We start from the raw sequence: 111,792 nt of genomic DNA on the forward strand, positions 1-111,792 counted from the left end.
CGTTCGGCTGCGGCAGGTCGACCGGATCGATGACCACGACCGGGATGCGCGAGTTGGCCAGCACGCGGCGGTCGGCGGCGGTCAACTGGGAGGTGACCAGCAGCGCGCCCGCGCGCCTGGCCTCGACCAGCGACGCGGCCCACGAGGTGTGCTGACGGGGTTTGTCCGTGGACGAGACCACGACGTGCAGTCCGGTGTCCACGACACCGCGGATGATCTCCACCGCCCAGGGGCTGTCGAGAGCCGTGAACACGAGGTCCACGAGCAGGTGCCCGGAGGCCCGACGGGACCCCACGGGCACGTAGTCGTACTCGGCGAGCAACTGCCGCACACGAGCCCGTGTCTCCGCGCCGACGTCGTCCTTCCCGTTCAGGACTTTGGACACCGTCGGGAGAGACACCCCCGCTGCTGCGGCAATCGTGGCCAACGTGGCTCGACGCATGGGCCGATAGTATCGAAACTCGATCGAAACACAAGAGTGACCATCTGACGTGCAGAAACGTCACTGAGACGCGTGAGTAGGTGATGCTTGACACCGATTGGACACGGGCCTAGGGTCTGCGCAAGTCGTGGATGTTTCGAAATGTTTCGATGCCACGAGTCAATTCCGCAGCGTGGCAGAAGGGTGGCGGTCGCATGTCCCGCCGTTCATGGGTGCGTCCCCTCATCGCGATGGGGCTCGTCGCCGTGACAGCAGTGGTGTCCGCGTGTGGTACGTCCGGTCCGGGCGAGACCAGCGGCGGAGCCCTGAAGATCTGGGCCCTCGAGGACCCGGTTCTCAACAAGATCGAGCAGAAGTCGATCGACTCGTTCAAGGCGGGCGGCGGCAACGCCTCGCTTGAGACGTTCGGCAACGACCCCTACAAGCAGCGGCTGCGGGTGGCCATCGGCTCACCCCAGGCCCCCGACCTGTTCTTCAACTGGGGTGGTGGCAACCTCAAGGAGTACGTCGACGCCGGCAAGGTCGCCGACCTGACCGCCGTGCTGGACGAGAACAAGGCCGCCAAGGACAAGTTCATCCCCAGCGTGCTCGACGGCGCGAAGCTCGACGGCAAGAACTACGGCGTCCCGATGCGGGGCATGCAGCCCGTGCTGCTGTTCTTCAACAAGAAGGTCTTCACCGAGGCGGGCGCGCAGCCGCCGAAGACGTGGGACGAGCTGCTCACCCTGGTCGACACCTTCAAGGCGAAGGGCATCACGCCCATCGCCCTGGCCGGCACTCAGGCGTGGACCGAGCTGATGTGGGCCGAGTACGTGCTCGACCGCTTCGCGGGCCACGAGGTGTTCAAGAACATCCGGGACAAGGGCCCCGAGGGCTGGAAGGACCCGGCCGTGGTCGGGGCCATGTCCAAGCTCAAGGAGCTCATCGACCGCGGTGGCTTCGGCAACGCGTTCGCGTCCGTGGGCTACGACGCCGGTGGCGCGTCGACGATCCTCGCCCAGGGCAAGGCCGCCATGCACCTCATGGGTTCGTGGGAGTACACCAACCAGCTCGACCAGAGCCCGGACTTCGTGAAGAACGGCGACCTGGGCTGGATCGAGTTCCCGTCGATCCCCGGTGGCAAGGGCGACCCGTCCAACCTGGTCGGCAACGTGAGCAACTTCTACTCCGCCACGGCGGACTCGAAGAACCTGGACGCGGCGAAGAAGTTCGTCACGACCACGCTCCACGAGGACTCCTACATCGAGGCACTGATCGAGGCCGGTGACGTCCCGCCGGTGGTGGGCGCCGAGGAGAAGCTGAAGAAGTCCGCGCACCCGGACTACGCGTCCGACATCTACAAGATGGTGCTGGACTCGAAGAACTTCCAGCTGTCCTGGGACCAGGACCTCCCGGCCGACAAGGCCACGTTCATGCTGACCCAGCTCCAGGAGTTCTTCCTGGGCAAGGTCTCGCCGCAGCAGTTCGTCGACGCGGTGGCCGCGCGCTGATGTCGTCCCAGCGGCCTTCGGCCTGGTATGCCGTGCCGGCGTTCGCGTTCTTCGCCCTGTTCGCCGCGTTGCCCATGATCCTGGTGATCTACCTGAGCTTCACCGCTTGGGACGGTCTGGGCACGCCGCAGCTCAACGGCGGCGAGAACTGGTCCCGGTTGCTCGATGACTCCGAGGCTCGCGCCTCGGTGTGGCGGACCCTGTTGCTGATGGTCATGTCGTGGCTCGTCCAGACCCCGATCGCTCTGCTGGTCGGGGTCTGGGCGGCCGGCAAGCAGCGGTCGAGGGCAGTGCTCAGCTCGATCTTCTTCCTCCCGCTGCTGCTGTCCACGGCTGCCATCGCACTCCTGTGGCAGGCGCTGCTGGAGCCGAACTTCGGCGCGTTCGTGGGTGGCCCGCTGTTCCTGGGCGACCCGGACATCGCGCTCTACACGGTGGTGCTCGTGATCTCCTGGCAGTTCATTCCGTTCCACACCCTGCTCTACCAGGGTGCGGCGCGGGCGGTGCCGCCGTCGCTCTACGAGGCGGCGACGCTCGACGGTGCCACCCGGGTCGGGAAGTTCCTGCACATCACGTTGCCGCAGTTGCGCTACACGATCGTCACGTCGTCGGTCCTGATGCTGGTCGGCTCGCTGACCACGTTCGACACCGTGCTGATCCTGACCAACGGCGGACCGGGCACCGCGACCCGCATCCTGCCGCTGCACATGTACATCACCGGCTTCAGCGGGTTCGAGATGGGCTACGCGAGCGCGATCGCGGTCGTGCTGGTCGTGCTCGGCACCGCGCTGTCGATCGCGGTCATGCGGTGGAGCGGGTTCCGCTCGATGAGCAGCCAGCAGGAGGGGTCGTGAAGTCTCGTCCCAACTGGCCCGCCGGGCTGTTCGCCCTGGTGTGGCTGGCTTTCATCCTCGGACCGCTGATCTACCTGGTCACGGTGTCGCTGCGGACCCGCAGCGAGTACCTGGGCAAGGGCGCGTGGGAACTGCCGGACGCGTTGACGCTGGACAACTACGTCACCGTGCTGACCGGCGGCTTCGGCCAGTACCTGCTCAACAACGTGATCGTGACGGTCGCGACGGTGGGCATCGTGGTGCTCGTCGCGGTGCCGGCCGCCTACGCGGTGGTCCGGAACACGGGCCAGTTCGTGCAGCGCGGGTTCACCCTGATCCTCATGGGTCTGGCGATCCCCGCGCAGGCCACGATCATCCCGGTCTACCTGATGATCACCAGGATGCAGCTGTACGACACCCTCACCGCGATCATCCTGCCGACGGCGGCGTTCGCGCTGCCGGTGGCGATGCTGGTGCTGACCAACAGCCTGCGTGACGTGCCGCGCGAGCTGTACGAGGCGCAGTCGATCGACGGCGCCGGCCCGCTGCGCGTGCTGGTGTCGCTGGTCCTGCCGTTGGCCAGGCCCGCGATCATGACGGTGGTCGTCTACACGTCGCTCAACGCGTGGAACGGGTTCCTCTTCCCCCTGGTGCTCACCCAGTCGGAGTCTTCGCGGGTGCTCACCCTCGGGCTCTGGGACTTCCAGGGGCAGTTCGGCACCAACGTGCCCGCGCTGCTCGCGGCGGTGACCCTGTCCGTGCTGCCGATCTTCGCGGTGTACCTGATCGGGCGGCGGTTCCTGCTCAGCGGCCTCACGGCCGGTTTCGGCAAGTAGCACCCCGCTCAAGGCTCGGGCCCGTACTCTCCCACGGGCCCGAGCCTTTCCCTTTTCCGATAATCTGGGGCTTGTCCAGCGTCTCAATGGGTGGACGTTCGACATTTTCGATCTAGACATCGACTGTTTCGATCGGGTTAACGAACCACCAAGTGACCAAGACCCCATCGACCCGGCACCGCGTCAGGCAGCCGGAACTGGGCAGGGCTGTCGTAGACTGCCCCCATGCCGACCAAAGCCGACCCGTCACCCTCGGATGGCACCGCCTCAGGTAAGATCACCATTGCCGCCATCGCGGCCGAGGCAGGGGTTTCGGTTCCGACTGTTTCGAAGGTGATGAACGGTCGCGCGGACGTCGCTCCGCACACCCGGGAACGGGTCGAGGCGATCATTCGACGGCACGGCTACCAGCGTCGGGCGGACGAGCGGTCGAAGCGCTCCAACCTGGTGGAACTGATGTTCCACGAGCTGGAGAGCGCCTGGGCGCTGGAGATCATCCGCGGCGCCGAGCAGGTCGCCGCCGAGCAGGGCCTGGCCCTGGTGCTGTCCGAATCACAGGGCCGGCTCACCCCCGGTCACGGCTGGCTCGAAGGCGTCATCGCGCGCAAGCCCCTGGCCGTGATCTCCGTCTTCTCCGACCTCACGTCCTCGCAGCTGGCGAAGCTCCGCGCGCGGGACATCCCGGTCGTCGTGGTCGACCCGATCGGCGAACCCCAGCTGGAGACGCCGTCCATAGGGGCCACCAACTGGAACGGCGGCCTGACCGCCACCCGCCACCTGATCGAACTGGGCCACCGCCGCATCGCCATGATCGGCGGGCCGGAGCGGGTGCTGTGCAGCCGCGCCCGGGTCGACGGCTACCGGGCCGCGTTGGAGACGGCGGGCCTGGACTACGACCCGGCCCTGGTGCGCTACGGCGACTTCCACGTGGAGTCCGGCCGCGCACAGTTCGCACCGCTGCTCGACCTCGCGGACCCGCCCACCGCCGTGTTCGCCGGCTCGGACCTCCAGGCCCTCGGCGTCTACGAGGCGGCACGCGCGGCCGGCCTGCGCATCCCGGAAGACCTGAGCGTCATCGGCTTCGACGACCTCCCGGTGGCGCAATGGGTGGGCCCGCCGCTGACCACAGTCCGGCAGCCGCTGCAGGACATGGCCGCGGCGGGCACCCGTCTCGCCATCACGCTGGCACGTGGTGAAGAGCCCGAACACCGCCGAATCGAGCTTGCCACCACGCTGGTGGTGCGTCAGAGCACCGCCGCGCCGCGCTGACGAGCCGCCTAGTGGTGGTGACCGCCTGGCTTCTGCGCGTAGATGCACCCCTGTGCCTCAGCGGGCACGGTGTGTCCTAGTTGGTCGCCAGGCAGCACCGGTGTGCAACGCAGGTCGTGCAGCCCCAACAGCTCCAGGCCGAGCGTGCCGCTCAACGCGAAGCCGTTGCCGAAGCCGAAGTCCGGGTTGTCCGAGACCTCGCCGCTGGTGAGGGCCGCCTGCCACGCGTGCTGGAAGTCGGCCAGCTTCTCGCGCTGGAACACCACCAGCCCGAGCCGTTCGTACGGACCCGCCTCGCACGTCGCCCACTCCGCCACGTACGGCGCGTAGAGCTTCGCCCGGAGCGGGCCGACGAACTCGGAGAACTCCTCCATCGTCCGCGGCACGACTTCGTCGCACTGCCCGGTCTTCTCCTGCACCCACTCCCCCACCTCGGACGAGGTGGCGAGGGGCGGGCCCAGCGCGTTGGCCGCCAGGCCGGTGGAGCCGGTCGCCGAGGAACAGGCGACCGACCCGACCAGGAGCGCGACCAGGGCCGCGCATCGGCCGAACATCAGGCCGTGGCGCACGAAGCGCCGTTGAGGGTGAACGCGGTCGGGTTCGTCGGCGTCCCCTGCGCCGAACCGTTGAACCCGAAGCTCACCGTCTGACCCGGCTGGAGGTTCTGGTTCCAGCTGGCGCCCTTCGCGGTGGCCGTGCCCGCCGCCACCGTGACGTCCGCCGACCAGGCCTGGGTGATGCCCTGGCCCGCCGGGAGGTCCCAGACCAGCTGCCACGCGTTGACCGCGCTCGTGCCGGTGTTCTTCACCGACACGTTCGCGGTGAAGCCGCCGGACCACGCGCTGGGCACGCTGTACGTCACCGAGCACGCGCCGGGCGTCGTGCCGCCACCGGAGGTGGTCGTCACGGACACCGCGGAGGACGGCGGCGAGGTGTTGCCCGCCGCGTCCCGCGCCACCACGTAGAACTGGTACGCGGTGCTCGCGGTGAGGCCGGTGACGGTGGCCGAGGTGCCGGTGGTGGTCGCGACCGAGACGTCGGTGGTGCCCGCCTCGCGGTACACCGTGTAGCCGCTGACGGCCACGTTGTCCGTCGCCGCCGGCCAGCTCAACGCCACCGAGGTGGACGAGGCCGTGCCGGTGGGCGTGCCCGGAGCGGTCGGCGCGGTCCTGTCACCGCCGTCCGAGCCACCGGTGAAGTTCACGTCCGAGCAGCTGTAGAACGCCTCGGGGCTGTCGTTGCGCTGCCAGATCGAGTAGATGATGTGGCGGCCGGACTTGTTCGGCAGGGTGCCGTTCCACGAGTACTCGCCACCGACCGCGACCGGGTTGGTGATGCTGTCGAACGGCGCGGGCTCCAGGTCCGACCACTTCAACGGCTGCGTGACGTCGAAGCCGTCCCGCGTGACGTACTGGTCCCAGGTGCCGGGGTGCGGCGCCCACGCGTTGTACTTGAAGTTGATCGCCGCGCCGGCCCGCAGGGTGGTCACCGGCCAGTCGTTGCGGGCCAGGTTGTAGGCGTCGTACTTGGTGGTCGGCCCGCAGAGGTCGCCGTCCGCGATGATCTCGCGGTGCCGGCCGCCCGCCAGGCTGATGAGGTTGCCGTACCAGTCCCACAGCGGCTGCTTCCCGCCGATCTGCACCGCGGCGACGCACGCCGGGTTCGTCGGGTTCAGGTCGCCACCGCCGCCGCCGATCCTGCCGTCTTCGTAGCAGGCGTAGGTGCGGCTCGGGGGGTAGGTCATCGAACCATGTGCCACCGCTACGCCGCTCTGGACGAACACGCTGGTCACACCGACGATACCGAGCGCGGCAACGGCCAACGCCCCTAAGCGCTTAAGTCGCACGGACATCTCCTTCAGATCGACGGTGATCTGTGAACGGTCTGCCTGGGAGCGCTCCCAGAATTACGATCGCATTACTGGTGACGCCACGTCAACGATCCGTTTCAACTGGTGGCCGCCCGCTGGTCGAAGCGCGGGTTACCGGACCCCTGATGGACTAGTGGACCTCGGTTCCGTAACCTGTCCGAGACCTCAGCGGGCGTGACCCGTTCGGGGCACCCCACCCGGCTTCAAGGAGGATCGCGCGACCGTGGCGTCGAACCCTGCTCTGCGCACCGTCCGAGCCGCCCTGACGGCCACCGCCGTCACCGCGCTGGTCGGCGCCACCATGCCGTTCCACCACGCCGCAGCCGACCCCGTGCTGCCGCCCAACGCCTCCGAGGCGTTGAAGAAGTACAACGAGCTCTCCATGCAGGCCGAGGCGCTGAACGAGGAGCACCTCCGCGCGCAGGAAGCCCTCGGCAACGCGCAGGGCGCGCTCGACCAGGCGAACCGCGACCTCGCCGCCGCCCAGCAGTCCCAGGAAGCGCTGCGCGGCCAGGTCGACCTCCTCACCGAGGCTTCCTTCGAAGGCGCCCGGTTCAACCAGCTTTCCGCCCTCCTCGTCAGCGATTCGCAGCAGGACTTCCTCAACCGCATGAGCGCGCTCGGCGTCCTCGCGGGCGGCAACGCGGAGGCGTTGCAGGGGCTGTCCGACGCGGTGGACCTGGCGAACGACGCGGCGCACCGCGCGACCGACGCGGCCGACGCGGCGAACCAGGCGATCATCGACATCGACCAGCGGAAGATCGCCCTGGACGGTCAGATCACCGACGCCCGCAACGCCTACCGCTCGCTGAGCGCGGCCGAGCGGTCGGCGTTGAACAACGCCGGTGACATGAGCGCCATCCCGGTGCCGGCGGGCCAGGCCGGTCAGGCGTTGGCGTTCGCGTTGGCGCAACGCGGCAAGGACTACGTGTACGGCTCGAACGGCCCCAACACGTGGGACTGCTCCAGCCTGATGCAGGCGGCGTACCGCTCGGCCGGCATCACCATCCCCCGCACCACCTATGGCCAGGCCACGATCGGGCGATCCGTGTCGCGCAACGACGTGCGCGCCGGCGACCTGGTCATCTACTACTCCGGCCAGACGCACGTGTCGATGGCGATCGACGGCATCCGCGCCGTGCACGCGTCCACCGAGGGCGTGCCGGTCAAGGTCCAGGACATCGACTCCATCGGACCGATCAGCGTCATCCGGCGCGTGGTCGGCTGATACCCCCACGAGCGGCGCGGGGAACTGCTCGGGCAGGCGCCGCGCGTTCCCCTGGGACTAGGCTTGGCGCGGTTGAGCAGCCAGCCGCATCCTGCCGACCGCACCCAGGGGTGGACATGGACGATTTCGCCGACACCGTCGCGCTCACCGCGCGCGACGTGGCAGTGGGTGTTGCGGTAGTCGGGGTGGTCGGCGAGCTGGACATGGCGACGGTCCCGGTGGTCGAGGAGTTCGTGCAGCGCAGGCTCGGCGACGAGGTGGGGACGCTGGTCCTCGACCTGTCCGGCGTCACGTTCCTCGGTTCGACCGGCATCAACCTGCTGATCTCGCTGGACGCCGCGTGCGCGGAGTCGGGCGCGAAGCTGCGGCTGGTGGCGAACACGCAGGCGGTCCTCCGCCCGCTCGAGGTCACCGACATGACCCGGCACTTCACCATCGTGGGAGCGGTGGACGAGGCGAGCTGAGCGGGCCGCCGCCTGGACCGCTGCCGCCTGGACCGCTGGGCGAGTCGACGATCGTGATGCCCCGGCTGCCGGGTAGCAGCCGAGTGCGCCTTCAGGTTCTCGGGCGGGTCCGGGCGTCGTGCGCTCGAAGCTCTCGGCAAGTGGTCAGGTCGAGGAGACCCGCCGGGGTGGCGGGCTCCTCTTCGGTCTGGTCGGCCGGGTGGCCGAAGGTGCCGGACTGCACCGGCCCACGTCATCGCGCGGTCCGGCGCAGTCGCACAGCCCGAGCCGGGAGTTACCGGGCGGCGGTGCCGACCTTGGCCTTCGGGGTCCACTGGGTGTAGCCGGCGCGCTCCGCCTCGGCGACCGAGCGGAACGTGACGTCGCCCTTCATGCGCTTGTAGTACGGCGAGTCGGGGGTGTGGAAGATCATCGACTTGGAGTTCGCCTTGACCTCGATCTCCTCGTCGTCAACCGACTCGACCGACTCGACCGACACGACGGCAGGAACGGCCGGGGCTTCGACAGCTTCCGGTTCGACAGCGGCCGGCTCAACGGCTTCCGGCTCAAGAACTTCAGGCTCAACGGCTTCCGGCTCGGGGGCAGCCGCCGGCTCCACGACCACCTCGGGCTCCGCGACAACCGCAGGCTCGACAACAGCAGGCTCGGCAACCACTTCGGCGACCGCAGGCTCGACAACCTCGGGCTCGGTCACCTCGGGCTCGGTCACGACAGGCTCGGTCACGACTGGCTCATCCGCCGGGGCCGGTGCGGTTTCCTCGGAGACGACCGCCGCGGGGGTGGGCTCCGGTGCCGACGCCTGCTCCGGGAGTACGACAGCGGCGGTTGCCGGCTTGGGCTCGGTTGCCGGCTTGGTGTCGGTTGCCGGGCGGTCGGCAAGGGCGCGCGCCGCGCCCTTGTGGCGCAGCCGCGTGAACGCCGCGCCGGCCACGAACGCCACCACGCACAGGACGAGAGTGATCAACCAGGACACTGCAAACTCCTATACGGCCACTGCGAGCGGAACAGGACGCCGACTGGCGCATGCCGACGAGCCGCGTGCGACCCATCGGCCGAATGTTCACCGTGTCGGGGACCACAGACTAGGCACGCGTCACGCGGCGTGTGGCAGCACCCCCTGCCTGCACCCGCACCGGCTGCACACCGGATGCGCGGGCAGCCGCACGTCGACCAGCAGCTTGCGCGCGTCGTCGAACGTCGGCACCCGTTGCCCCGGAACGAGAAGGCCGTCCAGCACCGCCTGCCGCCGCCGCGCCAACTCCCGTGAACGCTGCACCGGGTCCTTCAGCCGCGCCCGCACCCGCTCGCGCGACTGCTCCCGCGCCAACGTCCCGGCCGCGCTCAACGGCCGCGCCGGACGCGGCTGGGTCAGCCGGGCGTTGCGCCGGTTCACCCGCCACCACGCGCCCAGCGTCATACCGGCCACCGGGGGGCGCGCTCGACACGCGCCCCCCTGCTGCCACCACGAGCGCAGTCGCGCACGGAGGAAGTCGTGCGCTACCTGGTCGCGGCTTCTCGGGTTGCCCTGCCTTGTGCCGTCCGGCTTGCGGTCGACCGCCGCGAGCAGGGCATCGACGCTCCACCCCTCGCCGAACCACGGCTCGACCACCCGGCGCACGGCGGCGCGGTGGGCATCGGGCCAGGTCGCGCGCAGGCAGAGCGCCTCGACAGCCGTGTCGATCTCGGCGTCGGTCTCGGGGATGACACGGCCGGGCCACTGACGGGGATCGAGTCGAACACGCATCTCATGGCTCCCTTCGAACGCGTACCGAACATCCGTTCGAGATAGTGCCACCGACCACCGACAATTTCGGAACCACAGATTTGACTTATATAAGCCCAGACTGAAAGATGCAGGTCGTGCACGCGTTCGACGTACTCGGCGACCCGGTCCGTCGCCGCATCCTGGAGCTGCTGGCCGACGGCGAGCAGACCTCCGGCGCGGTCACGGAGGTGGTCCGCCGGGAGTTCGGCATCTCGCAGCCGGCCGTCTCCCAGCACCTCCGGGTGCTGCGCGAGAACGGCTTCGCCCGCGTCCGCGCGGAGGGCACCCGACGCCTCTACGCGGTGGACGACCGGGGCTTGCGGGAGGTGGACGAGTGGCTCGACCGGTTCCGCCGGTTCTGGAGCGGCCACCTCGACGCGCTGGCGACCGAACTCGCGCGCGGCAAGCGCGAGAGACGACTCAAGGAGGAACGACAGTGATCGACATCGCGGACCAGCTCAAGGCCATCCAGCGCGAGGTCCACGCCGGCACGGCCGACACCGTCGGCGTGCTGCTGCGCCGCACCTACGACGCCGCGGCCGAGGACGTGTGGGACGCGGTGACCGACCCGGACCGGCTCAGGCGCTGGTTCCTGCCGGTCAGCGGCGACCTGCGCGAGGGCGGGAACTTCCAGCTGGAGGGCAACGCCGGCGGCGACATCCTGGCGTGCGCGCCGCCGAAGCTGCTGCGGGTGACGTTCGGCGGCGAGACCAGCGTCGTGGAGCTGCGCCTGATCCCGGAGGGCGACGACCGCACGACCGTCGAGCTGGAGCACACCGTGCCGAAGGCGATGGCGGGCGGCGGCGCGGGCGCGCTCTACGTGGGACCCGGCTGGGACGGCGCGCTGCTCGGCCTGGCCCTGTTCCTGGCGGACGAGGTGGCCGAGGACGTGGACCCGACCGCCGCCGCCGCGTCGCCGGAGACCCAGCGCTTCAACCTCGGCTCCATCAAGCTGTGGACCGCCGCGGTCGAGGAGTCCGGCACGGCGACGGCGGAGGAGTTGGCGGCGGCGGTCGAGGCGTCGATGGCGCAGTTCGCGCCGGACGTCGAGGACCAGGCCGAGGACCAGGCCTAGGGTTCGGCGACCTCGGCTTCGACGGCGTCGAGGGTCGTCTCGATCCCGTCGAAGCCGGGGTCCGCCGGCGGCGCGCCGTCGGCCCGGCACGCGACCAGCGACAGCAGCAGCGCCACCGCCGCCGTGAGCGCCTTCACCGCCGACAGGCCCTTCACTTGACGCCGCAGTGGTCGGCCTGGAACTTGTCGACGCGGCGCTGGACGTCACCGAGCCTGGTCAGCTGGTCCGCGCGCCGTGCCGCCCGCTGGTCCAGCTTCTCGGCCCGCCCGGTGTTGCCGGCGTCGCGGGCCTTCTGCGCGTGTGCCCGGAGCCACGCCGTCGAACCGGCCACCTCGGGCCCGCCGTTGATGCGGGTGGTGACCCGTTCGACCCGCTCCTCGATCTTCGGCGCCCGCTGCTCGCACAGCTCCTTCACTCGTTCCGGGCTGATGGTGACGGGCGCGTACTCCTGTGCGACCGCGACACCGGCGGCGACACCCGTTGTGGTGAAACCCAGGGCGGCGGTCCCGATGACGGCGATGCGGCGAATCCACATGTTCATGCCGACCACGATGGCCGCCGAGGATGCGGGCTGTGTCCGGCGAGTGTTCGGATCACGCAAAGATCGCGGAACTCCTCCGTTTCACGGTCCGGGCGAGTGGCAACCCTCTCCCCCATGACCGACACCTTGTGGGAAGAGTTCCACCGCGTGGTGAACATGACCTCGCACGAACTGGAGGACTGGCTGCGCACCCGCTCGGCGGACGAGGACACCGAGGCCCTGCCCGACCAGGCGGGAACGCCCACCGGCCAGGAGGTGCTGCGGGTCCTGCGCAAGCGGCGCACCGACCTGACCACCGAGGACGTCAAGGTGATGCGCAGGGTCGTGGACCGGGTGCACGCGCAGCGGCGCGACGACCTGGAGCCGACGGCGGGCGAGGCGCACTGGAGGCACCGGCTGATGTCCATCGGCCACGACCCGCTCAAGCCGGCTTGAGCGCCGTCACCGGGGCCGTGCGTCGATCTTCTCGGCGTCGCCCAACCGCACACCCGCCGCGGGGACCAGGCCGAACTGGACGACCTGCCGGCGGGCGAGGAGGTCGGTGAGCCAGTCGACGGCCACCCGCAGCCGGTTCCCGGGCATCGCCATCAGGTGGTAGCCCCGCGCCACGACCTTCGCGGGCAGCCCGGTGAGCGGCACGTGCAGCGGGTTCGCGACGGCTTGGGAGCCGGCGAGGTCCACCACGAAACCGAGGTCGCGGTGCCGGTACGTCGCCACGGCGCCGTGACCGAGGGAGGCCGCGACGTTCCGGCCGGCGAGCTTGCCCTGGCGCTGCGCGTGCTGCGCGGTCATCGGCGTCGGCTTGCCGTCGTTGAACACGTCCGGCACGGCGGCGATGTCGCCCGCCGCGAACACGTGCGGGTGGGTCGGCACGGCGAGCGTCGGATCGACCGCCACCCGTCCCTGCACGGTCGCCAGCGAGACGGCCTCCACCAGCGGGTCCGGCCGCACGCCGACGCACCACACCAACGTCCGGGTCGGGATCTCCGAGCCGTCGGTCAGCCGCGCGCAGTTCGCCGTGACGGCCTCCACGCTCGTCTCCAGCCGCACGTCGACGCCCCGCGACCGCAGCACCCGCGCGGCGGGCCCGGACAGCCGCTCGTCCAGTCCGGGCAGCACCCGCGGCGCCATGTCGACCAGCACCCACTTCACCTGGGACTCGGACAACCCGCTGCGCCCGCGCAACGCCGCCCGGGTCAGCTGCTGGCCCTGCGCCACCAACTCGGTGCCCGTGTACCCGGCGCCGACCACCACGAACGTCGACCGCGCCGCCCGCTCGGCCGGGTCGGTGGCCTGCTCGGCCAGCTCGACCTGCCGCAGCACGTGATCGCGCAGGAACACCGCCTCGGCGACCGACTTGAACCCGAACGCGTGCTCGGCCACGCCCGGGATCGAGATCAACCGGGTGACGGAACCGGACGTCAGCACGATCCGGTCCCACTCCAGGACTTGTTCGTGCCCCTCGACGTCCACCACCGTGCACGTCCGCTCGGCCAGGTCGAGCCCGGTCGCGTGCGCCTGCACCAGCCGCGTGCGCGGCAGCTTGGGCCGCAACGGCACCGCCACCCGGCGCGGGTCCAGCGACCCACCCGCGACCTCCGGCAGCAGCGGCACGTAGAGCATGTAGTCGGTGGGGTTGACCGCCACCAGGTCGGCGGCGTCGGAGGGCAGCACCCGTTCCAGCGTGCGCAGGCAGTGGTAGCCCGCGAAGCCCGTTCCGACGACCAGCACGCGCGGCTTGCCCATGGCTCGATCCCTCCGACGAGGAGTCCGTTCCGCCGGCGGGTACCCCGGACCCGGAACGGGTAGACACGATCCATGGCCCTGGGACTGCCCGACGCGATCACCGCCTGTCTCTTCGACCTCGACGGCGTGCTGACGAGCACGGCCGTGCTGCACCGCCGTGCCTGGCGTCGCACGTTCGACGACTTCCTGCGCCCGCGCGACGAACCGCCGTTCACCGAGGACGACTACATCCGGTACGTCGACGGCCGCCCCCGCTACGACGGCGTGCGGGCGTTCCTGACGTCGCGCGGCATCACGCTGCCCGAGGGCGAGCCCGACGACCCGCCCGACCGGAACACCGTGCACGGGGTGGGCAACCGCAAGAACGACCTGCTGGAGGCGATCATCCGGCACGAGGGCGTGACGCCGTACGCGGGCACGGTCCCCTACCTGCGCGCGGTGGAGGACGCGGGCCTCGGCATCGCGGTCGTCACCTCGTCGGCGAACGCCCGGAAGGTGCTCGACGCGGCCGGCCTGTCGCCGTTCGCGCAGGCCCTGGTGGACGGTGTGGTCATCAGCCGCGACGGGCTCAAGGGCAAACCCGCGCCGGACTCGTTCCTGGCGGGAGCCCGGCTGCTCGGCGTGCGGCCGGAACACGCCGCCGTGTTCGAGGACGCGCTGTCCGGCGTGGAGGCGGGCCGCGCCGGCGGGTTCGGGCACGTCGTCGGCGTCGACCGGACCGGTCAGCGGGAAGCCCTGGCGGCGCACGGCGCGGACGTCGTGGTCGAAGACCTCGCGGAGCTGCTGTGACGGGCTGGGTGGTCGCACCCTGGATGGTGCGGTGGGACGGCCTCGCGGTGGACCAGCTCCACCGGACCGAGTCGGTGTTCGCGCTGTCCAACGGGCACATCGGCCTGCGCGGCACGTTGGACGAGGGCGAGCCGCGCGGTCTGCCCGGCACCTACCTCAACGGCTTCTACGAGGAGCACGCGCTGCCGTACGGCGAGTCCGGCCACGGCTACCCGGAGGCCGGGCAGACGATCGTCAACGTCACGGACGGCAAGGTGATCCGGCTGCTGGTCGAGGACGAGCCGCTGGACATGCGGTACGGCCGGGCCCACTCGCACCGGCGTGAGCTGGACTTCCGCACCGGAACGCTGCGCCGGCACACCGAGTGGGAGTCGCCGACCGGCCGCCGGGTGACCGTGCGCAGCGAACGGCTGGTGTCGCTGACCCAGCGCGCCGTCGCGGCGATCCACTACGAGGTCGAGCCGAGCGAAGACCTCCAGCTGGTGGTGCAGTCCGACCTGCTGGCGAACGAACCGGTCGAGCACGACAGCGACGACCCGAGGGTGGCCGCCGCGCTGCACGACCCGCTGGTGGCGGAGTTCGCGCACGTCGAGGACTACCGGGCGGTGCTGGCGCACCACGCGCGCAACTCCGGGCTGCGGATGGCCGCCGCGATGGACCACGAGTTGGAGGTCGAGGACGGCCTGCGCACCGAGGTCCGCGCCGAGGGCGACCTGGCCCGGTTCACCGCCGCCGTGGACGTGCCCGCGGGCGGGAAGCTGCGGCTGGTGAAGTACCTGGGCTACGGCTGGTCCGCGCAACGGTCGATCCCCGCGCTCCGCGCCCAGGTGGAGGCGGCCCTGGCGGGGGCGCGGCAGACCGGGTGGGAGGGCCTGCTGGCGGAGCAGCGGCGGTTCCTGGACGACTTCTGGGAGGTCGCGGACATCGAGCTGCACGGCGACGACGAGCTCCAGCAGGCGCTGCGGTTCGCGTTGTTCCACATCATGCAGGCCGCGGTGCGCGGCGAGACGCGGGCGATCCCGGGAAAGGGGCTGACCGGGCCGGGGTACGACGGGCACGCGTTCTGGGACACCGAGATGTTCGTGCTGCCGGTGCTGGCCTACACGGTGCCGGAGGCGGCGCGGGACGCGTTGCGGTGGCGTCACTCCACGCTGGGCGAGGCTCGGGAGCGGGCCGCGGTGCTCGGCCAGCGCGGCGCGGCGTTCCCGTGGCGGTCCATCAGCGGCGCGGAGTGCTCGGCGTACTGGCCCGCGAGCACGGCGGCGTTCCACGTCTCCGGCGACGTCGCGCACGCCGTGGCGCAGTACGTGAACGCGACCGGCGACATGGCGTTCGAACGGGAGTGCGGCGCGGAGATCCTGGTGGAGACCGCCCGGCTGTGGCGGTCGGTGGGTCACCACGACCAGCACGACGGGTTCCGCATCGACGGGGTGACCGGGCCGGACGAGTACTCGGCGGTGGCGGACAACAACATCTACACCAACCTCATCGCGCAGAAGAACCTGCGTTGCGCGGCGGACGCGTGCGAGCGGCACCCCTACGTCGCCGAACGCCTGGACGTGACCGCCGAGGAGGTCGCCGAGTGGCGGAACGCGGCCGACGGGATGCTGATCCCGTTCGACCGGCTGCTCGGCGTGCACCAGCAGAACGAGGGGTTCACCTCGCACGCCGAGTGGGACTTCGACGGCACCGACCCGGACGAGTACCCGCTGCTGCTCAACCGGCCCTACTTCGACCTGTACCGCAAGCAGGTGGTCAAGCAGGCCGACCTCGTGCTGGCCATGCACGTGCGCGGCGACGCGTTCACGCCGGCGGAGAAAGCGCGGAACTTCGCCTACTACGAGTCGCGCACGGTGCGCGACTCGTCCCTGTCGGCCGGGACGCAGGCGGTGCTGGCCGCCGAGGTCGGCGCGCTGCGGCTGGCCTACGACTACCTGGCCGAGGCGGCGTTCACCGACCTGCACGACCTGCACCGCAACGTCCACAACGGACTGCACATGGCGTCGCTCGCCGGCGCCTGGGTCGGCCTGGTGGCCGGGTTCGGCGGGATGCGCGACCACGACGGCGAGTTGACCTTCGCGCCGCGCCTGCCGCCGGGCCTGAGCCGGATGGCGTTCAGGATGGCGTTCCGGGGCACCCGCTTCGCGGTGGAGGTCGAGCCGGGCGCGGTCACGTACCGGATCGTCGCGGGCGGTGCGCTGCGGACCCGGCACCACGGCGTCCCGCTGGTCGTCGAACCGGGTCTGCCGGTCACGCTGTCCACACCGGACGCGCCCGAGCCGCCCGCCCTGAGCCAACCGGCGTCGCGTGCGCCCGCGCGCCGCGTGCCGGCGGGGTGAATCGGGCGTTCACGACCGGCGTTCACGACCGTTCCGGGGTGCCCGGAACGGGCAAGCGGTCCTGAAAGGAGTTTCACGGGGATGGGGCGCCCGGTCGGGCTCCAGGGGGGAGGGGAACCCGACCGGGACTGTTAGGCGACCATTGGGGGGTGGTGGCCACCTAAGCCCTCATCGTGGCCTTGGGTACCCCCGTTACCGGGTTTCAACCTCGAACCCGGATGTGGTGTGGGTGATCTACGTCATCACGGCCGAAATGATCTCCGCAGAAGTACGGTTGCGGCCGGGCCAGAGGTAACCCACAGGAGTGAGAGGGGCAGCGCCGCGGGCCGTGGCCGGACAGGATTCCGAAACGTGAGCTCAACACCGATCTACGACGAGTTGGCGGCCACCTACCTCGCCGACCTCACACCGGACCCCCGTGAGCCGGTCGCACCCGTGCCGACGGGCAAGACCGCGCAGCAGACCCCGGCCCCCGCCGCCCGGACCAAGCCACCGACCGAACCGCGCAAGCGGCCCAAGGCCTGAGTCCGGACCCGGACTCCACCGCACGCGGCGGAGCAGCCGCCCACTGCCCGTAAGACCTCGATCGGGTGGAGCGGACCGCGTGACGGGCCTTGCTCCCGACAGCGCACTGCACGCCGCCAGTGAGTGCGACTGAGAGCAGACCGACTCCCCGATCAAGTGATATCGATCGTGACATGCGCTGAGCCGTAATGCCGGCCCGTGTACGGCGATGGGATCTATAGGCGGAACCGCTACCCGGAGGGGGATGAGCCGAACGGGCGCGGGTAGCCCCTTCCCATGCGGAACGAGGTGGCCGTGAAGACCAGGGAAGCCGCGAAGAAGGCAGACCGCGACCCCGACCCGAAGGACGGGCGCCGGCGCTTCAGCCGGGCACAACTGCTCGCGCTCGTGGTCGGTGTGCTCCAGCTCGTCTTCGCCTCCGTCCCGTTCCTCCCCACCGGCGACGGCAACGACCACGCCCTCTACGTCGCCACGGGCCTGGCCGGTGTCCTCCTCGCGTGGGACCACCGGCACGCCCGGTGCTACGGCTTCGGCCTGCTCCTGCTCTACGGTCAGCTGTTCATCGCCGACGCGGAGGCCACCGGCACCCTGGGTCTGCCCACGTGGGAGACGCTGGCGTACGGTCGGGCGGCCTTGGCGGGCGTGGCCATCGCCCTGATCCCCGCGTTCAAGCGCGAGTAGTCGCCGGCGCTCATCGTGCCGTCCGGGTTGAACCGCAGCTTGTCGTCGCCGCTGCGGGCGATCGACTCGAACATCGCGCGGTCGGACTTGGTGGTGGGTCGCCAGTACATGTGCGCGCCGTGGGTGACGCCCATGTCCAGCGACATCATGGTCGCCACCGCCCGGTCGTAGCGGCGGCGGGTCAGGGGCGCGCCGCCGGACTCGCGGATGTCGAACACGTCGTGGTCGCCGGTCAGGGGCCGCAGCCAACCGCGCTGGTCGTACCCGTGCACGACGCCGTTCCGCACGACGTACTCGCCTCGGCGTTCGAACAGGGCCATCTTGTCGCGCAGCGCGTCGAACTCCGTGCGCCGCTGGTCGTACCGGCGGATCAGCCGGTCGCTGAGGTCGAAGCGGGGCAGCGACGGCCGGAAGTAGCCGACGAGGCCCCGGTGGCGGCGGGCCGCGCCCAGCCGGACGTCCAGGTCGTCGATGGTCTTGGCCTTCACCGCCTCCGGTTTGGGCAGCGCGCCTTCGCGCAACCAGGCCACCGCGTGCGGGTTCGTCGCCCGCACGTCGATGACCAGGTCCTGCTCGGCGGCCACGTGCTGGAACTTGCGGGCGTTCTCGGTCGGCATGCCGAAGACAGGCTCCACCGACGACAGGGGGAAGAGGTGATCAGTGCGCACGGCTATTAAGGTCCGCCCGAAATGCGCGTGCACGAGAGCGCCCGCTTCGGTTAGCTCGAAGCGTGACCCCTGATTCACTGATAGGACTTCTGGCGGAACCCGAACGGTTGCGGGTCGTGGCCGCTCTCGTCCTGGGTGCCCGCACGACCGGGGACGTCACCGGGTCGACCGGGCTGGGCGTGCGGCAGGTCGAGGAGTCGTTGCGCCGGCTTCGGTCGGCGGGGCTCGTCGTGACCGACGGATCGGTGCTGCGAGTGCGCGAGGAACTGTTCAAGGAGGCCACCCGGGTCGAACAGGCGAACCGGGCCCCGGAGGACCCGTTCGTGCGGGACGGGCGGCTGGTGAAGCTCCCCGCCCAGCGTGGACGCCGGCGGGCCGTGCTCGAACAGGTGAGCACCACGTTCGAGCCGGGTAGAAGGTACCCCGAGCGGGAAGTGGCGGAAGTGCTGAAGCGCTGGTGCGAGGGTGGCGAGGTCGACCACGTGGCGGTGCGCCGGTACCTCGTGGACGAAGGCCTGCTCAGCCGGGCCGACGGCGAGTACTGGCGTACCGGCGGCCCGGCGGGCGTCTAATCGGGTCTCAGCCGAACGTGTCCGGGTCGGGGCCGATGCGCCGGCCGCGGTCCAGTCCGGCGATGCCGCGCAGGTCGTCGGCGTCCAACTCGAAGTCGGACACGGCGAAGTTCTCCGCGATGCGGCTCGGCGTCACCGACTTGGGGATCACGACGTTGTCCAGTTGCAGGTGCCAGCGCAGCACGACCTGCGCCGGTGACCGGCCGTGCTTCGCGGCGATGCCGGTGACGACCGGGTCGGCCAGCAGCTCGCCGCCCTGCGCCAACGGGCTCCACGCCTCGGTCGCGATGCCGTGCCGGACGTGGAACGCGCGCAGTTCGGCCTGCTGGAGCCACGGGTGCAGCTCGACCTGGTTCACCGCGGGCACCGCGCCGGTGGCCTCCACGACCCGCTCCAGGTGCGTGGGCTGGAAGTTGGACACGCCGATGGCCCGGACCCGGCCGTCCGCGTACAGCTTGCCCAGTGCGCGCCAGGTGTCGACGTACCGGTCCCGCTTGGGCGCGGGCCAGTGGATCAGGTACAGGTCGACCCGGTCCAGGCCGAGCCGCTCGGCGCTCGCGTCGAACGCGCGGAACGCGTCCTCGTAGCCCTGGTCGTCGTTCCACAGCTTGGTCGTCACGAACAGCTCGTCGCGCGCGATCCCCGAGTCGGCGATCGCCCGGCCGACCGGTTCCTCGTTGCGGTAGGCGGCGGCCGTGTCGATGCTGCGGTAGCCGACCCGCAACGCCTCGGCGACCGTCTCGTAGGTGTCCTCTTCGGACACTTGGAAGACACCGAAACCGAGCTGCGGCATGGCGACGCCGTTGTTCAGGGTGACAGTCCTCATGGGGACCATGATGCCCGCTGCCGACGCGTCCCGCGGATGGGGCGCGTCGACGGGCAGCACGCCTCGACCGACCGCCGCACGGTCGGACCTCGGCCACCAGCGTGTAGTACCCGGTGAAGTGGCGGTTACTCCTCGGGCGGACGGGTAGGCCCACCCCATGGGATTCGAACGCGCGGTGGTGACGGGTGGGGCCGGGTTCCTCGGCTCGCACGTGTGCGAAGCGCTGCTCATGCGCGGCACGCGGTTGGTGTGCGTGGACGACTTCCGCACCGGATCGCTGGACAACCTGCCGTCCGACCCGCGGCTGGGCATCGTGGTGGAGGACGTGGCCCGACCGCTCGACCTGCTCGGCGACGTGGACCTGGTGGTGCACCTCGCGTGCCCCGCGTCGCCACTGGACTACCTGCGCACACCCGTCGGCACGCTCAAGACCGGCGGGTTCGGCACGCTGCACGCGCTGGAGCTGGCGCAGCGCAAGAACGCGCGGATCGTGATCGCCTCCACCAGCGAGGTGTACGGCGACCCGCTGGAGCACCCGCAGCGCGAGACGTACTGGGGCAACGTCAACCCGATCGGCCCGCGCAGCGTCTACGACGAGGCCAAGCGCTTCGGTGAGGCGATGACCTGGGCGTTCCGCCGCGAGCACGGCACCGACGCGGGCATCGTGCGGATCTTCAACACCTACGGCGCGCGGATGCGCCCGGACGACGGCCGGATGATCCCGACGTTCGTCCGGCAGGCCCGCGCCGGCGAGCCGCTGACCGTGCACGGCGACGGCACGCAGACCCGTTCGCTGTGCCACGTGGACGACCTGGTGCGCGGACTGCTGTCGATGGCGGAGAGCGACCACGCCGGTCCGGTGAACCTCGGCAACCCGGAGGAGGTCACCGTGCTGGAAGTCGCCCGAAAGATCATCGAGCTGACCGGGAGCACGTCCACGATCGAGCACGTCGACGCCATGACCGACGATCCGCGCCGCCGCAGGCCGGACATCTCGCGGGCCCGCGAACTGCTGGGGTGGCAGCCGGAGATCTCGCTGGACGAGGGGTTGCGGCGGTCGTTTGACCGCCACCTCGTCGGGTAGCCGGTCGACACCCCGTCTCGATCACGCGGTCGCCACCGCAACGGTCCACACAGGAGCGAAAGGGGAACGCCGTGCGCGTGCTCGGTGTCAACGCGGTCTTCCACGATCCCGCCGCCGCCCTCGTGGTGGACGGCGAGGTGGTGGCCGCCGCCGAGGAGGAACGCTTCTCGCGGCGCAAGCACGGCAAGCGGCCGGTGCCGTTCTCCGCGTGGGAACAGCCGGAGCAGGCCGCGCGCTGGTGCCTCGCCCACGCCGGGCTCACCCCGGCCGACCTCGACGCCGTCGCCTACTCCTACGACCCGGACCTGGTCGAACCGAGCGACGTGCCGTGGGAGGACCTGCGCACCGAGTACGCCCGGCGCGCACCGTACTTCCTGGCCACCGCGCTGCCGGGGCTGGACCCGGCGACCGTGCGGTTCGTGCCGCACCACGTCGCGCACGCCGCGTCCGCCGGGCTGGCGGCGCCGTTCGGCGGTGACTGCGCGGTGCTGGTCAACGACGGTCGCGGCGAGTGCCGGTCGCACCTCGCGGGCAGCTACCGCGGCCACCGGCTGGAGACGCTGGCCGCGCAGCACCTGCCGCACTCCCTCGGGCTGCTGTACGAGGACCTGACCGAGCACCTCGGCTTCCTGCGGTCCAGCGACGAGTACAAGGTGATGGCGCTCGCCTCCTACGCCGAACCCGCGCACCTCGACCTGCTGCGGGAGCACGTCCGCGCGACCGAGGACGGCGGGTTCGCGGTGAAGCCGCTGGACTGGGCGACGCTGGCGAAGCGGCGCGAACCGGACGGCGAGATGACGAAGGAGCACGCCGAACTGGCGGCGAGCGTGCAGGTCCGGGTCGAAGAGGTGCTGCTGGACCTGGTCCGGTGGCTGCACGAGCGGACCGGGCAGAAGCGGCTGACCATGGCGGGCGGTGTGGCGCTGAACTGCGTGGCGAACACCCGGATCTTCGCCGAGGGTCCGTTCGACGAGGTGTGGGTGCAGCCGGCGGCGGGTGACGCGGGCACGGCTCTGGGCGCGGCCTTGCAGGTCGTGGCGGACGGCGGTGAGCCTGCCGCGCCGATGCCGGGCGCGGACCTCGGCCGGTCGTGGACCGACGCGGAGATCGCGGAGTACCTGCGCACCGCGAAGATCGCCTACGAGGAGCCCGCCGACGTGGCCGTCGCGGTCGCCGAGGCGTTGGCGGACGACCAGGTGGTGGCCTGGTTCCAGGGCCGCAGCGAGTACGGGCCGCGCGCGTTGGGCCGGCGGTCGCTGCTGGCGCACCCCGGTCGGGCGGAGAACCTGGCCCGGCTGAACGAGGTGAAGGGGCGGGAGCAGTTCCGGCCGATCGCGCCGATGGTGCCGGCCGACCGCGCGGCGGAGCTGTTCGAGCGGGGGCCGTTGCCGAGCCCGTACATGCTGTTCGTGCACGACGTGCGGCCGGAGTGGCGTGACCGGATACCGGCGGTCGTGCACGTGGACGGCACGGCACGGGTCCAGACGGTGGACCCGGGCTCGGAACCGCTGATGGCGCGGGTGCTCCGCGAGTTCGACCGGCGCACCGGCGTGCCGGTCGTGGTGAACACCAGCCTGAACACGGCAGGGCGGCCCATGGTGGACGACCCGCGCGACGCGCTGGAGTGCTTCGGCTCGGCGCCGGTCGACCTGCTGGCCATCGGCCGGTTCGTGGTGCGGCGGCCGGGTGCGGCCGGATCGGCGGGGCGGCCATGAGCGTCGACTACGCGGTGGTCATCCCGACCGTGGGCCGCGACAGCCTGCAAGTGGTGCTCGACGCGTTGGAGGAGGGCGACGGCCCGCCGCCGCGCGAGGTCATCGTCGTGGACGACCGGCCCGACCCCGGCCCGTTGCCGCCGACGCACTCCGCGAGGGTGTTGCGCACCGGTGGTCGGGGGCCGGCCGCCGCGCGCAACGCGGGGTGGCGTGCCGCTTGCTGCGAGTGGGTCGCGTTCCTGGACGACGACGTGGTCCCCGCGCACGACTGGAAGCTGCGGTTGGTCGACGACCTGGCCAGGTTGGGGTTGGACGTGGGCGCGTCGCAGGCGCGGGTCGTGGTGCCGCTGCCCGAGGACCGCGCGCCGACCGACTGGGAACGCGGCACGGCCGGGTTGGCGCACGCGCGGTGGATCACCGCGGACATGGCCTACCGGCGGGCGGCCCTGGTGCACGCGGGCGGGTTCGACGAGCGCTTCCCGCGCGCCTACCGGGAGGACGCCGAGCTGGCGCTGCGGGTGCAGGCGAACGGGTACCGGATCGTCAACGGGGAGCGCGTGACCACGCACCCGGTGCGCGCGGCGGGGTTCTTCGCCAGCCTGCGGCAGCAGCGCGGCAACGCCGACGACGCGCTGGTGCGGCGGTTGATCGGTCCGGAGTGGCGGCGGCGGGTCGGCGGAGCGCCGGGACTGCTGCCGCGGCACGCGGTCACCGCGGCGTCCGGTGTGGCGGCGGTCCTCGGCGGACTGCTCGGCCTGCGGCGGACGGCGTTGGCGGCGGGTGGCGTGTGGGCGGCGTTGACCGCGTGGTTCGCCGTCGAACGCATCGCGCCCGGCCCGCGCACCCCCGACGAGGTGGCGAAGATGGTCGTCACCAGCGCCCTCATCCCACCCGCCGCGTGCCTGCACCGGTTGCGCGGCGAGTGGCGTCACCGGGCCGTGCCCGTCGCGGGTCGTGAACGCCGGATCGTCCTGGCGACCGACGACCGCTTGCGCGTGTCGGCCCGTGCGGGAGGGGCGGTGGAGCGATGAGGGTCCTGGTGCTGCGCGCCCTCGGTCTCGGTGACCTGCTGACGGCCGTGCCGGCGCTGCGCGGGTTGCGCCGGGCGTACCCGGACGCCGAGATCACCCTGGCCGCGCCCGGCTGGCTGGCCGACGCGGTCGGCCGGATCGACGCGGTCGACCGGCTGCTGCCCACCGAAGGGCTGGCGCCGATCGACTACGAGTCGCCGGACCTGGCGGTCAACCTGCACGGGTGCGGCCCGCGGAGCACCGAGCTGCTGCGCGCCACCAAGCCCGCCCGGTTGATCACGCACGGCGTGCACGTGCCGTGGGCCGCGCACCAGCACGAGGTGCTGCGGTGGTGCCGGCTGCTGGCGCAGTTCGGCATCGCCTGCGACCCCGCCGACCTGCACCTGCCGCCGTTGCCGAGCAACGAGGCGATCGTCGTGCACCCCGGCGCCAGCCACGCCGCCCGCCGCTGGCCCGCGACGCGGTTCGCCGCGGTGGTGCGGGAGCTGGGGCCGGACGTGGTGGTGACCGGGAGTCCCGACGAGGCTCCCCTGGTGCGTGCGGTGGCACGGGGTCGCGAGCGGATGGGCGACCTGGCCGGGTTGCTGGACCTGGTGGCGGGTGCGCGGCTGGTGATCTGCGGCGACACCGGCGTGTCCCACGTCGCCACCGCCTACCGCACGCCGTCGGTGGTGCTGTTCGGGCCGGTGTCCCCCGCGGAGTGGGGTCCGAGGTCCGGTCCGCACCGGGCGCTCTGGCACGGGACGACCGGTGACACGTTCGCCGACCGGCCCGACCCGGGGCTGCTGGAGATCACCGTGGACGAGGTGCTGGACGCCGCGCGATCGATGCCGGGAGGTGGGCCGTGGCCGGGATCGGCGTCATCGGCGCCGGCTATGTCGGGCTGACCACCGCTGCCTGCTTCGCCCGGCTCGGGCACGCCGTGGTGTGCGCGGACGTGGACGAGGCGAAGGTGGAGGCGCTCGGGCGGGCGGAGGTCGGTGCGCACGAGCCGGGGTTGGCGGAGTTGGTCGCGGAGGGGTTGCGGGCCGGGCGGTTGCGGTTCGTGACCGGCAACGCGGCGGCGCTGTCCGATGTGGACTTCGTGTTCCTGTGCGTGCCGACGCCGACGGGCCCGGACGGCGCGGCGGACCTGACCGCCGTGCACGCGGTGTTGCGCGAGGCGCGGGACGCGGTCCGGCCCGGGTGCGTGCTGGTGATCAAGTCGACGGTGCCGGCGGGCACGACCGAGCGGGTGGCGGCGGTGGTGCGGCGGCCGGACGTCCAGGTCGTGTCCAACCCCGAGTTCCTGCGTGAAGGCCATGCGGTGGACGACTTCCTGCGGCCTCAGCGGGTCGTGGTCGGCGCGGAGGACGAGGAGCCCGCGCGTCGGGTGGTGGCGCTGTACGAGGGCACGGGCGCGCCGGCGCTGGTGACGCGGAGCGCGAGCGCGGAGCTGGTGAAGTACGCGAGCAACTGCTTCCTGGCGATGAAGCTGTCCTACGTGAACAGCTTGGCCGAGTTGTGCGAGCAGGTCGGGGCGGACATCGCGGACGTGACCGAGGGGATGCGGCTGGACGACCGGATCGGGGCGTCGTTCCTGGACCCCGGGCCGGGGTGGGGCGGTTCGTGCTTCCCGAAGGACACCCGGGCGCTGCTGTCCACGGCCGAGGAGGCACACGTCGACTTCCCGTTGCTGCGGGCGACCATCGGCACGAACGGCCACCAGGCGCACCGGGTGGTGGGACTGGTGCGGGACGCGGTCGGGCCGTTGGACGGCGCGCGGTTGGGGTTGCTCGGGCTGACGTTCAAGGCGGGCACGGACGACCTGCGCGACTCGCCCGCGTTGGCGGTGGCGGCGCTGCTCGCCGCGGAGGGCGTCCGGCTGACCGGCTACGACCCGTGCGTCTCGGCCGACTGCGGGCCGGTGCGGGTGCTGGGGTCGCCGGAGGCGGTGGCGCGCGACGCGGACGGGCTGGTCGTGCTGACCGAGTGGCCGGAGTTCGCGGAGCTGGACTGGCCCAACCTGGCGGCGGTGATGACGGCGCCGGTCATCGTGGACACCCGCAACCTCCTGCCGGTGGACAAGGTCACCGAGGCCGGTTTCCACCTGGTCTCCCTCGGCCGCCCGGCGTAGGCGCGAGCCGGCCGTCACACCGTGCTCGATCGGCCTTCCAGCCACCCAGGACCTCGTCGGCACCGATGGCCGCACCGGACCGACCCGTCCCGCAGCCGGGGACGTGGTTGGCCGAGTGGCGCGGGGACACCAGGTCGTGGCGGTCGAAGGTGGCGCCGATCCACTTGATCGACCCGGCGAAGTCGACCCGGTCGGCGACGGGGGCGCGGTCGGCGACGGGGGCGCGGCCGGCTCCGACGAGGTCGACCTCCGGAGTGCTGTCGGTTCCACCAGCCACCCACCACGCCGGTGTTCGAACCCGGGTTCCTCCGGGCCGTGGAGTACGCCCAGGGTGGCGTGGCGTAGTCAGGTCCGCGGGTCCCAGCGGAAGAAGCGGGTGGACAGGGCGTTCGCCACGGCGGTCCAGGCGGCCACCGAGCCCACGGCTTCGAGGACGTGGTCGGTCGGGCCGCCCCACGCCGCCTGCGTGAGCGTGCCCAGGCCGCTGCCGGGGATCAGGAACACCCAGGCGTCCGCCCCTCCCGCCGTGCCCATCAGCCCGCCGACGATGATGGCGAAGAAGAACGGCGCCGTGGTGATCTGGGCCAGCTCCGCCGTGCCGGTGAGGCCGCTGGTGCAGATCCCCGCGGCGCAGCTGATCGCGGCACCGCCGACCAGCGCCAGGACCAGCAGGTCGGGACGGGTCGGCATCGGCGCGCCGGCGGCCACGCTCACCCCCAGCAGCACCAACGCCTGCGCCAAGCCGAGCACCACCACCGGCAGCAGGATTCCGGTCAGCACCACCACGTCCGACGCCGCACCGGTCCGCAACCGCTTCAGGTACAGGTCCTGGCGGCGGGCGGTCAACGCGGTCGTCACCGTCACGTACACGGTGAACCCGAACGAGAAGAGCAGCTGGAGGGTGACCACCATCGTCCAGCCGTCGTCCTGACCGCCCACCCCCAGCGCGAAGTACAGCCCCGCCGCCAACGGCATCAGCACGGCCAACGCGGCGGCGGTCCGGTTGCGCAGCAGGAGCTTCAGCTCGGCGACGCCCAGTGCGGTGATCATGCGGCCACTACCTCCTTGCCCGTCCGGGCACTGTGGAACACGTCCTCCAGCGACGCGTGGTGGGCACGGATCCGGCCCAACCGCAGGCCTTCCTGCCCCGCCCACGCCAGCAACACCGCCATGTCGTCCTGGAGCTCGCCGGTGCGCACCTCCACCCGACCGGACGGCCGGTGCACCACGTCACCCGCCAGCATCGGCAGCGCGCCGACGTCGAGCCCGCCGGGCAGGTCGAACGAGATCCGCGCGGGCTGGGCCGCGAGCACGTCCACCAACGCGCCGGACACCGCCACCACCCCCTCGTGCATGATCGCCAGCCGGTGCGCCAGCGACTCGGCCTCCTCCAGGTAGTGCGTGGTCAGCACGACGGTCGTGCCCTCGGCCAGCAGCCCGCGCACCACCTCCCACGTCCGCTGCCGCGACTCCGGGTCGAGCCCGGTCGTCGGCTCGTCCAGGAACAGCAGCTCGGGCCGCCCGAGCACGGCCAGCGCGAGGTCCAGCCGACGCCGCTCACCGCCGGACAGCTGCTTGATCCGCACGTCCCGCCGGTGCGCCAGGTCCAGCCGCTCCAGCACGTCCTCGGTGGCACGCCGGCCGCTCGTGACGCCCCACAGCGCCACCATCTCCCGCGCCGTCAGGTCCGCCGGGAAGCCGCTGTCCTGGAGCATGATCCCGGTGCGCGCACGCAACGCCGCGCGTTCCCGGAACGGGTCCAGCCCCAGCACCCGCACGGTGCCCGCGAACGGCTCGCGCAACCCTTCCAACGTCTCCATCGTCGTCGTCTTGCCCGCGCCGTTGGTGCCGAGGAGGGCGAACAGCTCACCCTCCGAGACCTCGAAGTCGACCCCTCGCACGGCCTCGAACGAGCCGTAGCGGCACCTCAGCCCCGCCACTTCGATCACCGGTTTCCTCATGGTCACCATGCTGGTCGCGGTGACCCGCGCGCCCCAGTGCCACCGCGCACCGGTTCACGTGACAGATGTCAGCAGACAGCCGTGCGACCGGGCTCGTAGATTCACCCTGTGACTCCCCTGAGCAGGCTGCGCCGCTACACGTGGTGGTCGGTGGCGGCGGGCGGCGCGGTGGTCGGTTTCGGCACCGCGCTCGACCTGGTCTCCCACGGCTACGGCCTGGTCAAGTCGCTGTCGGTGGCGTCGGCGGTGGTTCTGGTGATCGTCCAGCACACCCGCTACATGCGGCAGGCCATGGGCGGGCTGGGGCGTGGCGAGCGCCGGCGGTGGGAGCACGCGGCGACGTTCGCGGTGGCGCTGGCGGCGTGGGCGGTCATGAGCGGCAGCAACGGGTTCCTGCCCGCCTGGGCCTTGCTGCCCGCCCTGGTCGTCGCCCACGTGGGCGCGGTGCTGCCGGCTCGCAGCCGGTGGCCCGTCGTGGCGGTGATGTCGGTGCTGGCCATCGCGACCGGCGGCGTGTTCGGCGGCGCGGACGCCAGGCCCGCGATGGTGCTGGCCGCGGCGATGATCGTCGCGCTGGTGTTCGCCGACCTCGTCCAGCTGTGGATCTGGCAGCTCGTGCTGCGGCAGGAGCAGGGCCGCAAGACCGCCGAGGCGCTGGCCGTGGCCGAGGAGCGGCTGCGGTTCGCCGCCGACCTGCACGACATCCAGGGTCACCACCTCCAGGCGATCGCGTTGAAGGGCGAACTGGCGCAGCGGCTGATCGGCCGCGACGACGACCTGGCGCGGCAGCACGCGGGCGAGGTGGCGGAACTGGCCCGGACCGCGTTGCGCGAGACCCGTGACGTGGTGCAGGGCTACCGGCGGGCGAGCCTGGGCACGGAGATCACCAACGCGGTGGGCGTGCTGCGCGCGGCGGGCATCGAGACGACGGTCGAGGGTGACGCGGTGGGCGTGCCGCCGCCGTTGCAGCCGCTGTTCGGCGCGCTGGTGCGGGAGGGTACGACGAACGTGCTGCGGCACAGCCGGGCGCGGCGGTGCGACGTGGTGATCAGCGCGGACGACGGCCAGGTGTGCGTGCGGCTGGTCAACGACGGCGTGCCACCCGATCTCGCGGGCGCCGACTTCGCGGGCGCTGATCTCGCGGGCACGGACGGGGCCGGCTCCGGGTTGGCCGGGCTGCGCGACCGGTTCTCCACCTTCGGCGGGCGGATCGAGGCCGGTCCGGCGGGCGTGGACGGGTTCGAGCTGGTCGGCCGGGCCGGGGTGGGCCGGTGATCCGGGTGGTGCTGGCCGACGACGAGGACCTGATCCGGGGTGCGCTGGCGGCGCTGCTGGAGCTGGAGGACGACATCTCGGTGGTCGCGCAGGCCAGCGACGGTGACGCGGCGGTCGCGGCGGTGGTCGAGCACCGGCCGGACATCGCGGTGTTCGACCTGGAGATGCCCCGGCGGGACGGTGTGCTGGCGGCCGAGGCGGTCCGCGCGCTGGACGGCGTCGCGGTGGTCATCGTGACGCGGCACGCTCGGCCCGGTGTGCTCAGGCGGGCGTTGAGCGCGGGCGTGCGCGGGTTCGTGCCGAAGACGACGCCGGCCTCGCAGCTCGCCTCGATCCTGCGTGACGTGCACGAGGGCCGCCGGTACGTGGACTCCGAGATCGCCGCGGCCGCGCTGACCGAGGGCGCGTGCCCGTTGACCGCACGGGAGCTGGACGTGCTGCGGTACGCGCTCCGAGGCGGCACGGTCGCCACGATCGCCGCCGAGGCGCACCTGGCCGCCGGCACCGTGCGCAACTACCTGTCGTCGGCGATGACGAAGCTCGGCGTCAGCACCCGCTACGAGGCCGCCCGGCTGGCCTGGGACGAGGGCTGGATCTGACCGAGGTGGACGACCTTCACCGCGGTCATCTCGTCCAGCAGCTCGGGCCCGTAGCCGAAACCGGTGCCGGACTTCCGCCGCGGCTGGGCGGCACCGCCGGGTGCACCGCCGAAGACCGCGTTGACCTTCACCGTGCCCACCGGCAGCGCCCGCCACGCCTGCTGCGCGTGCGCCATCGACGCGGTGAGGACCGTCGCCGCCAAGCCGTGCTCGTCCACGCACGCCTCGGCCAGCCCTTCCTCGAACGACGCCACCACGCGCACGGGCGCGACCGGCCCGAACGTCTCCTCGCGCATCACCCGCATGTCGGGCGTGCAGCGGTCGAGCACGGTCGCCGGGTAGTACGCGCCGTCGCGCTCCGGGAGTCCGCCGCCGACCAGCGGCACGGCGCCGTCCGCCACCGCCTCGGCGACGTGCGCGTGCACGTGCTCCCGAAGCCGGACGTCCACCAGCGGCTGCGGGTCGGCGTTCCAGCGGCGCGCCTCCTCGCACAGCGCGGCCAGGAACTCCCCCGACACGGCCCGGTGCACGAAGATCCGCTCCACCGACGTGCACAGCTGCCCAGCGTTGGTGAACGCCCCCAGCGCCGCCTGCCCGGCCGCCCACACCGGGTCCACGTCCGCGTCGACCAGCAGCGGGTCGTTGCCGCCGTTCTCCAGCAACGCCTTCGCACCCGTCGCGGCGCAGGCGGCGGCGATCGAGCGGCCGGTGGTCGTGCCGCCGACGTGCGCGACGACGTCCACGTGCGGTGACGAGGCCAGCACCGCGCCCACCGCGCCGTCACCGGTGAGGCTCTGCAGCACGCCCGGCGGGAAGTGGTCGACCATGAGCTGTGCGAGCAGGACGCCGGTGTGCGGGCAGCGCTCGCTCGGCTTGTGCACCACGGCGTTGCCGGTCACCAGCGCCGCGCCGAGCAGCCCGCACGACACCGCGACCGGGTCGTTCCACGGTGTCAGCGCGACGACCACGCCGCGCGGTTCGGGCACCATCAGGTCCGTCGCGTCGTGCGCGCCGAGCAGCGACCGGCCGCCGTGCACGGGACCGAGTTCCGCGTACTGCTCCAACGTGGACGCACCGGCCAGCACGCCGTCACACGCGGACACGATCGGACGACCGGTCTCCGACCGGATCACCTTCGCCAGGTCGGCCGCGTGGGTCCGGATCGCCTGCGCCGCGGCCTTGAGCGCGGCTCCCCGCTCGGCCGCGGGGGTCGCCGCCCAGGCGGGTTGCGCCTCGCGCGCGGTGAGCACCGAGCCGGCCACGTCCTCGTCCGTGGCCATCGGCAGCCGGCCGATCAGCCGGCCGTCGACCGGGCTGTGGACGTCGAGTGCATCGACACGCATGTCCGTCATGGCCACCGGGTACCCGAGCGCACGACGTGAAACCCGAGGCACAGCCCCGAGGAGGTAGGACCATGCCCGGACGCGAGGAGTTGCCGAGCACCATCGCCCGCTCCCCCAAGAAGGCGCAGCGGACGTGGATCAAGGCGCACGATTCGGCGGTGGAGACCTACGGCGAGGGCCAGCGGTCGCACCGGACCGCGTTCGCCGCGCTGAAGCACTCGTTCGAGAAGGTCGGCGACCACTGGGAGCCGAAGCAGAGCAAGGGTCCGTCGGACAAGCAGGCGGCGCGCAGCACGCCCAAGCAGGGCAAGACCGCGGGTGGCGTGGACGCCAACGCGAGCAAGCAGCACCTCTACGACGTGGCGAAGAGGCTCGGTGTGGAGGGCCGGTCGAGCATGACCAAGCAGCAGCTGGTGGAGGCCATCGACAAGGCCAACAACCGCAAGACAGCCAAGGCCCGCTCCTGAAAGTCCGGCGTTCCAGGCGTTCCGGCGGTGGCGAGCGGCTCTAGGGTTCGAGCCACCCGCGGTCGGTGAGCAGCTGACTGGCCTGCGGCCCCATCAACGTCATGCCGCCGTCCACCACGAACGACGCGCCCGTCACGTACCCGGCCGCCGGCGTCGCCAGAAACGCCACCACCGCGGCGACCTCGCTCGCGTGACCGGGCCGTCCCAGTGGGACACCGGGCCGCTGTTCCGTGCGCGGGTCGACGTCCTCCTGCCCGGTCATCGGGGTGGAGATCTCGCCGGGCGCGACCGAGTTCACCGTGATGGCGTGCTCGGCGAGTTCCAACGCCAACACCTTCGTCAACGCGCCCAACCCGGCCTTGGCCGCGCAGTACGGCGCCGCGCCGACCCGGGGCTGGTGCTCGTGCACCGAGGTGATGTTGATGATCCGGCCGCCCCGCCCGGCCTCGATCATGTGCTTGGCGGCGCGCTGGGAGCACAGGAACGCGCCGTCGAGGTCGACCGACAGCACACCGCGCCAGGTGTCGAAGTCCATCTCCGTCGCCTTCTGCGCGGTGCCGGTGCCCGCGCAGTTCACCAGCACGTCCACACCGCCCAGCTCGGCCGCCAGCTCGTCCACCACGGCCGCCGCGGTGGGCAGGTCGGTCAGGTCCAGCTGCCGCACGGCCGCTCGGACGCCGCGCTCGCGGACCTCCCGGGCGGTGCGCTCCGCGCCGTCGGCGTCCCGGTGGTAGGTGATGCCGACGTCCACCCCGCCGCCCGCGAGGGCCACCGCGACCGCCTTGCCGATCCCCGAGTCGGACCCGGTCACGACCGCGCGCTGCGGCGCACCCGTCCGGTCCTGGGGCAGTGGTGCGCTCATGGCCTGCGGATACCCGTGCCCGTGTTTGCCACACGCCGTGCCGGGAACGCCACTCGGGAACCGCGTCGGAAGGAGTCGTGATGAAGGCGGTCACCTGGCACGGCAAGCGGGACGTCCGCGTGGACACCGTGCCCGATCCGATCATCAAGGAGCCGACCGACGTCATCGTGCGCATCACGTCGTCCGGGTTGTGCGGCTCCGACCTGCACCTCTACGAGGTCATGGGGCCGTTCATCGACGAGGGCGACATCCTGGGGCACGAGCCGATGGGTGTGGTCGAGGAAGTCGGGGTCGGGGTCACCGAGGTCAAGCCGGGCGACCGCGTGGTGGTGCCGTTCAACATCTCCTGCGGCACGTGCTTCATGTGCTCGCGCGGCCTCCAGTCGCAGTGCGAGACGACCCAGGTCCGCGAGCACGGCACCGGCGCGGCGCTGTTCGGCTACACCAAGCTCTACGGGCAGGTTCCCGGCGCGCAGGCCGAGTTCCTGCGGGTGCCGTTCGGCAACACGCTGCCGATCAAGGTGCCGGAAGGCCCGCCGGACGACCGGTTCGTCTACCTGTCCGACGTGCTGCCGACGGCGTGGCAGGCGGTGGAGTACGCGGGCACGCGGGACAGCCTGGTGGTGCTCGGGCTCGGCCCGATCGGCGACATGGCTACCCGGATCGCGCAGCACCGCGGCGTCGCGAAGGTCATCGGGGTCGACCTGGTGCCGGAACGGATGGCGCGCGCCGAGAAGCACGGCGTGACCGTGCTGAACGTGCGGGACAGCCACCTGGTCGACCACATCCGCGACCTCACCGACGGTCGCGGCCCGGAAGCCGTGATCGACGCCGTCGGCATGGAGGCGCACGGCGCGCCGGTCGCGAAGTTCGCCCACCAGGCCGTCGGCCTGCTGCCGGACGCCATCGCGGCCCGGTTCATGCAGACCGCGGGCGTCGACCGGCTGCACGCGCTGCGGCTGGCGATCGACATCGTGCGGCGCGGTGGCACCATCTCGGTGGTCGGCGTGTACGGCGGGATGGCGGACCCGATGCCGGTGCTGACCCTGTTCGACAAGCAGGTGCAGCTGCGCATGGGGCAGGCCAACGTGTGGCACTGGGTGCCGGAGATCCTGCCGCTGCTGACGGATGCCGACCCGCTCGGCGTGGACTCGTTCGCGACGCACCGCCTGCCGCTGGACGAAGCGCCGCACGCGTACGACATCTTCCAGCGGAAGCAGGACAACGCCGTCAAAGTGCTGCTGCGCCCATGACGGGTTATCGTCCGACGATGATCCGCTTCCGGTGGTTGCTCGCCGTGGCGCTGCCGTTCACGTTGGCGGCGGGCGGGTGCGGCTCGGGCACCGAGGACCTGGTCCGGCGCGCGGCTGACGATTTCACGGCCGCCCTCGCAGCAGGTGACTCCGAGCGGGCATGCGCTCTGCTGACCGAACGCGCGCGTGAAGGCGTGGAGTGCTCGTCGCTGGACGTGCCCGGGGGGTCGGTGGAATCGGTCGAGGTGTGGGGTGACGCGGCCCAGGTCCGCACGTCCGACGACGTGCTGTTCCTGCGCGACCTGACGTCCGGGTGGCGGGTGTCCGGCGCGGGCTGCACCGCGCAGGCGGACCGGCCCTACGAGTGCGAGGTGGGTGGGCCGTGACCCGGCGCGGGATGTTCTACGCCTACCTGCTCGGCGTCCTGGTCCTGCTGGTGGCCTTCAGCGTCATCGGGTTGGCGGGCCTGTGAAGAGGTTCCTGCGGGACAACGGGTTGGGCTTGGCGTTCGGTCTGCTGTGCCTGGCCACGCTGGTCGGCCAGGCCTTCGCGGGCAACGCCGACCTGAACAACCGGCGGCTCGCCGACGGCGGTGACCCGATCGGGCTGTGGGAGTTCGTGACGTCGTCGGACTACGCGGTGGACGTGGCCGAGAACTGGCAGTCGGAGTACCTCCAGTTCTTCCTGTTCATCTTCGCCACCGTGTGGCTGATGCAGCGCGGCTCGCCTGAGTCGAAGCCGGCCTCGCGGCTCGGCGCGGAGTCGGACGAGGACCAGCTGATCGGCGCGCACGTGACGCCGCAGTCGCCGCCGTGGGCGAAGGCGGGCGGGTGGCGGACGGCGCTGTACTCGAACTCGCTGGGCCTGGTGATGCTCGGGCTGTTCGTCGGCTCGTGGCTGACCCAGTCGATCGCCGGGCGCAGCGCGCACAACAACGACCGGTTGAACGACTTCCAGGACCCGATCACCTGGTGGGACTACGTGCTCAGCGCGGACTTCTGGAACCGGTCGCTGCAGAACTGGCAGTCGGAGTTCCTGGCCATCGGCTCGATGGCGGTGCTGAGCGTCTACCTGCGCCAACGCGGATCGCCGGAGTCGAAGCCGGTGGGCGCGCCGCACACCGCGACCGACGAATCGGGCTGACTCCCCCGCGCCTGGCCGGCGCTACTCGAGCCGGTCTTCCCCGTCCTCGTCGGCCTCGACCCCGGTGGACTTCCGGCCACGCTCGCGCCAGGGCAGCACGAACCACAGCGTGCCGAAGAAGAGGGCCGCGAACCCGCCGAGCGCGATGCCCGCCCAGCCGCCGACGATGACCTCGCCGAGCACCAGGATGGTGCCGGTCATGGCCACCGCGAGGCACGCCAGCCCGAGGATCGCGTAGCGGTTCGCCACCTCGATCACGTCTTCCCGCTTGCCGCGGCGGAACAGGATCCGGTGCCAGGAGGCCGGCGCGGTGAGCAGCGCGACCGCGCACGCGGCGAACAGGACCGTGATCAGGTGGGTGACGCGGACGTACGCGTCCGCTCCCGCGTAGCGCTCGGTGAAGGCGATGGAGAGCAGAAAACCGAACAGGATCTGCACGCCCGCCTGGGCGACCCTCAGTTCTTGCAGCAACTCGTTGAGGTTGCGGGCCAACCTCCGCTGGTGCGACTCCTCGGCTTGACTCACGGGCACCACATACCCATTCACCCGGTGGTGTTAACCGCGTCGAACGACAGCGCGAAGTGGTCCAGGGTGGTGGGCAGGGGCGCGTGCAGCGTCGGCACGGCGAGGTGGTCCCGCAGCGCGTCGAGCATGGCGCCCGCCGCGACCAGCACGAGATCACGGCCCGGACAGGCGCCCGGACCGCCGCTGAACGGCACCAGTGCGGGCTCGGGCGGCGCGGGCCAGATGTCCGGCGCGTACTCGTCGGCGTACGGCAGCCGGTCCCGATCGCGGTGGAAGTACGGCGTGAACACGACGAACGTGGTGCCGGCCGGCAACCACGTCCCGTGCCAGTGGGTCGGCTCCGTGCTCTCCCGCAGGATCACCGGCGTGGTCGGCCACAGCCGCGCCGACTCCCGGATCCCGGCCTCGCCCGCACCGCCGATCGCCAACGCCCGCATGGTCACGATGCCCGCCGCGTCGAACGCGAACAGCCAGTGCGGCGCCTGCTCCACCACCTCGGCCACGGGCGCGAGGGCCGCCAGGCTGCCCGGCTCACGCCGCTCCGAGTGCTCGCGCAACCGCTCCTCGAACCGCCGGCGCAACACCTCCCGGCGCGGGTGCAGGTAGGCCCAGTTCGCGTGGGCGCGCAAGGTTTTCAGCATGTCGGTCAGCTCGACGTCGTCCCGCGCGAACGACCCGAGCACCATCCGCCGCGCCGCCCGCCACCACGACTGCGCGAACGAGTCCCACGTGAGCGCGCCGGTGCTCCGGACGTGCCGCAGCAGCAGGTCGGCCTCGTCCGCCACGATCCCCCGCGCGTAGATCCTCTCCGGCCGCAGCACGTCCTCGTTCAGCGCACGTCGCCGCGCCCGCTCCTCCCCCGTCGAGATCAGCACCCCGTGCGGCTGGAAGTGCGCCAGCGCTGCCTTCTTCTCCCTGGTGCCCAGGGCGAACGGCGACGGCGAGTCGGCCGGCAGCCGCGAGACGTCCACCGGGTCCAGCAGCAGCGCGATGCTGCGTCCCGTCATCCTGAGCCGCAGCGGTTCCGGGCCGTACCGCTCCCGGAACCGCATCATGGTGGCCACGGCCACGGCGTCCGCCCGCACCGTCCCGGCCACCGCCATCACCGGCGGCCGGCGCACGATCACGCCCTTGGCCGGCGTCGGCAGCAGCACCTTGGCGAACGCCCTCCCGGTGTCGAGCCGGGAGGCTACGGCCACGACCCCTCCTCGGCGTGCGCGACCACGAGTTCGCGGATCTCGCACCCCGCGGGCTGGCTCAGGGCGAACACGATCGCGTCGGCCACCCGCTCCGGCGGGTTCAGCTTGCTGTCGTCCGGCGGCCGGTACTGCTCGGCCCGGTCGTCGAAGAAGTGGGTGCGCATCCCGCCGGGCACCACCAGCGTCACACCGACCCGGCCGGCGGTCTCGGCCGCCAGCGCCCTGGTGAAGCCGACCACGCCGAACTTGGAGGCGCAGTACGCGGTCGCGTCGCTGACCGCGCGCAGCCCGAGCGTCGACGCGATGGTCACCACCCGGCCGCCGTCGAGCATCGGCAACGCCGCCCGCACCACCGCCGCGGTGCCGAGCAGGTTCACCATCACCACCCGGTCCCAGTCGGCGCCGGACACCTGGTCCAGCGGGCCGCACGCGTCCGTGCCCGCCGCCGTCACCACCGCCCGCAGGCCGCCGTTGCGCTCGGCGATCGCCCGCACGGCGCGTTCCGCCGCCCTGGTGTCGGACAGGTCGACCGACTCGAAGTCGGCCACCTCCGCGGCCGACGGCGCGGCCTTGTCCAGCACGAGCGGGCGACCGCCCAGCCCGTGCACCGCGCGCACCACGGCCGCGCCCAACCCGGACGCGCCTCCCGTGACCAGCACCTGACCGAGCATCAGCCCCTCCTCGACAGCATGTCGGTGGTCGAACGGCCCCGGTGGTAGGGCACGACGACGGTCCGACCGCCCCAGCCCGCCACGAGGTCCGCTTCCGGCAGCGACTCGACGGAGTAGTCGCCGCCCTTGACCCACACGTCCGGTCGCAGGTCGGCGAGGACGCGTTCCGGCGTGTCGTCCTCGAACACCACCACGTCGTCCACGCAGCCCAGCGCGCGCAGCACCTCGATCCGGTCCTGCTGCCCGGTGACGGGACGTTCCGGGCCCTTGAGCCGGCGCACCGACGAGTCCGAGTTCAGGCACACGACCAGGCAGTCGCCGAGCGCCCGCGCGGCGCGCAACGTCCGGACGTGGCCCGCGTGCAGCAGGTCGAAGCACCCGCCGGTCGCGACGACCACACCACCGCGCGCCCGCACGGAGTCCACTGTGGACACCGGATCGACGTGCCGGAAGCCGGACGCGCCGCCGCACCGCAGGAACTCGGCCGCCGACGTCACCGCGTCGGCGACCGCGTCGTCCATCGCCGCGCCGCGCATGAGCCGCACCGCGACGGTCACCGCGAACCGGTCGCCCGCGCCGCACGGGTCGACCACGGGGACGCTGGGTGCGGGCACGGCGACCGGCACACCGCCGCCGTGCAGCAGCGCGCCGCCCGCACCGAGCGTCACCACGACCGCCCGCGCCCGCCACCGCTCACGCAGCACCCCCAGCGCGTCCATCGGGTCGCCGCACCCGCTGAGCGCCCTGGCCTCGGCCGCGTTCGGCGTCACCAGCCGCGCGCCGGGCACCGGCTCCGGGCCGCGCGGGTGCGGATCCCACACCACCGGGCGGCGGGCGAGCACGCCGCGCAGCCGTTCGTCGCGCGTCAACCCTCGCCCGTAGTCGGACACGAGCACGTAGTCCGCCTCCAGCACCGCGTCCAGCATGTCGTCGGTGGCCCGCGGTGCGCCGGAACCGCCGCCGCGGTCCAGCCGGGCGATCGACTGGGCGCCGCACCGCAGCCGCGTCTTGACCGACGTCGGCACGGGCGACGGCCCGAGCACGCACGGCACGTGCGCCAGTTCGTCCCTCAGCCGCTGCCCGTCCTCGTCGTCGGCCACCGCGCTGACCAGCGTCACGTCCACCCCGTCCGCCACCGCCAACGCGGCGGCCAGGCCCGCGCCACCCGGCCGGACGCGCTCCTCCGCCACGTCCAGCACCGGCGCCGGCGCGTCCGGGCACAACCGCTCGGCGCTGCCCAGCACGTCGACGTCGAGCAGCGAATCGCCCACGACGACCAGCTTCACGACACCCTCCGTTCCGATGCCGGCAGGGCCGCCTCGAACGCCGCGCACAGCGCGTGGACGGCGACCAGTTGCGCTTCCTGGACGTTCGCCGGGTCGCCCGGCAGCGCCAGCACCTCGTCCGCCACCTCGGCCAGCGGGTTCGGGGTGGGGCCGGTCATCGCCCACACGTGCGCGCCCGCCACCCTGGCCGCCTTCGCCGCCTCGATCAGGTTCGGGCTGCGCCCGCTGGTGGACAGCAGCACCACCACGTCCTGCGGACGGGCGTGCGCGGTGACCTGGCGGGCGAACACCTGGTCGTAGCCGTAGTCGTTGCCGATCGCGGTGACGCTGGACGACTCGGCGCACAGCGCGATCGCGGAGAACGGCCGCCGGTCGTCCCGGAACCGGCCGACGAGTTCGGCGGTCAGGTGCTGCGCCTCGGCGGCCGAACCGCCGTTGCCCGCCGCGAGGAGCCGTCCGCCGTCGGTGAGCCGACGGGCCAGCACGCCGCCCCACCGGGTGAGCCTCGGCGCCTGGGCGCGCAAACCGGCCAACGACTGCGCCAGTCCGTTCAAGTGGGTCTCGACGGTCATCGCGCGCCTCCCACGGCCACGGCCTGCTCCACCGTGACCAGCTCGTAGACGCGTTCGGTGTCCTCCGCGACCCGGTCCCACGTGTAGCGCACGCCGACCCGGTCGAGACCCGCGATGCCGCACGCCTCCCGGCGGGCCCGGTCGACCAGCAGCGAGTGCAGCGCTCGGGACAGCGCCGCCGGGTCGCGCGGCGGCACGAGCACGCCCGTGACGCCGTCCACCACGGTGTCGGTCAGGCCGCCGACCGCACTGGCCACCACGGGCACACCGCAGGCCATGGCCTCCAGCGGCACGATGCCGAACGGCTCGTACCAGGGCACGCACGCCACCACGTCCGCCGAGCGCAGCAGCTCGGGCATCGCGTCCCGCGAGACCTGGCCCGCCAGCACCAGCCGGTGCCGCACGCCGACGCGCTCCGCGTGCGCCGCCAGCCGCTGCGCCTCCGGGTCGGTGTCGACGTCGACCGGACCGCCCGCGATCACCAGCTCGGCGTCCGGCAGCGAGCGCAGAGTCGTGATCAGGTCCTGGAAACCCTTGCGCGGCACCAACCTGCCGACGGACACGATGCGGTACGGGTACCGGCGCCGGTCGCTCGGGCCCTCCGGTCGGAAGCGGTCCGGGTCCACCCCGCACGGCACCACGGAGATCCGCTGCCGCCGGACGCCCATGCGCATCAGCTCGGTCACCTCGTCGTCACAGGTCGCGGCGATCCGGTCGGCCTCCCGCCCGATCATCCGCTCGATCCCGATCCGCTGCGGGGGGCTGGTGTCGTCGACGCCCTGGTGGCGGCGCTTCACCGTGCCCAGCGCGTGGTAGGTCTGCACGACCGGCACCCCCGCCTTGCGCGCGGCGAGCACCGACGCCAAGCCGGACATCCAGAAGTGCGCGTGCACGACGTCGGGCCGCTCGTCGTACCACTGCTGCTCGAGGAACCGGGCGAACTCGCCCATGTGCGGCAGCAGCTCGTCCTTGGGCACCGAGCACTCCGGGCCGGCGGGCACGTGCACCACGTCGTAGCCCTGTTCGGTGCGCACCCGCTCGGGCAGCGCCGGGTCGTCGCGGCGGGTGTAGACCACGACGTCGTGGCCGCGTGCCGACAGCGCCGCGGACAACGCGGCCACGTGCACGTTCTGCCCGCCGGCGTCGACACCGCCCAGGGCGGCCAACGGGCCGGCGTGTTCGGACACCATGGCGATCCTCATCGGCTCACTCCTGTCAGCAACCGGTCCCAACTCCGCAGGAATGCGTCGAGCCCGTACCGGGCCAGGGCGAACTCCCTGGCCTGCTTGCCCTTGTGCCTGGCCAGCGCCGGGTCCTCGACCAGCTCGGCCACGGCCCGCACCAGCTCCTCCACGTCGGTGGACACCACACCCGCCTCCGGTGGGACGGCACGCGCCACCTCGGTGCACGCCAACGCCACCACGGGCATCGCCAGGTGCATCGCCTCGATCAGCGACAGCCCCAACGACGTCCACCGCACCGGGTGCAGGTAGAGACGGCGCAGCGCCAGTTCCCGGTGCAGCGACTCCAGGTCGTGGTCGCCCCGGCCCATGTCGCCCAACCTGCGGGTGCGCATGCCGTAGACGTCCAGCGGCGCCGCTTCGGCGAACCTCGGCAGGAGGTCCGTGCCGACCGCCCGGCCGCGGCGAACGGGGTCGTTGACCACCACGGCGGCACGGGGCAGCTCACCCGTGTACTGCGGACCCGGGTCCACCACGCCGTGCTCGACGACCACCGTGCGCGTGGTGCCGCAATCCCACATCAGGTCGTTGAAGTGGGTGACGTGGACGATCGTGCCGTCCCAGTCCTTGAGCGGGTGCACCTGGTTCGGGTACTTCGGCGTGTTGTGCTCCAGGTAGACCACCGGGATGCCGGCGGGCACCAGACCGATCTCGGCCGGGCGTTGCAGCACGGCGACGTCCGCCCCCACGTCGGGAAGAGCGGCTTCGGCCACCTGGACTTCGCGTGCGGCGGGCCAGTCGCGGCCGGCCAACCCGATGCCGGAGGGTGGCCCGGGGATCAGGTACTCGTGCGTGCCCCGGACGAACGCGTTCGTCCACGAGCCGTGCACGTGCCACAGCAGGATCTTCACGTCCGCACCCCCACTAGATCGGCGACGGCGGCGACGACCTGGTCGGGCGTCACCAGGTTCAGGCACGGATGACCGGGCACCGGGCACTCCCGCGCGCGGGAGTCGCGGCACGGCGCGTCCTGGTCTCCCAGCAGCACGTGCGGCCCGTGAGGCGCCCACCTGCCGGCGGGCACGACAGGCGCGAACAGCGACACGACGGGCGTTCCGACGGCGGCGGCGAGGTGCGCCGGCCCCGTGTTGCCGACCACCACCGCGTCCGCGCGGGCCAGCAGCCCGGCCAGTTCGGCGAACGTGGTCCGGCCGCCGAGGTCGACGCCGTCGGTGCCCGCCACGTACCCGGTCAGCGCCGTCTCGCCCGGCCCGCCGGTCACCAGGACGCGGTGCCCGGCTTCGGCGAGGGCGGTCACGGCCTGGGCACACCGTTGCGGCGCCCACGCCCGTGCGGGCACGGAGGCACCGGGGTGCAGGACCACGTACGGCCCGATCTCGCCCGTCGGCGGCGGGGTGGTGATCGCCAACCTGCCGTCGTCGCCCGGTGGCAGCTCGAAACCGGCGGCGCGTGCGACTTCCAGCGTGCGTTCGGCTTCCGGGATGTCCGGGTCCTCGCGCAGCCGGACGTCCACCAGCGACCCCGGGTAGTCGGTGGACCGGGCCACGACCTTCGGCACGCCGGCGAGCTTGAGCAGCAGCGCGAGCGGCAGCGGGCTCTGGTGGAACGACGTGAGGATCAGCGCGACGTCGGCGCGAATCCCCTTGAGCAGAGCCACGATCCCTTCGATGTCGGGTGTCCGGACTTCCGGCGCGGGATGCGAGATCCACGGGCAGTCCCAGCGCACCACCCGTTGCACACCGGGCAGCAGCGCCGCCGCCTGCGCGCCGGAATACCCGCACAGCAGCACGACTCCGCCCGCGTTCGCGGCGGCACGGACCGCCGGACCGGCGAGCAACACGTCGCCGTCGCTGTCGAGCCTCGCCACGAGTGTCCTCACAGGACCATCCCCAACGCGGACGTGAGATCCGTCGCCGTGCGGGGCGCGCGCTCGACCTCTTCGGGCCGGGTCTGCGGTGTGGGCACGAGGATCGGGACGGCACCCGCCGCGAGCGCGGCGTCGACGTCCGCCCCGATGTCACCGATGAAGTAGGTGCGCTCGGGCCGCGCTCGGATCACCCGGCACGCCCGGAGGATCATGGTGGGCGCGGGTTTGCGGCAGCCACAGCCGTCATCGGGGTGGTGCGGGCACACCTGCCAGGTGCCGAACGGGCCGAGCAGGTCCTCGACCCTCGCGTTCACCGCGTCGACCTCGGCGGTGGTGAGCAGACCCCGACCGACACCGGACTGGTTGCTGACGACTCCCGTGCGCACACCGCGAGCGCGCAGCGCCCGCAGGACCTCGCGCGCCCCGGGCATCGGCCGCACCCGCTCCGGGTCGCCGTTGTAGGGCACGTCGCTGATGAGCGTGCCGTCGCGGTCGAAGAGAACCGCGTCGGGGTACTGGTCCACAGAGGAGAGTTAGCCGGTGGGACCGGAAGCAAACACATCCCGGCAAACCGCCGCCCGCCGTCACCCCGATGTGGGTGGAGACGTGTGTGGACACCGCGCCGGCGGGTACCCCGGTGTCGAGTTCGATCCCCGAAGGAGAGGTTGTTTGCAGTGACGACGATCGAGAAGTCCGTGGACGTCGAGGTCCCGGTCACCACCGCGTACAACCAGTGGACGCAGTTCGAGTCGTTCCCGCAGTTCATGGAGGGCGTCGAGCGCATCACGCAGGTGACACCGACCCGCACCCACTGGGTCACCAAGATCGGTGGGGTGACGAGGGAGTTCGACGCGGAGATCACCGAACAGCACCCCGACGAGCGGGTGGCGTGGCACACCGTGGACGGCCCGCCGCAGGGCGGCGTGGTGACGTTCCACCGGCTCGACGCCCGGACGACGCGCGTGCACGTGCAGATGGAGTACGAACCGCAGACGCTCACCGAGAAGGCCGGTGCGGCGGTGGGCCTGGTGGACCACCGCGTGTCCGCCGACCTGGAGCGGTTCAAGGAGTTCATCGAGGGCCGTGGCAGCGAGACCGGCGGGTGGCGGGGCGACGTGAGCCGTGCGCCGCAGGCCGGTGAGACGCGCCACGACCTGCCGGACGCCGGCCGCCCGGGTGACCCGCTGCGCTGATGCGCAGGCGGTTCGACCGCAAGCGAAAGGCCCGTGGACGTCGAGTCCCACGGGCCTTTCGCTTGCGCTTCGTGCTTTTGGGTGAGCCTTGTGCTTCTGGTCGTGTGCTTCCGGTCTTGTGCTTCCGGGTGACGTCGAGACCTAGCCGCTCCGCAGCCGGTCGAACAGCTGCCTGACCGACTGCCGCAACGCGGAGGCGGCGTCACCGAGCAGCGAACCGACGTCACCGCCGCCCCGCGCGGGCCGCTCCTCCTCCCCCGCGTCCGGTTTACCGGCGACCGACGTCGGCGTCACGTCCTGGTCCAGCAGCTCGCGCAGCACTTCGAGCACCACCTCCGGGTGCCCGAGCGGGATCGGCGCGGCGAACGTCTGCACCGAGCTGATCAGCCCTTCGTGCCGCCGCACCAGGTCGCCCACCTCCGCGCCCGCCGCCGCGCCCGCCACCAGGTGCACGGGCACCCCGCGGTCGATGAACTCGGTCAGCACCTCGTCCACCTCGCGCCACGGCTCTTCCGTCGCGGGCAGCCGGCACCACATGACCTGGAGGTACTCGGTCAGCGGTCGCCACGTCCCGGGCAGGTCGCCGTGCCTGCCGACACCGGCCGGGTCGATGACGACCACCGCCGGCGCGTCGGGCGGCCCGGCCCACACCACGGACGGCCCCTCGGTCCTCTGCTGTTCCATGCGACTACACCTCCACTACGGCGGGTTCCACGCAGTAGACGGTGTATGCGGATCGGATGACCGGTTGTGCGACGTTGCGCACCCGCACGCCACCCGGTGTCATGCCGTGCTCCACGCCGAAGTGCGCGTGCCCGTGCACCGCCAAGTGCGTCCCGGTCGAGTCGATCGCCTCGCCCAGCAGGTAGGAGCCCAGGAACGGGTAGATCTCCGGCGGCTCGCCGCGCAGCGTGTCCGGCACGGGCGCGTAGTGCGTCAACGCCACCTTCACGTCGGTGTCGAGGCCGTCCAGCGCGGCTCGCAGGGAGTCGGCGATCTCGGTGGTGTGCCGGATGAACGCCTTCATCTCCTGCTCGCCGAACGCGCTGCCGCACTTGCCGGCGAACCCGCCGCCGAAGCCCTTCACCCCGGCGACGCCCAACGTGTGACCGTCCACGCCGACGGTGGCGGTCTCGCCCTCCAACACGGTGATGCCCCCGTCCCGGAGCACGGCGATCACCTCGTCCGAACGCTCGTCGTGGTGGTCGTGGTTGCCCAGCACGGCGACCACCGGCACGGCGAGGCCGCCGAACTCGTCGGCCACCACGCGCGCCTCGGCCACCGTGCCGTGCCTGGTCAGGTCACCGGCCAGCAGCAGCACGTCGGCCTGCTCGCCGAGCTGGTCCAGCGCGGGCCGCATCCGCCCGCGCGCGTCCTCGCCGAGGTGCACGTCACCGACGGCGGCGATGCGGATCATCGAAGCTCCTCTCGGCCGACCGGGGCGTCGGACGGCACCACCTTCACGTCGTCGAGCACGGTCAACTCCGGCGCCACGTCGTGGATCACCGCTTCCAGCTCCGCGCGGCGTCCCGGACTGGCCACGTCACCGGACAGCAGCACGTGGTCGCCGCGCACCGTCACGCGCACGCCCAGTTCGGTGGTGCGCGGGTCTTCGGCCAGCGCTTGGCGCAGCCGGGCGGCGAGGTATTGCTCCGCGGTCATCAGGCGCTCCTCGTCAGCGAGCGGGGCAGGATGTCGAGGCGTTCGACGAGCACCAGGAACGCCTCGGCGTAGGGAGAGTGCTTGGTGGCTCCGCGGACGTGCTCCCAGTCGATCTGCTCGCGCAGGGCGCGGGCGAACGGCAGCAGTTCGCTGAAGTCGCAGCGGTGCCCGTCGAGGACCAGCAGCTTGCTGATCATCACCTCGGTCGCGGGCATCACCGGGAGGGTGACCGAGCCGACCGCCAGTTCCTCGGCCCGGCTCAGCGTCTCGTCGGTCACCGGGATCTCGTTCGGCCGGAACAGCAGGTCCACCAGCGAGTCGCCGTCGTAGACCTTCAGCAGCCAGTCCTCGGGCGGGTTGGCGGCGCGCATGCCGGCCTCCACCAGCGCGGTCACCGCCGGTCCGGCATCCTGTTCGCGCACCAGGATGTCCACGTCGTGTTCCGTCGCCGGTCCGCCTCGCGCGTACACCGCGCACCCGCCCGCGAGGGCGAACGGGATGTCGTGCGCGCGTAGCGCCTTGGCGACCTTCGTCAGGGTGCGCAGCAGCTCGTCTTGGACACCGCTCATGTGGGGTGATTACCCGTCCGGGTCGATGTTCACACGGCAGGTGGAGCCGGCGGCGGACGGGGTAGCCCACGGGTATGACTGCGACACCTCCCGACCCCGACCCGGCCCGGACGCCCGGCCTCGAACCCGGCGGCGGGGTATCGCCCGGTGAGACGCCACCCGACTCCGGCCAGACCTCCGGCCTGTCCCACCCCCAACCGATGCCGTCCCGGCGCGGGCCCATCATCACGCTGGTGATGGTGCTGCTCGTGACCGTCCTGGCGGTGGCCTTCATCGTGGCCCAGGTGATGGGCTGGACCAACCTGTTCGAAGGCTCCTGACCCGTCATCGACGCGGAGGTCGGGCGCAGCGGCTCGGGGGTGGAGCGGCGGGCTCAGGGGTGGAGCGGCGGGCTGGGCTGGAGTCCTTCCTTGCGGCCGAGGCCGTCGAGGAGTTGCTTCAGCGTGTCCCGGGCGTTGTGGCGCGGTGACCAGCCGAGCCTGGTGGCGGCCTTGGTCGCGTCCAGCAGCGGCGCGGTGAGGGCCAGGTCCACCCAGCCGTGCGAGGTCGGCTGCAAGCGCAGGCGCCAGCTGACCCGCGCGGCCGTGCGGAGGGCGGTCGGTGGGATCGGCACGTGCCTCCCGCCCATCACCTCGGCCAGCACCTGCGGTGTCACCACCGGGTCCGCGACGAGGTTGAACGCGCCTTCCGCCTTGGTGGCGAGGATCTTCACCAGCGCGTCCGCGACGTCGTCCGCGTGCACGAACTGGAGGACCATCGCGCGCGGCAGCGGGAGGACCGGCAGCTTGAGCTTGAACAGGCCGTGCGGCACGAGCGGCCCGAGGAAGTACCGCTTGATCTCGGCCGCGGCGTCCGGTTGCAGGACCAGGCCCGGCCGGACGCGCGTCACGACGAGGCCGGGCTGGTCGCGCTCGACCCGGTCCAGCAGGTGCTCCACCGCCGCCTTGTGCCGGCTGTAGTACGAAGTGGACACGCCGTCGGTCGGCCAGCTCTCGTCCACGGTGTGGTCTTTCGCCGCCGGCGAGTAGGCGCCGACGGACGACATGTGCACGAGGTGCGGAACCCCCGCCTTGACCGCCGCGGTGAACACGCGGTCGCTGCCGGCGACGTTCGTCCGGAACAACGCCCGTTCGTCGTGGCTGGGCTGGATCAGCCACGCCAGGTGCACCACCGCGTCCGCCCGCCGGAACACCTCGACGAGCAGCTCCTCCGCGCCCTCACGCGCCAGGTCGACCGGAGTCCACTCGACGTCGTACGGCGGCTCGTTCTCCGGCGGCCGGCGGGAGATCCCGTGCACGACCACGTCCGGCTCGTCGCGGAGCCGGCGCAGCAGGGCGGTACCCAGGTTCCCGGTGGCGCCGGTCACGACGATCCTCATGCCCGCCGGGTACCCACCCGCGCGCCGGGTCACCCACTCGACGGCGGGGCGGGGATCGGGGACTTCGCCAGGGCCAGCGCCGCCGCGTGCAGGTTCGACGCCATCGCCTCACCCGTGCTCTTCGACCAGTCGTGCCCGTGCGTGGTGTCCGGGTAGTCCGGCCCGGGGCCGGGACCCATGTTCCAGTACGTCCAGGCCTGCCCCGGGATCGTGTAGCCGATGTCGACGAGCGCCCCGGACACCTCGCTGATCACGTGGTGCGCGCCGTCCTCGTTGCCGGTCACCACCACACCCGCCACCCGGTTGTACGCGACGGGTCGCCCGTCGTCGTCCTTCTCCGACAGCATCGCGTCCATCCGCTCGATCACGCGCTGCGCGACGGACGACGGCCGGCCCACCCACGTCGGCGTGGCGACCACCAGGATCTCGGCGTTCAGCAGCTCGTCGTGCAGCACCGGCCACTCGTCACCCCCGCCCAGGTCGGTCACCACCCCCGGCGGCACGTCGTGGTCCACCACCCGGAACGTCCGCACCTCGACGTCGCGCTCCTCCAACGCCCGCACGACGACGTCCGCCAGCATCTGGGTGTTGGACGGGGCGGGCGACTTCTTCAACGAGCAGTTGAGCACCACGGCCCTCATCAGGGGCACCTCCGCATCCGGTCGGCCGGCCTCCGGGTACCCCCGACGACCCCGAAAATGCGTTGCCCGCACCGCGCGGAGATCACCATGCTCGACCGGTGGTCGACACCCCGCACAGCGACGGCCGGGCCGGCATCGACGCCGACCTGGTGCAGCGCCTCATCGCGAGCCAGTTCCCGCGGTGGGGCGACCTCCCCGTCACACCGGTCGAGGTCGACGGGTGGGACAACCGCACGTACCGCCTGGGCGACGACCTGACCGTCCGGCTCCCGACCGGCGAGGGCTACGCGCCGGCGGTGGAGAAGGAGCACCGGTGGCTGCCCGTCCTCGCGCGGTCACTGCCCGTAGCGGTACCGGTGTCGCTCGCGCTGGGCGTGCCCGGCGAGGGCTACCCGTTCCCCTGGTCGGTCCGCCGCTGGCTGAACGGCCGGACCGCCGCCCTCGACCGCATCGACGACCTCCCCGCGTTCGCGGTCTCGATCGCCGACTTCCTCCGCGCCCTGCGCCGCGTCGACCCGACGGACGGACCACCGGCCGGTGCGCACTGCTTCTAACGGGGCACGTCGCCCGCGTACTACGACGACGGCACCCGGCGCGCGCTCGCAGCCCTGAAGGGGCGAGTCGACACCGAACGGGCGGCGGCCGTGTGGGACGACGCCGTCAGCGCACCTGTCTGGGACGGGCCTCCGGTGTGGTTCCACGGCGACATCGCGAGCGGGAACCTGCTGGTGGACGGCGGGAAGCTCACCGCGGTCATCGATTTCGGCGGGTGCGGCGTCGGCGACCCGGCGTGCGACCTCGTCATCGCGTGGACGATGTTGTCGGGCAGGAGCCGGGAGGCGTTCCGGGAGGCGGTCGACCTCGATGCCGCCACCTGGGCACGGGCGCGCGGCTGGGCGCTGTGGAAGGCCCTGATCATGCTCGCCGGCACCACCGACGACGGCGTCGCGGCCGACAACCTCCGGGTGGTGCGGCAGGTCCTGGACGACAACGACGGCGAGTGACCGACGGGGTGCCCCCGCGACTGGCGGCCCAGTGGCGGATGCACCCCGTCAGGACTCAGCGGGTGGCGGTCAGCTCACGCACGGAGGCGTAGCGCTCCCGCACCCACGGCGTCGGCTCGGCCTCGACCGAGGTCGACGCCAGCTCCGACCAGAGCGGCGGGGCGTCGGCGCCGCTCAGCGCCCACGCCGCCTGCCTGGCCGCGCCGTCCGCCACGTACTCGCTCGGCGACGGGACGACCACGGGGCAGCCGAACACTGCGGGCGCGAGCCGACGCACGGCGGGCAACCTCGCCCCGCCGCCGATCAGCAGCACCCGGGACACCGGCAGGCCCAGCGCCACCAGCGCGTCGATCGCGTCGGCCAGGCTGCACAGCAGACCCTCGACCGCGGCGCGCGCCATGTGCGCCGAGGTCATCGTGTCCAGCCGCAGGCCGTGCAACGCGCCGGTGGAGTCGGGCTTGTTCGGCGTCCGCTCCCCTTCCAGGTACGGCACGAACACCAGCCCGTCCGCACCCGCCGGCGCGCTCAGGGCCAGGTCCGACAGCTCCGCCAGGTCGACCCGCAGCATCGCCGCGGTCGCGTCGAGCACGCGTGACGCGTTGAGCGTGCACACGAGCGGCAGGTGGCCGCCCTCCGCGTCGGCGAAACCGTTGACGATGCCGGTGCCGTCCGCCACCGCGTGCGGCGACCGCGCGAACGCCGTGCCGGACGTGCCGATGGACACCACCACGTCGCCGGGCTGGGCCTGCACGCCCAGCCCCGCCGCCGCGTTGTCGCCCGCGCCCGCGCCGAACCGGCCGACCAGCTCGGCCGGACCGAGCACCCGCGGCAGCGCCACGACCTTGCCCAGGGCCAGTTCCAGCAGGTCAGGTCGGTAGTCCTCCGCGGACGGCGACCAGTAGCCGGTGCCGCTGGCGTCGCTGCGGTCCGTGGTCAGGGCGTCCAACGACGTCCCGCCGGACAGCTTCCACGTCAGCCAGTCGTGCGGCAGGCACACGGCCGCCGTCCTGGCCACCGACTCGGGTTCGCTCCGCGCCAGCCACCGCAGCTTGGTCACGGTGAGGGAGGCGACCGGCACGCTGCCGATCGCCTCGGCCCACTTGTCCGGACCACCCAGCTCGGTGGTCAGGTCGGCCGCCGCCGCCGCGGAACGGGTGTCGTTCCACAGCAGCGCCGGCCGCACCACCTCGCCGGCGGAGTCCAGCGTCACCATGCCGTGCTGCTGCGCCCCCACCGACACGGCTTCGACGTCGTCCAGGCCGCCCGCGTCCGCGATGGCCGTCTGGAGCGCGTCCCACCACTCGGAGGGGTGCACCTCGGTGCCCGTCGGGTGCGCCGCCCGTCCTTGCCGCACAAGGGCGCCGGTGTCCGCGTCCCGCACCACCACCTTGCACGACTGGGTGGACGAGTCGACGCCCGCGACGAGCGCCATCAGCGCGCGCCCAACAGGTGCTCGGTCGCCAGCTGCGCCAGGTGCACGAAGCCGAAGCCGCGCTCGGCGGCGGCTTCCGGGTCGACGTCCTCGCCCTTGAGGAAGTCCGCGATCGACTCGCCCTCGTCGAGCGTCGGCTCCGCCAGCTCGTACACGCCGCTGGCCTTCAGCGCCTCCTGCACCTCCGGGTCGGCCCGGAACGCCGCGGCGCGCTCGCGCAGCAGCTGGTACGTGCGCATGTTGGCCGCCGCGCTCGCCCACACGCCGTCCAGGTCCTCGGTCCGCAGCGGCTTGTAGTCGAAGTGCCGCGGGCCTTCGTAGCCGCCGTTCTCCAGCAGGTCGACGAGGAAGAACGCGGACAGCAGGTCGCCCTGGCCGAACACGAAGTCCTGGTCGTAGCGCGGGCCCTTCTGGCCGTTGAGGTCGATGTGGAAGAGCTTCTTCTGCCACAGCGCCTGGCCGATGCCGTGCACGAAGTTGAGGCCCGCCATCTGCTCGTGGCCGACCTCCGGGTTCACGCCGACCAGCTCGTGGTGCTCCAGCGTCGAGATGAACGCCAGGGCGTGGCCGATCGTCGGCAGCAGGATGTCGCCGCGGGGCTCGTTCGGCTTGGGCTCCAACGCGAAGCGGAAGCCGTAGCCCTGGTCGACCGAGTACTGCGCGACCGTGTCGACGGCCTCGCGGTAGCGGTCGAGGGCGGCGTGCACGGGCTTGCCCGCGTCCACCTCGGAGCCCTCACGGCCGCCCCACATCACGATGGTCTCGGCGCCGAGCTCGGCCGCGAGCTCCAGGTTGCGCAGCACCTTGCGCAGCGCGAACCGGCGGATCGAGCGGTCGTTGCTGGTGAAGCCGCCGTCCTTGAACACCGGGTGGGTGAACAGGTTGGTGGTCACCATCGGCACGACCATGCCGGTCTCGTCCAACGCCGCGCGGAACGCGGAGACCCGCTTGCCCACCTCGGCCGCGTCCGCGCCGAACGGGAACAGGTCGTCGTCGTGGAACGTGATGCCCCAGGCACCCAGTTCCGAGAGCTTGCGCACCGCGAGCGGCGCGTCCAGCACGGGGCGGGTCGCGTCACCGAACGGGTCGCGTCCCTGCCAGCCGACCGTCCACAGACCGAAGCTGAACTTCTCCACGAGGGCACCTCCAATAAGTTTGATGCCTGAACTTATCTCACCCGGCCGCTAGTATCCAGTGGGTGTCCCGACCACAGCCAGCGAGCCAGCGGACCGTGCGACGGCACAACTCCGCCCTGGTGCTCGACGCCATCGCCGACGCGCCCGGCTCGTCCCGCGCCGCCGTGGCCGCCCGGACCGGCCTGACCAAGGCGACCGTCTCCAGCCTCGTCGACCGGATGATCGGCGCCGGACTCGTGGCCGAGGGCGAGGCGCAGGCCAGGTCCGGCCCCGGCCGGCGCGGCACGGCCCTGCACCTGTCACCCACCGGACCGCACGGGCTCGGGGTGGAGATCGGGGTCGACTACCTGGCCACGTGCCTGGTCGACCTCACCGGACGGGTGCGGGCGCGGTGGCTGCGACCCAGCGACAATCGTGCCTCCTCCCCCGCCCGCGTGCTGGCCAAGGTGGCGGCGGCGGTGCGCACGGCGGTGCGCGAGGAGGTGCCGATCGGCGGGGTCGGCGTGGCGGTGCCGGGCCTGGTGGAGGTGGCCGGGGGGTCGCTGCGGCTCGCGCCGAACCTGGGCTGGCGCGAGGTGGACGTGCGGGGCGAGCTGACCCGGCGGATGGCGCTGGACGTGCCGGTGCTGGTCGGGAACGAGGCGAACCTCGCCGCGCTGGCCGAGCTGTGGCACGGGGACGTGGCGGCGGACTTCCTGCACATCTCGGGTGAGATCGGCATCGGCGCCGGCATCGTGGTCGGCGGCGCGCTCTTCGAGGGGCTGTCCGGGTTCGGCGGCGAGATCGGCCACCTGTCCGTCGACCCGCGCGGGCCGAAGTGCGCGTGCGGGTCGCGGGGGTGCCTCGAGCGGCTGGCCGGCCAGGACGAGATCGTGCGCGCGTCGGGCGTCACCGGCGTGGACGAGCTGCTGGCGCGGCTCGCGGCGGGCGACCGCACGGCGACGTCGGCGGTGCGCACGGCGGCGAAGTGGCTCGGCGTCGCCCTCTCCGGAGCGGTGAACCTGCTGGACCTGCCCACCGTGGTCCTCGGCGGCACGTACGCCCGGCTGGAGCCGTGGCTCCAGGAGCCCCTGCACGCCGAGCTGGCCCGCCGGGTGGTCAGCGGGGAGTGGTCACCCGTTCGCGTGGTCGCGTCGTCACTGGGCGCCGAAGCGGCCGTCCGGGGCGCCGCCACGACCGCCGTCCGCGCCATCCTCGCCGACCCCGACCCGTACGTGACGTCCGTCCTGGCCTGACCGGCCGTTCGTGGCGCGAATAAGCGCAAACCGGACGACTCGCGGCACGGGAGCGCTCTCACAGCCGATCGGGGACGAAGTCACCCGGTACTTCACCCGAATGCACGTGTCGGAAGCGTGCCCGTCACAGCCCGTCGTCTGTCAGCCTGGATGGCACGTTTGGCGATGCGCGCAACGTTGCGCACAATCGGTATGACTGGGCGGGGGTGGACCGGTGCCGCGTGGAGAGCGTCCCCTGGACGTCGGCGACAGCCCATTGCTCTCGTTCGCCGCGGACCTGCGGTCGTTGCGGGACCGGGCGGGCGGGTGCAGTTATCGGCAGCTGGGCGCCCGCGCCCACTACTCGGCGACGACGCTGTCCGACGCGGCGGGCGGGCGGCGGCTGCCGACGCTCGCGGTGACGCTGGCGTACGTGCGGGCCTGCGCGGGCGACGTCTCCGAGTGGGAGGACCGCTGGCACCAGGTCGCCGCCGAGGTGCTGCCCAGCGCCGAGCCGAGCCCCGACGAGGGCCACCCGCCGTACGCGGGCCTGGCGGCCTACGGCACCGAGGACGCCGAGTGGTTCTTCGGCCGCGACCACCTGCTGGACGACCTGGAGCAGCGCATCGCGCACCGCCGGTTCGTCGCGGTGTTCGGCGCGTCCGGCGCGGGCAAGTCGTCCCTGCTGCGCGCCGGCCTGGTGCCGCGGCTGGCGGGCCGGGTCGTCGTCACCACGCCCAGCGAGCGGGGCGAGCCGGACCTGACCGCCGACCTGCTGATCGTGGACCAGTTCGAAGAGGTCTTCACGCTCTGGCAGGACGTCGACCAGCGCACCGCCTACATCGACGCCCTGCTGACCGCGCGGTGCAAGGTCGTGCTCGGCGTGCGCGCGGACTTCTACGGGCACTGCGCGCACCACCCGGCGCTGGTGGAGGCGTTGACCGACGGCCAGCTGCTGCTCGGGCCGATGGGCACCGAGGAGCTGCGCCAGGTGATCATGCAGCCCGCCGTGAAGGCCTCGTGCACGGTCGAGACGGCGCTGGTGTCCCGGCTCGTCGCGGACGCCACCGGCCAGGCGGGCGTGCTGCCGCTGGTGTCGCACGCCCTGCTCGAAACGTGGCGGCGCCGGCGCGGCACCACGTTGACGCTGGCCGGGTACGAGGCGGCGGGCGCCATCCAGCACGCGATCGCGCAGACCGCCGAACGCACCTACACGTCGTTGGAGAAGCAGCAACGGGAGTTGGCGCGGCAGGTGTTCCTGCGGCTGACGGCGCTCGGCGACGGCACCGAGGACACCAAGCGGCGGCTGCCGCGCACCGAACTCGACCACGACGTCGACGTGGACGTAGTGCTCGACCGCCTCGCGCACGCCCGGCTGCTCACCCTGGACCGGGACAGCGTGGAGATCGCGCACGAGGCGCTGATCCGCTCCTGGCCCCGGCTCAAGAGCTGGCTCGCCGAGGACCGCGACGGGTTGCGCACCATGCGCCAGCTCACCGAGGCCGCGGCCACCTGGGACGCGCTGGGCCGCGACCCGGACGCGCTGTACCGGGGCACGCGGCTGGACACCGCGGTCGAGTGGACCCGGCGGGACGGCGTGCGCACCAGCGCCCAGGAGCGGGACTTCCTGGCCGAGAGCCTCAAGGCGCGCGACCGGGAGCGCCAGGTCGCGCACCGCCGGACCCGCAGGCTCCGGCAGCTGGTGGCTTTACTCGCCGTGCTGCTCATGCTGACCGGCACGGCCGTGGTGCTGGCGATCAAGGCGCAGAACGAGTCCGCGGCGGGCTGGCGGTCGTCCGCCGCCTGGTACGTGGCCAACCAGGCGCAGGCGCTGCGCGGCAGCGACCCGAGGCTGGCCGACCAGCTCGCGATCGCCGCCTACGAGCTCAACCCCACCAGCCGGTTGCGCGACGGCGTGCTCAGCGCGCACGCGGCCGGCGAGAAGGACACGGTCAGCCGCTCGTCGTTCCCGTCCGGCCAGGGCCTGATCCCGGACGGGATGCCGCGGCCGAACGCCCGGGTGCCGGTGCCCGTCAACGACACGTACCGCCCGCTCGGCGAGCGCACCGAGCCGGACTCCATCGTCACGTCGACCGCCGTCAACGGCTTGGAGCAGGCGTTCGCCACCACGCTGGAAGGTCGGGTGGCGAAGATCTGGGACGTCACCGACGCGATCGACCCGACCGTCGTGCACACCTTCGACTTCCCGGTGCTGCGGATCGCGCTCGACCCCGCCGGCGCGCGCACCCTCGTCACCGTGTCCGAGCACGGCCTGGTCCTGCTGTGGGACTGGTCCGGCCGGGACCGGCCGGTCGAGCGCTCGGTCCTCAACGGCCACCCACGCCCGGTCAACGGCGTCGGCTACAGCCAGGACGGGCAGGTGGTCGTCACCTACGACGACGCGGGCACGCTCCGGCTGTGGGACGTGTCCGACACGGGGCGCCCGCGGCCGATCGGGGCGCTGGAGACCGGCCGGGAGATCACCGCGGTCGCGCTCTCGCCGGACAACCGCACGCTCGCGGCCGGGTTCTCCGGCGGCCTGGTCCGGATGTGGAACCTCGCCAAGCAGTGGGCGCCCGAGGAGACCTGGTCGCACAAGGCGCACCCGGAGACGATCCGGGCGCTGGGCTTCCGGCAGGACGGCCTCGCGCTGGCCACCGTCGGCAAGGACGACAAGGTGTCCCTGTGGGACGTGTCGGACCGCACCGCCCCGGTCGAGCAGGGCCGGATCAGCTGGAGCACCGACGGCGTGCACGGGGTGGCGTTCGGCGACACACCGACCCGGGTGGTCACGGCCGGCTCCAACGGCACGTCCCGGTCCTGGGAGTTCGACTTCGACACCGCGGTCGCCGCCATGTGCTCGGCGGTCGAGGTGCACATCTCGCGCGAGGAGTGGCAGCAGTACGTGGAAGCGGTGGGCGGGCTCCAGTACAGCCGACCGTGTGCATGAGCCCCGTGTGAGATGCGGGCAGCCGGGCGCGGGCCGATAATCGGGCCGTGACCACGCCCCGTGACGAGGACCGGATCGAAGCGCTGCCCACGAACCCGCGTGACACCACGTCGGGCGAGACCGCGCCGCGCACCCCGGTGCCGCGTGACACGGGGCCGAGCGACCCCGGGCAGGGCACCGTCGAGCCGGTGCCGCCGGACGCGGCGGGCAAGCCGGACCGGCACGTGAAGCTCAAGCCGACCAGGATCAGCGGCACGTGGGTCGCGGTGCTGGCGTCGATCGTGGTGCTGATCGTGCTGCTGGTGTTCATCCTGCAGAACCTCACCGACGCCACGGTCCACTTCATGGGCGCGGCGGGCACGCTGCCGCTGGGCGTGGCACTGCTGTTCGCGGCGATCGCGGGAGCGATCCTGGTGGCCCTGGTCGGCGCAGCCCGGATAATGCAGCTGCGCCGCCAGGCCAAACGAGGGCTGCGCTAGACCGTCGAACAGGTCACGCCGTTCAGCGAGAAGCGGGTGGGTGCGACGTTGCTGCCCTGCCAGCTCGCCTGGAATCCGAATTCCACCGAGCTCCCCGGCTGAACGGTCGCGTTCCAACCCTCGTTGGTCACCGTGACGGCGGCGCCCGACTGGGACACCTTGCCGTTCCAACTGTTGGTGATCTTCTGGTCGTTGGCGAACGACCAGCCGAGGCTCCACCCCTGTACGGGGAGGACACCCCGGTTGGTGATCTTCACCGAGCCGGTGAAGCCACCTCCCCACTGACTGGCGACCGCGTACGTCACCGAGCAGTCGCGCGGCGGCGGCTGATCCGTGACGGTCGTGGTCGACCACGTGGTGCTCGTGGTGCTCGTGGCGGTGGTCGTGGTGCTGCTGGGCGACGTGTCCGTGGGGTGCGTGTTGGTGCTGCTGGTGGCCCCGCTCGGCTCCGCGACGAGGATGCCCCGCCCGTTGGTCCCCAGGTACACGCGACCGAAGACGCGCGGATCGCCGGTGATCGCCTCACCCATGTTGCCGTACTGGTGCGCGTCGTCGTTGATCCGCAGCCAGTACCGCGCCTCACCGTCGGTGGACCGGTAGACGCCGGTCTTGCCGTCGATGGTCAGCACCGCGTAGAGCGCGGGGTACGTCCGGTCCCCCTCGGGCCGGCCGAAGCCGATGTTGACGCCGGACGTGACCCCGGCGATGGCGGTGACCGTCCTGCCGGAGTCCTTCGAGCGGAACAGCCCGCCGTCGCCGACCAGCCAGAGCTCGCCCGCGTGCCCCGGCACCGCGTGCAGCTTGGCCGCGTCCGCGGTGGCGCCCGCGGTGAACGTCGCGCCGCCGTCGGTGCTGACGTAGACCCTGCCGTCCGCCAGCCCGTAGAACTTGTTCGGGTCGACCCGGTCGGACTCGACCACCGCGCCCGCCGGGATGCCGGTGGACGGCGTCCAGGTGTTGCCGAAGCCCACCGTGTGGTGGACCGCCGCGCCCGCCGGGCTCCACACGAACCGGCTGCCGTTCGCCGCCGCCGCGATCGTGCCGCCGCCCGTGACGCCCGCGGGATCGGTGCCCGCGAACCAGTTCGCGCCGGCGTCCGTGGAGAACGCCACGTGCGCCGCGCCGTCGACGTTGCCGGAGCGGACCATCACCGACGGGGCCGCCGCGGCGAAGTCCAGGCTGGTGGTCGAGGTGAAGTTCGGCTGCTGGAACATCATCGGCGGCACCTTGGCGAGGTCCGTGTGCCGGAACCCGCCGATGTCACCCAATCCGCTGATCAGCGGCACGCCGGTCGGCGGGCTGATCAGGTCGAGCACCGCGGTCTCCTCCAGGCCCGCCGCGGTCGGCTTCAACGTGATCTGGCCGCCGTCGTCCCACTTCAGCAGGTCCGTGGTGCCGTAGATCGTGGCGCCCGTGCCGTACATCATCCGGTTGGAGTCGAACGGGTCGATCTCCAGCGACTCCACCATCCAGCCCAGCTTCGGGCTGACCTCCGGCGGCGCCGGGTTCGCGCCCCAGCTGAGCCACGGGGACGACGTGATGTCCATCTTGTAGCGGAAGCTGCGGTTCGGGTAGCTGGTGAAGTCCCACGCCCGCGTCCACGTCGCGCCGCCGTCCGTGCTGCGGAAGATGACGATGTCCGGCCACCACGAGATCTGGGTCGCGACCATGAGCGTGTCCGGGTCCTGCCGGTCGATGGTGAGACCGCTGTACCCGAAGTAGTTGTCGGCGCTCGACGACGGGATGGGGCTGATCCGCGTCCACGCGCCGGTGGCGGTGTCGAACTTCCACACGTCGCCCTTGCCACCGTCGTACGGCCCGCCGGTGTCGCTGGTCGCCAGGTAGAGGAAGCCGCCTGCGGCGTCCAGTTCGCCCTGGTGCGCGATGTAGCCGGTCGGCTGGCCCGTCAGCCTGGTCCACGTCGCGCCCGCGTCCGTGCTGCGGTAGACCGTGTTCTCCTTGTCGGCAACACCGACGTAGATCGTCCTGCTGGGGCTGCCCGGCGTCGACGACCGCGGGTCGTACGTCACCCAGACCACGCCCTGGATGTCGTTCGAGTAGCCGTTGGTGTCGTTCGGGTCGGCGACGTAGTTGCCGGGGTTGGGGAAGCTCGCCACCTGCGACCAGTTCAGGCCGCTGTCGGTGCTGCGCCACAGGCCCTTGCCGCTCGGCGCGCCGAAGTACAGCACCCGTCCGTCGTTCGGGTCGACGGACAGCCGCTCACCCATGCCGCGGCCCGGCATGTTGCCGCCGAGCTTGAACGGCAGCGGGCTCCGCGTCCACGTCCGGCCGCGGTTCGAGGAGCTCAGGATCGCGCCGTTGTTCGGGTCCCAGCTGTTGGTGTACATGCCGACCGCGGCGTAGACCTTGTCCGCGTTCGTCGGGTCCGGCGCGATGCTCGCCACGCCGTTGTAGCCCCACTGGTCCCAGCCGACCCAGTCCAGCAACGGGATCCAGCGGCCGGTCGCCTGGTCCCACCGGTACGCGCCGCCGATGTCGGTGCGCGCGTAGATCAGGTCCTTCTCGGCCGGGCTGAACACGATGCCCGGCACGAACCCGCCGCCCGCGATCTCCACGTTGCGCCAGTTGTGCGGCAGCGCCGGCACGGCGGCGGCGGTCTGGGCGGCCGGGCTCACCGCGTTGGACACCAGCACGACACCCAGTGCGGCCACGGCCGCGCTGACCAACGCCAGAAGCCGTCGTCTCATCGTTGCTGCGCTCCTTTGCGCGGGAGGGAGGAGGCGGTGGGCGAGAGAAGTCCGCCTCCCCCCCTGGCTGCGGGCGGCTCTGGGAGCGCTCCCAGACTCCGCAAGGGGACCGTAGCCAGATCAGCGCGACAGCGGCAAGGGGCCTCCGCTACGCCATCCGAGTGAAGTGCGGACGGTTATCAACGGACCGGCGTCGAATCCGTCGATCCGGCCGCACCCGACCATCGAAGCGATTCGAAAAAGCCGCGATCCGGACATGCTCCGGATCGCGGCTTTGATCGTCGAGGGCGACTCAGGCGCTCGAACGGGTGACCATCGAGGTCGGCAGGAGCAGGAACGGCGGCAGGTTCTCCTCGCCGGCCAGCTCCGCCATCAACCGCCACGTCATGGTGCGCCCCAACTGCTCCACGTCCTGGCGGATCGTGGTCAGCGGCGGCACCGCGGTGGAGGCGATCATCAGGTCGTCGAACCCGACCACGGCGACGTCCTCGGGCACCTTCTTGCCGTGCGCGTGCAGGGTCTGCAACGCGCCCAGCGCCATGATGTCCGCGCCGACGAACACCGCGTCGAGGTCCGGCGCCCGCTTGAGCAGGTCGGCCATCGCCGCCGCGCCGCTCTCCGGGGTGTAGTCCGAGTACGCGACCAGGTCCGTGTCGAACCGGGCCTGGCTCAGCCCGCGCTTCCACCCGGACAACCGGTCCATGCCCACCGCCATGTCACGCGGACCGGCGATGGTGCTGATCCGCTTGCACCCTCGCGAGACGAGGTAGCGAGCGGCCTCCATGGCGCCGTTGAAGTTGTCCGAGTCCACGTACGGCACGCCGCCCGCGCCGAGCGGCCTGCCGCAGACCACGGTCGGCAGGCCCGCGTCGGCCAGCGTGCGGGGCAGCGGGTCCTGGCCGTGCAGGCTGATCACCAGCACGCCGTCCACGTGACCGCCGCACAGGTAGTTCACCAGGTCCTGCTCGTCGCCCTCCTTGCTCATCATGAGGACGAGCTGGACCCGCTTCCCGGCGAGTTCGGCGTGCACACCGCGGAGCACACCGGCGAAGAACGGGTCGTTCAGCACCCGGCTGCCGTGCTCGGACACCACCATGGCGATGCAGTTGGCCCGGCTGCCCGCCAGGGTCCGCGCCGCCTGGTTCGGGCTGTACCCGAGGCGGCCGATGGCCTGGTGGACGGCCTCGCGAGCCCGCGAACTGACGTACGGTTCGCCGTTGATCACCCGGGACACGGTCGACTTGGACACCCCGGCGGCACGAGCGACCTCCTCCAGCCGGGTGTTGGGTCGTCGCGCCTTGGGTGGGTCAACGGCATCCGTCACGGAGCGACCGTCGCTGCGAGAGCGTTGCCACGGGCAACCTTCGAGTACCACATGGCGCTCATCTTAGGCGTCCGGACCTGGGTCTCGTAGTCGACATGCACGATCCCGAACCGCTTGGCGTATCCCTCGGCCCATTCGAAGTTGTCCATGAGCGACCACGCGAAGTAACCGCGGAGGTCGACACCGGCCTCGATGGCGGCATGGCACGCCCTGAGGTGGGACTCGATGTAACCGAGCCGCTCGGTGTCGTCGATGGACCCGTCCTCGTTGACGGAGTCCTGGTAGGCGGCGCCGTTCTCGGTGACGAACAGCGGGATGCCCGGGTAGTCCTGGTGCACCCGCATGAGCACCTTGAACAGGCCGTCCGGCTGCACCTCCCAGTCCATGTCCGTGCGCGGCAGGCCGCGGCTCGGGAACGACACGTGCTCCGCGCCGACCCACGGCGACCCGGTCGGGCGGCGGCCGTTGGTCTGGACCGGTGCCTCCGCCTCGGGCGTGCTGCTGACGAAGTGCTCGGCGTAGTAGTTGACGCCCAGCTGGTCCAGCGGCGTGGAGATGATCTCCAGGTCGTTCTCGCGGATGTGCTTCGAGAAGCCGTACGGCTCCAGGTCCTCCACGATGTCGGCCGGGTACTCGCCCTTGAAGAGCGGGTCGAGGAAGATCCGGTTCTGGAGACCGTCGAGCCGGCGCACGGCGTCGAGGTCGGCCGGGTCCTCCGGGTCCGCCGGGATGATCGGGTACATGTTCAGCGTGATGCCGACCTTGGCCTCCGGCAGCTGCGACCGGATCGCCGCGGTGGCGAGGCCGTGCGCGAGCAGCAGGTGGTGCACGGCCGCGACGGCGGCTTCCGGCTCCTGGCGGCCGGGCGCGTGGACGCCTGCGGCGTAGCTCAGCAGCGAGGAGCACCACGGCTCGTTGAGCGTGGTCCAGTTGGTCACCCGGTCACCGAGGGCGCCGACGACCGCTTCGGCGTACTCGGCGAAGCGGTACGCCGTGTCCCGGTTCGCCCAGCCGCCCTCGTCCTCCAGCGTCTGCGGGAGGTCCCAGTGGTAGAGCGTGAGCCACGGGGTGATGTTCTTCTCCAGCAGCGCGTCGACCAACCGGGAGTAGAAGTCGAGGCCGGCCTGGTTGACCGGACCCGCGTCCGGGCGCACCCGCGGCCACGCGGTGGAGAACCGGTAGGCGTGCAGGCCGAGGTCGGACATCAGTTGGACGTCCTCGTCCACGCGGTAGTAGTGGTCGGCCGCGGGATCGCCCGTGTCACCACCCACCACCGCGCCAGGGATCTGGCAGAACGTGTCCCAGATGGACGCGGTGCGACCGTCCGCGGTGGTCGCGCCTTCGATCTGGAACGCCGCGGTCGCGGCGCCCCACACGAATCCCTCGGGAAAGGAAATCGACTCCACAGCTACCCCTTCACAGCACCCTGCATGATCCCGGCGACGATCTGCCGACCGAGTACGAGGAAGACGATCAGAATCGGGACCGTGGCCATCGTGGTCCCGGCTAGCACGAGCGAGTTGTCGACGTAGTAGCCGCTCTGCAACTTCTCCAGGGCGACCTGCATCGTCGGGTTGTCCGCGTTGAGCACGATCAGCGGCCAGAGGAAGTCGTTCCACGACATCATGAACGTGAAGATGCCCAGCATGGCGGCGGCCGGCCGCACCGCGGGCAGGCAGACGTGCCAGAACGTGCGGATCATGCTGCACCCGTCCATGCGGGCCGCCTCGATCAGCTCGTCCGGGACGGCGTCCGCGATGTACTGGCGCATCCAGAACACGCCGAAGGCGGTCACCAGGTTGGGCACGATGACCGCGCCGAGGGTGCCTGACCAGCCGAACTCGGCCATCGCCATGTAGAGCGGGATGATGCCGAGCTGGGTGGGCACCGCGAGCGTGGCGACCACGAACACCATCAGCGGTCCGCGGCCCTTGAACCGGAGCTTGGCGAACGCGAACCCGGCCAGGGTGGAGAGGATCACCACGGACACGGTGACCGTGCCCGACACGATGACGCTGTTGCCCAGCGCCTTCCAGAACGGGATCGAGTCGAGCACCCGACCCGCGTTGTGGAAGAAGTTGCCACCGGGCAGCAGGGGCGTCTCGGCGGTGAACTTCGCGTCGTCGTGGCTGGCGACCAGGAACGACCAGTAGAAGGGGAACGCCGAACCGAGGATGAACGCGATGAGGATGCCGTAGACGACGAACCCCGGACGGCGCTCGGAGAGCGATCCGGCCTTGCCCTTGGACTTCCGCACGCGCTTGGCGCCGGTCGGTGCCCGGCGATCGGCGATGGTGGCCATCACGCCTCCCCACTGGACGCGAGCTTGCGGGTGAGCATGAAGTTGATCCCCGCGATCGCGATGATGACGACGAACAGGACCCAGGCCATCGCCGAGGCGTAGCCGAGGTCGAAGCTCCGGAAGCCGGAGGAGTACATGTAGAGCACGACCGTCTGGTACTGGTTGGTCGCACCGCCGTTGACACCCGCGGAGGGCGAGAACAGCAGCGGCTCGGTGAAGATCTGGAGACCGCCGATGGTCGAGGTGACGACCACGAAGATCAGGGTCGGGCGCAGCATGGGCAGCGTGATGCTGAAGAACTGGCGCACCTTGCTCGCGCCGTCCACCCAGGCCGCCTCGTAGATGTCGCGCGGGATCGCCTGCATGGCGGCCAGCACGATCAGCGCGTTGTAGCCGGTCCAGCGCCAGTTGACCATCGACGCGATGGCGACGTGGCTCCACCAGCGCTCGGCCTGCCAGTCGATCCGGTCGAGGCCGACCATCTCGATCAGGTCGTTGATGATGCCGTACTGCACGCCGAACAGGTCGCCGAAGATGATCGTCAGGGCGACGAGGCTGGCCACGTAGGGCAGCAGCACGCCCATCCGCCAGCCGGTCCGCCCGCGCAGAGCCGTGTTGAGCAGCACCGCCAGCAGCACCGCGGTGACGATCTGCGGGAGCGTCGACATCGCGAAGATGCTCAGCGTGTTGACCATCGCGTTCCAGAACTGCGAATCGGCCAACAGCTCGGTGTAGTTGTCGATCCCGACGAACGGCTGCTCGTCCCCGCCGAGCTCCCAGTCGAACAGGGAGATGTAGGCGGTGTAGAGCAGCGGGAACAGGCCGACCACCGCGAACAGCACGAAGAACGGTGCGATGTACAGGTACGGCGAGAACTTGACGTCCAAGCGGGTCAGCTTGTAGCGCCAGCTCTTGCCCGATCCGATGTCATCGTTGTCGTCACGCCGCGGCGGGCGGGGCTCGGCGCCCCGCCCGCGCGTGACCGTGAGTTCGGTCGTCATTTACTTGGCAGCCTTCTGAGCTCCCTCGACGACCGTCTTCCAGGCGTCCCCGACCGAGGTGCCCTGCTCGACGGCCAGGAGAGCCGGCGAGACCACGTTGTCCTGGATCTCACCGTCCTTCGGGCCCTTGTACTGGGCCGCCGCGACCTTGTTGGCCTGCTCGGAGAACAGCATGCCGACCTTCTCGCCGCCGAAGTACTCGTTGGTCTGGTTCAGCAGCTCGGGGGAGATCAGCGCCTCGGTCTGGCTCGGGAAGGTGCCCTTGGCCTTGAACGCCTTGATCTGCTGCTCCGGCGCGGTCAGCCACGCGGCCAGCTTGACGGCCTCGGCCTTGTTCTTGCCCTGCTTCGGGACGGTCAGGTACGAGCCGCCCCAGTTGCCGCCGCCGCCGGGGAACGCGGCCGTGACGGCCCACTTGCCCTTGTGCTCGGGGCCGGCGTTGCCCTCGATGACACCCAGCATCCACGACGGGCAGGTCTTGGTGGCGAAGGCCGACTGCTTGAAGCCGGTCTCCCACTCGGGGCTCCACGCCGCGAGCTTGGCCGACTGCTTGCGGGCCACCGCGCCGGCGACCTGCTCGAAGATCTTCTTGTCGTCGTTCGTCTCGATCACGAGCTTGTCGTCGCGGTCGAAGTAGCCGACGCTCGCCTGGTTGTGCATCGGGTTGAAGATCTGCGCGGCGGAGTCGAACCACGCCTTGCCACCCGTGGCGGCGACGTAACGGTCACCGGCCTCGAAGTACGAGTCCCACGTGGCGAACAGGGGCTTCACGCCCTCGGGGTCGGACGGCAGACCGGCGGCCTCGAAGAGGTCCTTGCGGTAGCACATGGCCAGCGGGCCGATGTCGGTGCCGTAGCCGATCAGCTTGCCGTCCTTGGTGGTGACGGCGTCGGTCTTCCACTGCAGCCAGCGGTCCTCGCGGACGTCCTTCGGACCGATCTCCTTGAGGTTCTCGAACTGGCCGGACTTCGCCATGACCTGGCTCAGGAAGCCCTCTTCGACGGCCTCGATGTCGGCCAGGCCCGAGCCGGCGCCCAGCTTCGTGAACAGGTTCTGGTGGTGCGGCGAGGCCTGGCCGGTCTTCCGCTCGGTGATCTTGACGTTCGGGTTCGCGGCCTCGTACTCCTTGAAGAGTTCCTCGTAGCCGAACTGGTTGAAGGTCGCGACAGTCAGCTCGACCTTGCCGTCGGCGGACGTACCGGACTCTCCCGAGCCACAGGCCGTGGCGGCTGCGGCAAGCACTGCGGTGCAGGCCAGGACTTTGGCCAAGCCTGCTCGACGGTAGCGCACGAGAACTCCTCGGTTGATCGGCGGTGAACGTTCTGGGAGCGCTCCCAGGTTTTGGGGGAGTGTGGTTCGCGCCACGGAGTTGTGTCAAGCTCCCGTGTCCGCGCTGTTACCGACGTTGCGTCATTTGCCCTGCTGGACCGATTCTGCTAGCGGTGCGTCCGATGGTCCGTTCAGGCACTGTTCGTAGACCGGTCGGACACGCTCGGTTCATCTTCGGCGGAAAACATTCACGAGTCATGAACCACTCACGCTCCGCCAGTGTCCCCCAACTCGTGTCGCGCGTGTCGCCGGGGTCTCCCCCGGGAGTCGCCGCCGCCCACACCTCAGGTCGGGCACCACGAGTCGTCCGACCGGGTGGCGCGGATCGGCCGGCCGGGTAGTGGACACCGGCCGGCCGCGGTGGGACGTCCATTCGGGACGGCGCGCGGACCACCATTGCGGGAGGCCCGCGATTCCACTCCACGAGGGCACCTGAATCTAGGGGTACCCCTGTTTAGCGGCGCCGTCCGGTCGGGCGGAAATGCCGCCGGGAATCAGCGGCCGTCTTCCAAGTCGCCCTCGGTTTCCAGGTACGCGTTTCGCAGCGCTTCCAGGGTCTCCGCTTCCGGGTGCTCCCACATGCCCCGCTCGGCCGCCTCCAGCAACCGTTCCGAGATGCCGTGCAGGGCCCAGGGGTTGGACTCGGTCAGGAACTTCCGGTTCTCCGGGTCCAGCACGTAGCTCGCGGCGAGCTGCTCGTACATCCAGTCGGCGACCACGCCGGTGGTCGCGTCGTAGCCGAACAGGTAATCGACCGTGGCGGCGAGTTCGAACGCGCCCTTGTACCCGTGCTTGCGCATTGCCGCCAACCACCGCGGGTTCACCACTCGGGCGCGGAAGATGCGGTTCGTCTCTTCGTGCAGAGTTCTGGTCCGAACCGCGTCGGGGCGAGTGCTGTCGCCGACATAAGCGGCGGGCGCTTTACCGGTTAGCGCGCGGACCGTCGCGATCATGCCGCCGTGGTACTGGAAGTAATCGTCCGAATCCGCGATGTCGTGTTCACGGGTGTCGATGTTCTTCGCCGCGACGGCGATGCGCTTGTAGGCGCTCTCCATCGCCGGGCGCGCTTCCACTCCGTCGAGTTCACGGCCGTAGGCGTAGCCGCCCCACACCGCGTACACCTCGGCCAGGTCGGCGTCGTCCCGCCAGTTCCGGCTGTCGATGAGCGGGAGCAGGCCGGCGCCGTATGCACCCGGTTTGCTGCCGAACACGCGCATTGTCGATCGACGCGCATCGTGGTGCTCCGCCAGATCGGCTTGGGCGTGCGCACGGACGTAGTTGTCCTCGGCGGACTCGTCGAGGTTCGCCACCAGTTGCACCGCGTCATCGATCAGTGCCACAACGTGCGGGAATGCGTCGCGGAAGAAGCCGCTGATGCGGACCGTGACGTCGATTCGCGGCCGGTTCAGCTCGGCGAGCGGGATCACCTCCAGACCGGTGACCCGGCGGGACTGGTCGTCCCACGTCGGCCGGACGCCCATCAGGGCCAGCACCTCGGCGATGTCGTCACCCGCCGTGCGCATCGCGCTGGTGCCCCAGACCGACAGGCCCACCGACGGCGGCCACTCCCCCGTGTCCGCGCGGTAGCGGTCGAGCAGCGAGTCCGCCATGGCCTGACCCGTCTCCCAGGCCAGCCGGGACGGCACCGCCTTGGGGTCGACGGAGTAGAAGTTGCGACCCGTCGGCAGGACGTTCACCAGACCGCGCAGCGGCGAGCCGCTGGGACCGGCCGGGACGTAGCCGCCGTCGAGCGCGTGCAGCACGTTGGTCAGCTCGTCCGTGGTGCGGGCCAGCCGGGGCACGACCTCCAGCGCGGCGAACTCCAGGATCCGGACGACGTCCTCGTCACCGCTGAGGGTCCGGGCCGCGTTGACATCCCAATTGGCGTCTTCCATCGCCTGGACGAGCGCGCGTGCCTCCTCCTCGACCCGGTCGGTGTTCGCGCGGGTGTGGTCGGCGGCGGTGACGGACTCCGCCAGGCCCAGCGCCTCGCGCAGGCCGGGCAGGGCGGCGACCTCACCGGCCCACATCTGCTTCGCCTGGAGGATCGACAGCACGAGGTTGACCCGCGTCGCGCCGGTGGGCGCTTCGCCGAGGACGTGCAGGCCGTCCCGGATCTGGACGTCCTTCACCTCGCACAGCCAGCCGTCCACGTGCAGGATCAGCTCGTCGAACTCGGCGTCGTGCGGCCGGTCGTCCAGACCCAGGTCGTGGTCGAGCTTGGCGGCCTGGATGAGGGTCCAGATCTGGGCCCGGATGGCGGGCAGCTTCGCCGGGTCCATCGCGGCGATGTTGCCGTGCTCGTCCAGCAGCTGTTCGAGCCTGGCGATGTCGCCGTAGCTGTCGGCGCGGGCCATCGGTGGCACGAGGTGGTCCACGAGAGTGGCGTGCGCCCGGCGCTTCGCCTGGGTGCCCTCGCCCGGGTCGTTCACCAGGAACGGGTAGATCAGCGGCAGGTCGCCCAGCGCGGCGTCCGGGCCGCAGCCCGCCGACATGCCCACCGTCTTGCCGGGCAGCCATTCGAGGTTGCCGTGCTTGCCGACGTGCACGACGGCGTCGGCGCCGAACTCGTCCTCCAGCCAGCGGTACGCGGCGAGGTAGTGGTGGCTCGGCGGCAGGTCCGGGTCGTGGTAGATCGCGATCGGGTTCTCGCCGAAGCCGCGCGGCGGCTGGACCATGACCACGACGTTGCCGGAGCGGAGGGCGGCCAGCACGATCTCGCCGTCGGCGTCGCGGGACCGGTCGACGAACAGCTCGCCGGGCGCCTCGCCCCAGTGCTGCTCCATCTCCTGCCGGGTGTCTTCCGGCAGCGTGGCGTACCACTGCCGGTAACGGGCGGCGGGCAGCCGCACCGGGTTGCCCTGCAGCTGCTCCTCGGTGAGCCAGTCGGCGTCCTGCCCGCCGGCCGCGATGAGGGCGTGGATCAGCGCGTCGCCGTCCAGCTCGGCCACGCCGGGCAGCTCGTCACCGATGTCGTAGCCGTGGCCCTTCATCGCGGTGAGCAGCCGCACGACGCTCGCCGGGGTGTCCAGGCCGACCGCGTTGCCGATCCGGGAGTGCTTGGTCGGGTACGCCGAGAGCATGACCGCGATGCGGCGTTCGGCGGGCGGGATGTGGCGCAGCCTGCCGTGGCGGACGGCGATGCCCGCGACCCGCGCCGCGCGTTCCTCGTCGGCCACGTAGACGGTGAGGCCGTCCTCGTCGATCTCCTTGAACGAGAACGGCACGGTGATGATCCGGCCGTCGAACTCGGGGATCGCCACCTGCGTCGCGGTGTCCAAAGGGGACAGTCCGTCGTCGTTCTCGTCCCAGGACGCACGGCTGCTGGTGAGGCACAGGGCCTGCAGGATCGGCACGTCGAGGGCGGCCAGCGCGCCCACGTCCCAGGCGTCGTCGTCACCGCCGGCGGACGCGGTGGCGGGCTTGGTGCCGCCGGCCGCGAGGACGGTGACGACCATGGCGTCCGCCTTGCCCAACTCGGCGAGCAGGTCCGCGTCCGCCACCCGCAGCGAGGCGCAGAAGATCGGCAGCGGCCGGCCGCCCTTGGCCTCGATCGCGTCGCACAGCGCGTGCACGAACGCGGTGTTCCCGGCGACGTGGTGGGCGCGGTAGTACAGGACGGCGATGGTCGGGCCCTCGGCCGCGGTGACCCGCTCCAGGAGGCCCCACGTCGGGGTCGGCTCGGGCGGCGCGAAGCCGTGGCCGGTGAGCAGCACCGTGTCGGAGAGGAAGTGGTGCAGCTGCGTGAGGTTCGCCGCGCCGCCGTGCGCCAGGTACGCGTGGGCCTCGGCGCACACGCCGCCGGGGACGGTGGACAGCTCCATCAGCGGGGCGTCCGGGTGCTGCTCACCTCCCAGCACGACGACGGGGAGCGGCCCGGCGAGGAGCCAGTCCAGCCCCTCTTCCCACATCCGGCGACCGCCGAGGATGCGCACGACGACCAGGTCGACGCCCTCCACCAACGCCGGGAGGTCGTCCACGGCGGTGCGGGCGGGGTTGGCCAGTCGGTAGTCGGCGCCACCGGCGCGGGCGGACAGCAGGTCCGTGTCGGAGGTCGACAGCAGAAGGATCACGTGCGGGCTCCATCCCTCGGGGGTCCTCGCCCCAGGTCGTAGGGGACGGCGGGCGGAGTTCCTGACTCCCGGGGCTTCCCCCGGTCACAGTGGCGGGACCGCGCCGGATTCACACCGGCTTCCTCCTGTTGCTTCGCCGTTCGGACCACACCTTAGAGGGCGGTTAGCATCCAGCCCATGTCCACCGATCGAGTTCGCCCGGATGCTTGCCCCGGAGCCGTCGACGTGCATCAGGCCGCCGACGGCGGGCTGGCGCGCGTGCGGGTGCCCGGCGGGACGTTGAGCGCGGTCCGGTTCGACGCGCTCCGGACCGCCGCGCTGGAACTCGGCGACGGCTCGCTCGAACTCACCTCGCGGGCGAACGTGCAGATCAGGGCCTTGCCGCCGGGGGCGGAGCTGGAGCTGGGCGCCCGGCTGCGCGAGGTCGGCCTGCTGCCCTCGGTGACGCACGAGCGGATGCGGAACATCATCGCGGCCCCGCTGGACGACAACCAGGGTCTGGTCGACGCGATCGACGCGGCGTTGTGCGCGGTGCCGGAGCTGGCGGCGCTGCCCGGCCGGTTCCTGGTCACGGTGGGTGGCGCGGTGAGCGGCCTCGCGGGTGACGTCGGGCTGGTCGGTGACGCGTTGTTCCTGGCCGGGCGGGATTCCGGGCTCCGGGTGACCGATCCGGTCGACGCCGTGGTGACCGCGGCCCGGGTGTTCCAGGAGATCCGCGGCGACGCGTGGCGGCTGTCCGAAGTGGACGGCGGTGTGCGAAAGATCACTGCGGCGCTCGGCGGCGTCCCGAACCCGTCCCTGATCGATTCCGCTGTGACGCCGGTCGCACCGGGCGCGCACGGCCCCGTCGTCGTGGCGGGTGTGCCCCTGGGGCGGTTGGACGCACGGCTGCTGGGCGGTGTGCCGGTGCGGCTGACGCCGTGGCGGAGCCTGGTGGTGCCCGCTGGGAGCGATACCAACGGCTTGTTCACGTCGCCGGACTCGCCCTGGCACGGGGTCAGCGCGTGCACCGGTCGGCCGGGGTGCGCGAAGTCGCTGGCCGACGTGCGGGCCGACGCCACCCGGTGGGTCGGCACGCCGCACGCGGGTCGCGTCCACTGGTCCGGTTGCGCACGTCGGTGCGGACGACCGGCGGGCGACGTGGTGGAGTTCGTCGCGACCGGCGACGGCTACGAGGAGATCAGGTGACCGACTACGTCCGGGACGGTGCGGAGATCTACCGCCGTTCCTTCGCCACCATCCGCGCCGAGGCCGACCTGGCCCGGTTCCCGGCCGACGTGTCCCGGGTGGTGGTGCGCATGATCCACGCCTGCGGGATGGTCGACCTGGTGTCGGACGTCGGCCACTCTCCGAACGTCGTGCGGGACGCCAGGGCCGCGCTGCTGGCGGGCGCGCCGATCCTGTGCGACGCGCAGATGGTCGCGGCGGGTGTGACGCGGCGGAGGCTGCCGGCCGACAACGAGGTCGTGTGCACGTTGAACGACCCGCGGGTGCCGGAGCTGGCGGCGGAGCTGGGCAACACGCGCAGTGCCGCCGCGCTGGAGCTGTGGCGGGACCGGCTGGACGGCGCGGTGGTCGCCATCGGCAACGCGCCGACCGCGTTGTTCCACCTGCTGGACATGATCGCGGCGGGCGCGCCCCGGCCGGCCGCCGTGCTCGGCGTGCCGGTGGGGTTCATCGGCGCGGCCGAGTCGAAGGACGCGTTGGCGGACAACGGTCTCGGGTTGGAGTACCTGGTCGTGCGCGGGCGTCGTGGCGGCAGCGCCATGACCGCGGCGGCGATCAACGCGATCGCGAGTGAGGACGAATGACGGGCAAGCTGTACGGGGTCGGGGTGGGTCCGGGTGACCCGGAGCTGGTGACCGTCAAGGCGGCGCGGCTGATCGGTGAAGCGGACGTGGTGGTGTTCCACAGCGCGCGGCACGGTCGGAGCGTGGCCCGCAAGATCGCCGCGCCCTACCTGCGCGAGGGGCAGGTGGAGGAGCAGCTGGTCTACCCGGTCACGACCGAGGACTCCGACGACTACCAGGGCGAGATCGACGCGTTCTACGAGGAGTGCGCGGCGCGGCTGGCCGTCCACCTGGACGCCGGGCGCACGGTCGTCGTGCTGGCCGCGGGCGACCCGTTCTTCTACGGCTCCTACATGCACCTGCACAAGCGGCTGGCGCACCGGTACGAGGCCGAGGTGGTGCCCGGTGTGACGTCGGTGAGCGCCGGTGCGGCGGTGATCGGGCGGCCGTTGGTGGAGCGGGACGAGGTGTTGACCGTGCTGCCGGGGACGTTGTCCGCGGACGCGTTGACGGAGCACCTCGCCGGCGGCGACCCGGTGGCGATCATGAAGCTGGGGCGGACGTTCCCGCAGGTGCGGGACGCGTTGGCGCGGGCCGGGCGGCTGGACGAGGCCTGGTACGTGGAGCGGGCGACGACGGGGGCGCAGCGCACCGCGCCACTGTCCGAAGTGGACGCCGACGACGTGCCGTACTTCTCGTTGGCGTTGCTGCCGAGCAAGCCCGTGGCGCGGGCGGAGTCCCGGGGCGAGGTCGTGGTGGTCGGGCTCGGACCGGCCGGGCCGGAGTGGCTCACGCCGGAGGCCCGGCGGGCGCTGGCGGCGGCCGACGACCTGGTCGGGTACGTGACCTACCTGAACCGGGTGCCGGTGAACCCGCGGCAGCGGCGGCACGCGTCGGACAACAAGGTGGAGGCCGAGCGGGCGGCGTTCGCGCTGGACCTCGCCAAGCGCGGGCGGCGGGTCGCGGTGGTGTCGTCGGGCGACCCGGGCGTGTTCGCGATGGCGAGCGCGGTGCTGGAGGTGGCCACCGACGAGCAGTTCTCGGACGTGCCGGTGAAGGTGCTGCCGGGGCTGACGGCGGCGCACGCGGTGGCCAGCCGGGTCGGCGCGCCGTTGGGGCACGACTACTGCGTGGTGTCGTTGTCGGACCGGCTCAAGCCGTGGAACGTGATCGAGGAGCGGCTGGAGGCCGCCGCCAGGGCCGACCTCGTGCTGGCGATCTACAACCCGGCGTCGCGCAGCCGGACGTGGCAGGTTGACAAGGCGCGCGACGTGCTGCTGCGGCACCGCTCCCCCGACACTCCGGTGGTCGTCGGGCGGGACGTCGGCGGGCCGGAGGAGTCCGTGCGGGTGGTGCGGCTGGCCGACCTGGACGCGTCCACTGTGGACATGCGATGCCTGCTGCTGATCGGCTCTTCGCAGACCCTGGTCAGCTCGCGCGGCACGGTGTTCACCCCGCGCCGCTACCCCGGGTGAGCCAGTCGAGCGCCTCGGCGACCGTCTCCACCACCGGCGCCCGCGGTGGCGGTGGGCGGCGCACGACGACCACCGGGAGACCGAGGTGACGGGCGGCGGCCAGCTTGGCCGCCGTCATCGGGCCGCCGCTGTCCTTGGTGACCAGGACTTCCACGCGGTGCTCGCGCATGAGGTCGATCTCGCCGTCCACTGTGTACGGTCCTCGGTCCAGGACGAGGGTCAGGTTCGGGTTCGGCGGGTCGGGCGGGTCGACCGTGCGCGCCACACCGCTCGTGAACGCGCCCAGCTCCTGGCGCCCGGTGGTGATGAACGCCCGGCGGCCCGCCACGAGCGCGGCGGCCTCGGCGACGCTGTCCACGTACTGCCAGTCGTCCTCGGGCGGCCAGCCGGGCCGGCGCAGGACGAGGAACGGCGTGCCGGTCGCGGTGGTGGCGGCCAGCGCGTTCGCCGTGATGCGGTCGGCGAACGGGTGGGTGGCGTCAACGACGGCGTCGACGTGTTCGGCTTCGAGGTAGGCGACGAGCCCTTCGACACCGCCGAAGCCACCGACGCGGACCTCGCCTTCCGGCAGCTTCGGGTCGGCCACCCGACCGGCCAGGGACGAGACGACCCTCATCGAGGTGAGCGCGGCGGCGAGTTCCCGGGCCTCCCCGGTGCCACCCAGTACCAGCACGGTCTTCATGGCTGTTGCATCCTGACGCCGTGAGCACGAACCTGCGATTCGGCTGGACCACCGGCGCCTGCGCCACCGCCGCCACCACGGCGGCGTACACGGCGCTGCTCACCGGCGAGTTCCCCGACCCGGTGCGGATCGTCCTGCCGAAGGGCCAGACGCCGTCGTTCGCGCTGGCCCGCGAATCGCTCGCCCCGGACGAGTCGGGCGCCGACCGGGCGTTCGCCGCGATCGTGAAGGACGCGGGCGACGACCCGGACGTCACGCACCTCGCGCTGGTCGGCTCCACGGTCAGGCACGGCGCACCGGGCAGCGGGGTGGTCTTCGAGGCCGGTCCCGGCGTCGGCACGGTGACCAAGCCCGGCCTGCCGCTGCCGGTCGGCGAACCCGCGATCAACCCCGTGCCGCGGCAGATGATGCGCGACCACATCGCGCGGGTGGCCGCCGAGCACGGTGGCAGCGGGGACGTGGTGGTGACGCTCTCGGTCGAGCACGGCGAGGAGTTGGCGCGCAAGACGTGGAACCCGCGGCTGGGCATCCTGGGCGGGCTGTCGATCCTCGGCACGACGGGGATCGTGGTGCCGTACTCGTGCTCCGCGTGGATCGACAGCATCCGGCGCGGGATCGACGTGGCGCGGGCCCAGGGCTACCGGCACGTCGCCGGGTGCACCGGCAGCACGTCGGAGAAGGCCGCGGCGGAGGTGCACGGGCTGCCCGAGGACGCGTTGCTGGACATGGGCGACTTCGCCGGCGCCGTGCTGAAGTACCTGCGCCGCCACCCCGTGCCGCGGCTGACCGTCGCGGGCGGCATCGGGAAGCTGTCCAAGCTGGCCGACGGGCACCTGGACCTGCACTCCGGCCGTTCCCAGGTGAACCTGGGCTTCCTCGCCTCGCTGGTGGACGACCCCGCCCTGGCCGAAGCCGTGACCGGGGCGAACACCGCGCTCGGTGCCTTGCACGTGTGCCAGGCGGCGGGCGTGCCGCTGGGCGACCTGGTGGCGCAACGCGCCAAGGCGACCGCCGACGACGTGCTGCGCGGCGCTCCCATCACGGTGGACATCATCGTGATCGACCGCGCGGGCACCATCGTCGGCCGCGCCTGACCCTGCCGCGCCTGACCCCGCTGGGCCCGATCCCACTGTGCCTGCTCCCGCTGCACCTGAGCCCATCACGACCGGCAGCGGGTGGTGGAGTAGAGGTGGCTGTCCGGGAAGCCCTCGGCGGCCAGGACCTCGCCCACCACGATGATCGCGGTCCGCTTCACGCCCGCGGCCCCCACCTGGTCCGCGATGTCCGCGAGGGTTCCGCGCAGCACCAGCTCGTCGTCACGGCTGGCGCGCGCCACCACCGCGACCGGGCAGTCGGCGCCGTAGTTCGGCAGCAGGTCCGCCACCACCTCCCCGATCCGCTGCACGGCCAGGTGCAGCACGAGCGTGGCACCGGACGCGCCCAGCGTCACCAGGTCCTCCCCCGGCGGCATGGGGGTGGCGCGGGCCGACGTGCGGGTCAGGATCACGGTCTGCCCGACGCCCGGCACGGTCAGCTCGCGGTTCAGCGACGCGGCGGCGGCGGCGAAGGCGGGCACGCCCGGCGTCACGTCGTACGGGATGCCCAGCGCGTCCAGCCGGCGCATCTGCTCGGCCATCGCGCTGAACACCGACGGGTCGCCCGAGTGCAGCCGCGCCACGTGCTGCCCGGCGGCGTGCGCGGTGGCGAGTTCGGTGATGATCCGGTCCAGGTCCAGGTTCGCCGTGTCCACCAGGCGCACGTCCGGCGGGCAGTGTCCGAGGACTTCCACCGGCACCAACGCGCCCGCGTACAGGCACACCGGGGACTCTGAGATGAGCCGGGCCGCCCGCAGGGTCAGCAGGTCGGCCGCGCCCGGCCCGGCGCCGATGAAGTGGACGGTCACGCGTGCTCCTTGGTTGCGATCCACGTGGTGACGGGCATCTGCGGACGCCAGCCGGTGAAGCCGCCGATCGCGGTCGCCCGGCTGACCTCGATCCTGGTCAGGTCACCGCCGAGCCGGGCGTGCCACCGCGTGAGCACCGCCTCCGACTCCAGCGTGACCGCGTTGGCCACCAGCCGACCACCGGGTTTCAACGCACCCCAGCAGCGCTCGACCACGCCTTCGGCGGTGAGCCCGCCGCCGATGAACACCGCGTCGGGCGCTTCGAACTCCAACGCACCCGGCGACGCGCCCACGACGACCTCGACGTTCGGCACGCCCAGCGTCGTCGCGTTGCGGGTGATGCGCGCGGCGCGCTCCGGGTGCTGCTCGACCGCGACGGCCCGGCAGCTCGGATGCGTCCGGCACCACTCGACCGCGATGCTGCCCGCTCCCGCCCCGACGTCCCACAGCAGCTCACCGGGGCGCGGCGCGAGGAGCGCCAACGTCACCGCCCGCACCTCCCGCTTGGTCAACTGCCCGTCGTGCTCGTACCGGTCGTCCGGCCGACCGGGCGTCAACGACGCACCGCCCGCACCGCACTCGACCGCCAGCACGTGCAGCGGGTCGGCGTCCTCCAGCGCGTGGTGCACCCGCTCCCGAGGCCCGCCCAGCTGCTCCAGCACGGTCAGCCGCGCGTCCGGCGCGAGAGCCGCGACCTCGATCGGGTCGCCACCCAGCACCAGCACCCGCCGTCCGGGGTGCAGGTGCGGCACGAGCAGCGCGGCGGGCTTGCCGACCAGGCTGACCACGTCCACGGCGTCCAACGCCCACCCCAGCCGGGCGCACGCCAACGACACCGACGACGGGTGCGGCAGGACCCGGACCTGATCGGCGCCCAGCAGCCGGACCAGCGTGGTGCCGATGCCGTGGAACATCGGATCGCCGCTGGCCAGCACACCGACCTTGCGGCCCCCGTACCGCGCCAGCAGTCCGGGCAGCGCCGGTACCAGCGGCGACGGCCACGGCACCCGTTCGACGTCGCCGGGCACCAGGTCGAGCTGACGGGTGCTGCCCATCAGCACCTCGCACGCCTCGATCTCGTGCCGCGACGCGGGCGGCAGGCCCTCCCAGCCGTCGGCCCCGATGCCGATCACGGTGACGACCACGGGCTCAGACCGTCCCCAGCACGCGGGTGATCGCGATCTCGATCACCACGCGCTCCGGGTTGACCCGGGGCTGCCGGTAGCGCTCGGCGTACCGGCGCACGGCGTCCTCCACGGCCTCGGGCTCCTGCCGCACCACGGCCACGCCCTCCAACGTCGACCAGCGACGTCCGTCCACTTGGCACACGGCCGCGGGAGCGGTGCCGGCGGCGAGGATCTGGCGGACCTTGTGCGAGCCGCGCGAGGTGATCACGCGGGCGGTGGCGGTGTCCACGTCCAGCGTGACGCCCACCGGCACGACGTGCGGCGTGCCGTCCGGCCGGATCGTGGTCAGCGTGCAGAGGTGGCGCTCGGTCCAGAACGCGCGGAAGTCCTCGCCCTTGGTCGACAACATGCGTGCATCATGCGCCACGCGCGGGCTAGGGTGGAAAACGTGACGCGCCGATTTAGCCGCCCCCGGCCGGGAGACCCGGTCGCTGGGGCCTGCGGCGTGCGCTAGTTCACGCGGTCCCGGTGGCGGACCGGCTCGGGGGACTCCCCAGCCGATGTCCACCACCGTCCGAAGGGACCACCCGCGATGCCTCGCGACCTCAGCGACCCCACCTACGGGCCGCACGCCATGCAGCTCCTGGTCGACCACGTCACCGCCGCCCTGCCGGGTGAGCCGCGCGTGCTGCGCGACCACCCCGAAGTGTCGATCGACGACAACTACACCGCGTTGGGCTACCCGCCGGACGCCATCACGCGCGACGCCCGTTACACGCGCTACACCAGCGAGAACCGGATGCTGCGCAGCCACACGTCCGCGATGGTGCCGCCCGCGCTGCGGCTCCTCGGCACCGAGGACGGCTGGGACGACGTGACGCTGGCGTGCGTCGGCATGGTGTACCGCCGTGACGCCGTGGACCGGGTGCACTCGGGCACGCCGCACCAGCTCGACGTGTGGCGGATCTCGCACCACCGGGCCGACCTGGACGAGCTGGTCGACGCCGTGATCACCGCCGCCGTGCCCGGCCTGCGCTACCGCACCACGCCCGCGTCCCACCCGTACACGTCGGCCGGCCGCCAGGTGGACGTGCTGGTGGACGGCGAGTGGCTGGAGGTGGCCGAGTGCGGTCTGGCGGCACGGCACGTGCTGCGCCGGGCGTGGCTGCCCGACGACGTGCACGGCCTCGCCCTGGGCTTGGGCCTGGACCGGCTGCTGATGCTGCGCAAGGGCGTCCCGGACATCCGGCTGCTGTCCTCCGACGACCCGCGCGTGGCCGCGCAGATGCTGGACCTCACGCCGTACCGGCCGGTGTCCAAGCACCCGCCGATCACCCGGGACATCTCGGTGGCGGTCGAACCGGACGCCGACACCGAGACCATCGGCGACGCGGTGCGCGCCGTGATCGGCGACCTGGTGGAGGAGGTCGTCGTGGTGAGCGAGACACCGGTGCGCGACCTGCCGGCGGCGGCCGTGGCGAGGCTCGGCGCGCGGCCGGACCAGAAGAACGTGCTGCTGCGCCTGGTCCTCCGCGACCTGACCAGGACCCTCACCGACGACGAGGCCAACGCCGCCCGTGACGCCGCCTACGCGGCCGTGCACGCGGGCGACCGGCTCCTGGTGCCGGCGAGGTAGCACGTCGACCTCGGTGTTCAGCCCCTGGTCTCGTTGAGGTAGTTGTAGATCGTGTAGCGCGTCACGCCGAGCGCGTCCGCCAGGTGGTCGACGGAATCGCGGATGAGGAACAGGCCCGCGTCGTCCAGGAGCCGCACCACGCGGGTCTTGTGGGACTTCTTCATCAGCTCCACGGGCACGCCGACGGACGACACGGCGCGTTCGACCAGGAGACGTCGGAAGTCGTCGACGTCTCCGGGCAGGCTCTCGTCAACCCCGGACGTCACCGGTCCGACGTCCGGGGTCTTGCCCCGCAACGCGGCGGCGAAGCGCTTGACGGTCTCGGGCGTGGTGGAGGCGTGCGGTGACAGGCGGACGTGCTCGCACCGCACGGTCGCCGTCACGCCCGCCTGCGCCAGCGCCGCGCCGATCTCCGACGGCGGCCGGTCGGGCAGGGTGAACGCCAGGATGCCCGCGCGGCGGTCCACCGCCGAGACCACGTCGCCGCCCGCCGCGTGGACGACGTCCGCCAACTCGTCCAGCCGTGCGCCGATCCGGGCGTAGATGTTGCGCACGCCGGCCAGTTCGACCAGCTCCAACGCCGTCGCCAACGCGCCCGCCGCGATGGGGCTCAGGTTGGTGATCGACCAGCCCGCCGCACCCTCCGCCACCGGGTGCACGGCGTTGTCGAACAGGCCGGGGTCCGCGGCGCCGGTCCAGCCCGACAGCACCGGGTCCAACCGGTCCAGCGCCCGGTCCGACAGGGTCATGAACCCGGTCGACCAGCCCGCCCGCAGCCACTTCTGACCGCCGACCACGAGCACGTCGGCCACCTCCCACGGCTCGTCCACCACCCCGAAGCCCTGGATGCCGTCCACGACCAGCAGCCGATCGCCGACCACCTCGCGCAACGCGGCCAAGTCCGCCCGGTACCCCGTGCGGAAGTCCACCGCGCTCACCGAGACCGCCGCAGTGCCGGGCGTCAACGCCGCACGCACGACGTCGGCCGTCACCGGACCGGCCGGCAGCCACGACACGTCGACCCCCGGCGTCCGCGCCCACGGGTAGGTGTTCGCCGGGAACTCACCCGCCGACACCAGCACCTCGCCGCGCACACCCAGCGCGACCTGGAACAGGCCGGTGCTCGTGTTCGGCAGCAACGTCACGTGGTCCGCACCCGTCCGGCACAGACGCGCGACCGCCGCCTTGGCCCGCGGCTCCTGCCGCATCAGGTCGTCCACCGTGCCCGGCCCGGCCGCCGCCGACGCCTCCACCAGCCGGGTCGACGCGTCGACCACCGCGAACGACGGCGGCCCGAACCGGGCGAAGTCCAGGTAGCCGCCCGGCTCGGGGAACTGGACGAGGTACGACGCCGGGATGCGCATGGGAGCCTCCACGTTCACCCGAAAAGTTACAACGCGGTGTTGAGGACGTCCACATCTCGTTGAAGGGAATTGTGCGGGTGTGGATATCGTTGCGCGGGGTACAAGGGGGCGACCCCATGTCCACAGCAAGGAGGACCTATGGCCACCGTGGAGCTGACTGCGGAGAACTTCGACGAGGTTGTCGGCGGCTCCGAGATGGTCCTGGTCGACTTCTGGGCGAGCTGGTGCGGCCCGTGCGTCCAGTTCGCACCGACCTACGAGAAGTCCGCCCAGAAGCACACCGACATCGTGTTCGGCAAGGTCGACACCGAGGCGGAGCAGCAGCTGGCCGCCGCGTTCCAGATCCGGTCGATCCCGACCCTGATGATCGTGCGCGACGGCGTCGTCCTCTACGCGCAGCCCGGCGCACTGCCGGAGGCGGCCCTGGAAGACCTGATCGACCAGGCCCGCAAGGTCGACATGGACGACGTGCGCAAGCAGGTCGCCGACCAGGCCGCCGACCAGCAGGCCTGATCCGACCGGAGCATCAGTCCTTCACAGCGTCAGTCCATCGCTGCCGTGTCGCGGGGCGGGGCCACCGGGTCCCGCCCCTCGGGCTGTCCGGCCTCCATCCGCCTGCCCCGCTCCAGCTCCGCGTCGAGTTCCGCGCCGAGCAGCAGCGCCAGGTTCGAGAGCCACAGCCACACCAGGAACACGATGACGCCGGCCAGCGAGCCGTAGGTCTTGTTGTAGGACCCGAAGTTCGACACGTAGAACGCGAAGCCCAGTGACGCGGCGACCCACACCAGCACGGTCAGCAGACCGCCCGGCGTGATCCACAGCCACGACGGCTGCCGCACGTTCGGCGAAGCCCAGAACAGCAGGCCGATCGCCAGGCTGGCCAGCACCAGCAGCACCGGCCACTTCACGACGTCCCACACCGTGACGAACGTCGAGCCCAGGCCCAGCGCGCCGCCCAGCCACTCGGCCACGCCGCCGGTGAGCGTGACGCCCAGCGCGGTCAGCGCGAGCAGCATCACGACGCCGACGGTCAGGCCGAGCCGCAGCGGGATCACCTTCCACCACGGCCGACCCTCCTCCACGTCGTAGATCGAGTTCGACGCGCGCATGAACGCGCCCACGTACCCCGACGCCGACCACAGCGCCGTGACCAGACCCACGACCGCGAGCGGTCCGGCGATCGCGTTGGAGCTCTGCACGTTCTGGATCGCGCCGACCAGCAGATCACGCGCCTCGCCCGGACCCAGCACGCTCAGGCTGTCCACAACGGACTTGGTCGCGTCCGGCCCGAGCAGGCCCAGCAGCGCGGTCAACAGCAGCAGGCCGGGGAACAGCGACAGCACGGCGTAATAGGTGAGCGCGGCGGCCCAGTCGGTGAGGTTGTCGTCACCGAACTCCTTGACCGTCCGCTTGAGCACACCCCACCACGATCGCTTGGGCAGCTCTGTCGGCGCTTGCGGTGCGTGCGTCATGGGCGAGGGGGTTTCCCTCGAACACGGTGCGTACACCCACGCGATTTTGGGTAGTCGGTGGGCGAAGTGGAGAGAGGAGACGGCCATGAGTCACGTCGCCACCACCCACACCGATGACGGGGTCACGGCGCGGGTGACGGAGCGCGTTGCCGGAAGGGAACCGTCCACCGCCGAACTGGTGGGCCGGCTCTCGGAGCAGGTGACCCGGCTGGCCCGGGACGAGATCCGGTTGGCCGTGGCCGAGATGCGCACGAAGGGCAAGCGCGTCGGCACCGGCGCCGGACTGCTCGGCGGCGCGGGGGTGCTGGCCTGGTTCGGCCTGATGACGGTGATCGCCGGGATCGTGCTGCTGCTGGCGACCGTCATGCCGGCGTGGATCGCGGCGTTCATCGTCGCGGTGGCCGTGTTCGTCATCGCGGGCGTGCTCGCGCTGATCGGCCGGAAGCAGATCGAGCGCGGCACCCCGGTGGTGCCGGAAGAGGCCATCGCGGGCGTCAAGCAGGACATCGCCACCGTGAGCGAGAGGGCACACCGATGAGCGACAAGGACGTCCCCAACGACCCGGACGCGTTGCGCGCCGATGTCGAACAGACCCGACGCGAGCTGGGTGACACCGTCGAAGCGCTGGTGCACAAGGCGGACGTGCCCGGACGCGTCAAGGACAAGACGCACGAGGGAGTGGAACACGTGAAGGAGACCGCTACCCGGGCCAACGCGGCCGTGTCGGCTGCGGCGGGCAAGACGACTGCCGCCGCCGGCCACGTCGCGGACAAGGCGGGCAAGCAGGTCGGCAAGGCAGGAGCCGCAGCCGGCGCGGCAGCCGAGAAGGCCGGCACCCTCGCGAGCCAAGTCGGGCACAAGGCGGGCGAGCAGGTCGGCAAGGCAGGCGTCGTCGCGGGTGCGGCAGCGGAGAAGGCCGGTGCCCTCGCGAGCCAGGTCGGACACAAAGCGAGCGAACAGGTCGACAAGGCAGGCGCCGTCGCCGGTGCGGCGGCAGAGAAGGCCGGTGCCCTCGCAAACCAAGTCGGGCACAAGGCGAGTGAGCAGGTCGGCAAGGCAGGAGCCGTCGCCGGTGCGGCAGCGGAGAAGGCCGGTGTGCTGGCGAGCCACGCCGCGGACAAGGCGAGCGAGCAGGTCGACAAGGCAGGAGCCGTCGCCGGTGCGGCAGCGGAGAAGGCCAGTGCCCTGGCAACACAGGTCGGGCACAAGGCCGCGCACGCGGTCGAGTCGCTGCCGCCTCCCGTGCAGCAGCGCGTCGAGCAGGGCGTGCGCCAAGCCCGGCGGCACCCCGGTGCGGTTGCCGCAGTCGCGGCGGCGGTCCTGATGCTGGTGTGGCGGATGGTGCGGCGGGGGCGGACGGCATGAACAAGCTGCTCTACCGACCGCTCGGACTGCTGTTCAGCGTGCTCGGCGGTCTCGCCGCCAGCGCGTTGTTCGGGCAGGTGTGGAAGCTGATCACCGGCACCAAGGAGGCGCCGACCGCGACCCAGAAGGACCGCAGTTGGGGCGAGGTGCTGCTGGCGGCGACCGTCCAGGGTGCGATCTTCGGCGTGGTCAAGGCCGCGATCGACCGCGGCGGCGCCACCGGCTACGACCGGCTCACCGGCGAGTGGCCGGGTGACACCGACAAGTACGACGGCGACTGACGCCGTCTAGGACGGCGGTTCGTCCGGCTCACCGTCCCGCTCCCCGCGCCGCTCGTCCTCGTCGAGGAACTGCTCCGGGTCCACGTCGAGGTCGGGCGGCTCGGGCGTGCCCGGCGAGTGCGGCGGGTCCGGGTTGGTCGGCTGCTCAGGTTCGGTCATGCCGTCGAGGTACCCGCCGACGCGCGGTTAGAACCGGGGCGCCCGCTTCTCCAGGAAAGCGGACACGCCCTCCGCGTACTCGGGGCTGTGGGCGGCGTCGATGCACAGCGCCCGCACCGCGTCGTCCTCTTCGTGCTGCCCGCTCGTGATCCGGTTCACGATCTGCTTGGCGCCGCGCACGCTGACCTGCGCACGGGCCGCGATCGTGTCGGCCAGCTGCTTGACCCGCGCCTCCAGCTCGTCCGCCGGGTGCACCTCGTTGACCAGGCCGATCCGCAGCGCGGTGGCCGCGTCCACGATCTCACCGCTGAACAGGATCTGCTTCGCCCACGCCGGCCCGACCACGTCGACCAGCTGCTTGGTGGACGTGAAGGTGTAGACGATGCCGAGCTTGGCGGGCGTGATGCCCAACCGGGCGTCCGCCGCCGCCACCCGCATGTCGCAGGCCAGCGCGATCTCGCAGCCGCCGCCGATGCAGAACCCGGTGATGGCGGCGATGGTGGGCTTGCCGAGGGTGGCGATGGCGCGTTCGCCGTCGTGCACGGCCTTGCCGTACCGGGCCGCGCCGTCCGCGCCCTTGCGGAGGGTGGCGAACTCGCTGATGTCCGCGCCCGCCGAGAAGTGCTCCCCGCCGCGGACGACCAGCACGCGCACCGCGTCGTCGTCCTGCACCCAGGCCAGCAACCCGGGCAGCGCGGACCACATCTCGTAGCTCATGGCGTTGCGCTTGGCGGGGCGGTCGATCGTCAACGTCGCCACCGGTCCCGCGGTGTCGAGCCTCAGCGTCATTACCGGAGGGTAAAGCTTGGGCGGCCACCACAGGTGGTGACCGCCCTCACCCTGCGAGCGCCTACCGGTAGGCGTTGCGCGTGTAGGTCAGGCTGAACGAGCCCTTGTTGGCGAAGTAGACCGAGACCAGGTAGGCCGGGTCGGTGGCGAGCAGCCCGCGCTGGACGTCGCTGCCGTCGTTGCCGTCGTCCCAGCCCCAGGCGCTGTTCGCGGCGTTGTCCTTGCCGTTGTCACCGCGGAACGTGCCCCAGCTCGCGAACGTCGTGGAGCTGTTGCGCTGCGCCCACAGGCCACCGGCGGCGAAGGTGTCCACGAGCCGGTAGCCGACCGACCGGTCGTTGCCGCTCGACGGCACCTCTCCGGTAGCGCTCGGCACGTACACCACGCCGTCGCCGCCCGGGAACTCCGCGCCGTCCCACGCGTACAGGCCGTGGCCCTTGGCTTCCTGGCGCGTGGTCGGCCGGCTGCCCTGGAGCCGCAGCGTGCCGTCGAGGTTCTCCCGACCGGCGGTGAACGTGCTGCCCGCCGGGACGTACGAGTAGAAGTCGCTGTGCGCCACCGTCACCACGGCTTCGAGCCGGCCGAACGTCGAGCCGTCCTTGCGGATCGTCGCCAGCATGCCCTCCATGTCGTTCTCGTGGGTGAACTGCCCGAACGGGTCGGAGAAGTCCTCCCAGTCGCGCGGGTGGTAGAAGCTGTAGACCACGAACCAGTGCGTCGAGGTCTCCACCACCGAGTAGTAGGCGGCGCCGGTGAGGCGGGCGAGCGAGTCGTCCTGCGCCTCCCAGTTGTCGAGCGTGTTCCACTCGCCGTCGAAGTCCACAGTGGACAGGTAGTCGGCGTCGTAGTCGGACGAGTCGGTGTCCTGGTAGTGCACCGGGGCCCAGTGGAAGGCCAGTTCGGCGTCGGTCGCCGCGTGCGCGGGAGTCGTGGCGACCGTCGAGAGCGCGACGGCCGCGAGCAGGGACGCGGCGATCTTGCGGGCAGGGGCAAGGCGTGCAGGGGACAAGCTCCACCTCCGTCAGGGTTGCCCGTCGGAGCCAACGGGCCGCGCTGAACCCTGGGGTGAAGCCGAGGTCGACCCAAGGGGTGAATCAGGTGATCATTCGGCGGGTGCCTGCCAGGCCTGGAGAACCCTGCGGAATGCCGCACTCTCCGCCTGGTCGGCGCTCGCGTGGCCGAGCCGGGCCCGCACGGCGGGGAGCAGGGCGTCGGCGTGGTCCCGCATGGCGATGAAGACTTCCTCCAACGGCGTGGGCGACCACGGGCGGCGCGGCGGCTGCACGGGCAGGCCCAGGCGTGGGCCGGACAGGCGTTGCCGCAACGGTTCCACGGCTCGTTCGTCACCGAGCAGGGCGAGCGCGGACAGGGCGGCGTCGGCGGCGGGCAGGTAGACGTCCCGGGCGGCGAGGGCCAGGTCGTCGGCGAACGGGGCTCGGGCGGACGCGAGCAGGTGCGCGGCCAGGCGGCGGTTCTCCGGCTCGTCGTCCGGCAGGCGGTCGGCGATCAGCGGCAGCAGCTCGTCGTCGAGCAGCTGGGCGGACGACCACAGCGCGCCCGCCCGGATGTCCGCGTTCGGGTGATCGAGCAGCCGGGCCACCAGGGTCCGCCGGGTGGCGCGGTCGTCACCGAGTTCCCGGTTCAGCCACCACACGACGGCCGACGGCCGAGGATTGCCGACGCACCACGTGTCCGCCCACACCTCCACGTCGGTGAAGCCGTCGAGCAGGGACCGGACGTCCGGCGCGACGCCGAGCCGCCGCAACCCCACCGCCGCCGCGAGCCCGACCGTCGGGTCGGGGAGGAGCCCGGTGAGCCAGTCGAGCGCGGCGGGGTCGGCGTGGTGGCCGGTGGCTACGACCAGGCCGAGGCGGGCCGCCTGATCGGGTTCGACGTCGAAGCGATCGCGCAGGCTCGGCCAGACCCGGTGCCCGACGGCCTGGGCCAGCGGGAAGGTCACCACTCGCCGGACCTCGACGTCCGGGTCGGCCAAGAGCCCCAGCAGGCGCGGCACGGCCGCCGTCCACGCGTCGGGCCAGGCCTCGTCCACGGCGTCCGGTTCGGCGGTGCGGGCGGCATGCGCGAGGTCGCCCACGGTCTCCACGACGGCCGGACGGACGCTGACGGTCGGGTCCTCGGCCAGGTCGAGGAGGGCCGGCAGGAGGGCGGGCGCGGCGGAGTGGACGGCGTCACCGTCGTGGTAGACGTTGGCGTTCAACTCGCCGATCGCGGCCGGCGCGAGCACCGGGTCGCGCACCTGGGCCAAGAGGACGGGCACATCGGTCGCGGGCCCGTAGGCGTGCTCAAGCTGATCCCACACCCCCGCACCCTAAGACCGACCGGCGTTCGCGGCCGGCCATATACGCACCGGGGTCAGGGCTCCGGGAACATCCGGACCATGCCGGGCGGTGGGGTGAACGGGTGCCAGCGGTTCGGGCGCTGCGCCAGCCGGTCGGCGATCACCCACAGCACGGAGGCGTTGTAGCCGTACCCGAGGTGGCTGCACGCGACCCCGACGTTCTCCCGCCGCGCCCCCGGCGTCGAGACGCACGCCTGCCATGCCACGATCCCGTCCGACTTCGAGTACACCGACGTCGACGGCACCGGGAACCGCGGCCTGGTGTGCTCGGGCGGCGGCATGTCCGCGCCCGACACGTAGAACCGGGCCAGCAGCCGGTACACCGGGTTGACCCTGGTCTGCCGCAGGTCGGTCATCGCGTACGGGCTGCCCAGCGTGATCACCTGGCGGACCGCGCCGGGGTGGTCGCGGGCCAGTTCACGGGCGAAGATGCCGCCGAGCGACCAGCCGACGATGCTCACCTTGCCGCCGACCGCGAGTTCCCGCAGCAGCTCGCGCATCCCGCGCACCACCTCGACCGACGGCCCGATGTTCCAGCCGAGGCCCCAGCCGCGCACGTCGTAGCCCAAACCGGTGAGGAACTTGCGCAGCGTGCCGGTCGAACCGTCGTTCGCGCCCAGCCCCGGCAGCACGAGCACGGTGTGGCCGTCGCCGCTCGGCGCGGCGCGCAGGACCGAGCGGGTCGCGGCGTACTGGCCGATGTCCACCGCCGCGCGGGTCGGCTCGGTGAGGTACCAGAGCAGGCTCGGCGCCGCTGCCAACGTTGACGCCGCTGCTGCTGCCGACGTTGACGCCGGCGCTGACGCTGACCCTGACGCCGGAACCACATTCGATGCCGACATGGCTTCCCCCCGCTCCGCGTCGAGCGATCCCCGAGTAACCATGATGTTTCGCCGCGCCGGTTTGCGCCAGTACCGACGAGTCTCGATTCCTGGCGCTACCGTCAGCCACATGGACCGGATGAGCGCCATGGACGCGGGCTTCTTCTACGTCGAGGACGAGAACGTGCCCATGCACGTCGGTTCGGTCCTGGTCTTCGACGGGCCGGCCCCGTCGTACGGCGACGTCGTGCGCCTGTTCGCGGCCAAGCTCGGCACCGTGCCGCGTTACCGGCAGCGGGTGAAGGCGCTCCCGCTGCACCTCGGCTGGCCGGTGTGGGTGGACGACGAGCACTTCCAGATCCTCTACCACGTCCGGCACACGGCGGTCCCCTCCCCCGGCGCGGACGACCAGCTCCGCAACCTCGCCGGACGCCTCTTCGCGCAGGGCCTCGACATGACGAAACCGCTGTGGGAGGTGTGGCTGGTCGAAGGCCTGGAGGGCGGCCGGTGGGCGATCATCTGCAAGGTCCACCACTGCCTGATCGACGGCATCGCGGGCAGCGACCTGATGCAGGTGCTGCTGGACCGGCGCGCGGACACGCCGCTGCCCGAACCGGTGGAGTGGCAGCCGGAGCCGACACCATCGACGGTGGACCTGGTCCTGGAGGGTGTGCGGGACGCGGTGTCGACGCCGGTCAAGCAGCTGGCCAGGTTCCCGGCGTTGGCGCGGCGGCTGCGCAGCGGCTCGGAGGTGCTGGACATCGGCCGGTCCGTGCTGGACAGCCTGCCGACGACCGCCCGCCGACTCGTCACCACCACCCCGAAGACGCTGAACGGCCCGATCGGTCCACACCGGCGGTGGCTGTGGGCCAAGGCGAACCTCTCCGAGATCAAGACCGTCCGCACGGTCACCGGCGGCACGGTGAACGACGTCATCCTCGCCGCCGTCACCCGGGGGTTCCGCGACCTGCTCGCCAAGCGCGACGAGTTGGCCGACGGCCAGGTGGTGCGCAGCATGGTGCCGGTGTCGACGCGCTCGTCCGCCGAACGGGGCGTGCTGAACAACAGGTTCGGCGCGGTGCTGGTGAACCTGCCCGTCAGCGAACCCGACCCACTGGCCCGCCTCGCGTCGATCCGCGAGCAGATGGACGACTTGAAGCGCAGCGGCCAGGCCACCGGCGCGGACGTGCTCGCCGGCCTGGCGAACTTCGCCGCGCCCGCCCTGCTGGAACTGGGTTCGCGCACCGCCATGCGCCTGCCGCAACAGCTCTTGCAGACGATCACCACCAACGTCCCCGGTCCGCGCATCCCCCTCTTCCTGCTGGGCAGGCGACTGACGGAGACCTACCCGTACGTCCCGATCTCGGGGAACATGCGGGTCAGCGTCGGCATCTTCTCCTACCTCGACCAGATCACCTTCGGCATCAACGCGGACTTCGACAGCGTGCCGGACGTCCAGGTGCTCGCCGACGGCATCCGCGCGGGCTTCGACGAACTCGTCACCGCGACCTGACCTCCGACCGCGAGCCGACCCGGTCGGCAGCTGCCCTGGCCGCCACGGCACCCGCCGTCGCGACCGCCTCCGCCGCCACCTCGCCGATCTTGGCCAACGCACGCGGATCGGCGTACAGCTCCACGTCCTGACCGATCTTGAACACCACCGCGCCCCCTCCCGGCTCGACCTCGTAGTTGATCCACACATCACCCGGAACCTGCGCCCACAGGTGCACCTGGGCCCGCCCCATCGTCAGCCTCCCCGCTCTCCGCTTCTGCTACGATCGTGCCGACGATTGCTGATATTAGCAAGTGGCACAACACGATCGAGTGAGGGATCATGACGAAGTCACCGTCGGTAGCGGCCTGGGAGCTCGGTCTCCGCTTGCGGGAGCGCCGCGAGCTGATGGACGTCACCGCCGCGTCGGCGGGGAAGGCCATCGACACCAGCCAGTCGTACGTCTCCGGCGTGGAGAGCGGCAAACTCAAGATCAACGCGAGCAAGCTGGCCGAACTCGCCGCCGTGCTGGACTTCGACGCGGCGGAAGTGGAGGAACTGCAGGAACTCCGCGCGGCAGCCGCCGAACGCGCCTGGTGGAGCCCCTACTCGGCCATGTTCAGCGCGGACATGTTGCGGTACATCGGCTTCGAGCACGGAGCCGAGTCCATCCGCGCGTACAACGCCGGACTGATCAGCGGCCTGCTCCAGACCGAGGAGTACGCGTTGGCGGTCATGCACGGAGGTGGGCCGAGCATCCGTCTGGCCGAGGCCAACCGCCGGGTCGAGGCGCGCATGAAGCGGCAGCAGCGTCTCGACGACGCCGATGCCCCGCTCCGGCTCACCGCGCTCATCACCGAATCCGCGCTGCGGCAACAGATCGGCGGACGCGAGGTGATGGCCGGGCAACTGCGGCACCTGGCGAACCGGATCGAGGAACTGCCGGAGACCCTGGACCTGCGAATCCTGCCCTTCTCCACCGACTACTACAACGCCCTTGGCGGATCGAGCTTCTACATCTTCGGCTTCACCAGCAACCGACTCCCGGAACTGGTGTGGCAGGAGACGATCACGTCCACGGATCTGATCGATCAACCCATGCGGATGCGCGAGTACACTTTGGCCCACGACCAGGCCCTGGGTTACGCCCTCGGCCGGGCCGAATCGCTTGATGTGATCCAGCAGATCGGCAAGGAGCTCGAGTGAGGGACCGCATCGACCACGGTGGTTGGTTCAAGTCGAGCCGCAGCGCGGACAACCCGGCCTGCGTCGAGGTCCGGTTCGTCCCCGGCACGACCGACGTGCGCGACTCGAAGAACCCCACCGGGCCGGTGCTGTCGTTCCCACGTGGTGCCTGGACGCAGTTCCTGGTCAGGCGAGCCAGTCCTTGATCCGCGCGGCCACCAGTTCCGGCACCTCCACCTGCGGCACGTGGCCGATGCCGTCCAGGACCTCGAACCGCCACGACGGGTTGCGGCGGGCGGCTTCGCGGGCCGATGCCAGCGGCACCAGTCGGTCCTTCTCCCCGGCCATCAGGTAGACCGGCACCCGCACCCTGCTCATCGCCGTGTAGTACCGCCGGCTGGTCGCGCCCGACCACACCACGGACCGCGCCGCCGTCAGGAACGCCTCGTCCAGGCCCGGCACCTCGGCGCGCTGCTCGATCAGTGACATCGACGCGAGGATCACCTCTTCGGGCACCGTCTTCGCGTTGGCGCACACCAGGTTCAGCACCCGCTTGACCTGCCGGCGCGTCGACACCCCCGCACGCGACTTCGCCAGGAACCACGCTCCCAGCCCCGGCACCGAGTACATCGCGAACGCCGCCGCGACCTGCGGGTCCGGGCGCACGCCCAGCGGCAGCGGCAGGGCCGGGTCGAGCAGCGCCAGCGCGGTGACGGTCTCCGGCCTGCGGGCGGCGTGCAGGATGGAGATCATCCCGCCCATCGAGTTGCCGACCAGCACCACCGGCTCGCCCACGACCTCGGCGAGGAACCGCTCGAGCAGCCGGGCGTTCGCGGGCACGGTCGTGGAGCGGCCCTCGGGGTGGGTGAGGCCGAACCCGGCCAGGTCGACGGCCAGCACGCGGTGGCGGTCGACCAGGTGCGGCGCGAGCAGGCACCAGTTGAGGTGCGACCCGCCGAGCCCGTGCACGAGCACCACCGGCGGCCCGTCACCGCCGAAGTCGACGTAGTGGACCGGTCCGTCCAGGTCGGCGTAGCGGCTCGTACCGCCCCAGTGGTCGAGTGTGGTCATACCGGTCAGTATGTCCCGGACGGGTGACCGTACAAGCCCGGCCCCTCGATCTCGACCCGGGCGAGGAACGCGGCCGAGGCGTCGTAGGACGCGGCGATCAGCTCGGCGGTGTGCCCGAAGTCGAGCGGGGTGACCGGTTGGACGGGCGGTCCGGGCAGGTAGACGACCGGCACGGCGGCCGATGCCAGTTCGGCTTCCAGCACGGCCTGGTTGCGGGTGCTCAGGGTCGCCCAGAACAGCAGCGTCTCGGCGAGGGTCTCCGGCACGGTCGGCAGGTGGCCGGGGAACGCGCAGTCCAGCACGACCAGCGACTTCGCCCCCATGGCGAGCGCCTGGCGGATGGGCACGTTCGCCAGCACACCGCCGTCGTAGAGCACGTGCCCGTCGCGCCGGACGGCCGGGTAGATGCCCGGGATGGCGCTGCTGGCGAGCACCGCCGAGACCACGTCACCCGAGGTCAGCGTGATGGCGGCGCCGGTCACCGAGTCCACCGCGACGGCGCCGAACGGCAGGGCCAGCTCGGCGAAGTCCCGCACGCCGCCCAGGCCGAAGCCCAGCACCTCGGCCAGGCCGGTGTTGGGGAACAAGTGCGTCTTGTGCTGCCGCAACGTCCGGGCCTGGGCGAGGAGGCCGCCGGGGAAGACGCGGGCCCTCGTCATGTGCCGCCAGATCGCGGCGAGGCGTTCGAAGGCACCGGCCGGGTCGAGCGCGAGCAGCGAGCCGTTGACCGAGCCGACCGACGTGCCGACGACGAGGTCCGGCGCGACACCGCACTCGGCCAGCGCGCGCAGCATCCCGACCTGGCCCGCGCCGAGGCTGCCGCCACCGCCGAGCACGAATCCGACCGGTCCGGGGAGGTCCACCACGGCCCGGATCGTCTCACCGCAGCGCCCACCGCACCCATGCGGGCCGCTTCACACGCGGGCTCCACGTGCCGGCCTCCACAGGCAGTCCGGCGGTGTTCATCACCTTGGCCACGCCGTCTGCCGGGGTCGAACGCCATGCCCGTAGGGCGCCCGTGTGGAGTAGTGCGCGCTTCGGCTTCGCGGCAGCGGTCAGGTCACAGTGGTCAGGTCACAGTGGTCAGGTCACAGTGGTCAGGTCACAGTGGTCAGGTCACAGTGGTCAGGTCGACGGTGGTCCGGTGGTGATGCGGTCGCGCACGCTGTCGACCGTGGTCTCCCAGTCCGACTCGATCCACCAGGTCGCGCCCGCGTCGGCCCACTCGCGCACGTTCGTCGCCGTCCCCTCGGCGATCACGTCGTAGCCGTCCCACGGCAGCCCGAGCGACGTGCGCAGCTCCCGCGCCTCCACCACCACCGCCGCCAACTCCTCCGGGCTCGACGGTTCCCGCGCACCGTCGTCGGCGATCACGTTGGGCAACAACCCGTCCCACGACACCGCACGCCGCATCGACACCGAACGCCCGTGCGCGCCCACCACCCACACCGGCACGCGAGGCCTCTGCACGGGCGGTGGGGGCGGGAAGAAGTCGGTCTCCAGCACCTCGTAACGCTGCCCGCTGAACGAGAACGGCTGCCCGCGCATCAGCCCGTCGTACACCGCCAGCCCTTCGTCCAGCAGCAACGCCCGTTCGGCCCGGCTCGTCTCACGCTCGAACGCCGTCCACCCCGGGTGCAGCGCGCCCAGCCCGACCGACAGCTGCACCCGCCCACCGGACAACCGGTCCAGCGTCGCCACCTTGGACGCCACGTCCCACGGCTTGAACCGGGCCAACGGCGTCAGCATGGTCCCCAGCCGCACGGACGACGTCCGCATGGCCGCCGCCGTCAACGCCACCCACGCGTCGACACCCCACACCGCCTCGGCCAGGAACACGCCGTCCCAGCCGCACTCCTCCGCCAGCTCCGCGCACGACGCCACCTCCGGCGCGTCGAAGAACGGCAACACGATCCCGCAACGCATCACGGCAGCGTTCCACATCCCCGGCCGGTCAGCAGCAGCCGTCGGCCGGAGGGGTGTCGGTGAACGGGATCGGGCAGGACGGCGTGTGCGCGCACGTGATCAGGTCGTCGCAGCCGACGGCCACCGCGCTGCGCAACACGTCACGGCTCAGCACGGTGAGCGCTTCCGGCGGGTACAGCCGGTGACCGCCCAGCGTCCGGTCCGGGTCGGCCGGCAGCCCCCGGCGCTCGTAGTACCGCAGCGTCTGGTGGTTCACCCCGGCCGCTTCCGCCAGCTGACCGCTGCGCAGCGTGCTACTGCGCAACGTGCTACTGGGCAGCGGCCCGTTCACGCCGACTCCTCGGGCACCAGCGCGTCGAGCACGTCCACGTGCGGCGCCGGAACGGTGACGTCCAGCCGCAACTCCCCCGCCGTGACGACGACCGCGAACGTGAAGAAGGAGCAGCACCCGGTCTCCCTGAACGCCAGCGACGCGGCCCGCGCCGCCACCTCCGGGGTCGGGTCGAGGGTGATCCGCAGGCACGTCGGGGCGATGCGCTCCGAGCCGCGCAGGGACGTCCTGAACAGTTCGTCGAACTCCGCCACCCGCAGCGGGCGTTCGGCCGTCGGCAGGGTGCACGACTGCGGCACCCACTCCGTCCGGGGTTCGAGCGCGTCTGTGCTCATGCGTCCACGGTAAGCCCGTACGGGGGTACAGGATTCAAGTGCGCGGCTAGAAGAGGGGCGTGAAGAGGCACTCGAAGCCGGACTTCAGCCCGGGCCGGTGGGTGGCGGCCATCCAGTACTCGCCTGGTCGCACGATGCCGCCGATGTAGGAGTTGATGTCCGAACCGGAGTTCGCACAGCCGACGCTGGTGTCGGGCGGGTTGTGCGGACCGATCAGCAGGCGCACCCGGGCGGTCCGGCCGCCGACGAAGTACACCGCCACGTACCCGAACGTCTTGGCCTGGTAGACGGTGTCGAGCGCGGCCTGGAAGCGCGGCTCCCCGATCCCCATCAGCCCCGACCGCGCCTCCAGCGCACGCAGCGCGCCTTCCGCCCGTTCCGCCAGCTCGATCAGCCGTGCGTGTCGATCGCCGTCGTCCAGCAGGGTGCCCAGCAAGCCGGTCAGGCGCTCGACCCGGCCTTCCAGTTCCTGGACCCTGGCGTACAGCGCGTCATCCCTTGATCCGAACACTTCCTCACCCCTTCGCAGTGCCGATGACGCTAGGCGCCGCGAACCCCCTACCGGTCCCACCTTCGCGGAACGAGGCCGTCCGTCGGCGGTCCGGTCTGGTCCGGCAACCGCGGCTTCGGCGGCGGCCGGGACGGGAGGGCCTGCAACGCCACGAGGAACGACAAACCGACGACGCCGGCGAGGAGCAGCGCGACGATCGAGATGTTCGCGGGCGCGGTGGCGAGGCCGGGCTCGATCACGCGGTTCCGATCCAGCACCAGTGCCACCCGATCGCCCACCTCGAAGGGATGCATGTCCTTGCGCTCCGTGATGGTGAACCGCTCGCCGTCGCAGTCGAACTCGTACGTCTGCGGCACTGCTCCCTTGTATTCGCGCGTGGCCGCGCGCTCGTCGACCAGGACGCAGTCGGCCGGCTCACCGGTCACGGCCAGCCACGCCGTCTGCGCGCTCACCACCGACACGATGGGCAACGCGAGGCCGACCAGCCCCGCGGCCATCCGCAAGCCGTCCTCCCGTCGCAGGTTCACCGTCGCCACCACCACCCCGGCCGCTCCCGCGAGCGCGAGCAGGGCCGCCCAGTTCCCGAGCACCGCCCCCGCGAAGCCGGTGGCGACTCCGCACAGCACGGAGAAGGCCGCAAGACCGATCCACCACGCCCTCATCCCCAGACCCCCTCTTTCTCGTGCGAAGAGGACATTACGAGCAGAACAGGCAGAGCGGACGACGAATCCGTCAAGGAGGTTCCCGCTGTTCCTGGCGGTCTTACCTCCGCGGACCGGGCGCCCAGGTGGTGGTGAACGCGGCCCACACGAGCGGGGAGCAGGTGAGGTCGCCCGTTTCCTCCCAGCGGGTCGCGGCGGCGCGCTGCCAGTCGTTGAGCGCGGTCACCGGGTTCGCGGACCGGTGGGCGGCGTCGATCGCCACCACGGTCGGCGCCAGGACGGGACTCGACGGGAAGCCGGGGACGAGCCGGGACAGCCCTTCGTCGGTCGGCAACGTCCACCTGGTCGCGGTCACGTGCTCGGCGCCGCCGTGGACCATGGCCGTCACCAGCCCGGACGGTTCGGCGAAGCGGAGGTCGCCGCCGCTCTCGCACGCCACGAGCGCCACCCGGTTGGGAATCCGCCACGGCCGGACCGGACCGGGACGGTGCCCGAGCACGATGTCGGCGGCGGTCAGCGGGCGGTGCGCGCCCAGCGGAGCGGCACGGCCCTCGGTGTCCGCCGTGCAGGACAGGTGCAGCCGCGCGTCCAGGCCGTGACCGCCGGTGGTGACGTGGCCGACGTAGAGGAAGCGCGTGGCGGTGGCCAGCGCACCTTCGAGGTAGTCGCGGTCGAGGTCGTCGCGGCGCACCCCACCCGGCGTGAGCGCCAGGGCGGCCAGTTCCGGGGTGACCCGGCCGAGGACCGAACCCAGGCCGGACGCGTCGGCGAACCCGGGCACCTTGGGGTCCAGCACGCCCACGACCGTCCCCTGTGGATCGAAGGGGGTCACCCGACGGCCCGTGGCGTTGCCCACCGTCGCGGGCGGCAGCACGGAGACGTCGAGCTCGTGCACGGCCCGTAGACCCTCGTCCACGCGCAGCGCTTCCCACGGCACCAGCGCGGTCGACGGGGACGGTTGAACCCGCAGGTGCGGCCGGATTCCTTGTTCCAGCCACGAGTTCAGCTCGATCGCCAACGGCGTCGGGAACAACCCGCGGAACAGCCGCGTCGACAGGTCCAGTTCACGCGCGTGGTCGACCAACGGCCCATGGGTCAGCGACCGCCGCAACGCCTGGTCGACGTTCTCCCCCGGCAACGGCGACGGCACCGCCGCCGCCCACTCGTCCAACAGCCCCTGCAAGTTCTCGCGCGGCACCAGTTGGACGCGTGGCCGGTCCGGTTCGTGCTCCCACCGCCACGACAGGTACAGGTCGCCCGCGTCGACCAGCTTCAGCTGCACGGTCACCACGACGCCACCGCCCGTTCCGACCGCACCGGCACCCCGTACCGCTCTTCGGCCAGGTCGATCCAGGCGTCCAGCGCGGTCCGGACCTCCGGGTCGAGCCTGACCCTCGGCGGCAACTCGAACCCGCCCGCGGGGACGCTGCCACCGGTCACCAACCCCGAAGCGGCGTACGGAAGGTGCCCTTCCACGGCCGGTTCGGCAGTGAACGGATCGGCTGCCGGCGGTTCGGCTGCTGGTGGCTCGGGCAGCATCACCAACTCGCCGCGTTCCACCGACGTGCCCACGGCGTCCAGGGAAACGGCGTTGAGGGACACCGCGCCTGCGATGTGGTCGATGTACTCCGCCGCCAACGGGACGTCCTCGACCGCCCGGATGGCCAGGAACGCCGACCGGATCGCGGGGGCGGAGGCCAACGCCACCCAGCGCTCCCGCAGCGGCCCGTGCGGGAACCGCTGCCGCACCGCCTCCGACGCGAGTGCCGCGGGCAACGCCAAGTCCAGCGCGCGCAGCCCGATCGCCCGCCGCTCCTCGCCCGTTGCCGCCGCAGCCCGGCGCACCAGCGCGTCCGCGCGCCACCAGGTCATCCCCAGCACCACGTGCCACAGCCCGGCCGCCTCGCACGCCGCCGCTGCCCCGGCGTAACAGGACTCGGCCGCCGTGAACTCCCCCAACGTCTCGAACGCCGCGCCCCGAATCTGCTGCACCGCCACCTGGCCGAGCGGCATCGCCGGACCGAGCAACGCGTCCGACCGGTCCAGGAGCACCAACGCCTCGTGCGACCTACCCCGCAGCACCGCGACCGCCGCCCGGCCGCACAGGCACGCCGCGAGCCGGTGCGGGTCGTCGACCAGCAGGCCCTCCGCCTCCCCGTACAGCGCGTCGGCCCGGTCGGCATCGGACGCGAGATAAGCCAACCGCGCCAGGCTGAGCGTGGCGGTGGCCTCGCCGCCGACGTCACCCGTCGCGGCGCACAGGTCGCGGGCCAGGGTCAGGTGCTCGACGGCGTCGACGAGGTCTCCGGTGGAGCTCGCGACCTCCGCCAACGTCAGGTGGACGTTCGCGGCCGACGACGGCGCGGCGGCGTACGCGAGGTCCAACGCGAGTCGCGCCTCGGCAGCCGCTTCGGCGTACCAACCGCCGGAGACGAGCACGCGGGCCCGGGTGGACCGCACCGCCACCTCGAACAACTGCCAGCCCTCGACCTGCCCACCTTCGACATGCCCATCTTCGACCGACTGCCCGCGTTCGACCGCTGCCGACGCCGTCGCGGTCGCAGTCGCGGTCGCCAACACCTCGACCGCTTCGTCCAAGTCCGCCAACGCTTCGACCAGCCGCGTAAGAGCGTGGTACGACACCGCGCGGGACACCAACGCGTTCATCAGCACCGTCGACGTGCCGTACGCATCGCCGACCAGGTCCAGCACGATCCGCGCCGCATCAACCGCTTCAGTGCTCCACCGCAGCGCTTCGTCGTAGTCGGCGGACGCCCCGGCCAGGTTCCCGGCCACAGCCGCACGGCACACCAGCGCCTCGACATCAACACCCGCACCGGCACCGGCACCGGCACCGGAATCGGAATCAGCACCGGAATCGGCACCAGCACCGGCGGATCGCTGCGCAGAGGTCCCCGCCAGGGGGTCCCCTGATTTCATTATGCCGAAGGGGTCTGACAATTCCGTGGTCTCGCGGTATGCCGCCTCGAACGCCGCCCTCGCACCGGCCGCGTCACCCGCCGACGCCAGTAGTGCGCCCTCGGCGTTCAACTCGACGAACCGCAGCCACCGCGGCCCTAGCTGCTGCTGCTGCCCTCGGTTATCGGCCAGCATCCGGTAGACCTGCGCGCGCTGCCCGTCACCCGCCTCCTCGGCCAGGATCGCCCGGTTGGTGTACACGTGCCCCAGGTACTCGGGCGCGTGCTCGGCCACGAGCCCGACCACGGCGTCGACTTCCTCTGCCGCCTCCGCGAGCCGACCGGCCATCATCAGCAGCGCGACGCGCGTGTTGCGCAGCACCGCCTGCTCCGGCGGTCCGGCGTCGACCAGCGCGGCCTCCACGTCCCGCCACGCCTCATCCCACCGGCCGAGCCACGGCAGCAAGTCCGCCCGCGACGCGACGGCCGCGGCCCGGACCTCACCCTCTCCCACCGCGATCGCCTCGGTCAGCAGGTCCACCGCGTGCTGCCGGTCACCCGCGAAGTCGACCACGTGCGCCAGGTTCAGCAGGCACTGCGCACGGTCCTCGGCGGGCGCCACAGCGAGCGCCGCCTCAAGCGCGGCCCGCGCACCGACCACGTCACCGTCCGCCGCCAGCAGCACGCCCTCGTCGTTGAGGTCCGACCACTCGCTCACCGCGCCGTCCGCTCGGTCGCCGTCGCACCGGGCGAACCGACCCGGGACCGCGCGTACTCGATGATCGCGGCACGTCGCGCCTCCGCGCCCGGCTCGGGCAAGGCGGGAACGGCGAAACCGGGCGCGTAGACGGTCACCACCCGCCGATCGGGCGGCAGCAACAACACCGCGGGAGGAACGGGCGCCGAGCCGGTGATCCGGCCCAACCCGTCGACCACGTCCAACGCCACGTCGACCTCGCCCATCCTGGCCGCCAACCGCCCCGGCCGCGGCCCGGCGGCGACGGACACGTCCAGCACCGTCGACCCCTGTCGCCGCACCACGGCCCACTCGGCCGGCGCGGCGGCGTCGACCACGCCCTGCGGCACCAACGCCCAGTCCACAGTGGACACACCGCTCAGCACGGTCACTCCACCCACCCCGTCTGCTCCACCGGCGGCGAGCGCGAACTCCGACCGGTCAGGCACCGCCGCCGGCGCGAGCACCACCCCGTAGTCGTCGGCCAGCGCGGCGACCCGACCCGCCAACGCGGCCAACCCCGGATCGGAAGCCGCCACGTCGAGCGGCACCACCGACGCCAACGCCCGCTCCACCGCGTCCGGGTCGTCGAGCACGTGCTCCACAGTGGACACCGCCACCGCACGTTCCGCGCCGAGCACACCGGAGTCCAACGCGGGCACACCGGCCACGGCGGAAGCAGGCCACCACGCCTCGGCCCAGTTCAGCTGCGCCACGACCCGACAGGCGTCACGGACCTGCCAATCGCCCACGTCCGGCACGTCCACGTCGTCCGCGTCACCCAGGATCGCGTCGGCGGCGTCCCCGTAGACCTCCCACAGCCACTCGGCCGCCCGCACCGGGTCGTGCACCCGGGCGGCGGGCACCGCGCCACCACCCAGGACGTCCCAAGCCAGCACCGCCCCCGCTGCCTCCACCACCGCCGCGACCTCCGGTGACGCGGGCCAGTCGCCGACGACGACCTCGACCGAACGGGACACCTTCACGCCACGGCCTCCCGTTCCAGGGCCGACCGCAGCCGATCGCGCTGGTCCAGGATCACCGACCGCAGCACACCGTCGAGCAGGTCCCACACCTGCTCGGCGGCAACGGCCTCGCCCCGCAGCTCACGACCGTGCAGCCGCACCCACAACCGCCGCAGGTAGGCCTCCCGCACGCCGTGCACGTCCGCCCGGACCTCCGGCGGCACGGCCGACGGCATCCGCAGCACCCGGTGCACGTACGCCTCGCGCTCCCACCGCGACCTCAACCGCGCGGCAGCGGTGCCGGGCGCGCCCGACGGACGCCCGACGAGGCCGGCCGAGGCGTCCCGCCCCAGCAGCAGGACCAGCCGGCTCTCCTCGTCCCCGAGCTGCCACGCGCCGGCCGACCGGCTGATCTCCCGCCGCACCAACGTCGGCACGTCGGCCAGCCCGTCCCGCCCGAACGCCATGGTCAACGGCGCGAACAGGCGTTCGAGGACCGACCGGTCGAACGGCTTGGGCAGGTTCCGCTTGGACGCGCTCCGCCCCAGTTCCGGCCGCACGGGCCGGTCCCGGTCGGTCAACCCGTGCGCCAGCGCCACACCCGGCCGGTCGAGTTCCGCCGCGCCCGCCGAACCGGCCGACCCCACCACCAGCTCCCCGAACAGCGCCCGGTCCGGCGCGACGGCGCAGGTGGCCAGGAACCCGTCGGTCGCCATCACCGCCGGCCGAGCCACGTCCACCGCCACGTCCACCGCCACGTCCACCGCTGCGTCCACCGCTGCGTCCGCCGCCGCATTCGCCGCTGCACCCGCCGCTGCCCAAGCCGCGTCGAGCTGCCGGTTCAGCTCCTCCGCGTTCGCCGGATCGGTGACGAAGTCGCGCAGCCCGGCGACGGTCGGCCCGCCCTGCCCGTGCACCTCGGCGAGCACCGAGGCCGCCACCCGGTCGGCGTCCGGCCCCGGCGGCCCGTGCCCGGTCGCGAGTTCGAAGCAGCGCTGGAAGTAGAGGTCCTGCGGGTTCCCGTCGGTGATCCACTGCCGCCGGCGTTCCTTCTTCAACACCACGAACCAGCGGGCGGTCGCCGCCAGCACGGGCCCCGCGTCGGCTATCCGGGACCGCAGGGCGTCGACGTGCTCGACCGCGATGGCGCCCGCCGCGAACTCCGGGTTCGACACGGGCCGCAGCACCAGCGGATCGAGGATCAGCTTCACCGTGCGGGTCAGCGGCCTGCCCGCCGGGTTGCTCAGCGGCGCGACCGCGTCACCCAGCGCGGCCCACGCCCGCGCGACCACCGAGCCGCGGGGAAGCGTCGCCGTCGCAGCTCGCGCGGTGCCCACCCCGCCGACCCTACTCGATCTCCATCGCCGCTGGTGGCGGTCTTGCGAACCCCGTTCCTGGGATCGGTAGGCGCCCTCCGCGGCCGATGCTTCCGCCATCACCACCGGAAGGGGGAACCGATGTACCAGACACCGCCGCAGTACTCGCCGGCCACGCCCTACGAGACGCCCCGGCGTCCTCGCCGCAGCATCCTGCCGCTCGCGCTGCCGCTGGTGCTGTTCGCCGGGTTGTTCTTCGGCGGCTCGTACCTGCTGTCGCCGGACCCGGACATCGAGGTGCAGCCCGGGTTCGCGTTCGCCGAGGTCGAGGGGCGGGACGTGGTCCTGGCGCCCTACGCGCGGCACGGCGTGCGCGGCATGTTCCAGATGATCACGCAGGACATGTTCCAGGTGCGGCTCGCGGCCACCGACCCGGCCACCGGCGAGGTGCTGTGGGACACGCAGCTGTCCGACCAGTTGATCTGGGAGGCGTCGGTGCTCGCCGCCGGGGAGCGCTACGCCTACCTGTCCACCGACTCGGGGCTCTTCGTGGTCGGGCTGGCGGACGGGGAGCTGGTGGCCGAGGGCGACGACGTCGAAGGGCTCGGCGGGGAGTTCGTCGCCGCCCGCGCCGCCTACGCGTACGACCCGGAGAACCGCCGGGTGCTGGCCATGAACGCCACCGGAGGGGTGTTGGCGATCGGGCTGGACCAGCTGGTGGCCACACCGGTGGACGCGCCGACCGCCGCGGAGTGGTCGGGTCGGCTCTCGGTCGAGCGCAGTCCCGCCGCGCCGCCCACCGCGACCGGTGTCGAAGCGGCGATGAACCCCGGCTCGACCGAACGGGTCGCGTTGCGGCAGGCGCCGGGCGGCACGCCGGGCGCGGTGCTGATCCGCGTCACGGCGGACGGCGGGGTGATCCCGGTCGGCACGACCGCGTTCCACGGCGCCCGACTGGTGGTCGACGGCGTGACCGCGGTCGGCGTGGCCACCGGGCACGTGTTGGTCGAGCACCAGCGCTCGGTGAACGACCAGGGCATCGCGCTCAGCCTGGTGTCCCTGGCCACCGGCCAGGTCACCGCCACCCTGCCGGTCGACTCGCGGGTCGACCGCGCCCTCGTCGGCCCGGACGGCGTCACGGCGGTGGCCGTCGGCGACGTGTTCGCCGCGGCCCGCGGTGACGGCCGGGTCATCGCCCTCGCCGTCGGCCTGGCCGACTTCTTCGGCTCCCACCAGTAATCCCGAGCAGCTACCGGAAGGACCAAGACCATGAAGGTGATCACCTGGTTCGCGCTGAGCGCCGGCCTCGCCCTCACCGCGACCTGGGTCGCGGGCGGCCTCGCCGGCGACGACGTGACCGACTGGCTGAACGGCTGGCTGGTCGGCCCGATCATCCTGATGTCCGTCGTGCCCACCCTCTTCTCGCTGAACAAGGTCTTCGCCGGCGGTTTCGCCGCGCTGACCGGCGGCGTGCCCAAGGAGTTCCGCGACGCCCCGATCGGCATGGGCACCGTCGTCGGCGTCGCGCGGACGGGCCTGACCGTGAACGACCAGCCGCAGCTCGACATCCGGCTCCGGGTGGACACCGCGGACGGCCGCACGTTCCCCGGTACCGCGCGACAGGTCGTGGACCTGACCGACCTGGCGCTGGTGGTGCCGGACGCGATCCTCCCGGTCCGCTACCTGCCCGACGGCCGGGTCGCGCTGGCCACCGACGCCCCCGCGCACGAGCTCCAGGCCGCGCTGGACCGGGTGCAGGTGGCCAAGGGGTTCCTGACGCCGCAGCAACTGCGCATCACCGAGCAGGGCGTGGACGCCACCGCGATCGTGCTCGCCATGACCCCGACCGGGCAGCTGCCCGACGGGCGTTCGGCGCTGCGCCTGACCATGCGGGTCACCCGCCCGGACGGCACCACGTTCGACGTCTCGCAGGACAAGAAGCTGCCGCCGATGGCGATCGCCCGGGTGCAGCCCGGCATGGTGGTCAAGGTCAAGTACCTGCCGCACGACGAGTCGGACGTCGCCATCCTCACCAGCCTCGTGCCGTAGCCCGGTGAGCGGCGTCGGGGTGCCCGAACGTGATCGGTCGGGCAAGGCACAATGGCTCGCTGTGACCACAGCCATTCACCAGAGGATCGCCGAGGAGCTCGGGGTGCGGCCCGAGCAGGTCAGCGCCACCGTCGACCTGCTCGACGGTGGTTCCACCGTCCCCTTCATCGCCCGATACCGGAAGGAAGCGACCGGCGCGCTGGACGACACCCAGCTCCGCACGCTGGAAGAGCGCCTGGGCTACCTCCGCGAGCTGGAAGAACGTCGGGCGGCTGTGCTCGAATCCATCCGGTCCCAGGGCAAGCTGGACGAGGCGCTGGAGGCCTCGATCCACGCCGCCGACTCCAAGGCCCGGTTGGAAGACCTCTACCTGCCCTACAAGCCGAAGCGGCGGACCAAGGCCCAGATCGCGCGCGAGCAGGGGCTGGAACCGCTGGCGGAAGGCCTGCTGGCCGACCCGACGCAGGACCCGCGTGAGGTGGCGCAGGCGTACGTGACCGAGGAGGTCGCGGACGTGGCCGCCGCGCTGCTCGGCGCGCGGTCGATCCTGGTCGAGCGGTTCGGCGAGGACGGCGACCTCATCGGTGAGCTGCGGGAACGCATGTGGACGCAGGGACGGCTCGCGTCGAAGGTGCGGGACGGCAAGGAGGAGGACGGTGCCAAGTTCTCCGACTACTTCGACTTCTCCGAGCCGTTCGCCAAGCTGCCGTCGCACCGGATCCTGGCGCTGCTGCGCGGCGAGAAGGAGGAGGTGCTCGACCTCCAGTTCGACCCGGCCGACGAGGACGAGCCCACCGGCTACGAGGCGCGGATCGCGTCCCGGTTCGGGGTGGACGACCGCGGCCGTCCGGCCGACCGGTGGCTGGCCGACACGGTCCGCTGGGCGTGGCGGACGCGGATCCTCGTGCACCTCGGCATCGACCTGCGGTCCCGGCTGCGGGCGTTCGCCGAGGACGAGGCGGTGCGGGTGTTCGCGACGAACCTGCGGGACCTGCTGCTGGCCGCCCCGGCGGGCACGCGCGCCACGATGGGCCTCGACCCGGGTTTCCGGACCGGCGTGAAGGTGGCCGTGGTCGACGCGACCGGCAAGGTCGTCGACACCGACGTGATCTACCCGCACGTGCCCGCGAACCGGTGGGACGAGTCGATCGCGAAGCTCGCGCTGCTGGCGAAGAAGCACGACGTCGACCTGATCGCGATCGGCAACGGCACCGCGTCGCGCGAGACCGACAAGCTGGCCGGCGACCTGCTCAAGCGGCACCCGGACCTGAAGTTGACCAAGGCCGTGGTGTCCGAGGCGGGCGCGTCGGTGTACTCGGCGTCGGCGTTCGCGGCGGCCGAGCTGCCCGGCATGGACGTGTCGCTGCGCGGCGCGGTGTCCATCGCCCGCCGGTTGCAGGACCCGCTGGCCGAGCTGGTGAAGATCGACCCGAAGTCGATCGGCGTCGGCCAGTACCAGCACGACCTGTCCGAGGCGAAGCTGTCGCGCTCGCTGGACGCGGTGGTCGAGGACTGCGTGAACGCGGTCGGCGTCGACCTGAACACGGCGTCCGTGCCGCTGTTGACGCGGGTTTCGGGTATCACCGCCGGGCTGGCCGAGAACATCGTGCAGCACCGTGACGGCAACGGCCCGTTCCGCTCGCGCAAGGCGTTGAAGGAGGTGGCGCGGCTCGGCCCGAAGGCGTTCGAGCAGTGCGCGGGCTTCCTGCGCATCCCGAACGGTGACGACCCGCTGGACGCCTCCTCCGTGCACCCCGAGGCGTACCCGGTGGTGCGCCGGATGCAGGAGCGGGCGGGCGGCGAGCAGTTGATCGGCAACACGGCGGTGCTGAAGTCGTTGCGACCGCAGGAGTTCGTCGACGACAAGTTCGGCCTGCCGACCGTGAGCGACATCCTGCGCGAGCTGGAGAAGCCGGGGCGCGACCCGCGGCCCGCGTTCAAGACGGCGACGTTCGCGGACGGCGTGGAGAAGATCTCCGACCTCAAGCCGGGCATGGTGCTGGAGGGCGTGGTGACGAACGTGGCCGCTTTCGGCGCGTTCGTGGACATCGGCGTGCACCAGGACGGCCTGGTGCACATCTCGGCGCTGTCCAACACGTACGTGAAGGACCCGCGGGACGTGGTGAAGTCCGGTGACGTGGTGCGGGTGAAGGTGCTGGAGGTCGACATCCCGCGCAAGCGCATCGGGTTGACGCTCCGCCTGGAGGACGAGCCGGGCCGCAAGCCGCCGCGTGAGCAGCAGCAGAACCAGCGCGGTGGGCAGCGGGGCGGTCAGCGCGGCGGCCAGGGCAACGGGGGCAAGCCTCGGCAGCAGGAGCGCCCACCCGCGAACGGCGCGATGGCCGAGGCGCTGCGCCGGGCGGGGCTTGGCGGGAGGTGACGGGGGTACCCGGCAGGCATGAAGGTCGTCGTCACGGGTGCCAGCGGCAACGTGGGAACGGCCCTGTGCCGGGTGCTGACCGACGCGGGTGACTCGGTGGTGGGCGTCGCGCGGCGGGTGCCACCGAATTCGCCCGGTTGGGTGACGTGCGATATCGGGGCACCGGCCGCCGAAGTGGTGTTGCGCAGGGCGTTCGAGGGCGCGGACGCGGTGGTGCACCTGGCGTGGGCGGTTCAGCCCGCGCCGGGTGAGCCGGACATGCGGCGCACCAACATCACCGGCAGCGCGCACGTGCTGCGTGCGGCGGAACGCGCGGGTGTGCCGCACGTCGTGGTGGCGTCGTCGATCGCCGCGTACACGCCGTCGTCGACGCCGGTGAACGAGGACTGGCCTCGCGGTGGCGTGCCGGGCAGCGCTTACAGCGCGCAGAAGGTCGAGTTGGAACGGATGCTGGAGGGGCGCGCGGGGGTGGCGGTGGTGCGGCCCAGCGCCGTCGTGCAGCCCGACGCGGGTGCGGAGATCGGCCGGTGGTCGCTGAGCCCGTTGATCCCGCCCCGGGTGCTGGGCAGGCGGTGGCTGCCGGTGCCGCTGTGGCCGGGGCTGCGGGCGCAGGTCGTGCACGCGGAGGACGTGGCGGGGGCGATCGTGGTGATCCTCCGGCGGCACGCGGTGGGTGCGTTCAACGTCGCCGCCGATCCGCCGTTGCGGGCACCCGAGTTCGCCCGCGCCTTCGGTGGTTTCCTGCTGCCGGTGCCGTTGGTGGTGCTGCGGGCGGTGGCCTGGCCGACGTGGCGGCTCGGGTTGCAGCCGGCGCACCCGGGGTGGTTGCGGTTGGCCGACCAGGTGTCCCTTGTGGACTGCGGTCGGCTGCGGGCGTTGGGCTGGGCGCCCGAGCACGCGCCGCAGGAGGCGCTTGAGTCGTTCGTGACGGCGGTCGCGGAGGGGCGTGGCACGTGGGGTCCGCTCGCGCCGCGGCGCAGGAGTTGGTGGCGCAGACTGGGCTTCGGTCGGCCGGTTCATCAGAGCCAGGGAGATGTTCGTTGAGCGATGTCGTGGACGCCGTGGTCATCGGGTCCGGTCCGAACGGGTTGGTGGCGGCGAACCTGCTCGCCGACGCGGGGTGGGACGTGCTGGTGCTGGAGGCCGCGGACGAGCCGGGCGGCGCGGTGCGGACGGCCGAGTTGACCGAGCCCGGGTTCCGGCACGACCTGTTCAGCGCGTTCTACCCGCTGGGCGCGGCGTCGCCGGTGATCACCGGGCTGGACCTGGAGCGGCACGGGCTGCGGTGGCGGCGGGCGCCGGACGTGCTGGCCCACGTGCTGCCGGACGACCGGGCCGTGGTGCTGTCGCAGGACCTGGACCGGACGGCGGCGTCGGTGGAGTCGTTCGGCGCGGGTGACGGCGACGCGTGGCGGGCGGAGTTCGACCGGTGGCGGCAGGTCCGGGGGCACCTGGTCGAGGCGCTGATGCGGCCGTTCCCGCCGGTTCGGGCGGGTGCCGCGCTGGCGGGGGTGCTGGGCGTCGGCGGCGGGCTGCGGTTGGCGCGGTCGTTCCTCCAGTCGGTGCGGTCGTTCGGCGACGAGCGGTTCTCGGGTGAGGGCGCGCCGTTGTTGTTCGCGGGCAACGCCATGCACACCGACCTGGGGCCGGACCAGGCGGGCGGCATGGCGTTCGGGTGGCTGCTGTCGATGCTCGGGCAGGACGTCGGGTTTCCCGTGCCCGAGGGCGGTGCGGGCGCGCTGACGGGCGCGATGGTGCGGCGGCTGGGTGGCGTCGTGCGGTGCGGGCGGCCGGTGACGCAGGTGATCGTGTCCGGTGGGCGCGCGTTGGGCGTGCGCGACGCGGACGGCGGGTTCGTGCGGGCGCGCAAGGCGGTGCTGGCGGACGTGCCCGCGCCGACGCTGTACCTGGGGCTGGTCGGGTCGGAGCACCTGCCGCCCCGGCTCGTGGCGGACCTGGGGAAGTTCGAGTGGGACGACGCGACGGTCAAGGTGGACTGGGCGCTGGACGGTCCCATCCCGTGGACCGCGGTCGGCGCGCGGGGCGCCGGCACCGTGCACCTGGGCGGTGATTTCAACGGTTTGGCGTTCACCACCACCGAGATCGCGTGCGGGCAGGTGCCGAGCACGCCGTTCGTGATCATGGGTCAGATGACGACGACCGATCCGACCCGGTCGCCCGCGGGCACGGAGACGGCGTGGGCCTACACGCACGTGCCGCGCGGTGAGCGGTGGTCGGCGGACCAGCTCCAGCGGCGGGCGGACCAGGTCGAGGAGCTGGTCGAGCGGCACGCGCCGGGCTTCCGCGACCTCGTCCGGGCCCGCATCGTGCACGGCCCGGCGGACCTGGAGACGCGCAACCACAGCCTGATCGGCGGATCGATCAACTCCGGCACGGCCTCGATCCACCAGCAGTTGATCTTCCGCCCGGTGCCCGGTCTCGGCCGGAGCGACACCCCGGTGGACCGCCTGTTCCTCGCCGGCGCCTCCGCGCACCCCGGCGGCGGCGTGCACGGCGCCCCTGGCGCGAACGCGGCCCGCGCCGCCCTGGCCCGCAACGGCCTGGCCGGCGACGCCTACCGCCTGCTCATCCGCTCCCTGTCCCGCCGGTTCCACTAGCTCCGGCGGCCGACCGGGTCAACCGGCCCACTTGCCCAACCCGCCGTTCGGGCCCTTGCGGACGGCGAGGTCGGCCAGGCGGCGGAGGGATTCGCGGTTGCGCGGGGTCAGGTAGAACGACTGGACCTGCGTCGGGAGGAGGGCGGTCGGTCCCTTCACGGCCTCCTCCAGCATGGTGATCTCGGCGCCGTCGTGGCGTTCGGCGAGTTCCAGCCGGATGCGGGCGGCGCCGAGCGGCCACAGGCGCGCCTCCAGCTCCAGCATCCGCGGCGGGTCGACGTCCAGCACCGTGGTCACGTCCTGCACGGCCAGGGGCCACCCGCCGACGCTGTGGTGGATGCGGGTGCCCGTGCCGGGCCACCCCGGGTCGACCTCGCGGATGTGCGCGGCGCCCACCACCCAACCCGCGTAGGACCACCCGTCGGCCAGCACCGCGAACACCCGTTCCACGGACGCCGGCACGTTCATGCGCACCTCGATCATGCCCACCCGGATTCCCCCGGCGGACAGGGGGAAACTACTTGGCGCGCGTGCCCTTCAGCTTCACCAGATCGGATTCGAACAGGTTGGCGACCACGGCCAACCCGCCGGGCGTGGCCGGGTCCGGCCGGGCGACGTACGACTTCGTCGTGGACGGCCGACCCACCAGCGAGAACCGCAGGTCACCGGTGAGGGCGTTCGTCGCGACCTCGTTGGTGTCCTGGAACGCGCGCAGCACACCGTCGCGGGTCAGGTCCCGTGCGGCGCACGCCTTCTCCAGGATCGCCGCGAACGCCATGCCCACCACGTACCCGTGGTCGACGGAGCCGGTCGGCGTCAGGTCCGGGTGCTTGCGGGTGAACGCCTCCGCGACCGCGCGCGGCCCCGGCAGGTCGGTCCAGAACGGCGCGATCGGCGACACCACCTGCACCCGCTGGACCACGGCCGCCGCCGCGGGCGATTCGAGGATCCTGGGGTCGTAGCCGGCCACGCTGACCAGGAACGGCGTGTCCCAGCCCAGCTGCTCGGCGGTCGCCACCGCGGTCGCGGTCTGCTGCGGTGACGTGCTCAGGACGACCGCCTTCGCGCCCGCCGCGCGGAGTTCGGCGATCCGTGCGGACACGTCGGCGGTCTCCGACACGGCCTTCGGGATGAGCCGCATGCCCCACTTCTCGGCGGCGAACGCGCTGCCTTCGACGGCGTTGTTGCCGTAGTCGCTGTCGACGTGGACGTGCCCGATGGTGTCGCCGTCGTTGATCAGCCCGGTCCGCTTGAAGTGGTCCAGCCCGTTGATCACGTCGAGGTCGTAGGTGGTGCCGACGATGACCATGTGCGGGTTGCCCAGCAGGGTCGCCGACCACGACGCGGGCGCGGCGATGGCCCGGGTCTGCATCAGGTCCGGCTCGATGGCCGCGGTCATCGGCGCGCCGGTGACGTCCATGAACCCGAGCACCTCGGGTTCGAGCTCGAAGTACTTCTCCAGCGCACGGTTGACGTCGTAGCCATGGTCGGCCTGCTTCAGCTCGACCTTGCGCCCGCAGATGCCGCCGCGTTCGTTGAGCTCGCTCAGGAACAGCTCGTAGCCCTTGATCCTGATGAGGGAGGTGGCCGAGAACGGGCCGGTCATGTCGGTCAGCACACCGAGCGAGATGGAGTCCGCGGTGACGCCCGGACCGGTCTTGACCGGCCGCTCGTCCTCGGCCGCGCAGCCGGACGCGCCGACCAGGGCGAGCACGGCACAGCCGACGACGAAGTTGCGCACGACAAGACTCCTACCCTCAGGTTACCGATGGGTAAGGAGTATTGACAGAAGTCGTCCACATCGCCTAACGATGTGACATACCGCACGGTCGGTGAACTTTTCGGGCGTCGATCCGTACCCGTCGTCCACCGTGAAAGCCGCGAGGAGCCGGGGAGTCCCCGTCAGTCCTCGCGGCACCACGCCTGACCGGCACGCACACCTACAGGTAAGAGCGCTGTCCCCACGGCATGGCCGCGGCGAGCTGCGCACGCCTGCCGATGTCGAGCTTCCGGTAGATGCGGGTGATGTGGAGTTCGACGGCCCGGGTGGAAACCGAGAAGTGCTCGGCTATCTGCCGGTTCGTCATCCCCTCCAACATCATCAGCGCAATCCGGTGCTCGTGCGGCGTCAGCGGCTCACGCGAACGCGCTTCCGCGGTCTGCCCGTCGCGCGGCCGGACGATGCCCGGCACACGCTCACCTTCGGGCACACCCAGCAGCACGTGCCACTGACGGATCCGCACCTCGGCGATCGACTGCGATCGCACGTACGGGTCACCGCGCACCAGGTCCCGGGCAGCGGCGTCGTCCGATACCTGCACGATCAGCAGCACGCCGGAACCGTCGGCCCAGGGGCCGGTTCCGACGAGCACACCCTGCTCGGCGAGCGGACGCCAATATTCCCGGTGTGCGAGATGAATGGATCTCCGCACCTGGCGCGCATCACGAAATGTCAACTCAACGGCGAAAGCCACTGGACTGATCCCCATTTCATTCCGCGGCCGGACTTTCGCCGCATACTCAACTGGGGCGTTTATACACTGTCAAGTGGGTGACCTCACAACAGGGATATGGGAATCCAATGACCCCTATAGCTGCTTTTCAAACCAGTGGTCCGCATAGCGGTCGTCATTGAACGGCGTGACCTCGCGGTAGCCGTGCCTGGCGTACAACGCGCGGGCTTCGACCAGGTCAGAGCGGGTGTCCAGGCGGATCACCCGAGCGCCAAATGAGACAGCGGCACGTTCCACCGCGGACAGCAGCGCCGCTCCCCCGCCCGTGCCCCGGACAGCCGGGTCGACGAACATTCTCTTCAGTTCCGCACTTTCGGGACCGACCATGCGGAACCCGACGCATCCTCGCACGACGCCGTCGCGGCGGGCCACCAGGAACCGCGCAAGATCGTCGGTCGGGTCGTCCGCGATCGCCTGGTCCACCTCCTCCGACGTGGCCGGACGGCCGTAGTACCGGGTGATGATGTCGGCCAGGTAGGTTCGGATCACCGCTACGGCGAGTGCGCTGTCAACCGGCTCCGGCTGAACGGTCCAAGAAGTCACTGACGGATTTTCACCCGCATTGGGCCATTTGGACACCTGTTTTTCCGCATTGCGGACGCGTGTAAAGTCACCGCCCGTGGCAGCGCAACAGGTCCGCGTGGAGCGGGACGCGGCAGGGCTGGCGGTGCTCACCGTCGACGCTCCCCCGCTGAACCTCTACACCGCCGAGCTCCAGGAGCTGCTGGAGGCCGCGGTCGAGGACCTGGCGGAACGACCCGCGCGGGCCTTGCTGATCCGCTTCGAGGGCAAGGTCGTCAGCGGCGGTGTCGACGTACGGCTGTTCGCCGAGCAGCGCACGTCCGCGCAGGCGAAGGCGCTGTTCGACCGGATGCTGGAGCTGCCGGACCGGGTGGCCGCGCTGCCGTTCCCGACCGTGTTCGCCGCGCACGGGCTGTGCCTGACGTGGGCGTTCGAGGTGGCGGTGGCGTGCGACCTCGTGCTGGCCGCCGAACGGGCGAAGTTCGGCCTGGTGGAGAAGGTCGTCGGGCTGACGCCGACCATGGGCGGCACGCAGCGGCTGGCCGCGCGCGCCGGCGTGGGCCGGGCCAAGGAGTTCGTGCTGACCGGCGACCTCTACGACGCGGCCACGCTGGAGCGGTGGGGCGTGGTCAACCGGGTGCTGCCGGACGAGGGCTTCGACGACGCCGCGCTGGAGTTCACGCTCGCGCTGGCGACCGGGCCGACGCTGGCGCACGCGGCGACCAAGCGGGTGCTGGCGCACTTCGAGAGCGGCGGCGTGGCCGAGGCGAACGAGCACGTCACGACGATCGCGGCCGAGCTGTTCGACACCGACGACCTGCGCGGCGCGGTGCGGTCGTTCCTCGCCGACGGGCCTGGCAAGGCGACGTTCAGCGGCCGTTAGCGCGGGTCGTAGACGGACGAGCCGTACCAGGCCAGGGCGGAGCGCAGCTCGACCACGTCGCGGTCGCGGCGCTTGCGGTAGCGCTCGTGGGAGATCGGGTAGACGCGCAGGCCGCCCTTGTGCTTGGTGAAGCTGCCGCGGCCCAGCGATTCGGGGGTCTTGGCGGCGCTGACCAGCCACACCACGAGCCACGGTCGGGCGTGGTGCGACTCCACCTTGACGCGGGAGATCGCGTACCACGGCAGGCGACGCGACTCGCTGCCGTTGGACAGCGTGACGCCGTCCGGGCCGACGTCCACCGTGAGCGGCGAGCGGGCCACGCCGATCAGCAGCCGGACCGCCGCGAGCGCGAACAGCACGAACCCGATGAACGCGGCCAGCCGCACCGCGTCGGGCGCGCCGGCGTTCTTGTCCGCGATGGCGGCGGTGACGAGCGCGGCGGCCAGGTTCGCGCAGGCCCAGCTCGCGCCCACCACGCGGGAGGTCTTGAACCGGACGCCGGTGGGCCGGACCTCCTTGTGCTCCGGGTCGATCCGGACGGGCGCGGGCACCGGCGTGACGAGCGTCGGCGGCTTGGGCGGCGGGTCGTCCACCATGACCCTGGTCGGCGGCTTGGCGGGCAGGTTGCCCAGCTCGGTGTGCCGCTGCTCGACCACGGTGCGGATGCGCGCGGGCAGCCAGGACGGCTCGGCCGACGGCGGGCCGATCAGCTCCAGCAGCCGGGCGGGCGTCGGGCGGTGCGCCGGCTCCCGGACCAGGCACGGGACGATCAGCGGCACCAGGCTCGGCGGCACGTTCGACAGGTCCGGCTCCTGGTGCACCACGCGGTAGACCAGCGCGGACGTGGCGCCCTCGCCGAACGGTCCGCCGCCGGTCGCGGCGTAGACCAGGACCGAGCCGAGCGCGAACACGTCGCTCTGGGTGGTGATCTTCTGGCCGACGACCTGCTCCGGCGACAGGTAGCCGGGCGTGCCGAAGACGATGCCCGCTTCGGTCAGCGCGGAGTGCTCCAGGGCGCGGGCGATGCCGAAGTCGATCACCCGCGGGCCGTCGTCGGCCAGCAGGACGTTGGACGGCTTGAGGTCGCGGTGCACCAACCCCGCGCCGTGGATCGCGACCAGCGCTTCGGCCAGGCCGGCGGCGAGGCGGCGCACGGCGCGTTCGGGCAGCGGGCCGTGGTCGAGCACGGCCTGGTGGAGGCTCAGGCCGGCGATGTACTCGGTGGCCATCCACGGGCGCTCGGCGTCCGGGTCGGCGTCGACCACGGTGGCGGTCCAGAACCCGCCGACCGCCCGCGCCATCTCGACCTCGCGGCGGAAGCGCTCGCGGAACTCCGGGTTGTCGGCCAGCTCGGGCCGCGCGACCTTGACCGCGATCGGCCGCCCGCCGCGTGAACGGGCCAGGTAGACCGAGCCCATCGCGCCGCGTCCGAGCGCGGCGAGCAGCGTGTAGTCGCCGATCCGCGACGGGGCGTTCGGGGGCAGTGGCTGCACACCACCCACCCTAGATGCGCCGGCGGTCCGGTTCGGCCAAGACGGTGAGGTTCGTGAGACCGAGGAGGTCCCGGCTTCGGGCTTGCCACGAGTGTGCCTCGACGGACGCGCGCAGGGCGGCGGCCGGGAGCAGGGGAC

Annotated in this window: 114 protein-coding genes, 1 pseudogene and 1 riboswitch (2 of these 116 running past the window's edge); of the genes and pseudogenes, 48 read left to right on the forward strand and 67 right to left on the reverse strand. The window is 72.0% G+C overall.

Features of this window, described 5'->3' with window-relative positions:
* Nucleotides 1-442 carry the 5' portion of a LacI family DNA-binding transcriptional regulator gene (locus OQ02_RS10085; RefSeq protein WP_033438078.1) on the reverse strand. The gene continues 548 nt to the left of window position 1, outside the view, so only the first 442 of its 990 coding nucleotides appear in the window; its start codon is at nt 440-442; its stop codon lies beyond the left edge, outside the window.
* Nucleotides 443-636: 194 nt separating this feature from the next.
* Here OQ02_RS10085 and OQ02_RS10090 point away from each other — a divergent pair, with 194 nt between their 5' ends.
* From OQ02_RS10090 to OQ02_RS10105, 4 genes are all read left to right on the forward strand, one after another.
* Nucleotides 637-1,932 (forward strand): extracellular solute-binding protein, encoded by a 1,296-nt coding sequence (locus OQ02_RS10090; RefSeq protein ID WP_063747039.1) that lies wholly within the window; start codon nt 637-639, stop codon nt 1,930-1,932.
* Nucleotides 1,932-2,786 carry a carbohydrate ABC transporter permease gene (locus tag OQ02_RS10095; protein ID WP_033438080.1) on the forward strand — a complete coding sequence of 285 codons (855 nt, stop codon included), beginning with the start codon at nt 1,932-1,934 and terminating at the stop codon, nt 2,784-2,786. The genes OQ02_RS10090 and OQ02_RS10095 overlap by 1 nt, the downstream gene beginning before the upstream one ends.
* Entirely contained in the window at nt 2,783-3,601 is an 819-nt protein-coding gene (locus OQ02_RS10100; RefSeq protein WP_033438081.1) for a carbohydrate ABC transporter permease, read from the forward strand. Before OQ02_RS10095 ends, OQ02_RS10100 begins: the two co-directional genes overlap by 4 nt.
* A 225-nt stretch (nt 3,602-3,826) precedes the next feature.
* Nucleotides 3,827-4,870: a LacI family DNA-binding transcriptional regulator gene (locus OQ02_RS10105; protein ID WP_033438082.1), complete on the forward strand. Its 1,044-nt coding sequence runs from the start codon at nt 3,827-3,829 to the stop codon at nt 4,868-4,870.
* 8 nt (nt 4,871-4,878) lie between these two features.
* Here OQ02_RS10105 and OQ02_RS10110 read toward each other — a convergent pair whose 3' ends face one another.
* Together OQ02_RS10110 and OQ02_RS10115 are read right to left on the reverse strand one after the other, a co-directional pair.
* Nucleotides 4,879-5,439, reverse strand: a complete 561-nt coding sequence (locus OQ02_RS10110) for a hypothetical protein (RefSeq protein ID WP_033438083.1) — start codon at nt 5,437-5,439, stop codon at nt 4,879-4,881.
* On the reverse strand, nt 5,424-6,614 hold the full coding sequence (locus tag OQ02_RS10115) for a lytic polysaccharide monooxygenase (RefSeq protein WP_231499951.1): 1,191 nt from the start codon (nt 6,612-6,614) through the stop codon (nt 5,424-5,426). The genes OQ02_RS10110 and OQ02_RS10115 overlap by 16 nt, the downstream gene beginning before the upstream one ends.
* A 349-nt stretch (nt 6,615-6,963) precedes the next feature.
* On the opposite strand from OQ02_RS10115, the gene OQ02_RS10120 reads away from it, so the two are divergent.
* Nucleotides 6,964-7,968, forward strand: coding sequence for a C40 family peptidase (locus OQ02_RS10120; protein WP_033438085.1), 1,005 nt, complete (start codon nt 6,964-6,966; stop codon nt 7,966-7,968).
* A gap of 116 nt (nt 7,969-8,084) precedes the next feature.
* A complete protein-coding gene (locus OQ02_RS10125; protein WP_063747043.1) occupies nt 8,085-8,432 on the forward strand; it encodes an STAS domain-containing protein in 348 nt (115 codons plus the stop codon).
* Nucleotides 8,433-8,706: 274 nt separating this feature from the next.
* Here the strand turns inward: OQ02_RS10125 and OQ02_RS40830 are convergent, their stop codons facing one another.
* Together OQ02_RS40830 and OQ02_RS10135 are read right to left on the reverse strand one after the other, a co-directional pair.
* Nucleotides 8,707-9,405 (reverse strand): sunset domain-containing protein, encoded by a 699-nt coding sequence (locus OQ02_RS40830; protein WP_051772118.1) that lies wholly within the window; start codon nt 9,403-9,405, stop codon nt 8,707-8,709.
* A gap of 120 nt (nt 9,406-9,525) precedes the next feature.
* The gene (locus OQ02_RS10135; RefSeq protein ID WP_033438086.1) at nt 9,526-10,176 is read right to left on the reverse strand and encodes a hypothetical protein; all 651 of its coding nucleotides are present in this window, start codon (nt 10,174-10,176) and stop codon (nt 9,526-9,528) included.
* Nucleotides 10,177-10,292: 116 nt separating this feature from the next.
* Between OQ02_RS10135 and OQ02_RS10140 the strand changes: the two genes are divergently transcribed.
* Complete coding sequence (locus OQ02_RS10140; protein WP_033438249.1) at nt 10,293-10,637, forward strand: ArsR/SmtB family transcription factor; 345 nt, start codon at nt 10,293-10,295, stop codon at nt 10,635-10,637.
* Nucleotides 10,634-11,272, forward strand: a complete 639-nt coding sequence (locus tag OQ02_RS10145) for an SRPBCC domain-containing protein (RefSeq protein ID WP_033438087.1) — start codon at nt 10,634-10,636, stop codon at nt 11,270-11,272. Before OQ02_RS10140 ends, OQ02_RS10145 begins: the two co-directional genes overlap by 4 nt.
* On the opposite strand, the gene OQ02_RS43650 is transcribed toward OQ02_RS10145, so the two are convergent.
* Nucleotides 11,269-11,427, reverse strand: coding sequence for a hypothetical protein (locus OQ02_RS43650; protein ID WP_156076960.1), 159 nt, complete (start codon nt 11,425-11,427; stop codon nt 11,269-11,271). The genes OQ02_RS10145 and OQ02_RS43650 overlap by 4 nt on opposite strands.
* A complete protein-coding gene (locus OQ02_RS10150) occupies nt 11,424-11,813 on the reverse strand; it encodes a hypothetical protein (protein WP_156076961.1) in 390 nt (129 codons plus the stop codon). Before OQ02_RS10150 ends, OQ02_RS43650 begins: the two co-directional genes overlap by 4 nt.
* A 114-nt stretch (nt 11,814-11,927) precedes the next feature.
* On the opposite strand from OQ02_RS10150, the gene OQ02_RS10155 reads away from it, so the two are divergent.
* Nucleotides 11,928-12,248: a DUF3140 domain-containing protein gene (locus OQ02_RS10155; protein WP_033438088.1), complete on the forward strand. Its 321-nt coding sequence runs from the start codon at nt 11,928-11,930 to the stop codon at nt 12,246-12,248.
* Between the two features lie 6 nt (nt 12,249-12,254).
* On the opposite strand, the gene OQ02_RS10160 is transcribed toward OQ02_RS10155, so the two are convergent.
* On the reverse strand, nt 12,255-13,559 hold the full coding sequence (locus tag OQ02_RS10160; RefSeq protein WP_033438089.1) for an NAD(P)/FAD-dependent oxidoreductase: 1,305 nt from the start codon (nt 13,557-13,559) through the stop codon (nt 12,255-12,257).
* Nucleotides 13,560-13,631: 72 nt separating this feature from the next.
* Between OQ02_RS10160 and OQ02_RS10165 the strand changes: the two genes are divergently transcribed.
* From OQ02_RS10165 to OQ02_RS43655, 3 genes are all read left to right on the forward strand, one after another.
* Nucleotides 13,632-14,348: an HAD family hydrolase gene (locus tag OQ02_RS10165; protein ID WP_033438090.1), complete on the forward strand. Its 717-nt coding sequence runs from the start codon at nt 13,632-13,634 to the stop codon at nt 14,346-14,348.
* Between the two features lie 23 nt (nt 14,349-14,371).
* Nucleotides 14,372-16,687, forward strand: coding sequence for a glycoside hydrolase family 65 protein (locus OQ02_RS10170; protein ID WP_051772156.1), 2,316 nt, complete (start codon nt 14,372-14,374; stop codon nt 16,685-16,687).
* Between the two features lie 351 nt (nt 16,688-17,038).
* On the forward strand, nt 17,039-17,212 hold the full coding sequence (locus OQ02_RS43655; protein ID WP_156076962.1) for a hypothetical protein: 174 nt from the start codon (nt 17,039-17,041) through the stop codon (nt 17,210-17,212).
* A 551-nt stretch (nt 17,213-17,763) separates the two neighbouring features.
* On the opposite strand, the gene OQ02_RS10175 is transcribed toward OQ02_RS43655, so the two are convergent.
* The gene (locus OQ02_RS10175; RefSeq protein ID WP_033438092.1) at nt 17,764-18,561 is read right to left on the reverse strand and encodes a hypothetical protein; all 798 of its coding nucleotides are present in this window, start codon (nt 18,559-18,561) and stop codon (nt 17,764-17,766) included.
* 116 nt (nt 18,562-18,677) lie between these two features.
* Between OQ02_RS10175 and OQ02_RS10180 the strand changes: the two genes are divergently transcribed.
* Nucleotides 18,678-19,133, forward strand: coding sequence for a DUF2087 domain-containing protein (locus OQ02_RS10180; RefSeq protein WP_197043272.1), 456 nt, complete (start codon nt 18,678-18,680; stop codon nt 19,131-19,133).
* A gap of 7 nt (nt 19,134-19,140) precedes the next feature.
* Here the strand turns inward: OQ02_RS10180 and OQ02_RS10185 are convergent, their stop codons facing one another.
* Complete coding sequence (locus OQ02_RS10185; protein WP_033438251.1) at nt 19,141-19,968, reverse strand: aldo/keto reductase; 828 nt, start codon at nt 19,966-19,968, stop codon at nt 19,141-19,143.
* Between the two features lie 148 nt (nt 19,969-20,116).
* Here OQ02_RS10185 and OQ02_RS10190 point away from each other — a divergent pair, with 148 nt between their 5' ends.
* The 5 genes from OQ02_RS10190 (at nt 20,117) to OQ02_RS10210 (ending at nt 25,905) form a co-directional block, all read left to right on the forward strand.
* Entirely contained in the window at nt 20,117-21,043 is a 927-nt protein-coding gene (locus OQ02_RS10190; RefSeq protein ID WP_033438094.1) for an NAD-dependent epimerase/dehydratase family protein, read from the forward strand.
* A 71-nt stretch (nt 21,044-21,114) separates the two neighbouring features.
* Nucleotides 21,115-22,758: a carbamoyltransferase family protein gene (locus OQ02_RS10195; RefSeq protein WP_033438095.1), complete on the forward strand. Its 1,644-nt coding sequence runs from the start codon at nt 21,115-21,117 to the stop codon at nt 22,756-22,758.
* Nucleotides 22,755-23,789 (forward strand): glycosyltransferase, encoded by a 1,035-nt coding sequence (locus OQ02_RS10200; RefSeq protein WP_081915506.1) that lies wholly within the window; start codon nt 22,755-22,757, stop codon nt 23,787-23,789. The genes OQ02_RS10195 and OQ02_RS10200 overlap by 4 nt, the downstream gene beginning before the upstream one ends.
* Nucleotides 23,786-24,676: a glycosyltransferase family 9 protein gene (locus OQ02_RS10205; protein WP_051772122.1), complete on the forward strand. Its 891-nt coding sequence runs from the start codon at nt 23,786-23,788 to the stop codon at nt 24,674-24,676. The genes OQ02_RS10200 and OQ02_RS10205 overlap by 4 nt, the downstream gene beginning before the upstream one ends.
* Nucleotides 24,634-25,905, forward strand: coding sequence for a UDP-glucose dehydrogenase family protein (locus OQ02_RS10210; protein ID WP_033438096.1), 1,272 nt, complete (start codon nt 24,634-24,636; stop codon nt 25,903-25,905). Before OQ02_RS10205 ends, OQ02_RS10210 begins: the two co-directional genes overlap by 43 nt.
* 345 nt (nt 25,906-26,250) lie before the next feature.
* Here OQ02_RS10210 and OQ02_RS10220 read toward each other — a convergent pair whose 3' ends face one another.
* A complete protein-coding gene (locus OQ02_RS10220; protein ID WP_033438098.1) occupies nt 26,251-26,955 on the reverse strand; it encodes a hypothetical protein in 705 nt (234 codons plus the stop codon).
* Nucleotides 26,952-27,866, reverse strand: a complete 915-nt coding sequence (locus OQ02_RS10225; RefSeq protein ID WP_033438254.1) for an ABC transporter ATP-binding protein — start codon at nt 27,864-27,866, stop codon at nt 26,952-26,954. Before OQ02_RS10225 ends, OQ02_RS10220 begins: the two co-directional genes overlap by 4 nt.
* Before the next feature lie 108 nt (nt 27,867-27,974).
* Here OQ02_RS10225 and OQ02_RS10230 point away from each other — a divergent pair, with 108 nt between their 5' ends.
* Both OQ02_RS10230 and OQ02_RS10235 read left to right on the forward strand, forming a co-directional pair.
* On the forward strand, nt 27,975-29,141 hold the full coding sequence (locus OQ02_RS10230) for a sensor histidine kinase (RefSeq protein ID WP_051772123.1): 1,167 nt from the start codon (nt 27,975-27,977) through the stop codon (nt 29,139-29,141).
* Nucleotides 29,138-29,740: a response regulator transcription factor gene (locus tag OQ02_RS10235; RefSeq protein ID WP_033438100.1), complete on the forward strand. Its 603-nt coding sequence runs from the start codon at nt 29,138-29,140 to the stop codon at nt 29,738-29,740. The genes OQ02_RS10230 and OQ02_RS10235 overlap by 4 nt, the downstream gene beginning before the upstream one ends.
* Here the strand turns inward: OQ02_RS10235 and OQ02_RS10240 are convergent.
* Nucleotides 29,698-31,083, reverse strand: coding sequence for an aldehyde dehydrogenase family protein (locus OQ02_RS10240; RefSeq protein ID WP_442973602.1), 1,386 nt, complete (start codon nt 31,081-31,083; stop codon nt 29,698-29,700). The genes OQ02_RS10235 and OQ02_RS10240 overlap by 43 nt on opposite strands.
* A gap of 71 nt (nt 31,084-31,154) precedes the next feature.
* Here OQ02_RS10240 and OQ02_RS10245 point away from each other — a divergent pair, with 71 nt between their 5' ends.
* Nucleotides 31,155-31,550, forward strand: coding sequence for a ChaB family protein (locus OQ02_RS10245; protein WP_033438102.1), 396 nt, complete (start codon nt 31,155-31,157; stop codon nt 31,548-31,550).
* Nucleotides 31,551-31,590: 40 nt separating this feature from the next.
* Here OQ02_RS10245 and OQ02_RS10250 read toward each other — a convergent pair whose 3' ends face one another.
* On the reverse strand, nt 31,591-32,412 hold the full coding sequence (locus OQ02_RS10250; protein WP_051772124.1) for an SDR family oxidoreductase: 822 nt from the start codon (nt 32,410-32,412) through the stop codon (nt 31,591-31,593).
* A gap of 80 nt (nt 32,413-32,492) precedes the next feature.
* Here OQ02_RS10250 and OQ02_RS10255 point away from each other — a divergent pair, with 80 nt between their 5' ends.
* The 3 genes from OQ02_RS10255 (at nt 32,493) to OQ02_RS10265 (ending at nt 34,808) form a co-directional block, all read left to right on the forward strand.
* Complete coding sequence (locus tag OQ02_RS10255) at nt 32,493-33,665, forward strand: alcohol dehydrogenase catalytic domain-containing protein (RefSeq protein ID WP_033438103.1); 1,173 nt, start codon at nt 32,493-32,495, stop codon at nt 33,663-33,665.
* Between the two features lie 17 nt (nt 33,666-33,682).
* On the forward strand, nt 33,683-34,051 hold the full coding sequence (locus tag OQ02_RS10260; RefSeq protein WP_051772125.1) for a hypothetical protein: 369 nt from the start codon (nt 33,683-33,685) through the stop codon (nt 34,049-34,051).
* 82 nt (nt 34,052-34,133) lie between these two features.
* Entirely contained in the window at nt 34,134-34,808 is a 675-nt protein-coding gene (locus OQ02_RS10265; RefSeq protein ID WP_033438104.1) for a DUF6766 family protein, read from the forward strand.
* Nucleotides 34,809-34,829: 21 nt separating this feature from the next.
* On the opposite strand, the gene OQ02_RS10270 is transcribed toward OQ02_RS10265, so the two are convergent.
* From OQ02_RS10270 to OQ02_RS10310, 9 genes are read right to left on the reverse strand one after another with little or no spacing between them, the layout of a single operon-like run.
* The gene (locus OQ02_RS10270) at nt 34,830-35,333 is read right to left on the reverse strand and encodes a DUF6328 family protein (protein WP_051772157.1); all 504 of its coding nucleotides are present in this window, start codon (nt 35,331-35,333) and stop codon (nt 34,830-34,832) included.
* A gap of 17 nt (nt 35,334-35,350) precedes the next feature.
* The gene (locus OQ02_RS10275; RefSeq protein ID WP_033438105.1) at nt 35,351-36,532 is read right to left on the reverse strand and encodes a cytochrome P450; all 1,182 of its coding nucleotides are present in this window, start codon (nt 36,530-36,532) and stop codon (nt 35,351-35,353) included.
* Nucleotides 36,523-37,203: an SDR family oxidoreductase gene (locus tag OQ02_RS10280; protein WP_033438106.1), complete on the reverse strand. Its 681-nt coding sequence runs from the start codon at nt 37,201-37,203 to the stop codon at nt 36,523-36,525. The genes OQ02_RS10275 and OQ02_RS10280 overlap by 10 nt, the downstream gene beginning before the upstream one ends.
* Nucleotides 37,203-38,489 (reverse strand): D-glycero-beta-D-manno-heptose 1-phosphate adenylyltransferase, encoded by a 1,287-nt coding sequence (gene rfaE2, locus OQ02_RS10285; protein WP_033438107.1) that lies wholly within the window; start codon nt 38,487-38,489, stop codon nt 37,203-37,205. The genes OQ02_RS10280 and rfaE2 overlap by 1 nt, the downstream gene beginning before the upstream one ends.
* On the reverse strand, nt 38,486-39,061 hold the full coding sequence (locus tag OQ02_RS10290) for a D-sedoheptulose-7-phosphate isomerase (RefSeq protein WP_033438108.1): 576 nt from the start codon (nt 39,059-39,061) through the stop codon (nt 38,486-38,488). Before OQ02_RS10290 ends, rfaE2 begins: the two co-directional genes overlap by 4 nt.
* Nucleotides 39,058-40,263 (reverse strand): glycosyltransferase, encoded by a 1,206-nt coding sequence (locus OQ02_RS10295; protein WP_033438109.1) that lies wholly within the window; start codon nt 40,261-40,263, stop codon nt 39,058-39,060. The genes OQ02_RS10290 and OQ02_RS10295 overlap by 4 nt, the downstream gene beginning before the upstream one ends.
* A complete protein-coding gene (locus OQ02_RS10300) occupies nt 40,260-41,153 on the reverse strand; it encodes a glycosyltransferase (protein WP_033438110.1) in 894 nt (297 codons plus the stop codon). The genes OQ02_RS10295 and OQ02_RS10300 overlap by 4 nt, the downstream gene beginning before the upstream one ends.
* Entirely contained in the window at nt 41,150-42,142 is a 993-nt protein-coding gene (locus tag OQ02_RS10305; protein ID WP_033438111.1) for a glycosyltransferase family 9 protein, read from the reverse strand. The genes OQ02_RS10300 and OQ02_RS10305 overlap by 4 nt, the downstream gene beginning before the upstream one ends.
* A complete protein-coding gene (locus OQ02_RS10310; RefSeq protein ID WP_033438112.1) occupies nt 42,139-42,654 on the reverse strand; it encodes a D-glycero-alpha-D-manno-heptose-1,7-bisphosphate 7-phosphatase in 516 nt (171 codons plus the stop codon). The genes OQ02_RS10305 and OQ02_RS10310 overlap by 4 nt, the downstream gene beginning before the upstream one ends.
* A gap of 150 nt (nt 42,655-42,804) precedes the next feature.
* On the opposite strand from OQ02_RS10310, the gene OQ02_RS10315 reads away from it, so the two are divergent.
* Nucleotides 42,805-43,323 carry an SRPBCC family protein gene (locus tag OQ02_RS10315; protein ID WP_033438113.1) on the forward strand — a complete coding sequence of 173 codons (519 nt, stop codon included), beginning with the start codon at nt 42,805-42,807 and terminating at the stop codon, nt 43,321-43,323.
* Between the two features lie 141 nt (nt 43,324-43,464).
* Here the strand turns inward: OQ02_RS10315 and OQ02_RS40835 are convergent, their stop codons facing one another.
* The 4 genes from OQ02_RS40835 to OQ02_RS10335 are packed head-to-tail and all read right to left on the reverse strand — an operon-like array spanning nt 43,465 to nt 45,554.
* The gene (locus tag OQ02_RS40835) at nt 43,465-44,007 is read right to left on the reverse strand and encodes a hypothetical protein (protein WP_051772126.1); all 543 of its coding nucleotides are present in this window, start codon (nt 44,005-44,007) and stop codon (nt 43,465-43,467) included.
* A gap of 4 nt (nt 44,008-44,011) precedes the next feature.
* Nucleotides 44,012-44,740: a metallophosphoesterase family protein gene (locus OQ02_RS10325; protein ID WP_033438114.1), complete on the reverse strand. Its 729-nt coding sequence runs from the start codon at nt 44,738-44,740 to the stop codon at nt 44,012-44,014.
* Nucleotides 44,737-44,985 carry a BON domain-containing protein gene (locus OQ02_RS10330; RefSeq protein WP_033438115.1) on the reverse strand — a complete coding sequence of 83 codons (249 nt, stop codon included), beginning with the start codon at nt 44,983-44,985 and terminating at the stop codon, nt 44,737-44,739. The genes OQ02_RS10325 and OQ02_RS10330 overlap by 4 nt, the downstream gene beginning before the upstream one ends.
* Nucleotides 44,985-45,554, reverse strand: coding sequence for a nucleotidyltransferase family protein (locus OQ02_RS10335; RefSeq protein WP_033438116.1), 570 nt, complete (start codon nt 45,552-45,554; stop codon nt 44,985-44,987). The genes OQ02_RS10330 and OQ02_RS10335 overlap by 1 nt, the downstream gene beginning before the upstream one ends.
* 74 nt (nt 45,555-45,628) lie before the next feature.
* On the opposite strand from OQ02_RS10335, the gene OQ02_RS10340 reads away from it, so the two are divergent.
* Entirely contained in the window at nt 45,629-45,874 is a 246-nt protein-coding gene (locus tag OQ02_RS10340) for a DUF6480 family protein (protein WP_033438117.1), read from the forward strand.
* A 53-nt stretch (nt 45,875-45,927) separates the two neighbouring features.
* Here the strand turns inward: OQ02_RS10340 and OQ02_RS10345 are convergent, their stop codons facing one another.
* Both OQ02_RS10345 and OQ02_RS10350 read right to left on the reverse strand, forming a co-directional pair.
* Nucleotides 45,928-46,932 carry an NAD-dependent epimerase/dehydratase family protein gene (locus tag OQ02_RS10345; protein WP_033438259.1) on the reverse strand — a complete coding sequence of 335 codons (1,005 nt, stop codon included), beginning with the start codon at nt 46,930-46,932 and terminating at the stop codon, nt 45,928-45,930.
* A 29-nt stretch (nt 46,933-46,961) separates the two neighbouring features.
* A complete protein-coding gene (locus OQ02_RS10350) occupies nt 46,962-47,573 on the reverse strand; it encodes a flavodoxin family protein (RefSeq protein ID WP_033438118.1) in 612 nt (203 codons plus the stop codon).
* Between the two features lie 149 nt (nt 47,574-47,722).
* Here OQ02_RS10350 and OQ02_RS40040 point away from each other — a divergent pair.
* Nucleotides 47,723-48,577, forward strand: a pseudogene (locus OQ02_RS40040) (aminoglycoside phosphotransferase family protein).
* A gap of 55 nt (nt 48,578-48,632) precedes the next feature.
* Here OQ02_RS40040 and OQ02_RS10360 read toward each other — a convergent pair.
* Together OQ02_RS10360 and xylA are read right to left on the reverse strand one after the other, a co-directional pair.
* Entirely contained in the window at nt 48,633-50,009 is a 1,377-nt protein-coding gene (locus OQ02_RS10360) for a xylulokinase (protein ID WP_033438119.1), read from the reverse strand.
* Nucleotides 50,009-51,145 carry a xylose isomerase gene (gene xylA, locus OQ02_RS10365; RefSeq protein ID WP_197043273.1) on the reverse strand — a complete coding sequence of 379 codons (1,137 nt, stop codon included), beginning with the start codon at nt 51,143-51,145 and terminating at the stop codon, nt 50,009-50,011. The genes OQ02_RS10360 and xylA overlap by 1 nt, the downstream gene beginning before the upstream one ends.
* 62 nt (nt 51,146-51,207) lie before the next feature.
* Here xylA and OQ02_RS10370 point away from each other — a divergent pair, with 62 nt between their 5' ends.
* From OQ02_RS10370 to OQ02_RS10380, 3 genes are all read left to right on the forward strand, one after another.
* On the forward strand, nt 51,208-52,380 hold the full coding sequence (locus OQ02_RS10370; protein WP_033438121.1) for an ROK family transcriptional regulator: 1,173 nt from the start codon (nt 51,208-51,210) through the stop codon (nt 52,378-52,380).
* Nucleotides 52,381-52,594: 214 nt separating this feature from the next.
* A complete protein-coding gene (locus tag OQ02_RS10375) occupies nt 52,595-55,309 on the forward strand; it encodes an nSTAND1 domain-containing NTPase (RefSeq protein ID WP_051772127.1) in 2,715 nt (904 codons plus the stop codon).
* Between the two features lie 47 nt (nt 55,310-55,356).
* Entirely contained in the window at nt 55,357-55,788 is a 432-nt protein-coding gene (locus OQ02_RS10380) for a lipopolysaccharide assembly protein LapA domain-containing protein (protein ID WP_081915509.1), read from the forward strand.
* Here the strand turns inward: OQ02_RS10380 and OQ02_RS10385 are convergent.
* The 7 genes from OQ02_RS10385 to cobN all read right to left on the reverse strand — a co-directional run bounded on the left by OQ02_RS10385 (nt 55,785) and on the right by cobN (nt 68,525).
* Complete coding sequence (locus OQ02_RS10385; RefSeq protein WP_033438122.1) at nt 55,785-58,496, reverse strand: cellulose binding domain-containing protein; 2,712 nt, start codon at nt 58,494-58,496, stop codon at nt 55,785-55,787. The two genes, OQ02_RS10380 and OQ02_RS10385, sit on opposite strands and share 4 nt — an antisense overlap.
* A 292-nt stretch (nt 58,497-58,788) precedes the next feature.
* Entirely contained in the window at nt 58,789-59,820 is a 1,032-nt protein-coding gene (locus tag OQ02_RS10390; RefSeq protein ID WP_033438123.1) for a LacI family DNA-binding transcriptional regulator, read from the reverse strand.
* Nucleotides 59,817-61,226, reverse strand: coding sequence for a GH1 family beta-glucosidase (locus OQ02_RS10395; protein WP_231499952.1), 1,410 nt, complete (start codon nt 61,224-61,226; stop codon nt 59,817-59,819). The genes OQ02_RS10390 and OQ02_RS10395 overlap by 4 nt, the downstream gene beginning before the upstream one ends.
* A 2-nt stretch (nt 61,227-61,228) precedes the next feature.
* Nucleotides 61,229-62,122, reverse strand: a complete 894-nt coding sequence (locus OQ02_RS10400) for a carbohydrate ABC transporter permease (protein WP_033438124.1) — start codon at nt 62,120-62,122, stop codon at nt 61,229-61,231.
* Nucleotides 62,122-63,123 (reverse strand): carbohydrate ABC transporter permease, encoded by a 1,002-nt coding sequence (locus OQ02_RS10405; RefSeq protein WP_033438125.1) that lies wholly within the window; start codon nt 63,121-63,123, stop codon nt 62,122-62,124. The genes OQ02_RS10400 and OQ02_RS10405 overlap by 1 nt, the downstream gene beginning before the upstream one ends.
* Nucleotides 63,124-64,413 carry an ABC transporter substrate-binding protein gene (locus tag OQ02_RS10410; protein ID WP_051772128.1) on the reverse strand — a complete coding sequence of 430 codons (1,290 nt, stop codon included), beginning with the start codon at nt 64,411-64,413 and terminating at the stop codon, nt 63,124-63,126.
* A 533-nt stretch (nt 64,414-64,946) separates the two neighbouring features.
* Entirely contained in the window at nt 64,947-68,525 is a 3,579-nt protein-coding gene (cobN, locus tag OQ02_RS10415) for a cobaltochelatase subunit CobN (protein WP_033438126.1), read from the reverse strand.
* Between the two features lie 55 nt (nt 68,526-68,580).
* A riboswitch (cobalamin riboswitch) is annotated at nt 68,581-68,650 on the reverse strand.
* A 52-nt stretch (nt 68,651-68,702) separates the two neighbouring features.
* Here cobN and OQ02_RS10420 point away from each other — a divergent pair.
* From OQ02_RS10420 to OQ02_RS10430, 3 genes are read left to right on the forward strand one after another with little or no spacing between them, the layout of a single operon-like run.
* Nucleotides 68,703-69,713, forward strand: coding sequence for a hypothetical protein (locus tag OQ02_RS10420; RefSeq protein WP_033438127.1), 1,011 nt, complete (start codon nt 68,703-68,705; stop codon nt 69,711-69,713).
* Nucleotides 69,710-70,336, forward strand: coding sequence for a precorrin-8X methylmutase (locus OQ02_RS10425; RefSeq protein ID WP_033438128.1), 627 nt, complete (start codon nt 69,710-69,712; stop codon nt 70,334-70,336). Before OQ02_RS10420 ends, OQ02_RS10425 begins: the two co-directional genes overlap by 4 nt.
* Nucleotides 70,333-71,790, forward strand: a complete 1,458-nt coding sequence (locus OQ02_RS10430) for a precorrin-2 C(20)-methyltransferase (protein WP_033438129.1) — start codon at nt 70,333-70,335, stop codon at nt 71,788-71,790. The genes OQ02_RS10425 and OQ02_RS10430 overlap by 4 nt, the downstream gene beginning before the upstream one ends.
* Here the strand turns inward: OQ02_RS10430 and OQ02_RS10435 are convergent.
* Complete coding sequence (locus OQ02_RS10435; RefSeq protein WP_033438130.1) at nt 71,765-72,472, reverse strand: cobalt-precorrin-6A reductase; 708 nt, start codon at nt 72,470-72,472, stop codon at nt 71,765-71,767. The two genes, OQ02_RS10430 and OQ02_RS10435, sit on opposite strands and share 26 nt — an antisense overlap.
* Before the next feature lie 20 nt (nt 72,473-72,492).
* Here OQ02_RS10435 and OQ02_RS10440 point away from each other — a divergent pair, with 20 nt between their 5' ends.
* Complete coding sequence (locus OQ02_RS10440) at nt 72,493-73,566, forward strand: cobalt-precorrin-5B (C(1))-methyltransferase (protein ID WP_081915510.1); 1,074 nt, start codon at nt 72,493-72,495, stop codon at nt 73,564-73,566.
* A gap of 65 nt (nt 73,567-73,631) precedes the next feature.
* Here the strand turns inward: OQ02_RS10440 and cobM are convergent, their stop codons facing one another.
* From cobM to OQ02_RS10455, 3 genes are read right to left on the reverse strand one after another with little or no spacing between them, the layout of a single operon-like run.
* Nucleotides 73,632-74,375, reverse strand: coding sequence for a precorrin-4 C(11)-methyltransferase (gene cobM, locus OQ02_RS10445; protein ID WP_033438132.1), 744 nt, complete (start codon nt 74,373-74,375; stop codon nt 73,632-73,634).
* On the reverse strand, nt 74,372-75,520 hold the full coding sequence (locus OQ02_RS10450) for a bifunctional cobalt-precorrin-7 (C(5))-methyltransferase/cobalt-precorrin-6B (C(15))-methyltransferase (protein ID WP_033438133.1): 1,149 nt from the start codon (nt 75,518-75,520) through the stop codon (nt 74,372-74,374). The genes cobM and OQ02_RS10450 overlap by 4 nt, the downstream gene beginning before the upstream one ends.
* A gap of 4 nt (nt 75,521-75,524) precedes the next feature.
* The gene (locus tag OQ02_RS10455; RefSeq protein WP_033438134.1) at nt 75,525-75,911 is read right to left on the reverse strand and encodes a pyridoxamine 5'-phosphate oxidase family protein; all 387 of its coding nucleotides are present in this window, start codon (nt 75,909-75,911) and stop codon (nt 75,525-75,527) included.
* A gap of 183 nt (nt 75,912-76,094) precedes the next feature.
* On the opposite strand from OQ02_RS10455, the gene srmL reads away from it, so the two are divergent.
* On the forward strand, nt 76,095-77,138 hold the full coding sequence (srmL, locus tag OQ02_RS10460) for a PheS-related mystery ligase SrmL (protein WP_033438135.1): 1,044 nt from the start codon (nt 76,095-76,097) through the stop codon (nt 77,136-77,138).
* Between the two features lie 17 nt (nt 77,139-77,155).
* Here the strand turns inward: srmL and OQ02_RS10465 are convergent, their stop codons facing one another.
* Nucleotides 77,156-78,502, reverse strand: a complete 1,347-nt coding sequence (locus tag OQ02_RS10465; protein WP_033438136.1) for an aminotransferase class V-fold PLP-dependent enzyme — start codon at nt 78,500-78,502, stop codon at nt 77,156-77,158.
* Nucleotides 78,503-78,640: 138 nt separating this feature from the next.
* Here OQ02_RS10465 and trxA point away from each other — a divergent pair, with 138 nt between their 5' ends.
* Nucleotides 78,641-79,015, forward strand: coding sequence for a thioredoxin (gene trxA / locus OQ02_RS10470; RefSeq protein WP_033438137.1), 375 nt, complete (start codon nt 78,641-78,643; stop codon nt 79,013-79,015).
* A 29-nt stretch (nt 79,016-79,044) separates the two neighbouring features.
* On the opposite strand, the gene OQ02_RS10475 is transcribed toward trxA, so the two are convergent.
* Nucleotides 79,045-79,974 (reverse strand): YihY/virulence factor BrkB family protein, encoded by a 930-nt coding sequence (locus OQ02_RS10475; RefSeq protein WP_033438138.1) that lies wholly within the window; start codon nt 79,972-79,974, stop codon nt 79,045-79,047.
* Nucleotides 79,975-80,059: 85 nt separating this feature from the next.
* On the opposite strand from OQ02_RS10475, the gene OQ02_RS10480 reads away from it, so the two are divergent.
* Genes OQ02_RS10480 through OQ02_RS10490 form a run of 3 tightly spaced genes read left to right on the forward strand, consistent with a single transcriptional unit; the run spans nt 80,060 to nt 81,620 of the window.
* Nucleotides 80,060-80,512, forward strand: coding sequence for a phage holin family protein (locus OQ02_RS10480; RefSeq protein WP_051772129.1), 453 nt, complete (start codon nt 80,060-80,062; stop codon nt 80,510-80,512).
* A complete protein-coding gene (locus tag OQ02_RS40840; RefSeq protein ID WP_051772130.1) occupies nt 80,509-81,339 on the forward strand; it encodes a DUF3618 domain-containing protein in 831 nt (276 codons plus the stop codon). The genes OQ02_RS10480 and OQ02_RS40840 overlap by 4 nt, the downstream gene beginning before the upstream one ends.
* A complete protein-coding gene (locus OQ02_RS10490; RefSeq protein ID WP_033438140.1) occupies nt 81,336-81,620 on the forward strand; it encodes a DUF4235 domain-containing protein in 285 nt (94 codons plus the stop codon). Before OQ02_RS40840 ends, OQ02_RS10490 begins: the two co-directional genes overlap by 4 nt.
* A gap of 6 nt (nt 81,621-81,626) precedes the next feature.
* Here OQ02_RS10490 and OQ02_RS43660 read toward each other — a convergent pair whose 3' ends face one another.
* From OQ02_RS43660 to OQ02_RS10510, 5 genes are all read right to left on the reverse strand, one after another.
* On the reverse strand, nt 81,627-81,779 hold the full coding sequence (locus OQ02_RS43660) for a hypothetical protein (RefSeq protein ID WP_156076964.1): 153 nt from the start codon (nt 81,777-81,779) through the stop codon (nt 81,627-81,629).
* Between the two features lie 27 nt (nt 81,780-81,806).
* Nucleotides 81,807-82,568 (reverse strand): enoyl-CoA hydratase/isomerase family protein, encoded by a 762-nt coding sequence (locus OQ02_RS10495; protein WP_033438141.1) that lies wholly within the window; start codon nt 82,566-82,568, stop codon nt 81,807-81,809.
* 61 nt (nt 82,569-82,629) lie between these two features.
* Complete coding sequence (locus OQ02_RS10500; protein WP_033438142.1) at nt 82,630-83,577, reverse strand: hypothetical protein; 948 nt, start codon at nt 83,575-83,577, stop codon at nt 82,630-82,632.
* 93 nt (nt 83,578-83,670) lie between these two features.
* Nucleotides 83,671-84,888 carry a HEAT repeat domain-containing protein gene (locus tag OQ02_RS40845; RefSeq protein WP_156076965.1) on the reverse strand — a complete coding sequence of 406 codons (1,218 nt, stop codon included), beginning with the start codon at nt 84,886-84,888 and terminating at the stop codon, nt 83,671-83,673.
* 53 nt (nt 84,889-84,941) lie between these two features.
* Nucleotides 84,942-85,688, reverse strand: coding sequence for a lipase family alpha/beta hydrolase (locus tag OQ02_RS10510; protein ID WP_033438143.1), 747 nt, complete (start codon nt 85,686-85,688; stop codon nt 84,942-84,944).
* Nucleotides 85,689-85,878: 190 nt separating this feature from the next.
* Between OQ02_RS10510 and OQ02_RS10515 the strand changes: the two genes are divergently transcribed.
* Nucleotides 85,879-87,261, forward strand: coding sequence for a WS/DGAT/MGAT family O-acyltransferase (locus OQ02_RS10515; RefSeq protein WP_033438144.1), 1,383 nt, complete (start codon nt 85,879-85,881; stop codon nt 87,259-87,261).
* Here OQ02_RS10515 and OQ02_RS10520 read toward each other — a convergent pair.
* Nucleotides 87,248-87,493 (reverse strand): hypothetical protein, encoded by a 246-nt coding sequence (locus OQ02_RS10520; protein WP_033438145.1) that lies wholly within the window; start codon nt 87,491-87,493, stop codon nt 87,248-87,250. The genes OQ02_RS10515 and OQ02_RS10520 overlap by 14 nt on opposite strands.
* A gap of 89 nt (nt 87,494-87,582) precedes the next feature.
* Here OQ02_RS10520 and OQ02_RS10525 point away from each other — a divergent pair, with 89 nt between their 5' ends.
* A complete protein-coding gene (locus tag OQ02_RS10525; RefSeq protein WP_033438146.1) occupies nt 87,583-88,446 on the forward strand; it encodes a helix-turn-helix domain-containing protein in 864 nt (287 codons plus the stop codon).
* On the forward strand, nt 88,443-88,631 hold the full coding sequence (locus OQ02_RS10530) for a DUF397 domain-containing protein (RefSeq protein WP_033438147.1): 189 nt from the start codon (nt 88,443-88,445) through the stop codon (nt 88,629-88,631). The genes OQ02_RS10525 and OQ02_RS10530 overlap by 4 nt, the downstream gene beginning before the upstream one ends.
* On the opposite strand, the gene OQ02_RS10535 is transcribed toward OQ02_RS10530, so the two are convergent.
* The 11 genes from OQ02_RS10535 to OQ02_RS10585 form a co-directional block, all read right to left on the reverse strand.
* Nucleotides 88,612-89,496, reverse strand: a complete 885-nt coding sequence (locus tag OQ02_RS10535) for an alpha/beta fold hydrolase (RefSeq protein WP_051772132.1) — start codon at nt 89,494-89,496, stop codon at nt 88,612-88,614. The two genes, OQ02_RS10530 and OQ02_RS10535, sit on opposite strands and share 20 nt — an antisense overlap.
* Before the next feature lie 5 nt (nt 89,497-89,501).
* The gene (locus tag OQ02_RS10540; RefSeq protein ID WP_442973603.1) at nt 89,502-90,359 is read right to left on the reverse strand and encodes a patatin-like phospholipase family protein; all 858 of its coding nucleotides are present in this window, start codon (nt 90,357-90,359) and stop codon (nt 89,502-89,504) included.
* A 262-nt stretch (nt 90,360-90,621) separates the two neighbouring features.
* On the reverse strand, nt 90,622-91,422 hold the full coding sequence (locus OQ02_RS10545) for an LLM class flavin-dependent oxidoreductase (RefSeq protein WP_033438266.1): 801 nt from the start codon (nt 91,420-91,422) through the stop codon (nt 90,622-90,624).
* Nucleotides 91,423-91,450: 28 nt separating this feature from the next.
* On the reverse strand, nt 91,451-91,726 hold the full coding sequence (locus tag OQ02_RS10550; protein ID WP_033438267.1) for a MerR family DNA-binding transcriptional regulator: 276 nt from the start codon (nt 91,724-91,726) through the stop codon (nt 91,451-91,453).
* 23 nt (nt 91,727-91,749) lie between these two features.
* On the reverse strand, nt 91,750-92,088 hold the full coding sequence (locus OQ02_RS10555; RefSeq protein ID WP_033438150.1) for a hypothetical protein: 339 nt from the start codon (nt 92,086-92,088) through the stop codon (nt 91,750-91,752).
* 46 nt (nt 92,089-92,134) lie between these two features.
* Nucleotides 92,135-92,599, reverse strand: coding sequence for a hypothetical protein (locus OQ02_RS10560; RefSeq protein WP_033438151.1), 465 nt, complete (start codon nt 92,597-92,599; stop codon nt 92,135-92,137).
* A 47-nt stretch (nt 92,600-92,646) separates the two neighbouring features.
* On the reverse strand, nt 92,647-93,261 hold the full coding sequence (locus OQ02_RS10565) for a hypothetical protein (protein WP_156076967.1): 615 nt from the start codon (nt 93,259-93,261) through the stop codon (nt 92,647-92,649).
* Between the two features lie 100 nt (nt 93,262-93,361).
* Complete coding sequence (locus tag OQ02_RS10570; protein ID WP_197043274.1) at nt 93,362-94,549, reverse strand: CHAT domain-containing protein; 1,188 nt, start codon at nt 94,547-94,549, stop codon at nt 93,362-93,364.
* A complete protein-coding gene (locus tag OQ02_RS10575; protein ID WP_033438154.1) occupies nt 94,546-96,897 on the reverse strand; it encodes a hypothetical protein in 2,352 nt (783 codons plus the stop codon). Before OQ02_RS10575 ends, OQ02_RS10570 begins: the two co-directional genes overlap by 4 nt.
* On the reverse strand, nt 96,894-97,901 hold the full coding sequence (locus OQ02_RS10580; RefSeq protein WP_033438155.1) for a hypothetical protein: 1,008 nt from the start codon (nt 97,899-97,901) through the stop codon (nt 96,894-96,896). The genes OQ02_RS10575 and OQ02_RS10580 overlap by 4 nt, the downstream gene beginning before the upstream one ends.
* Nucleotides 97,898-99,217, reverse strand: coding sequence for a hypothetical protein (locus tag OQ02_RS10585; protein ID WP_156076968.1), 1,320 nt, complete (start codon nt 99,215-99,217; stop codon nt 97,898-97,900). Before OQ02_RS10585 ends, OQ02_RS10580 begins: the two co-directional genes overlap by 4 nt.
* 120 nt (nt 99,218-99,337) lie before the next feature.
* Here OQ02_RS10585 and OQ02_RS10590 point away from each other — a divergent pair, with 120 nt between their 5' ends.
* The 5 genes from OQ02_RS10590 (at nt 99,338) to OQ02_RS10610 (ending at nt 106,243) form a co-directional block, all read left to right on the forward strand.
* Nucleotides 99,338-100,435 carry a PA2928 family protein gene (locus OQ02_RS10590; protein WP_033438157.1) on the forward strand — a complete coding sequence of 366 codons (1,098 nt, stop codon included), beginning with the start codon at nt 99,338-99,340 and terminating at the stop codon, nt 100,433-100,435.
* Between the two features lie 30 nt (nt 100,436-100,465).
* Nucleotides 100,466-101,245: a hypothetical protein gene (locus OQ02_RS10595; RefSeq protein ID WP_033438158.1), complete on the forward strand. Its 780-nt coding sequence runs from the start codon at nt 100,466-100,468 to the stop codon at nt 101,243-101,245.
* 61 nt (nt 101,246-101,306) lie between these two features.
* Nucleotides 101,307-103,625 (forward strand): Tex family protein, encoded by a 2,319-nt coding sequence (locus OQ02_RS10600; RefSeq protein ID WP_033438159.1) that lies wholly within the window; start codon nt 101,307-101,309, stop codon nt 103,623-103,625.
* An 18-nt stretch (nt 103,626-103,643) separates the two neighbouring features.
* The gene (locus OQ02_RS10605) at nt 103,644-104,669 is read left to right on the forward strand and encodes an NAD-dependent epimerase/dehydratase family protein (protein WP_033438160.1); all 1,026 of its coding nucleotides are present in this window, start codon (nt 103,644-103,646) and stop codon (nt 104,667-104,669) included.
* The gene (locus OQ02_RS10610; RefSeq protein ID WP_081915512.1) at nt 104,666-106,243 is read left to right on the forward strand and encodes a phytoene desaturase family protein; all 1,578 of its coding nucleotides are present in this window, start codon (nt 104,666-104,668) and stop codon (nt 106,241-106,243) included. Before OQ02_RS10605 ends, OQ02_RS10610 begins: the two co-directional genes overlap by 4 nt.
* Nucleotides 106,244-106,261: 18 nt before the next feature.
* Here OQ02_RS10610 and OQ02_RS10615 read toward each other — a convergent pair whose 3' ends face one another.
* From OQ02_RS10615 to OQ02_RS10630, 4 genes are all read right to left on the reverse strand, one after another.
* Entirely contained in the window at nt 106,262-106,726 is a 465-nt protein-coding gene (locus OQ02_RS10615) for an SRPBCC family protein (RefSeq protein ID WP_033438268.1), read from the reverse strand.
* 34 nt (nt 106,727-106,760) lie between these two features.
* Nucleotides 106,761-107,984, reverse strand: a complete 1,224-nt coding sequence (locus tag OQ02_RS10620; RefSeq protein WP_051772134.1) for an ABC transporter substrate-binding protein — start codon at nt 107,982-107,984, stop codon at nt 106,761-106,763.
* A gap of 199 nt (nt 107,985-108,183) precedes the next feature.
* Nucleotides 108,184-108,717, reverse strand: coding sequence for a LuxR C-terminal-related transcriptional regulator (locus OQ02_RS10625; protein WP_231499954.1), 534 nt, complete (start codon nt 108,715-108,717; stop codon nt 108,184-108,186).
* Between the two features lie 114 nt (nt 108,718-108,831).
* Nucleotides 108,832-109,299, reverse strand: a complete 468-nt coding sequence (locus OQ02_RS10630; RefSeq protein WP_033438163.1) for a GNAT family N-acetyltransferase — start codon at nt 109,297-109,299, stop codon at nt 108,832-108,834.
* 76 nt (nt 109,300-109,375) lie between these two features.
* Here OQ02_RS10630 and OQ02_RS10635 point away from each other — a divergent pair, with 76 nt between their 5' ends.
* Nucleotides 109,376-110,161: an enoyl-CoA hydratase/isomerase family protein gene (locus OQ02_RS10635; RefSeq protein ID WP_033438164.1), complete on the forward strand. Its 786-nt coding sequence runs from the start codon at nt 109,376-109,378 to the stop codon at nt 110,159-110,161.
* Here the strand turns inward: OQ02_RS10635 and OQ02_RS10640 are convergent.
* The gene (locus OQ02_RS10640; protein ID WP_033438270.1) at nt 110,158-111,654 is read right to left on the reverse strand and encodes a serine/threonine-protein kinase; all 1,497 of its coding nucleotides are present in this window, start codon (nt 111,652-111,654) and stop codon (nt 110,158-110,160) included. The genes OQ02_RS10635 and OQ02_RS10640 overlap by 4 nt on opposite strands.
* A 10-nt stretch (nt 111,655-111,664) precedes the next feature.
* A protein-coding gene (locus OQ02_RS10645) for a glycosyltransferase (RefSeq protein WP_033438165.1) crosses the window boundary here: on the reverse strand, nt 111,665-111,792 show its end. It continues 1,948 nt past the right edge of the window; only the last 128 of its 2,076 coding nucleotides appear in the window; the start codon falls outside the window, past its right edge; its stop codon occupies nt 111,665-111,667.

Source organism: Saccharothrix sp. NRRL B-16314 (genome assembly GCF_000716595.1).
In the GTDB taxonomy this organism is placed as follows: domain Bacteria; phylum Actinomycetota; class Actinomycetes; order Mycobacteriales; family Pseudonocardiaceae; genus Actinosynnema.

What these genes read in the sequence shown, in the direction of transcription:
- OQ02_RS10345 (WP_033438259.1), bottom strand. Translation starts at nt 46,932, where the DNA reads ATGAGGATCGTCGTGACCGGCGCCACCGGGAACCTGGGTACCGCCCTG.
- OQ02_RS10225 (WP_033438254.1), bottom strand. Translation starts at nt 27,866, where the DNA reads ATGAGGAAACCGGTGATCGAAGTGGCGGGGCTGAGGTGCCGCTACGGC.
- OQ02_RS10150 (WP_156076961.1), bottom strand. Translation starts at nt 11,813, where the DNA reads ATGAACATGTGGATTCGCCGCATCGCCGTCATCGGGACCGCCGCCCTG.
- OQ02_RS10250 (WP_051772124.1), bottom strand. Translation starts at nt 32,412, where the DNA reads ATGAGCGCACCACTGCCCCAGGACCGGACGGGTGCGCCGCAGCGCGCG.
- OQ02_RS40840 (WP_051772130.1), top strand. Translation starts at nt 80,509, where the DNA reads ATGAGCGACAAGGACGTCCCCAACGACCCGGACGCGTTGCGCGCCGAT.
- OQ02_RS10465 (WP_033438136.1), bottom strand. Translation starts at nt 78,502, where the DNA reads ATGCGCATCCCGGCGTCGTACCTCGTCCAGTTCCCCGAGCCGGGCGGC.
- OQ02_RS10200 (WP_081915506.1), top strand. Translation starts at nt 22,755, where the DNA reads ATGAGCGTCGACTACGCGGTGGTCATCCCGACCGTGGGCCGCGACAGC.
- OQ02_RS10155 (WP_033438088.1), top strand. Translation starts at nt 11,928, where the DNA reads ATGACCGACACCTTGTGGGAAGAGTTCCACCGCGTGGTGAACATGACC.
- OQ02_RS43660 (WP_156076964.1), bottom strand. Translation starts at nt 81,779, where the DNA reads ATGACCGAACCTGAGCAGCCGACCAACCCGGACCCGCCGCACTCGCCG.
- OQ02_RS10435 (WP_033438130.1), bottom strand. Translation starts at nt 72,472, where the DNA reads ATGAAGACCGTGCTGGTACTGGGTGGCACCGGGGAGGCCCGGGAACTC.
- OQ02_RS10480 (WP_051772129.1), top strand. Translation starts at nt 80,060, where the DNA reads ATGAGTCACGTCGCCACCACCCACACCGATGACGGGGTCACGGCGCGG.
- OQ02_RS10115 (WP_231499951.1), bottom strand. Translation starts at nt 6,614, where the DNA reads ATGACCTACCCCCCGAGCCGCACCTACGCCTGCTACGAAGACGGCAGG.
- OQ02_RS10105 (WP_033438082.1), top strand. Translation starts at nt 3,827, where the DNA reads ATGCCGACCAAAGCCGACCCGTCACCCTCGGATGGCACCGCCTCAGGT.
- OQ02_RS10295 (WP_033438109.1), bottom strand. Translation starts at nt 40,263, where the DNA reads ATGAGGATCGCCATGGTGTCCGAACACGCCGGCCCGTTGGCCGCCCTG.
- OQ02_RS10595 (WP_033438158.1), top strand. Translation starts at nt 100,466, where the DNA reads ATGAAGGTGATCACCTGGTTCGCGCTGAGCGCCGGCCTCGCCCTCACC.
- OQ02_RS10330 (WP_033438115.1), bottom strand. Translation starts at nt 44,985, where the DNA reads ATGACCGCGGAGCAATACCTCGCCGCCCGGCTGCGCCAAGCGCTGGCC.
- OQ02_RS10475 (WP_033438138.1), bottom strand. Translation starts at nt 79,974, where the DNA reads ATGACGCACGCACCGCAAGCGCCGACAGAGCTGCCCAAGCGATCGTGG.
- OQ02_RS10545 (WP_033438266.1), bottom strand. Translation starts at nt 91,422, where the DNA reads ATGCGTTGCGGGATCGTGTTGCCGTTCTTCGACGCGCCGGAGGTGGCG.
- OQ02_RS10565 (WP_156076967.1), bottom strand. Translation starts at nt 93,261, where the DNA reads ATGAGGGCGTGGTGGATCGGTCTTGCGGCCTTCTCCGTGCTGTGCGGA.
- OQ02_RS10525 (WP_033438146.1), top strand. Translation starts at nt 87,583, where the DNA reads ATGACGAAGTCACCGTCGGTAGCGGCCTGGGAGCTCGGTCTCCGCTTG.
- OQ02_RS10135 (WP_033438086.1), bottom strand. Translation starts at nt 10,176, where the DNA reads ATGCGTGTTCGACTCGATCCCCGTCAGTGGCCCGGCCGTGTCATCCCC.
- OQ02_RS10095 (WP_033438080.1), top strand. Translation starts at nt 1,932, where the DNA reads ATGTCGTCCCAGCGGCCTTCGGCCTGGTATGCCGTGCCGGCGTTCGCG.
- OQ02_RS10405 (WP_033438125.1), bottom strand. Translation starts at nt 63,123, where the DNA reads ATGACGACCGAACTCACGGTCACGCGCGGGCGGGGCGCCGAGCCCCGC.
- OQ02_RS10360 (WP_033438119.1), bottom strand. Translation starts at nt 50,009, where the DNA reads ATGGCGCTCGTCGCGGGCGTCGACTCGTCCACCCAGTCGTGCAAGGTG.
- OQ02_RS40835 (WP_051772126.1), bottom strand. Translation starts at nt 44,007, where the DNA reads ATGGAACAGCAGAGGACCGAGGGGCCGTCCGTGGTGTGGGCCGGGCCG.
- OQ02_RS10260 (WP_051772125.1), top strand. Translation starts at nt 33,683, where the DNA reads ATGATCCGCTTCCGGTGGTTGCTCGCCGTGGCGCTGCCGTTCACGTTG.
- OQ02_RS10400 (WP_033438124.1), bottom strand. Translation starts at nt 62,122, where the DNA reads ATGGCCACCATCGCCGATCGCCGGGCACCGACCGGCGCCAAGCGCGTG.
- OQ02_RS10280 (WP_033438106.1), bottom strand. Translation starts at nt 37,203, where the DNA reads ATGCTCGGTCAGGTGCTGGTCACGGGAGGCGCGTCCGGGTTGGGCGCG.
- OQ02_RS10555 (WP_033438150.1), bottom strand. Translation starts at nt 92,088, where the DNA reads ATGAGCACAGACGCGCTCGAACCCCGGACGGAGTGGGTGCCGCAGTCG.
- OQ02_RS10490 (WP_033438140.1), top strand. Translation starts at nt 81,336, where the DNA reads ATGAACAAGCTGCTCTACCGACCGCTCGGACTGCTGTTCAGCGTGCTC.
- OQ02_RS10185 (WP_033438251.1), bottom strand. Translation starts at nt 19,968, where the DNA reads ATGGTCCCCATGAGGACTGTCACCCTGAACAACGGCGTCGCCATGCCG.
- trxA (WP_033438137.1), top strand. Translation starts at nt 78,641, where the DNA reads ATGGCCACCGTGGAGCTGACTGCGGAGAACTTCGACGAGGTTGTCGGC.
- OQ02_RS10255 (WP_033438103.1), top strand. Translation starts at nt 32,493, where the DNA reads ATGAAGGCGGTCACCTGGCACGGCAAGCGGGACGTCCGCGTGGACACC.
- OQ02_RS10605 (WP_033438160.1), top strand. Translation starts at nt 103,644, where the DNA reads ATGAAGGTCGTCGTCACGGGTGCCAGCGGCAACGTGGGAACGGCCCTG.
- OQ02_RS10245 (WP_033438102.1), top strand. Translation starts at nt 31,155, where the DNA reads ATGCCCGGACGCGAGGAGTTGCCGAGCACCATCGCCCGCTCCCCCAAG.
- OQ02_RS10520 (WP_033438145.1), bottom strand. Translation starts at nt 87,493, where the DNA reads ATGGGGCGGGCCCAGGTGCACCTGTGGGCGCAGGTTCCGGGTGATGTG.
- OQ02_RS10430 (WP_033438129.1), top strand. Translation starts at nt 70,333, where the DNA reads ATGACGGGCAAGCTGTACGGGGTCGGGGTGGGTCCGGGTGACCCGGAG.
- OQ02_RS10385 (WP_033438122.1), bottom strand. Translation starts at nt 58,496, where the DNA reads ATGAGACGACGGCTTCTGGCGTTGGTCAGCGCGGCCGTGGCCGCACTG.
- OQ02_RS10340 (WP_033438117.1), top strand. Translation starts at nt 45,629, where the DNA reads ATGACTGCGACACCTCCCGACCCCGACCCGGCCCGGACGCCCGGCCTC.
- OQ02_RS10160 (WP_033438089.1), bottom strand. Translation starts at nt 13,559, where the DNA reads ATGGGCAAGCCGCGCGTGCTGGTCGTCGGAACGGGCTTCGCGGGCTAC.
- OQ02_RS10535 (WP_051772132.1), bottom strand. Translation starts at nt 89,496, where the DNA reads ATGACCACACTCGACCACTGGGGCGGTACGAGCCGCTACGCCGACCTG.
- OQ02_RS10170 (WP_051772156.1), top strand. Translation starts at nt 14,372, where the DNA reads ATGGTGCGGTGGGACGGCCTCGCGGTGGACCAGCTCCACCGGACCGAG.
- OQ02_RS10335 (WP_033438116.1), bottom strand. Translation starts at nt 45,554, where the DNA reads ATGAGCGGTGTCCAAGACGAGCTGCTGCGCACCCTGACGAAGGTCGCC.
- OQ02_RS10325 (WP_033438114.1), bottom strand. Translation starts at nt 44,740, where the DNA reads ATGATCCGCATCGCCGCCGTCGGTGACGTGCACCTCGGCGAGGACGCG.
- srmL (WP_033438135.1), top strand. Translation starts at nt 76,095, where the DNA reads ATGCCTCGCGACCTCAGCGACCCCACCTACGGGCCGCACGCCATGCAG.
- OQ02_RS10290 (WP_033438108.1), bottom strand. Translation starts at nt 39,061, where the DNA reads ATGACCGTCGAGACCCACTTGAACGGACTGGCGCAGTCGTTGGCCGGT.
- OQ02_RS10165 (WP_033438090.1), top strand. Translation starts at nt 13,632, where the DNA reads ATGGCCCTGGGACTGCCCGACGCGATCACCGCCTGTCTCTTCGACCTC.
- OQ02_RS10515 (WP_033438144.1), top strand. Translation starts at nt 85,879, where the DNA reads ATGGACCGGATGAGCGCCATGGACGCGGGCTTCTTCTACGTCGAGGAC.
- OQ02_RS10420 (WP_033438127.1), top strand. Translation starts at nt 68,703, where the DNA reads ATGTCCACCGATCGAGTTCGCCCGGATGCTTGCCCCGGAGCCGTCGAC.
- OQ02_RS10590 (WP_033438157.1), top strand. Translation starts at nt 99,338, where the DNA reads ATGTACCAGACACCGCCGCAGTACTCGCCGGCCACGCCCTACGAGACG.
- OQ02_RS10220 (WP_033438098.1), bottom strand. Translation starts at nt 26,955, where the DNA reads ATGATCACCGCACTGGGCGTCGCCGAGCTGAAGCTCCTGCTGCGCAAC.
- OQ02_RS10455 (WP_033438134.1), bottom strand. Translation starts at nt 75,911, where the DNA reads ATGTTGTCGACCAAGGGCGAGGACTTCCGCGCGTTCTGGACCGAGCGC.
- OQ02_RS10205 (WP_051772122.1), top strand. Translation starts at nt 23,786, where the DNA reads ATGAGGGTCCTGGTGCTGCGCGCCCTCGGTCTCGGTGACCTGCTGACG.
- OQ02_RS10495 (WP_033438141.1), bottom strand. Translation starts at nt 82,568, where the DNA reads ATGACGCTGAGGCTCGACACCGCGGGACCGGTGGCGACGTTGACGATC.
- OQ02_RS10090 (WP_063747039.1), top strand. Translation starts at nt 637, where the DNA reads ATGTCCCGCCGTTCATGGGTGCGTCCCCTCATCGCGATGGGGCTCGTC.
- OQ02_RS10240 (WP_442973602.1), bottom strand. Translation starts at nt 31,083, where the DNA reads ATGCGTGTCGATGCACTCGACGTCCACAGCCCGGTCGACGGCCGGCTG.
- OQ02_RS10615 (WP_033438268.1), bottom strand. Translation starts at nt 106,726, where the DNA reads ATGATCGAGGTGCGCATGAACGTGCCGGCGTCCGTGGAACGGGTGTTC.
- OQ02_RS10125 (WP_063747043.1), top strand. Translation starts at nt 8,085, where the DNA reads ATGGACGATTTCGCCGACACCGTCGCGCTCACCGCGCGCGACGTGGCA.
- OQ02_RS10190 (WP_033438094.1), top strand. Translation starts at nt 20,117, where the DNA reads ATGGGATTCGAACGCGCGGTGGTGACGGGTGGGGCCGGGTTCCTCGGC.
- OQ02_RS10350 (WP_033438118.1), bottom strand. Translation starts at nt 47,573, where the DNA reads ATGAGGGCCGTGGTGCTCAACTGCTCGTTGAAGAAGTCGCCCGCCCCG.